Origin of the sequence: Bradyrhizobium diversitatis, assembly GCF_016031635.1 — a bacterium.
Taxonomy (GTDB): domain Bacteria; phylum Pseudomonadota; class Alphaproteobacteria; order Rhizobiales; family Xanthobacteraceae; genus Bradyrhizobium; species Bradyrhizobium diversitatis.
Genome location: NZ_JACEGD010000021.1, coordinates 1 through 108,686, shown reverse-complemented (window position 1 = coordinate 108,686; position 108,686 = coordinate 1). Strand labels below are relative to the sequence as shown.

Here is a 108,686-nt window from a genome sequence, read left to right as displayed (position 1 = left end):
GGTGACCTGTATGAAGCTGATGCCGAGTTCGCGCTGCAGCCGCTTCAACTCGCCGCGCATCTTCACCCGCAGGAACGGATCCAGCGCGGAGAGCGGCTCGTCGAGCAGGAGGATCTGCGGCTCGGTGATCAGCGCGCGGGCGAGCGCCACGCGCTGCTGCTGGCCGCCGGAAAGCTGCGCCGGGAGACGGCCCGCATATTGGCTCATTGCGACCAACTCGAGCAATTCGCCGGCGCGCTTGTGCCGCGTCGGCTTGTCGATCCCGCGCATCTTCAAGGCGAAGGCGACGTTGTCGAGCACGCTGAGGTGCGGAAACAGCGCGTAGGATTGAAACATCATCGCCGTGCCGCGCTTGGCAGGCTCGAGATCGGTGACGTTCTGCGCGCCGAGGATGATGTCGCCCTCGCTGACCGCCTCGTGGCCCGCGACCATGCGCAGGGTCGAGGTCTTGCCGCAGCCGGAGGGGCCGAGCAGGCAGCAATAGGTGCCGGCCGGGATCTTCAGGTTGACGTTGTCGACCGCCAGCGTGGCGTCGTAGCGCTTGGTGACGGCGACCAGTTCGAGAGCGGCGGGAGTGGCCATGGCGTGTCCGGGCAGGGGCGATGCTTTCCGCCTCTCTCCGCAAGCTCCGTGCCAACAACCCTCAGTCAACCGATTTCAGAAAACTGTGCAGTGGAGTCAGATCGTTAGGTCAATTCCGACTCCGGCTGGCCGGCCGCCGCCGGCGCATTCCTCTGCACACAAAACGGGCTCAGATTGTATAAAGTTTCGCCTGTGATTGGATACAGCTCGTCGACTACCATTCGGTCGAACGTCGCCGATCGAGCCCTCACGCCCATGGCCAAGACCCGCCCGAAATCCGATGCGCCAGATGCGAGCGATCGGGTCAGCCGTATCCGGGAGGGCGTGACCGCCGCGATCCTCGAACATCGCCTGCTGCCGGGCACGAAGCTCGGCGAGGACGAGATCGGCGATATCTATGGCGCGAGCCGCACGCTGGTGCGCACCGCGCTGCAGCAGCTCGCGCATGAGGGCATCGTCAACATCGAGAAGAACCGCGGCGCGTTCGTCGCGCGCCCGACGCCTGCCGATGCCCGCGAAGTGTTCGAGGCGCGGCGCCTGATCGAGCCTGCCATCGTCGATCACGCGATCGATGCGGCGTCTCCGGCCTGGATCAATCGCCTGCAGCGCCATCTCACCGAGGAGCGCGAGGCGGAACTGCGCGGCGATGCGCGCGCCTCGGTGCGGCTCTCCGGCGAGTTTCATCGTCTCGTCGCCGAGATGAGCGGCCACAGCATCTATCTCGGCTTCCTCAAGGAGCTGATCGCGCGCTCCTCGCTCATCATCCTGCTCTACCGCCGCCACGACACGCCGGCTTGCGGCACCGATCACCACGCCGGGATCGTCGAGGCGATCGGCCGGCGCGATGGCGAGGCCGCGCGTGCGCTGATGTTGTCGCATCTGCAGGAGATCGAGGCCGAACTGTTCCTGAAAGAGCTCGACGCCGCGGATCGGCGGCTCGCCGACGTGCTGGGTGCCTGAGCGGTCCTGATACTAGCGGCGCGCGGATGCCTTCGCCGGGTTTCGCCCCGTCTGCTTCGCAGCCACGGGACGTCGCTCATAGGCCGCGAGAAACACGTTGATGCCATTCTCGATCAGCGCGCGATGGCGGGCCGGGCTCGGCGTCTTCATCGAGAGGGTCCATTTCAGGATCTCCTTGCCTTGGATCAGGCTGAGAAACTGCGTCGCCGCCATGGCGACGTCGGGAACGTCGACAAGGCCCTGCGCCTGCGCTGCACGCAGGAAGGCGGCCACTTCGGCGTCGCAGCGGTCCGGTCCGGACTTCATGAAAACCTCCGCCACGCGCGGATAACGCGAGGCGCAGGACATCACGAGTCTGTGCACGGCAAGCCCGCGCTGGTCGAGAAAGGCTTCGAGGAACGTCGTGCCAATGGTGTGGAGTTCTGCCCTGAGATCGATCTTGCCGCCGTGGTCGCGCCATAGCGTCTTCGGCCCGAAGCGCTTGCACTCCTCGTTCACGAGCGCGAGCAGCAGATCGTCCTTGTCGTCGAAATGAACGTAGAGCGTAGCCTTCGAGACCCCGGCCTCGCGCGCGATCGCGTCCATGCTGGTGGCATCGAAACCCTGATCGAGAAAGAGAACGCGGGCGCTGTCGAGAATCTGGCTGTGCTTGGCCCTGGCGCGCGGCTTCTGGCTCGTATCGGCCAGTCCTTTGGTCTCTCGCATCTGCGCCTTATGCACTGTCGTCGTCATTGACCTGTAACCCCACGGCTTGACTTTTGGTTCCAACCTGCAACATACAGCCTCCCGGACAAAAACTAAACGGTTTAGTTCTTTGACAGCTCCTCTTCCAGGCAGGCCCAGGCACGTCCCCGTCGTCGCAGCAGGGTGGCGGCCGGCGCGGGCCTCGGCCTGGGCCGGCGTCTCGCTCTGCGGCGTCGTGCTGGCGTCCTGTGCCGTCGGACCGGACTTCGTGTCGCCGGCCGGACCGGCCGTGGACGGCTACACACGCGAGCAGCGCCCGGCCGCCACCACGAGTGCGCCGGTGACCGGCGGCAATTCGCAGGGCTTCGAAACAGGCAGGGACATTCCCGGCGCCTGGTGGGCGCTATTCCGCTCGCGGCAGCTCAACGCCTTTGTCGAGGAAGCCATCCGCAATCATCCCGACGTGCAGGCGGCGCAGTTCGCTTTGCGCTATGCGCGGGAGAATGCGCTGGCGCAACAGGGCAGCCTGTTTCCGCAAGTGTCCGGCAGCGCCTCGGCGGAGCGCGACCGGACGAGCACGTCGCAGTCGGGGGTGTGGCCGGCGCAAGGTTCGACCTACACGCTCTACAACGCTTCCGTCAGCGTGTCCTACGCGCTCGACACCTGGGGCGGCACGCGGCGTCAGGTCGAGGCGCTGCAAGCCCAGGCCGACTATCAAGGCTTCAAGCTCGAAGCGACCTATCTCGCGCTGACCGCCAACGTGGTGACGGCCGCGATCACGGATGCCTCGCTCCGCGATCAAATCCTTGCGACCGAGGAGATCATCAAGGCGGAGTCGGATCAGCTGGCGCGCATCCAGCGCCAGTTCGACATCGGTGCGATCTCGAAATCCGACCTGCTGTCGCAAGAGGCGACGCTGGCGCAAGCCAAGGCGACGCTGGCTCCTCTGCAGAAGCAGCTGGCGCAACAGCGCAACCAGTTGATGGCCTATCTCGGCCGGCTGCCGAGCCAGGACCGCGGCGAGCATGTGCGGCTGGCCGATCTGCGCCTGCCCGGGCGGCTGCCATTGTCGCTGCCCTCGACGCTGGTACGGCAGCGGCCGGACATTCGTCAGGCCGAGGCGACCTTGCATCAGGCGACCGCGACCGTCGGTGTCGGCATCGCCAACCTGCTGCCGCAGCTCACGCTCTCGGGCAGCTACGGCGCCACCAGCCCCGAGCGGCTGTTCTCGCCCGAGACGATCGTCTGGAGCGCCGCTTCCAGCGTCAGCCAAAAGATCTTCGACGGCGGAACGCTGTACCACACCAAGGAAGCCGACGTGGCGGCGTTCGAGCAGGATCTCGCGCTCTACAAGAGCACGGTGGTGACCGCGTTCCAGAACGTCGCCGATTCCCTGCGCGCCATCCAATACGACGCCGCGACGCTGAAGGCGCAGACTGCCGCGGAGAAGGCGACGGCCGACAGCCTCGCGATGGCGGTCGAGCAGTTCAAGACCGGCGCCGTGCCTTACGCCAACATCATCAACGCCCAGCAATCCTACCTCAACGCACGGGTGTCGCGCGTCAAGGCGCAGGCGACCCGCTTTACCGACACTGCCGCCCTGTTTCAGGCGCTCGGCGGCGGCTGGTGGAATCGCGTGGATGAAACGCCGGACGCGCTGCCGCGCGCCAGTGCCGGTTACTTCGCCGGCGTCGACAAGAAGACCGAGGACGCGTTGCGATGATCAAGCGGATGACAATCATGCTGTGCGGGATGGCGATCCTGTTCGGCGGCCTCTATGGATTCCAGACCTTCAAGGAGATCATGATCAGGCGGGCCATTGGCGCGTTGGCCAATCCGCCGCAGACCGTCTCCACAGCGGTTGCCGCGAACGCGCCCTGGCAGTCCAGCCTGAGCGCGGTCGGCTCGCTGCGCGCCGTCAACGGCGCCGATCTCGCGCTCCAGGTCGCCGGCATCGTGCAGAGCATCGAGTTCTCCTCGGGTGACAGCGTCACGGCCGGACAGACCCTGCTGGCGCTGGTGGCGACCGACGACCTCGCCAAGCTGCGTTCACTGCAGGCGACGGCGGAGAACTACGCGATCGTGCTCAAGCGCGACGAGGAGCAGATCAAGTTCAACGCGGTGAGCCAGGCGACGGTCGACAGCGACAGGGCCAATCTGAAGAACGCCCAGGCCCTGGTGGAGCAGCAGAAGGCCCTGCTCGAGCAGAAGACGCTGAAGGCGCCGTTCTCCGGGCGCCTCGGTATCCGCGCCGTCGATCTCGGCCAGTATCTCTCCGCCGGCACCAGCATCGTCACGCTGCAGAGTCTCGATCCGATCTATGTCGACTTCTACCTGCCGCAGCAGGCGCTGGCCTCGATCCGCATCGGGCAGGACGTGTCGGTCGCAGTCGATGCCTTTCCGGCCGAGCGCTTCACCGGGCAGATCACGGCAATCAACGCCAAGGTGGATTCGAGCAGCCGCAACGTCCAGGTTCGCGCCACCTTGCGCAACGGCGAGGCCCGGCTGCTGCCGGGCATGTTCGCAAAGGTCGAGATCGCCGTCGGCAAGCCCGAGCAGGTCGTCACCCTCCCGCTCACCGCGATCGTGAACAATTCCTACGGCGACCTGGTCTACCTCGTCGACGATCTCCATGACGGGCAGGGCACCGCGCGGCAGATGTTCGTCAAGACGAGGCCCCCGAAGGGAGACCGCGTCGCGGTCAACGATGGGATCAAGCCGGGCGAGACGGTGGTCATCGCCGGCCAGCTGAAGCTGCGCAACGGCAGCCCGGTCAAGATCGACAATTCACACGTGCCGCAGGCCGAGGCCGCGCCGAACATCGTCGACCAGTAGGCTTCGCGACGGCGCGAGGATACCGCAGCAACGAGTGGCGACCAACGAGTTCAGGACAAGATGCGTTTCACCGATATCTTCATCCGCCGGCCGGTGCTGGCGCTCGTGGTCAGCGCCCTGATCCTCGTGCTTGGCCTGCGCTCGATGGCGACGCTGTCGATCCTGCAATACCCGCGCACGCAGAACGCCATCGTCACGGTGAGCACCGCCTATGCCGGCGCGGATTCCGACATCATCGCCGGGTTCATCACGACGCCGCTCGAAAACGCCATCGCCCAGGCGAACGGCATCGACTACATGACCTCGAGCAGCGTCACCGGCTCCAGCACCATCACGGTCAATCTGCGGCTGAACTACGATTCCGGCAAGGCGATGACGGAGATCAACGCCAAGGTCAACTCGGTGCTCAACCAGTTTCCGAGCGGCACGCAGCAGCCGACGCTCACGCTCAAGGTCGGCCAGACCATCGACGCGATGTATATCGGCTTCGCCAGCGATGTGCTGGCGCCGAACCAGATCACCGACTATCTGACGCGCGTGGTTCAGCCGCGGCTGCAGGCCGTCGCCGGCGTGCAGACCGCCGAGCTGCTCGGCGCCAAGAAGTTCGCGCTCCGCGCCTGGCTCGATCCCGACAAGCTGGCGGCTTACGGCCTCACCGCAAGCGAGGTCTCGACCGCGCTCTCGGGCAACGATTACATCTCCGGCCTCGGCACGACCAAGGGCCGGCTGGTGCAGGTCGACCTGGCGGCCTCGACCAACCTCCATTCGCTGGAGCAGTACCGCAACCTCGTGGTCAAGACCGTCAACGGCGCCATCATCCGCCTGCGCGACGTTGCCAACGTCACGCTCGGCAACGACGATTACGACAGCGAAACGAAATTCAACGGCAAGACGGCTGTCTATATCGGCATCCAGACGGCGCCCACGGCCAATCTGCTCGACGTCGTCAACGGTGTGAAGGCGGTCCTGCCCGACATCAAGGCGCAGCTTCCGAACGGTCTGATCGGTGAGGTGCTCTACGACTCCACCGACTTCGTCAATTCCTCGATCGACGAGGTCGTCCACTCGCTGGTGGAAGCGGTGCTGATCGTGATCGTGGTGGTGTTTCTGTTCCTGGGCTCGTGGCGATCGGTCCTGATCCCCGTCATCGCGATTCCGCTGTCGCTGATCGGCACCTTCGGCCTGATGCTGCTGATGGGATTCTCGATCAACCTGCTGACCCTGCTTGCACTCGTGCTCGCCATCGGGCTCGTGGTGGATGACGCCATCATCGTACCGGCGCGCTGTTCACCGAGTTCGCCTTCACGCTCGCAGGCGCGGTCACGGTATCTGCGGTGATCGCGCTGACGCTGTCGCCGATGAACTGCGCCTGGCTATTGCGCAAGACCGAGCGCGATGCGACGAACTGGGAGGCGCGCTTGGTCCGGACGATCGACCACGTGCTGGAGTGGCTCTCAGGCGCCTATCGCCGCCGGCTGGAGGCCGTCTTTGCGATGAAGCCGGTCGTGGCCGTGTTCGCGCTGCTGCTGCTGGCCGGCATTCCCTGGCTCTACGCGACCTCGACCAGCGAGCTCGCGCCCGACGAGGACCAGGGTGTCGTGCTCTCGCTGACGACCTCGGCGCCCTCAGCGACGCTTCAGCAGCGGCAATTCTACAGCCAGCAGGTCTACGATCTCGTGGCCAAGCGCCCGGAAACGAAGACCCTCTTCCAGATCGACACGCCGACCCAGGCGATCGGAGGCTGGGTGCTCAAGCCCTGGGACCAGCGCAGCCTGACCACGAAGACTCTTCAGCCAGATTTCCAGAACCTGCTCAACACCATCGCCGGCACGCGCTCGGTCGCCTTCCAGCCGTCGCCGCTGCCCGGCAGCAACGGCCTTCCGATCCAGTTCGTGATCGGTACGACCGGTTCCTACAACGAACTCGACCAGGTCTCGCGCAACTTCATGGTGCAGGCGCTGAAGAGCGGCCAATTCATCTTCCTCGATACCGACCTGAAAATCGACAGGCCCCAGACGCTGGTCTCCTTCGACCGCGACAAGGCCGGTGATCTCGGCCTGAAGATGAGTGATCTCGGCGGTGCGCTCGCGACCATGCTCGGCGGCAACTATCTCGATTATTTCAGCCTGGACGGCCGCTCCTACAAGGTAATTCCCCAGGCCAAGCAGAACGATCGGCTGACGGCAGACCAGTTGCTCGGCTATTACATCAAGGCGAACGACAATTCGATGGTGCCGCTCTCGACCGTCGCCCAGCTGGAGAACAGGACCGTTCCGCAGTCGCGCAATCATTTCCAGCAGATCAATGCGGCGACGATCTCGGGCGTTGCGATGCCGACGGTGTCGATGGGCAGCGCGCTTGCCACGCTCAAGGATCTCGCGAAATCCTTGCCGGCCGGCTACACGGTCGATTTCGGCGGCGCCTCGCGGCAGCTCGAGCAGGAGTCGGGCGGCTTCGTCACGACGTTCGCTTTCGCCGTCATCATCATCTTCCTGGCGCTGGCGGCGCTGTTCAACAGCTTCCTCGATCCCGTCATCATCCTGGTATCGGTGCCGATGTCGCTCGCCGGCGCGCTGATCTTCATCAGCCTCGGCATCGGCGGCGCGAGCCTCAACATCTATACCCAGGTCGGGCTGCTCACGCTGATGGGCCTCGTCAGCAAGCATGGCATTCTGATGGTCGAGGTCGCCAACGAATTGCGCGCGGCAGGGAAAGGGGTGACCGAGGCGATCATCGAGGCCGCGGCGATCCGGCTGCGGCCGATCCTGATGACGACCGCGGCGATGGTGCTCGGCGTCGTTCCGCTGATCACCGCGAGCGGAGCGGGCGCGGTGTCGCGCTACAACATGGGCCTCGTGATCGCGACGGGGCTGTCGATCGGCACGCTGTTCACGCTGTTCGTGGTGCCGGTCGCCTATGCCCTGATCGCGCGGCCCGCAGCGGCGCCGGCTTCGGGCGAGACAGCGCCGGCGTAACCTCCGGAAAAGTTGCGGCCGGCCTTTGGGAGAGGCTTGGCCGCGCTCGAACCGGTCTGGGACAGGGAGGCGGTCTATGTCAGCGATTGAGCTCGCTTTCGGCGGCAAGCTGCCCGTCAGGCGTGATCTCGTATTCGCCGTCCTGCCTGGTCATCCATCCTGATCTGACCATCTCCCGCGCAAGCTGTATCGAGCAGATCGGTTGATTGCCGCCTGGGTAATACAACCTGTCATTTCGGACGAGCAGGTGCCCGTACAATTGAGCCTGGCGCAGCGCCCTGCGCATTCCCGGTGATGGAGTCTTCATGCCGTTTCAAGCGCGAGGGCGATGAAGGTTCCTAATGAAGCGGTGGCCTTCATTTGGCATGCCCGTGGCTCAGAGATCAGAAACATCCGGCGCCGTGGTGCCGCCGCTCGAACGATATTTCTGCTCCTGACTGTCGGGAACCGGTTTCTTGGGGTGCGAATCTGTGGGAGTCGACGCCTCCGGCGAAGGGCTTGTCACAATCTCGGGCCTGTCATCGGGCAGGTGACTCCTAAGTGTCTCCAGAACCAGAAAGAATTTCTCGGCCAGCATGAACCAGGCTCGTTGCTGCGTTGATCTCGATTTCGAGAACTGTGAGATTTCCTTTCTTGATAGGATCACTAACTGTATGCGACGCCAAGTGAAATCGAGAAGCCGCGCCCGATTGTGACAGGCCTCGTCGATCCCAGCGTTCGAGATGTCGCATGTGGACGATGATGCGTTGCGACGACACCTGACTATTCCTCGCGCGGCTCATCCGCTATATGCTTGCGCTCTGTCATCAAACTGTCACGCAACTCTCCATGCTCAAGTCAGATTCAACGACGGCTCGCAAGACTCTGGGCGCGCCGGATGGGAATCAGTCTCCGAAGGAGAACAAAGGAGCGCCCATCGTTGCCGGCTTCTTGAGGCAGATTGAACCCGCAGGACCAGACGCGGAGCCGGGGATCAAGGACGCTGTGAGCGAACGGACGCCGGCGCAAGAGGCGACGCCTGATCTGCAGCCAACCGAGCCGGGCAGCACCGCTCATCCCGCCGGCGAAATCGAGCTCAAGCTTCTCGTCGATGCCGATCGCATGGCGCATTTCGGCGCTGCGCCGGTCATCGCGGCGAATGCACGAAACAAGGGCTCGCGCAAACGTCTCAAGTCCGTCTACTACGACACGCCCGAGCGGGCGCTTCGCCGCGCCGGCCTGAGCTTGCGCGTCCGCCAGAGCGGCACGCGCTTCGTGCAGACCGTGAAGAGCGACGTTGCGGACGATCCGCTGCGTCGCGGCGAATGGGAAGCGAGTGTGCTGTCGCTTGCGCCCGATGTCGCCTTGGCGATGCCGTTCATTCCGGAGAAGCTGCGCGGCCAACTCGACGCGCAGCCGCTCGAAGCGGTGTTCAAGGCCGATATCCATCGGCACACGCGCATCGTCGACCTGCCGTCCGGCACGGTCGAGGTGGCCTTCGATCGGGGCGACCTGACCGCAGGCGGCAGGTCGATGCCGGTGAGCGAGATCGAGCTGGAGCTGAAGAGCGGCGGCGCGAGCGCGATCTACGAGATCGCGCTGCGCCTTGCGGAGCACGGAACGGTGAGGCCGTCCATCCGCAGCAAATCCGCACGCGGCTTCGACCTTGCCGCGGACCAGCCGCCGTCGGCACGCCGGCCGCGCAAGCTTGGCCTCGATCCCTCCGTTGCGCTCGACGAAGCCTTCGCGGCCATCCTGCGCTCCTGCTTCCTTCACCTGCTGCAATCGTTGCCGGCCGCCGAGGACGGTCGCAATCCGGAAGGCGTGCATCAGCTGCGCGTCTCGCTGCGCCGGCTGCGATCTGCGCTCGACCTGATGCGATCGGTCGGCGCGCTCGGCAACCTCGATGCGCTGCGCTCGGAAGCCAAATGGCTGGCGCAAGGCCTGTCCGCCGCGCGCGACTGGGACATGTTCCAGCTCGACACCTTGCCGGCGATCGCAAAGGCATGTCCGTCGGTCACCGGCTTCGATGCGCTCGCGCGGGTCGCGGCTCAGCGTCAGGCGGAAGCCTATCGCGGGGTCCGCAATGCGCTCGATGATCGCCGCTGCGCGCTTTTCCTGATCGGTCTCGGCGGCTGCATCGAGACGCGCGGCTGGCGCAACGGCGTCGCGCCCGAAGATCTCGGCCGGCTCGCCGAGCCCGCTGTCAATTTCGCGGAACGCGTCCTGTCCGAGCAGTATGCGAAGGTGCTCAAGCGCGGCCGCCGCTTCAAGTCGCTCACGGTCGACGAGCTCCACCGGGTGCGGCTCGCCACCAAGCGGTTGCGCTATCTCGGCGAGTTCCTGCTGCCGCTGTACGAGGATCGCAAGTCCGCGCGAAAATTCGCGCGCCGGCTCGCCGGCTTGCAGGAGGAGCTCGGCGTCTTCAACGACATGGCCGTGACGGCCTCATTGCTCGACGGGCTCGGCGCTGAAGATCGCGACAGCACCATTGCGGCGGCCGCGATCGCCGGCTGGCAGGCGCGGGCATCGATCGGCGTGCAGCAGGCGCTGCAGGATAGCTGGCGGGATTTCACCGCCGCACGCGTTCCCTGGACTCGCCAGGGCCAGCAGAGCTGATCGTGCATCCCCAAAAGAGTTGCGCCCAGCCATTGGGGGATGGCTGGGCGCGCGCGAACCGGTCTGGGACGGGGAGGGGTGGGGATGTGACCGGGCCGCGTAACTCGTTGTCTCGTTCCTACTGATCCTTGGCGCTGGCGGTGGAGACCGCCGGCTTGGTATCGCCCAGCGAGACCCAGACATTGGGATCGCTCTGCGACTGGCGCTTGACGAAGCGATAGCCGGTCTCCGTCCAGGCGACGACGTTCTCGTTCTGATTGTCGAGAACGAACTCGCCCTTGTCGGTCTTCACCGTCAGCACCGCGTGGCCTTCGCCCTTCTTGTCGCGCACGACGGTGATCAGCAGGGCCTGACGCGGCCATCCGGCGTCGATCAGCATCTTGCGCTTCAACAGCACGTAGTCTTCACAGTCGCCGTAGCCGTCTGATGGCAGCGACCACTTCTCGATCACGCCCCAGTGCTCCTGGTCGGTCAAAGGCTTGACGGTCTCGTTGACCCAGCGATTGACCTTGACGAGGTCGCGCCATGCGGCCTGCGACAGCACGATGTCGCGCGGCTGCATCGGTACGCCCTGGCACTGGGCGGCGTTGTCCGCGCAGAACTCGACCCAGCCGATTGGCGCACGCGTGGTGTCGCCGAGGCTCGCGTAGAGCAGACGGCTTTCGCCAGCCTGCGCCGCCGCGCTGATCCCGAAGAGCATGGCAGCCAGCGCCAGCCTCTTCCCCTGTCCCCTGAAGTCAAACATTGCGGTCCCCGTTTCTTGTTGGGACCACATTTCGCACGGAGCTTTTGAGTTGCCGCTAAGTCAACCAAGTCAAGTCGAGACGAATGCAAGTAAAAGGCGCGGCGAATTCGATCTATACTTGAATCGAATTCGAATAAAATTCGATATGACTGCAATCGATTCAAATTTTACCGATTAACGCGAAAACGCTGGCAGAAGCGGCGTGCGCGCCGCTCCGCGACCGACGCGTTAACCGCAAGGCGGCGGCCAGGCGATGCGAAAAAGGCGGCATCCGCATCCCGGAGGCCGCCTTCCAGCTTGGAAATAATGAGGTTTTCGCGTCCGCGTGCTTTACCGCGCGGTAACGCTCTCTTCGAGTGTCTCGATCGGCTGCTCGTGCAGGAACTCCAGCGCGAAGCCGTCTTCGATGTTTCGGACCACGCGGCCCTGGACCCGGCCGAGCAGGACCGTCGATTTCAGCGGCGGGCGGTTCTCCGCGGCAATGGCAGCACCGGACAAGGAAAGGTCGATGATGCGGCACGTCATCTTGGTGCCGTCCTCGAGCGTCAGCACCGCGATGGGGTTGCGCGGCACGATACGGTCGTGGCGGCGGTCCTCCGGCAGGTTGAGGATGTCGCGATTGGCGAGCCAGGTCAGCTGGGCCGCGAGCTTGTCGCGCTTCCTCGGCGTCGCGCCGATCGTCATGGCGAAGCCGTTGTCGATGATGCGGGTGATCTTGCCCTCGACGCGGCCGATATGGTCGAGATAGGCGACGACGCGGTCGCCGACATTGCCGATGCCGGGCGCGAGCAAAGCGAGGCCGCCCGGCGACATGTTGATCACCTGGCAGGGGAATTCCCGGCGGTCCGGCAGCATGTAGCGGCCGAGCAGGTGCACCTTCACCCGCTGGAAGCGCCTGCGCTCCTCGGCGGCCGGAAGAAATTTTTTGTTCGCCAACGCCATTTTCAACACCCGACCCCCCGCCCGGGCGGAGTCCGGGACGACCCTAAGGTGCATAGGGTTAATGCCGCGTTAGGATTGGGCGCGGCGGCAACGGACAGACACAATGCATTCGAAAAGCCACATCAGGGGCGGGCAGGCCAGCACCGTCAGCGCGCCGAGGTCGAGCGCGACCGCGGCGGTCCCGGCCGATTTGGCGAGCCGCCCGGCCACCGCCGGCCCCAGCATCATCGCCGCATAGAAGAGGGTGTAGAACACGCCCATCCCGATCGCCCTGGTGTCCGGGGCGAGCACGCGGGCGGCGAGGCTCATGATCGGGCCGGCCGGATGGCCTCCGATCAGGCCGATCAGGATCAGGATGGTGATCACCGCGTCCGATCGCGGCAGCCAGGCCAGCAGTCCCGCCACGATGAGGCTGGCCCCGATCGCCAATATAAAGGGTCGCTTGAAGCGGTCGGCGAGATAGCCGCCTGCTGGAACAGAGATCACCGACAGCCACATCACGACGCTGATCGCCGAGCCCGCCGCGGCGATGCTCCAGCCGCGCTCGGCCAATAGCGTCGGGCCGAACGAGAAGATCATGGCGAAGCCGACATTGTAGAGGCCCCAGATGAGCCCTGCGACGATCACCGCCAGCAGCGCCAGCGGATCGAGCCGGCCCGAGCCGGCAGCGCCGGCGCCGGCTCCCGGCGGCGGCTGGTAGAACGTGATCAGCAGAATGCCGATCGCGGTCAGTGCGCCCACGGACAGGAATACGGCGCCCGCACCATGGGCGGTGCCGATCGCCGGCAGCACCAGCAGCGAGATCGCGACCCCGGCCGGCCAGGAATTGACGAAGATCGCCATCGCGGTCGCAATCTCCTTTCCGGCGAACCAGTCGGCGGCCATCTTGGTAAGCTGCACCGTCAGCAGCACGCCGCCGGCGCCGGAGGCGAGGCGGCCCGCCATCTGCCAGTTCCAGACGTCGGTGACGGCCATGACGAGGCTGCCCGCAGTCATCAGCAGCAGCGCGGCAATCGTCGTCGGCTTGTCGCCGAGGGTCCGGCCGATGGCGCCGCCCGGCAGCGCAAGCACCACGCCTGGCGTGAAATAGAGCCCGATCAGGATGCCGATATCGGCGATGCCGGCGCCGAAGGTCTGTTGCAGCAGTGGGGCGACCGCCGCGACACTCTGGAACTGGAACGCGATGGTGAGGCGCACGATGAACAGGATCGCAAGAATGCCCCAGCGATTGCGCAATGCCCCATCTCCCAAAAGTCTTGAGCGTGCGGTGAGGGGACGCCGGAGTCAATCGGCCGTGTCGTAACGCTGCGCCCTCACGCCGCCTTCGCCGCGCGCTGATACAGCAGGCACAGCAGCGCCAGCAGCACGGCGGCCGAGAGCCCGAGCGACCAGTGGATGCCGATCGCCGCGCCTGCTACCCCGACCGTGATGCCGCTGAAGGCCCGCATGCCGAGCCCGGCCATGTTGTAAAGGCCGACGATGCGGCCGCGGATGTCGTGCGGCGCGTTCAGTTGCACCAGCGCCTGCGCCATGGTGTTGAAGGAGAGCTCGAAGAAGCCTGCAAGGAACAGCAGCGCAATCGCGACCGGATAGACCGGCACCAGTGCGAAGCCGAGCAGCGCCACGCTCCACAGCATCGCCAGCGTGATTGCGGTGCGCGGGGTGCCCTTCAGCCGTCCCCAGGATTCCAGTGCGATGCCGGCCAGCAGCGCGCCGGCCGCATCCGCCGCGAGCAGCACGCTGTAGGAGACGCCGGGATCGCCATGGCCGAGATCGCCGGCATAGCCCGGCATCTGGGCGTGATAGGCGTTGCCGATCATGAAGGAGGTGAGGCCGGCAAGCCACGTCATCCCCGACAGCACGGGCTGGGTGCCGATCGCGCGGATGGTGAGCACGATGTCGGCAAGGCCGCGCACCGCGAAGCGACGCGCCGCCACGCTCTTGTCCCTGGCCGGGGCCCAGAACAGCCAGAGCAGCATCGGCAGATAGAACAGCGTGTTGAAGATGATGCCGTGCGAGGGACCGAGCGTCAGCATGACGATGCCGCCGACCGCAGGTCCGACCAGGATGCCGAGATAGCGCGCCATCGCGTTCAGCCGCACCGCGCTCGGCAGATCGGCCGGGCCGACGAGGTCGTAGAGCAGAAGCTGGTTCGGCGTCTGCCAGAGCACGCCGGCACAGCCGTGGATCACCAGGAGCAGCATCGCGTGCCACATCTGGATCGTATCGGTCAGAAAGAAGAAGCCCCAACCGGCGGAGGCGGCGATGAACAGCAGCATGCCGCACTGGATGATGCGGCGCGGATCGAACCGGTCGGCGAGGCCACCGACCGCGACGGAGAACAGCAGGAACGGCAGCCAGTGCGACAGCACGGCAAACCCGCCCAGCGTCGGCGAATGGAATTTCTGGAACACCACCCAATAGCTGATCACATGCTCGATATTGTCCGCCATCATCGCCAGCACGTAAGAGGCGAACTGGAGACGGTAGGGCACGGACTTCATCGCCGCAAACGATCCGGATGCGGCCATGGGATTTTGGGGGAGGGGGTTCACGGGATGACCTGAGTGGGACTCTTGGCGCCTTACACGTTCGCTGGCGACGGCTCAAGACTTTGCACGTGGACGAAGACCAGCCATGCCTTGCATGGTAGCCGTGACTTCGTCGCGCTATCGACCGTGCTCCGGCGCCGCAAATCGCGACGGGCGGACGAGCGACGTCCCGAACCTGAGCTCCTCCTCACGTCTTGCGGCGGGTCCAGCTTTCCTGGGGCTCGTCGGCCCATGCGGTTCCGAGACCAAGCATCGTGATCCAGGTCTCGGCCAGCTTGCCGCCTTCGATACGATAGCTTTGCATGCCGGCGCGGCTACGCTTCTCGCCGGTCGTCGGATCGGGCCAAACGAATGCAAATCGGAACCACGCGCGCTCGCTCGTGAAGGAATGATCATACACCACGACGCGGATTCCGGGCCGATCTCGATGCACGGTCTGCAATTCCGCAGCATACTCTTCCCGGCTGACGGTCCGGTCGCCTCTCTCATCGTGACGGATGTAGTGCGATCCCACGCAGTCCGGGATCAGGTCAAATCGTCCCTCGTGCCAAACCTGCTCCCAGCGATCAAAGAGGGCGCGTATGTTCTCGGTCATGGGCTCCTCGATATGGAATTGCTGTGGCACTGCTTGCGTCGCTGCAAATATCTTGCCGAAATGCGGGCGCTTGCAGCGCAATGATGGTGCGCCGGTCACATAGGCCACTTCCGCCTTCGTTGGCTGAGCTATGATACGCTTCGCGATACGCCCGCACCACAAATCACAACAAGCGGGGATCGAGGAAACAGCCATGGAATCCATCCGCGTCTGCACTCACGCTGGTCCCGGCTCGGAGCCCGTCATCCGCAGCGTGCCGTGGCCGAAGGTCGGCCGCAGGGGCGCACTGATCAAGATTGGCGCCTGCGGGGTCTGCGGCACCGATTTGCATATTCTGAAAGGACATTGGCCGAAGCCGCTGCCCTGGCCGTTCACGCTGGGACACGAGCTCGGCGGCATCATCGTCGAATGCGGCGATGAATTCTCCGAGGACTTCATGAGCAAGCCGCTGACGGTCGGCTCGAAGGTGATGATCCCGCCCTTGATGCCGTGCGGCCGCTGCTATTACTGCGTCCATTATCCGCAAACCGCGAACAAGTGCCTGACCCCGGTCTATTACGGCCGCTATCTCGGCTTCGACAAGGCGCCGCATTTGTGGGGCGGCTGGGCCGAATATGTCTATGTCGACCTCGACATGCTGCCGGGCACCAAGATCTACAAGCTGCCCGACGACATGTCGCTGCGGCTCGGGGCGCTGTCCGAGCCGCTGACCTCCTGCATCCGCGCCTTCAATCGTGCAACCCGCGCCGGCGGCTTCAGTTGGGGCGATACGGTGGTGATCCAGGGCTCCGGCCCGATCGGCATCCTGGCGGTCGCCGCCGCCAGGGAGATGGGTGCAGGGCGCGTCGTCTGCGTCGGCGCGCCGGAGGAGCCGCGGCTCAAGCTCGCCCGCGAGTTCGGTGCGGAGGCGACGGTGAACATCGAGGAGATCAAGTCGCCGCAGGAGCGCATCGCACGCGTACGGGAGATCGTCGGCGGCTTCGGCGCCGATCTCGTGATGGACTGCTCGGGCCACCCGACCGCCGGACCCGAAGGCATCGAGATGCTGCGCGACGGCGGCACCTATGTCGAGATGGGCCAGTTCACCGACGCCGGCTCGATCGACACCTCCTGGCACCGCATCTGCACCAAGGATCTCAACGTGCTCGGATCCTGGGGCTTCACCGGCAACGATCTGCCGCTCGGCGTGGACATGCTCTACCGGACGCGCGACAAATACCCGTGGCTGAAGATGCAGACGATCTATCCGTTCACAGAGGAGGGCGTCGCGCAGGCGGTGAGGGATGCGATGGCGATGAAGACGGTGAAATCGACCATCGTGCCGTGGCCGGAGCTGGTGGGATGAGGATGCGTAGCCCGGATGAGCGAAGCGATATCCGGGGCCTTGCTGATGATTCCCGCATCTCGCTTCGCTCATGCGGGCTACGCGTCGGAGTTTGGATTGCACGATGAAATGACAAACGAAGAGACTGACGACCCAAACCGACGCTCCCCCTTCAGCGCCATTCGCGCGATCGACTATACCGTCATCTTCGAGCGCGACATGGTGGCGATGCGCCGCTTCTATGAGGACGTCCTCGCCTTCCCGCTGCTGCGCGAGCTGTCGCCGAACTGGATCGAATACGGCCTGGGCAGCAACACTCTGGCCTTGGCGAGGCCGAGTCGGACTGCTTCCGATGCGCCGATCCCGGCGGGCAGCGCCTCGCTGCAACTGGCCTTCAAGGTCTCCGCCGCCGAGGTCGATCAATGCGCCGATGAACTGCTGCGTCAAGGCGTGGCGCCGCTGTCGCCGCCGACGGACCAGCCCTTCGGGCATCGCACGCTGTTCTTCCGCGATCCCGACGGCAATTTGCTGGAAGTCTACGCGGAGATCCAGATTCGAGAGCGTGGCTCCAACGAGGGCACCTGCTGATGAACCTGGGCGGTCGGCGCTGCGCCGGAACGACGGACACCACGACAAGCCCTTATATTTCTGTTCTGGGTTCTGGGCTGACCTGTCCGAGCCGTGGCTCTGCCCCGGCCAGTAGCCGGTGAATGTTGGCACGGTGACGCACGATCACGTAGATGCCCCCGGCAATCACGAGTAATCGGTAAGGCAACGGTTGCTCCAGGCTGCAGACGAGGGCGATCGCAGTCAGCGCGGCGAGCATCGAGCCAAGTGACACGATGCGGAAAATCGCCAGCGCAACGGCAAAGGCGATGGCGGCCCCCAAACCGACCGGCCAAGACATCGCGAGCAGGACGCCCAGACCCGCCGCAGCCGATTTGCCGCCCGTGAAATTCAGCCAGATCGAAAGGCTGTGCCCTAACAACGCGGCAAGTCCGGCCAGGCAGACGGCCCAGGGTATCCAGGTTTGGGAATAGAGCGCTGCCGGCAGCGTCACGGACGGCAAGGTGGTGAGCCAACGACAGAACCAGCGGGCGAAGACGATCGCCCCGGCGCCCTTCAGCACATCGACCAACAGGACGACCAATGCCGGCCATTTTCCCAAGGTGCGCAACACGTTTGTTGCCCCGGTGGATCTGGAGCCATGCTCTCGAATGTCGATGCCCTGCAGCAGTCTTCCTGCCAGATAGCCCGTCGGCGTCGAACCGAAGAGATAAGCGATCGCCAATCCCATCGCGCACGCAATCCAGAAACCCATGGGGCTCACCTCGACGCTTTCATATCAGGCAGTCCTCGGTTGGTCTTCTGCCTCTGTTCCGGGCTTGCGGCCGCGGCGATCTCGCTCTCCTTCACCACTCTCGCATCCACCACCTTCGTGCCCTCGAGCTCCCGCACGATCCGCTCGTCCGGTCCCACGATCCCGAGATCGAACTCACGCTCCCGCGTGACGAGGATCAAGCGCTTGCCGACGATCACCACCACCGTCATGTCGTTGCGCTCGCCTTCCGCCGCCCATGCGCGGATATCGGCAGCGTAGGGCTCCTTGCGCCAGGCATTGGGAGAGCCCGGGTCGCACCGGACTTCGATGCCGTCCTTCGACGTCGTCAGGACGAGTTTTGATCGGCTCGGCTTCCAGCGCTCGTCGAGAAGATCGTTGACCAGCCACAGGCAGGCGAAGGCCTTGCATTCACCCGGACGCGCGGCGTAGGTCGAGCAGCCCCGGCCGGGCTTGCAGTGCCGGCACCAGGCATTTGCGGGCTTGGCCAGCGCCTCGATGGCCATCACCTTGCAGCAGAGCGTGCAGTCGCCGCAGCTGCGTTTGACGGAGGGCGTCACGCGGTCATTCCCATGAAAATCCGGTCGGTCTCAGGTTAATGGAGGTGGCCGGAAGAGTCTGCCGCAACCTTGAGGCGCGGTGCTCTCCACCAAGCCATGCAACATAGGCATGGCGATTTGCCGGCGCTTGGCGTAAAGAGCGCCCAGATCAAATCGCCAGCGTGCGGCCAGGCCGTTCGCCGCGCATGCAGCTCAGGTTCGCCGGATCACCGTTCCGCGCCTGAATCAACCAAGGTTCTCCATCTCGTGTCCCTTCCGGCCCTGACCCCGCCGCTCGCCCGCGCTTTGGCCGAGCGGAACTATGATTCACTGACCCCCGTCCAGCTCGCCGTGCTTGCTCACGAAGCCGCAGGCCGTGACCTTCTGGTGTCCGCCCAGACCGGCTCCGGCAAGACTGTCGCCTACGGATTGGCCATCGCGAAGAATCTTCTTGATGATGCCGAGCAGTTCGGGCCCGCGGCAGCGCCGCTCGCCCTGATCGTGGCGCCGACCCGCGAGCTCGCCCTTCAGGTTCAGCGCGAGCTGGCCTGGCTCTACGGGCATGCCGGCGGGCGCGTCGTCTCCTGTGTCGGCGGCATGGATCCGCGGCGCGAGCAGCGCGAACTGGCCGCAGGCGCTCATATCGTCGTCGGCACGCCCGGGCGGCTCTGCGATCATTTGCGCCGTGGCCGTCTCGACATCTCCGAACTCGCCGCCGTCGTGCTCGACGAGGCCGACGAGATGCTCAATCTTGGCTTTCGTGAGGACATGGAGTTCATTCTCGAGACCACGCCGGAGACGCGCCGCACGCTGCTGTTCTCGGCGACGTTTCCCCGCGGCATCGTCGCGCTGGCGAGGCAATACCAGCGCGACGCGTTCCGGATCGAGGTCGCCGGTGACGCAGGCGGTCACGCCGATATCGAGTATCGCGCGATCCGCATCGCGCCCGCCGACGTCGAGCACGCCGTCGTCAACGTGCTGCGCTTCTACGAGGCGCCGAGCGCGCTGGTGTTCTGCAGCACGCGCGATGCCGTCAGGCATTTGCAGGCGGCGCTGCTGGAGCGCGGCTTTTCGGTCGTCGCCCTCTCCGGCGAATTGACGCAGAACGAGCGCACCCTGGCACTCCAGTCGCTGCGCGACGGGCGCGCCCGCGTCTGCGTCGCCACCGATGTCGCCGCCCGCGGCATCGACTTGCCGAGCCTCGACCTCGTCATTCATGCCGATCTGCCCAACGACGCCGAGGTGATGCAGCATCGCTCCGGCCGTACGGGGCGCGCGGGCCGCAAGGGGACCAGCGTCCTCCTGGTGCCGCCCGCACGTCGGCGCCGCGCCGAGATGCTGCTCAATGTCTCCGGCATCGATGCGGCCTGGGGCACCGCGCCGCAAGCCGACGAAATCCGCAAGCTCGATCACGCGCGCATGAAGGACGTGTTGTTCACCGAGGAGACGACGGCCGACGATCTGGCGCTGGCGCAGGCGCTCTTGGCCGAGCGCTCGGCGGAGGACATCGCCGCCGCGCTCGCGCGGCTTTACCGCGCGCGGCTGCCGTCGCCCGAGGACATCATCGATCCCGGCGAGCGAGGCAGCCGGACGCGCGACGATCGCGGTCGCGACAGATCTCAAGGCGCAGATGGGGAGGATCGCCCAGCGCGGCTCCGATCGAAGCCTGGTAAAGCATCGTCGAAACACGGCATGGCGGAAGGCAGCGTCTGGTTCCGCGCCGCCATCGGACGACGCAAGAACGCGGAGGCGCGTTGGCTGCTGCCGATGATCTGCCGCCGCGGCGGCATCGACAAGCGCGACATCGGCGCCATCAATATCATGGACACCACCACCGAGTTCGAGATTTCCGAGCGGGTCGCGGAGTCGTTCGCTGCCAAGGTCAAGCGTCCGGACAAGGAAGACAGCATCCGCATCGAGCCGATGGCGGAGGCGCCTCAACGACAGGCACCGTCGGAGGAACGGTCACACGCGCCGGCTCGCGAGAGAGCCGATGGCGATCGTCGCGCTCGCCGCGACGAGCGCCCGCGCGAGGCACGTGAATTCAAGCCGCGCGGCAAACCGTCCGGCGAGCGCGGACCGCGATTCGGCGATACGCCGCCTTTTGGAAAGAAGAAGCATCGCGACAAGCAGGCCCGCGCGGAGCCGTCGGTGACGCCCTGGCCGGTGAAGGGCGCGCCGGGAAAGAAGACGAAGAAGAAGCATCGCGGCTGAGCCGCCGCCATTCAGGACAGACGACGATGATGCCGCCGGATTGCACCGGCGACGTCATCTGCAGCGGGGCGCTCGGGCAGGGACGCTACGCCGCGGTGAGGTCATGCCGCATATAGGTCGCGCCTTCCCCGTAGGAGGCGAGCTTCGCGCGCAGTGCCGCGTCTGCCGTCACCGGACGAAAGCCGAGATGCTCCCATAGCGGCCGCGTGGCGTAGACCGAGACAAGTGCGAGCGCCGCGATGCCGGAGGCGCGCGCCAGCTCCGCGATCCCGGCAATATAGGCGCGCGCAATGCCGCCGCGCCGATCCGGCAGCACGGCGATATCGTGCACATAGAGACAGCCTGCATCTTGAGGGAGTCGTTCCAGGAAGCGATCGAGCGGCGGGATCTGATGCTGCTTCCAGGGATGCGCGAGCCCGTAGCCGGCGATCTCGTCGCCGGCGACAAGCACGCGGCATCCGTCGGGATAGAGCCGCATCTTCTCCGCGAACACCTCGGGGCGTTCCGGAAGATCAGGATGGATCCGCGCCGCGATGGCGCTGATCGCGGGCAGATCGGATGGATGCGCGGGACGCCAGTGCGGCTTGCTCATGTCGATCCGTCGTTACGTCTCGGTTGGTCCAGTTTATTCCGCCGCGTTGGCGCGCGCAGCGAAAAATATCTTTCTGCGATCCGAGGAATACGAGGTCGCGTGCGGCGTCCTACCCATGCAGTCCAATTGCATGACAAGGAGATATCATGACGTCCTCGATCCGCCTCGCGCTCGCGCTGGCAATATCGCTCGCGATCGTTCCCGCCGCCTTCGCCGCACCGCCGACCAAGACGGGCAAGACCGACAAGGGCAACGTGCTGACCGACGCCAAGGGCATGACACTCTACACTTTCGACAAGGATGCGGACGGCAAGTCGGCCTGCAACGGTCCGTGCGCGACCAACTGGCCGGTGCTGAAGGCCGAAGCGAGCGACGCCGCCGGCGACGGCTACACCATCATCAACCGCGACGATGGTTCGAAGCAGTGGGCCTACAAGGGCAAGCCGCTCTACACTTTCGCCAAGGACCAGAAGCCCGGCGACATCACCGGCGACGGCTTCTTGAACGGCGCCTGGCATCTGGCGATGCCGTAACGGCGCTCTGCGCAAACACGGTGCGTCGGCCGTTGCACGCGACAGCCGGCGAGCTGCCGTGCCGTTATCTCGGATATTCGAGCTGCATCGCGACGAAGTCGGCCGTGCGTGGCCCGTAGCGCGCATCGATGGATTGCAGCGTCTGGTCCAGCGCTCGCGCCGGCGGCAGGTCGACGGCGGCCGGCGGCGTCTGCTTTGCCGGCCAGTCGGCCGCGATCCTGTCCGGCAGGATGCGGAGTCCGCTACGGCTCGTCCGTGCCTCCGCCGTGGCGGCGAAGGTGAGGGCGTGCGAGCGATAGGTGCGCGACCACGCATCGGCGATCAGCGCAAGCGACACCTCGTCGATATCAGGCGTCAGCGCGATGCCGAGTTGCTCGCGGTTCCAGAATGCGAGCGTGTTGGCGATCGCCGTCAGTGCAAAGGGGCGTGTGAACCGGAAGGCTTCGCTGCGGTGGCGCGCATCCCATTCCGCAAGTCCGATGTCGCGGGCGACGGCTAGCGCCTTGGCGCGGCCGGCAATCGTCTCGACCAGGGTCAGGGCCATCGGCATGGATGCGGTGATGCCGGTCGTCGTCGCGACGCCGCGGTCGACCACCAGCCTGCGGTCCGCGACATAGCGGATCGCGGGATGCTTTTGCAGATCGCGCACCGAATACCAGTGCGTGGTGGCCCGGCGGCCGTCGAGCAGCCCGGTATTGGCAACGACCATGGCGCCGACGCAGACGCCGATGACGATCGCGCCCTTGCCGGCCTGGTCTTTGATCCACTGCAGGGCCACGGCATCGTCGTCGCGGCTCATCGCCGGCACGATGACGTAATCGGCGCCGTCGGGGTGCGCAGCATCGAACTCGGCGATCGTCGCGTGCGGCTGCACTTTCAACGCGGGATAGAGCGCGACGGGTCCGGGCTGCGTCCCCAATGTGAGGACGTCGGCGACATCGGCGCGCGCGAGGATGCCGTACGGCATCAGATAGTCGGTGGTCTCGCTCATCTCGTTGATACCGACGATGGCGATCAGGGGACGATTGCGCTTTGGCGGCTTCAACGCCGCAAGCGTCGCCTCGATCTCGTCCCTGGATATCGCAGGCGCGGTCCCCTGAGCCGGCGAGCCAGGTAGCAGGAACAGCCAGGTTCCACCGATCGCCGCCAGCAGTGCCACGCAGCCGACGCCGCACCACGCCAGAATGCGCAATATCATGATGGTGTCGCCCGATCCTCGTTGCCTCATGCGAGGCGGAAGCTAGCCGCTGGCAACGACATCGGGAATGACGCAGATCCGGCAAAAACCGCCATCCGCGCGTTGGCTTGTCGCGCGGCGGACGGCGGGGACTATCTCAGCCCCTCGTACACCATCAGCCCGCGTGCGATCTGCAATTTGCGGATGGCGCGCGGCAGGAGTTTTTCCGGCTGATGCAGGTAGCGCCAAGAGGTGAGGGTGAAGGCGGAGAGCATGCCGCATTCGTCGTCGAACGGCGCGAGCACGCCTGTCACGCTCACCGGCGTGTGCGGGCGGGCATTGAAGGGGAGCAGCAGCAGTTCGAGATGCGCCTTGCTGCCGTCCTCGCGCACCGCGGTGACGCCGGCGATCGCGCCGAGCGTCTCGTCGGCGACGATTGTCGTGATCTCCTCGATCTCGCTGCGGCTCGCGTCAGTGAACAGCGCCGCAAAGCTCTGGTCCTTGAGGTCCGTTCCTGCAAGCGCGCAGACGCGCGTGCCGGCGACGCGAAACGGGAAGCCGAGGTTCGGCTCGCAGGACAGCACGAAGATGTCGCCGAGCAGGCCGCGGACCGCAGCCGGATCGATGTCGGCCCGGTCGGGGGCCCGCGCAGTGCCGCGCTTCTTGTTCCAATACGCGAAGAACGCGCGGCTCGACGGATGTTTCATGTCTGAACGCTAACCCCCGGGCGCGACCTCACGGGACAAACCTGTCCCGCTTCAGTGCACCCGCGATCCCTTCTCTTGTTGTGCAGGAGGGGATTTGCAGCGTCCATGCCGCAGCGGCGTTTTCGGCCTCTTGTGCCCGCCTTTGCGTCGTTAACGTTAAATTAACTATGCGCTTTGTGCCGGATGCGTGCCTGTTATGGTGACCGCGGTCGCAAGCCTTGCCGCTTTCTCCAGGTTCTCGGCAAGGCCTGTACTTAGGGCGTCAAACAGTTTGGTCACGGGCCGCGGGGAGGGGTGGGGATGCTCCTTATCTCTCCGGCCACCGGAAGACCGACACGGACAGGCAGGGCTTTCCCAGGGCCCTGCCTTTTCCGTTTTCACGGCATCTCTCGTGCCCCGGACGCAGCGCAGCACTTCTTCAGTGATGCGCTGCAGGGCCGGGGCCCAGCGGCCGTCCGGACCGCAGCCGGACATCTCGCGCCTTTTCCGTTTGTGCACTTGCGCAGGGACGGTAAAGGCGACTATCTCCAAGCCTAACGCTCCGATCGCGCCTGAAAGCGAAGCTGCCTTGGATTCCCCGCAAGATTCGTCACCGCAAGGTCCTCAGCCGGGCTTGCCTGCCGTCGTCGAGGAGGCTCCGCGCGAGCCGATCCTGACGCTGCCCGCGGCGCTGACCGCCTATATCCTGCTTTTGGCGGTGATCCATCTGCGGGTGTTGCTGCCGCCGGAGCTCGAGAACTGGACCATCGACGTGTTCGGCTTCATCCCGAAGCGCTACGATTCCTCGCTGCTCAATCTGCAGATCCCGGGCGGGGCGGGTGCGAAGGTCTGGACTTTCGTCACCTATTCGCTGCTGCACGCCAATCTGACCCATCTCGGCTTCAACGTGCTGTGGCTGCTGCCGTTCGGCAGCGCGCTGGCGCGGCGCTTCGGCGCGGTCAGGTTCTTCGTCTTCCTGGCGGTGACGGCGGCGGCCGGCGCGCTGGCCCATCTCATCACCCACGAGCATGCGGTGGCCCCGATGATCGGCGCCTCGGCCTCGGTGTCGGGCGCGATGGCAGCCGCAATCCGCTTCGCCTTCGTCCGCGGCAGCTTCCTGTCCTTCAGCCGCTCGGACGCCGATACCGCCGCAAAAGTTCCAGCGCTGCCGCTGTCGCGCGCGCTGCGCGACGGACGGGTGATCGGCTTCCTCAGCGTTTGGTTCGGCGTCAACATCATCTTCGGCGTCGGCGCGATCGGGATCGATTCCGAGACCACGAGCGTCGCCTGGCAGGCGCATATCGGCGGCTTCTTTGCCGGTCTGCTGCTGTTCGCCCTGTTCGATCCCGTGCCGCGCGTTCGAGGCGATGCTGCGGATGCGTCATCACAGGACATTTCAAACCGTATTTGAAGCGGCGCTTGCGGCGCGGCCCGAATTCATCCATCATCCGCGAGAGCAATGTTTCGAAGCAGCAAGCCGCTGGCGGCGATGCTTCGCAACGCGCCTGAGCGTGAAACCGGCGCCAAAACTGTTAGTTGAAGACTCGAAGAACAAGTTCGGATCGCCTCAAGGGCGGACGGCTCCGATTCAGGGAGGCTGCAATGACGGTACGTTCCATTCTGAACACCAAGGGGCACCAGATCGTGAGCGTCGAGCCCGACGCCAAGCTGGCCGCCACGATCAAGCTGCTCGCTGAGAAGAAGATCGGCGCGGTGCTGGTGATGAACCAGAGCCGGCTCGAGGGCATCCTGTCGGAGCGCGACATTGTACGCGTGCTGGGCGAGCGCGGCGCCGGCGTGCTGGAGGCGCCGGTCTCGGACGTCATGACCCGCAAGGTCGTGACCTGCAAGGAGACCGACACCGTGGCCGAGCTGATGGAGATGATGACGTCGGGCAAGTTCCGCCATTTGCCCGTGCTCGACAACGGCAAGGTGGTCGGCCTGATCTCGATCGGCGACATCGTCAAGCGCCGGGTCCAGGAATACGAGTCGGAGCAGGAGGCCCTGCGCGACTACATCAAGACGGCCTGACCGACCTCACAACTGACCTGATTCCCGTGCTTTCGGCGCGGTGCCCTCGGGCGCCGGCGCCAGCACATGGATGGCCTCCTGGATCGAATCCAGCGCGCGCTCGGCGGCGCGGGTGCCGAAGGCGATGAGGTCATCGGCGCGGTGGAAGTCGAACCAGCCGATCTGGCCGACGCGTGGCGTGATCAGCATGTCAGGCGGATCGCCGGCGAGGCGGGCGCGGGTAATGCGGTCTTGCATGATGTTGAAGGCATCGACCATCACCGAGGAGATGCCGGGCCGGCCGCCACCGCCGAAGAACTCGCGCTTCACGGTCTTCTCCGGCGAGAACAACCGCGGAAAGCGCCGCTTGACCGTCGTCTCCCCGGCCTCGGGCGCCACCGTCTCCGGCATCGCGCCGTGCGAATAGATCGTCGTGGAATGGGTGAAGATGTCGCTGGAAAGATTTGCGGCGATGACGATTTCGGCGCCGAGCGCCCGGGCGGCCGAAACCGGCACCGGATTGACCAGCGCGCCATCGACCAGCCAGCGGTCGCCGATCAGCACCGGTGCGAAGATGCCCGGCAGCGCATAGGAGGCGCGCATCGCGTTGACCACGCGGCCGCGCGTCAGCCAGATCTCGTGGCCGGTGCGGACCTCGGTCGCCACGGCCGCGAACTTGATCGGAAGGTCCTCGATCTGGGTTTGGCCGCAGGCATCCTCGAGCCGGAGTGCGAGCTTCTCGCCGCCGATCAGGCCGGAGCCGTTGAGGCGGATGTCGAGATAGCTGAGGATGTTGCGCATGCCTTGCAGGCTGCGGCCCCATTCTTCCAGCGTGTCGAGCTGGCCGGCCGCATAGAGGCCGCCGACGACGGCGCCGATCGAGGTGCCGACCACGACGTCAGGCACGATGCCGTTGGCGAGCAGGGTCTTGATGATGCCGATATGGGCAAAGCCGCGCGCCGCGCCGCCGCCGAGGGCAAGGCCGATGACCGGCCGGCGGATGCTGCCGAGTCCCACCTTCTCGCCATTGGAGCCCCGACCCTTCAATCTGTCCAGCACCGAAACCCTCCTAACGCCGAGGCCAGCCCGTATCACCAGACTAGGCACCGCTGCTGCGCTCCGCCACATCAGGGGTGAAGCATGGTTTATGCCGCTTTGCGAAGGGCACGGGGCAGGAGTATGGCGAGGGATGGCTGGCTCCGGGGTAATCACGCAAGCGTCAATCGGGTTCCAGCGATCGCGCGCGAGGCCGTATTTCCTGGGGTTTCAGAGGCTTGAATTTGCCGCGTTTTCGGTGAAAAGCAGGGGGTATGACACGCGGGGGTGACGGCATCATCGGATGGCGGCGCAGCGGCAGGCTGCTGCCGGCGCTGATCCTTGCCGCGTGCCTGGTTACCTCAGGCCAAACTGCTGCGCAGGCGCAGCTTTTCTCCGATCGTCCGCCGCCGGTACCGCCGGCATCGGTACCCGACCCCGGCGGCGCCGTCAGCCTGGCGCCGCCCTCCGGCCTTGGCGCCGGACCCCCAAGCCTGCCGCCGACGCTGATGCAGCCCACGACTCCCAGCATGCCGCCGCCCGCGGTCACGACCGTGCCACCGGCGGCCCCGCTGAACGCGGCTGCGCCGGGGCAGGGCGTGCTGTCGCTGACGGCGAAGTACGGCAAGGACTCTCCGCCCATCACCAGCGGCCTGGTCTGGCGCGTGTTCGCCGACCGTCCCGACGAGAACGGCACCTTCAAGCTGATCCGCGAGGACCGCAACGCCACGCCAAACATCGTGCTGCCGCCCGGCAATTACGTCGTGCATGTTGCCTTCGGCCTCGTCAGTGCGGTGCGCACCGTCGCCCTGAAGGCGGAGACGGACCGCGAATCCTTCGTGCTGCCGGCGGGCGGCCTGCGCATCGAGGGCCGCGTCGGCACCAGCCGCATTCCGCAGAACCAGATCTCGTTCGCGATCTACAAGGGCAGCCAGTTCGAATCCGGCGAGCGCGCATCGCTGGTGCCGAACGTCGCCGCCGGTGACGTCGTGCTGATTCCGGAGGGCACCTATTACATCGTCTCCAACTACGGCGACGCCAATTCGGTGGTGCGCTCGGACATCCGCGTCCAGGCCGGCAAGCTCACCGACGTCACCATCACCCACCGCGCCGCGGTCATCACGCTCAAGCTGGTCAGCGACAGGGGCGGCGAGGCGCTCGCCAACACCGCCTGGTCGGTGCTGACCCCCGGCGGCGACGTCATCAAGGAATCGATCGGCGCCTTCCCGCGCGTCGTGCTCTCCGAAGGAGAATACCGCGCCATCGCCAAGAACGAGGGCAAGGTCTATGAGCGCGGTTTCAACGTCGTCAACGGCGTCGACGGCGAAGTCGAAGTCGTCGCGCGCTGAAGCATGATCCGGAAAAGTGCGTAGCGGTTTTCCGACCGATCGCATCGCGCTTTAGAACCCAGGCGGCGCTGCGCGCAAGCCTGACTTGACGCACCGCACGATCGGTTCTCATCCAGCGCACGGATGTGCATCTCTTGTTACCGCCAGATCGGTACCGGGTGCCGGAAGCAACCGCTCTTCGCTGCCGCACCCAGTGTTTTTGACCAAATGGCCGCTTGGGGACGGAGGAAACACCGCTGACCACGGCTTATTCCCGCACCGCGGCTTCATCACACTGCGGCACACGATACGAATTTCCGATCATCTATTTTATTCTCTTTCCACCGCGCTGGGTTATATGTCGGTCATCCATCTAATGGGGGTAGCCGGAGCAGGCCTGTGCGTCTGCGAGACCGGCAAGGAGCAGGGACCAAGCCCGTCGGCATGTTCGAAGTGATCCTTACCAGGCGCAAGCGGTTTGGCTGGCGTTGGCAGGTGTGCGACCAGTCCGGCAAGATATTTGCCGATGGCTTCGAGCGCACCCGGCCATCTGCCAAATATCAAGGCGAGCGCGCGTTGTTCTTTCTGTTGTCGCAGGCCTATCTGCGCAACCGCTCCGCCGCGTCCAGCGAGGACTAACGGCGCGCACAGCCTCGTGATCCGGCTCGGGCTACAGGCCCGGCCAAAGCATGATCCGGAAAAGTGCGCAGCGGTTTTCCGAAAAGATCATGCTTGAACAACAAACTAAAGCGCGATGACGATTCATCCTGATCGCATCGCACTTTAGACGTCGACGACCAGTTTGCCCTTCGCTGCGTGATCGCGGATCAGCGCATAGGCGTCGCCGACATTCTCCAGCGTAAAATGCCTGGGATCGAGCAGCGGCACCAACTTGCCCGCCTCCACCAGGCGCGTCGCCTCCATCATGATCTCCCCATGATGCGCGCGCCCTTCGCCCGACAGCAGCGGCAGCAGCGTGAACACGCCGGAATAGGTTGCGGCGCGGAACGACAGCGGCGCAAGCGCGTGCGTCCCCCAGCCGAGCGCACTGACCACATGGCCGAAGCGGCGCACCGCTTCAAAGGAGGCGTCGAGGACCTTGCCGCCGACGGTGTCGTAGACGACGTCGAAGCCGCGGCCGCCGGTATGCTGCGCAACATAGGTTTCGACAGGCGTGTTGCGGTCGATGAACATCGCGCCAAAACCTTCGATCGTGGCGCGCTGCGCTGCCGAGCCGGTTGCGAACACGTTCGCTCCGAAAGCGCGCGCGATCTGGATCGCGACATGGCCGACGCCGCCGGCGCCGCCATGAATCAACACCTTCTGGCCGGCTCCTAGCGAGGCGCGGTCGATCAGGCCTTCCCAGGCCGTGATGAAGATCAGGGGCAGGGCTGCCGCTTCCCGCATACTGAGATTGGCGGGTTTCGACGCCAGCAGGTCGGCATCGATTGCGGCGAATTCGGCCAGCGATCCCTGCACGCCGCCGACGCCTCCGGTCATGCCATAGACTTCATCGCCCGGCTTGAACCGCGTCACCTCGTGCCCGGCCTGCTCGACCACGCCGGCGAGATCGATCCCGGGGATCGCAGGCAGCGGATGCCGCGCATGCGGCGCCGCGCCGGCATGGATCTTGGTGTCGAGCGGATTGACCCCGCTCGCGCGGACCCGAACCAGCACCTCGCGCGGGCCGATTTCGGGCGTGGAGATGATCGAGAGTCGCAGCGGCGCGTTGTGCGCCTCCAGCACGGCTGCACGCATTGTCGATCGTTTGGTCATGATCGTTCTGCTCCGTTGTCGCCCTCCAATATGCTCATGAATTTTTGCATGGAAAGAAACGATGATGTACGATCACCGTGCATTATTGCATGAGGGTTCCGATGGACTGGGGCGATCTGCGCATCTTCCTGGCGATCGCGCGCGAAGGCACGCTTGGGGCTGCCGCGCGAAAGATCGGCCAGACCCAGCCGACCATGGGCCGGCGGCTTCGCGCGCTCGAACAGGCGTTGGGGCAGACGCTGTTCCAGCGCACCGCCGACGGCTTCGTCCTCACCGACGAGGGCACCGCCGTGCTGCGCCATGCCGAGCGGATCGAGGAGGAAGCGCTCGCCCTTCAACGTCACGCCTCCGGCGCGGAGACGCAGCTCGATGGCCTTTTGCGCCTGTCGTCGTCGGACTGGTTCGGGACGGTGATGCTCGCGCCGGTGATCGCCGCCTTCGGCAGGCGTCATCCGAGGGTGACCGTCGAGCTCCTGACCGATGCGCGCCTCTACAGCCTGCCGCGCCGCGAAGCCGATCTCGTCTTTCGCATCAAGCCGTTCAGCGAGCCGGAGATTATTTCCAGGAAGCTGCTGCACATTCCCTACGCGCTCTATGGCAAGAAGGGCAGCAAGCCGCCGCGCGCCGGCGACGGGCGTGGCGTCCGCGTCGTGACCATGAACGTCGAATTCGCCGACATGCCCGATGCGGCCTGGCTGAAACGCGCGCTGCCCAATGCGGAGGTGGCTTCGCGCAGCAACAACAGGCAGGCGCAGGCCGAGCTCTGCGCGAGCGGCGGCGGATTGGCGGTGCTGCCGCGCCCGCTCGGCGACCGCGACCGCCGCCTCGTCGCGCTTGACATCGGTACGTCGCCGCCCGGCCGCGATACCTTCGTCGGCTATCACCGCGACCTCAAGCGCCTGGCTCGCCTGCGCGCGCTGCTGGATGTGGTGATCGAGCGGTTGGCAGGCACGCACCCGTAGCAGCCCGGATGGAGCCAACTCCAGGGCTACCAGACCTTGCGTTGCCCGTCGGGCAAAACACCCGAACCGTCGGTCAAGACGCCTCGCCGAAAATATTCCGCTTTACCGAAATTCGGAAACGGCGTATGTGTCGCCGCAACCCGGCCCATGGAAGAGGGGCGTATCGCGATCGTCACGAACGCGGGCCGGGCGGCGGTGGACGCAGATGGCGTTGGCACGAACGGGCTTGCAGGGCGGGCAACCGTGAGCAAGGTCCGTCGCGCATGCGACCGGTGCCATCAGCGTACGGCAAAATCGTGTGGTCCTGGCGCCCGGGGTCTGTGCGCCAAGTCTTGCGGTGACGTTGCGGCCCGACCGGGCTCGCAGCGTCAGTCATCCGCAAGGCGACGGGGGCAATAGTGCATCGCTCCCCGGGGAGATCACGACATAAGCCGTAAAACCACTGCGCAGGGAAGGCCGGGATGTCTCCGGTTGCCCTGTTACCCGCTATGCATCGAAGCGCACGCAGTTTGCGTCCGGCATGGCGGTCGATGGGAGCCAACCGGCTCCCGGCCTTCCCTGCGCCCTCTTTCATTTGAGGGTGAGGCGACAAGCAAAGCTCGGGCGAGATGAGCCGCGAGGATGCGCCCGTGTGTCTGCAATTGAACGGCGAATTGGAGGGCAGCGCTGCCACCCACGTACTCCGTCATTGCGAGCGCAGCGAAGCAATCCAGAGTCTTTCCGCGGATGGATTCTGGATTGTTTCGCTTCGCTCGCAATGACGCTGCTGATGCAGTTGCGCGCGAACACTCCGCTCTCGTGCCCCGGACCCAGCGCAGCGCGAAGCGGTGCGCTGCAGAGCCGGGGCCCATGTAACAGCGCGTTGCGGCATTGCGCCGCGTCCGGGACACGAGCGCATCGCCTTTGCACAACTGTCATAGTCTCTAACGCCCACTAACCAACGCCTGACTTAAAACTGTCATAATCGCCGAATGGAACCCGCGCCTGCGCGCTTTTTACACGTCGTTAAGCGCGTCTGCATTGGATGCGCCGGCAAAGTGCGTTGGGGACTGCCATGAATGCCGCGAAGAGGGTGTCGGGAAAGCCGGCCACCGAAATGTTTGACGACATCCCGGTGCTTCAGCGCAAATGGCATGCGGCATTGAAGCCGGGCGAGCGGCTGCCGCGCTATGAGGACGTGATGCTCGGCAGCCTCGGACGGCTCTCCGACCACATCGCGCTGCTGAAGAACGACGGCGCGCTCGAACTGTCGCGCAGCGGACGCTACGTGCAGAAATGGCTCGGCGAGGAAGCCTGGGACATTCCCGTCGCCGCGCTGTCGCCCGATTGCGCCACGGCGCTGTCGGAAGCCGCGGCGAGCGCGCTTGCGACCGGACGGCCGCACCGGGGAAGAGCGCATTGCGTGCGCGACGGCATGGTCAGGACCTACGACGTGCTGGCGTTGCCGACGTCCTCGCGCTGGGGCGCGACGCTGGTCGGCGCCTATGTCAACGAGCGCGGCGCGCAATACAATCTCCTCGACGCGATCTTTTCCTCGACCGACGATGCGGTGGTCTCCCTCGTGATGCTGCGCGATGCGGGTGGCAAGCCGTTCGATCTTCAGGTCGTGCATCACAACAAGAGCGCGGGCGCACTGCTGAAGGTTGCGAGCGGAAGCCTGTTGTGGCGACGGATCGGCGAGGGCGGCACGCTGCTGGCTTCGCCCGAGGTGATGGAATTCCTGTTCAAGGCCGTTCTGAGCGGCCGCGGCGATCAGCTCGAGATCGAGAGCGAGGGACGCTACCTCAGGCTCAGCGCGATCGCCTTCGCCGACGTGGTTTCGCTGACGATCTCCGATGTTACCGCGCTGAAGCGGCGCGACGCCTCGTTCCGCCTGCTGTTCGACAACAACCCGATGCCGATGTGGGTGTTCGACGCGCAGACCAAGGCGTTCCTCAGCGTCAACGACGCCGCTGTTCAGCACTACGGCTACAGCCGCGCCACCTTCCTGCGCATGAAGCTGCACGAGATCTGGCCGGAGGACGAGTGGGACAGCCACGCCGAAGCGCTGGAGCGCCTCGGCGACGCCTATCACTCCTCGCGCAACTGGCGGCATCTGCGCGCCGACGGCAGCGAGATCGAGGTGCTCACCTTCGGCCGCCGCGTCGCCTTCGACGATCGCGACGGCTATCTGGTGGCGGTGGTCGACATCACAGAACGGCGCAAGGCCGAGGCCCGCATCGCCCATATGGCGCACCATGACGGGCTCACCGACCTGCCGAACCGCGAGTTCTTCCAGGAGCGCCTGAAGCAGGCGCTGGGCCAGGCCGATGGAAAACGGGTCGGCGTGCTCTACATGGATCTCGACCTGTTCAAGAACATCAACGATTCCTTCGGTCATCCGGTGGGCGATTGCCTGCTGAAGCAGGTCGCCGGGCGCCTGACTACCGCGGTCCGCGGCGCCAATCTCGCGGCGCGGCTCGGCGGTGACGAGTTCGCCGTCATTTTGGCCGCCGACGTCTCGCCGAACGAGGCCAGCGCCTGCGCGTCCTTGCTGATCGACATGGTGAAGGCACCTTATGATCTCGAGGGGCAGGAGATGGTGATCGGCGCCAGCATCGGCATCGCGCTGTCGCCGGGCGACGGGACGACGCCGGAAGAGCTGATGCGCAATGCCGACATGGCGTTGTACCGGGCGAAGTCCGATGGCGGTGGCGTGCACCGCTTTTTCGAGCGCGAGATGGACCTCCAGGCGCAGAGGCGCCGTGACATGGAGCTCGACCTGCGTCGTGCGTTCGCCAATGGCGAGTTCGAGCTGCACTATCAGCCGCTGGTGTCGATCGCTTCCGACCGCATCTCCGGCTTCGAGTCGCTATTGCGCTGGCATCACCCCGACAAAGGCATGATCTCGCCGGCGGAGTTCATCCCTGTTGCCGAGGACATCGGCCTCATCATCCAGCTCGGCGAGTGGGTATTGCGCGAGGCCTGCGCCGAGGCCGTCAAATGGCCTGCCGACGTCAAGGTCGCGGTCAATCTGTCGCCGGCGCAATTCCGCAGCCGCAACCTGGTTCAGGTGGTGATTTCGGCCTTGGCGCAGTCCGGCCTGTCGCCGAAGCGGCTCGAGCTCGAAATCACCGAGTCGATCTTTCTCGCCGAGACCGAGGCCAATCTCGCGACCCTGCATCAGTTGCGCGAGCTCGGCGTCGGCATTTCCATGGATGATTTCGGCACCGGCTATTCCAGCCTGAGCTATCTCCGCAGCTTTCCATTCGACAAGATCAAGATCGACCGCTCCTTCGTCAAGGATCTGGCGCAGCGGCCCGACTGCGGCGCGATCGTGCGCGCGATCTCCGGGCTCGGCCGCAGCCTCAACATCACCACGACTGCGGAGGGCGTGGAGACTGAAGATCAGCTCGACTGGCTGCGCGCCGAAGGATGCAACGAGGTGCAGGGATTCCTGTTCAGTGCCGCGCGGCCCGCGGCCGAGATCGGAAAGCTCCTTGCCGATTTCGGTGAGCGCACCTCACGGGCGGCGTAGTGGGGGCGGGTAGCAGTCGTAAACCAGCGCCTTGAACGCCGGTGTGATGCGGCTGCGCTCGTTCTGGGTCTGTTGCATCATGAGGTAGACCATGTCGAGCTTGGGATCGACGCCGAAATAGGTGCCGCTGCCGGAGTCCCATTTCAGTTCGCCGAGCGAGCCCGGCGGCGGCGGTTTCGCATTGCCGGGATCGGTCCGCACCGCAAGGCCGTAGCCATAGCCGAAGCCGTCGCCGGGGAAATAGAAATAGTCGCGTGCGACGCCGGAGCCCGGTCCGATGTGATCGGTCGTCATGGCCTCGAACGCGGACGGGCTGAGATAGCGCCTGCCCGCGAACTCGCCGCCGTTGAGCAGCATCTGCGAGAAGCGTTGATAGTCGGTGATGGTCGAGAGCAGGCCGCCGCCGCCGGATTGCCATTCGGGATGGGCGAGGCGATCGCGTTCGCCGGCAAGCAGGATGAAGTCGTTCGGCAGCGGCCGCGCCATCCGCGCAAGCTCGTCCTCGGTCGCGAGCACGAATTTGGTGCTGTTCATGCCGAGCAGGTCGAAGATGCGCTGTTTCAGGAATTGATACAGCGTCTGGCCCGAGACGATCTCGATGATGCTGCCGAGCACGTCGGTGGAATGGCCGTAGCGCCACAGCGTTCCAGGCTGACGCGCCAGCGGCAGCCTGGCGATCCGGTCGGCGAACTCCCTGTTGTTGAAAGGACCTTCGAAGATGTCGGCCGCCTTGTAGGCATGCTCGACCCATTCGGCTCCGATATAGTCGTAGCTGATACCCGAGGTGTGCCGCAGCAGATCCTCGATGTTGACGGGACGGACCGGCGCCACGAAGTCAAGTTCGAGCTCGCCGTGCGAATCGGTGGTCTGGACGCCCACCTTGGTCTTGGCAAAGAGGGGAACGTATTTGGATACGGGATCGGTGAGCGCGAGCTTGCCCTCGTCGATCAGCATCATCGCGCCAAGGCAGGTGATCGGCTTGGTCATGGAATGGATGGCAAAGATCGTATCCGGCGTCATGGCGAGGCCGGTCCTGGTGTCGCGCACGCCGAAGGTCTTCAGATAGACCGGCTTGCCGTGCTGCTTAATCAGGACCACCGCGCCCGGCAGTCGGCCGCTTGTCACCTCGTTGTCGAAAAACGCCGTGATGCGATCGAGCCCCTCGGATGAGGGAGCGGGAATATCGGCAGCACGGCTTCGCGCCATCGCACCGGCGAGCATCGCGGCCCCGACAAGAAATTCACGCCGTCGCATCCGGGCTTCCTCCCCCGCCGGGATCTAAGCCGCGCAACGTTCGAGTCGTCAACAAAACATCGATTAAAAGCGCGTCACGATTTCCGAAAGGAACGGTCGCGGACGGTCTTCGCTCGGCTTGGTCGGCGTGCCGATATGGATGAAGCCGGCGAGCTTTTCGTCCGGCTTGAGGCCGAGCCCGTCCAGCACGTCGCGGTCGAACGAGAACCATCCGGTCAGCCAGCAGGCGCCGTAGCCGAGCGCGGTGGCGGCCGTGACGATGTTCATGGCGCTGGCGCCCGCCGACAATTCCTGCTCGAACGCCGGCACCTTCGGATGCGGCTTGGTGAAGCTGACGATGCCGATCACCAATGGCGCGTCGGTGAGGCGCTTGCGCTCGATCTCGACGTCGGCCGCCGGCGCGCCGGGATTCTTCCGGGCAAAGACCCTCGCGATCACCTCGCCGGCGCGCTGGCGGGCATCGCCTTCGAAGATGATGAAGCGCCAGGGCGCGAGCTTGCCATGATCGGGCACGCGCGCACCGATGGTCAGGATCGTCTCGAGCTCGGCCGGCGAGGGGCCGGGGCCGGTCATCTCGCGCGGCTTGACCGAGCGGCGTGTCTTCAGGAGTTCGATGGCGTCGGGCACGGGCAGGTCCTTGTGGCTTGCTGTTCTCGCCAGGAGATAGGCCCGCCAGAGGACGAATGGAAGGGATTTAGAGTGATTATGAGGTCTGCTGGCGCTCCGGCCAGAAAGTTGTGGTCCCAGGTTGGGACTATGCTAAGATGACATGAATGAGGATCATCGCGCTCAGCACGATCAAGGCTTTTCTCGATCGAGCGGGCGAGGTCTCCGATGCCCGCGAACCCCTGATGGCCTGGTTTCGGCAGGTAAAGCAGGCCGATTGGGCGAAGCCCGCGGACGTGAAGCGAGATATCCGAACCGCCAGTATCCTCAGGGATGGCCGTGTCGTCTTCAACGTCGCCGGCAACAAATATCGCGTCGTAGTCTGGATCAACTATCCATACCGCGTGGTCTATGTCCGTTTTGTTGGAACACATCGGCAGTACGACGCAATCGATGCGCAAACCATTTAAGAGGTCGATGATGGAAATCGCGCCAATCAAGTCTAACCGGGACTATCGTCGCGTGCTCAAGGAGATCGAGACGTTGATGAGGGCGCGCCGGAACTCGCCTGAGGGCGATCGGCTGGATGTGCTTGTGACGCTCGTGGAGGCGTGGGAACGGAAGCATTATCGGCTGGACCTTCCAGACCCGGTCGAAGCCATCAAGTATCATATGGAACAGAGCGGCCTGCAGCCGAGGGACCTGATTCCTTTCATTGGCAGCCGCAACCGGGTCCACGAAGTGCTTAACCGGCGGCGCGAATTGACGCTCAGCATGATCCGACGCCTGCATGTGGGGCTCGGCATTCCTGCCGAGTCCCTCATCAAAGTTGGGCAAGATAGAGCCGCTTGAGCGCCGTCAGACGCTGCCGCGCGCCCGCCGGACATCCGGCGGGGTGGCCTCGTCGACCAGCGCAGCGATCGCCTCGGCCGTGGTCATCACCTTCTGGCCGTCGCTGCCGAGCCGGCGAACCGAGACCGAATGCGTCTCGGCTTCCTTCTTGCCGACCACGAGCAGGGCCGGGATCTTGGCCAGCGAGTGTTCGCGGACCTTGTAGTTGATCTTTTCGTTGCGCAGGTCGATCTCGACCCGCAAGCCCGCGCGGCGCGCCTGCTCCAGTACCACCTTGGCGTATTCGTCGCCTTCCGAAGTGATGGTCGTGACCACCGCCTGCACCGGCGAGAGCCAGAGCGGGAAGTTGCCGGCATAGTGCTCGATCAGGATGCCGATGTAGCGCTCCATCGAGCCGCAGATCGCGCGGTGCACCATCACGGGCGGCTTCTTGCCGCCGTCATGGTCGATGTAGAACGCGCCGAACCGCTCCGGCAGGTTGAAGTCGACCTGCGTGGTGCCGCACTGCCAGTCGCGCCCGATGGCATCGCGCAGAACGTATTCGAACTTCGGCCCGTAGAAGGCGCCTTCGCCCGGGTTGATCTCGGTCTTGATGTGATTGTTCTGCGACTGGATCTCGCGCAGCACGGTGGCCATCACGCGCTCGGCGTGATCCCACATCTCGTCCGTGCCGACGCGCTTTTCCGGCCGGGTCGACAGCTTCACGGTGAGATCGCCGGTGAAGCCGAAATCGGCATAGGTCGACAGGATCAGATCGTTGATCTTCAGGCACTCCTCGGCGAGCTGGTCCTCGGTGCAGAAGATGTGCGCGTCGTCCTGGGTGAAGCCGCGCACGCGCATCAGGCCGTGCATGGCGCCGGAGGGCTCGTAGCGATGCACCACGCCGAACTCGGCGAGGCGCAGCGGCAGGTCGCGGTAGCTCTTCAGGCCGTGCTTGAAGATCTGCACATGGCCCGGGCAGTTCATCGGCTTCAGCGCGAACCAGCGCTTGTCCTCCGCCTCGTCGCCGGCCGACTGCGCCGCGAACATGTTCTCGCGATACCAGCCCCAATGGCCCGAGGTCTCCCACAGCACCTTGTCGAGGATCTGCGGCGCGTTGACCTCGTTGTAGTCGCCGGTCAGGCGTCGGCGCATGTAGGCGATCAGCTGCTGGAAGATGGTCCAGCCTTTCGGGTGCCAGAACACGACGCCCGGACCTTCCTCCTGGAAGTGGAAGAGGTCGAGCTCGCGCCCGAGCTTGCGATGGTCGCGCTTCTCGGCTTCCTCGATCTGCTTGAGGTAGGCGTCAAGGTCCTCCTGCTTGGCGAAGGCCGTGCCGTAGATGCGGGTCAGCATCGGGTTGTTGCTGTCGCCGCGCCAATAGGCGCCGGCCACCTTCATCAGCTTGAAGGCATTGCCGACCTTGCCGGTCGAGGTCATGTGCGGACCGCGGCACAGATCGAACCAGTCGCCCTGGTAGTAGATCTTGATCGGTTCGGTGCCGGGAATGGCGTCGACCAGCTCGACCTTGAAGGCCTCGCCCTTGTCGCGGAACACCTGCTTGGTCTTCTCGCGATCCCAGACCTCTTTCGTGAACGGTTTGTCGCGCGCGATGATCTCGCGCATCTTCTTCTCGATTGCGGCAAAGTCTTCCGGCGTGAACGGCTCGTTGCGGAAGAAGTCGTAGTAGAAGCCGTTCTCGATCACGGGACCGATGGTGACCTGGGTGCCCGGCCACAGCGTCTGCACGGCTTCCGCGAGCACGTGTGCGCAGTCGTGGCGGATCAATTCGATCGCGCGCGGATCGTCGCGATTGACGAGTTCGATCTTGGCGTCATCTTCGATCGGGTCGTTGAGATCGGCGAGCGCACCGTCGAGCGCCATCGCAACCGTGCGCTTGGCCAGCGACGGCGAGATGCCCTTGGCGATATCGAGGCCGGTGATGCCCTTGTCGAACTGGCGCTGGGCGCCGTCGGGGAAGGTGAGGGTGACTTTGGCGGCAGGGGTCACGGGCTTCAGATTGGACAGGCTATACTGGAAGCCGGACTCGGATTTGGGCTGGTCGGTCATGCTTTTCTCCTGAGGCTCACTCCTGCGAACGAGCGCAGGTAAGCGGGAACGAGCGATATATCAGGCGATTCGGCCCGTGCAATCCGGCATTTCCAAGAAAGTGACGCGCAAAACCCGCGACTTTGCACCAACTATCTCGAGCAGCGCCCTTCAACTGGCCGTAGGCCTGCTCTACATGCACTTGCATGGAAAAAGCTCCCGCCGCCGGCCGTTTCGCGCCAACCGCCCTGATGCTCGGCAATCTCGTCACCGGCTGCTCGGTGCTGGCGCCGGCAGGCATGCTGCCGGAATTGGCGACGGGACTTCAGGTCAGCATCCATGCGGCCGGGCTCCTGATCACGTTCGGCGCGGTCACGCTGTGCATCGGCTCGCCGCTGACGGCCTGGCTCACCAGCCGCATGGAGCGGCGGACGCTGCTCGCAACGACGCTTGCGGTGCTCGCCTTCGGCAATCTCGCTTCGGCCTTTGCGCCCGACTACGCCAGCCTCCTCGTCATTCGCCTCGTGATGCTCGCGGTCGGCGCGCTCTACACGCCGCAGGCTGCCGGCACGGCAGCGCTGATCGTGCCGGCCGAACGGCGCGGCAGCACCATTGCATACATTTTCCTAGGCTGGTCGTTGGCGGCCGCCGTCGGCCTGCCGCTGATCACCTTCATCGCCAGCCGCTATGGCTGGCGCGCGGCCTATGGCGGGATCGGCGCGCTCGGCTGCATCAGCTTCCTGCTGTTGCTGCTGCGTCTGCCGGCGGGCCTGAAGGGCGCTCCGGTGGATCTGAAGACATGGGCCGCGGTCGGCCGGAGCAGGACGATCCTGCTGCTGCTTGCGATCACGATGTTGCAGATGTCGGGGCAGTTCGTGGTGTTCACCTACATGGGCCCGCTGCTCAACAGGCTCACCGGCGCCGGTCCCGATGCGATCGGCATGGTGTTCGCGCTTTACGGCATCTGCGGCTTTCTTGGCGTTGTCATCGCGACCCGCATCGTCGACACCTCGGGGCCCTATCGCACCTCGTTGCTGTTCACCTGCCTGGTGCTTGCCGGGATGAGCGGCTGGGCGCTCGGCGCCGGCTCGCTCGTCCTGATGGCGGGCGCGGTCGCGACCTGGGGCCTTGGATTCGCGTCGACCAATTCGATGCAGCAGGTGCGGCTGGTCGCGGCCGCGCCGCCGCTGGCATCGGCGACCGTCGCGCTCAATACCTCGGTCCTCTATATCGGCCAGGCGATCGGCTCCGCTGTCGGTGGGCTGCTGTTTGCCCGCGGGCTCCTGCACACGCTCGGCTTCGTCGCGGTCGGGTTCGTCGTGCTGGCGCTGATCCTGTTGGTGCTGACCCGGCCACGGCCGGGGGCTGCCACGACCGCCCGAAGGCCGTCTTTCCTGTCGCAAGGTGCTTGGCAAACCTCGCGTGAGGGCGCTAGAAGGCCGGTCATGGGGACCAAAGAGAGTTGACTGAGATGAGGATGATTCTGGCGGTTGCCGCGGTGCTCTATTCAACCTCCGCATTTGCGCAAGCCGACAAGCCCCCGATGGTGGGAGACAAGCCGCTGGTGCAGGTCAAGCCGAAGGGAACCAAAGAGGCAGCGGCCAATCCCGCCGCGGCGAAGGGCAAGCCGCAGTCGATCGCCGTCCGGCTCCAGGCCTGCCTCGAGATCGACGACGGCACCAAGGATCGCCTCAACTGCTACGACGCCGTGATCCCGCCGGCGCCGAAGCCGAAGCCGGCGAAGGCCAAGGGCTACGCCGACTGCCGTTTCTTCAAGGAAGAGGACGAGCGGCTGACCTGCTTCAACGGCTTTGCCGAGAGCATTCCGAAGCTGCCCAAGAACTGATATTCGCACTGATATTCGCCAGGTCAGGGCTCAGTCGCTGATCGACCTGAGCAATTGGGCCTAGCGGCTCGATGCGGATGGATTGGTCGAGGCGACGCGCGTGAGCGCGAGCGACGGCGTTGCCGACATCTTCACCAGCACGTCCTTGAGCGGATCCCGCGTCCAGGCGCGGGTCACGTAATCGCGATGGGTGATGCCGTCGCCGGTCTCCACGAACACCACGCTGCCGGGACGGAGCGGACCCTCCATGTCCTCCGCGACGCTGATGCCCTTCTGCCGCAGCATGCTCATCAGCTCACGGTCGCGCCGCGCCGTGTAGCGGGTGTAGGAGCTGACGAAGAAGCCGGAGCGGTGGCTCTCGATCCAGGAGGCGAACTTGTCGAGTTCGCCGTAGATGGCGTCGAGCAGCACCACGCCGCGGACGCGGTCGCTGATGCCGCCGACCTCCAGGCTCCAAGCCGTCGGCAGGAAGCCACCGCTATAGCCGACGATCACGATCGGCATGTTGGCGAAGGCGCGCGCACTTTCGGGATCGCCGCTGAGGCGGGCGAGATGGTCGGCCGATTCCGCCATGAAGCGCTTGAACCCGCCCGGTTGCCAGAACTTGCCGGCGCTGGAATCGGCGGCATCGACGGCCATTTGCGGTGCAAGGAGCACGGCATTGGCGCCGGAATCACTGATCTGCTTGGGCACCAGTTGGCGGTCGCGTACGTCGCGCTCGAGCGTCGCGCCATTGCCGTGGAAGAACACCACGATCACACCGGGCTTGTGCACGTCGAAATGCTCGGGCACGTGCACCAACACCCGGCTGTCGCTGTAGGTCTCATCCTGCCAGAACACGCGACCGGAATAGCTGCGGTGGCCGCGGCGGTCGCCCTTGGAAATGTTGAGGAAGGGTGCGTCGGAGGCGGGGTTGTTGCCGAAGTAAGGGAAGGCCGACGACTTCATGCTGACGAGTGTCGTCAGGTCGTCGCGCGGCGGACGCTTGTAGGGGACCTGCGGCTCCAGCGACGCCACCTTGTAAGGCGCTTGCTCCGGCGGCTGTTGCTGAACGGCGCGCCTGGGCGAGAAGTCCGACATCTGCCGCTGCAGGAAGCTTTCGCTCGCCGAGGGAAAGCGCTCCCTGAACTGCGGGGCGGGAAAGCGGTCCTCGAACGTGTCGCCGCTTGCCACGCGTGGGTTGGAGGCTTGCGAATTGTTTTTGGCGACGACCTGGACATTCGCCTGCGAACTCGTTGCCAGCGCCGCCGGATCGGGCGCCTTGCCGCATTGAACCAGCGTCAGCGACAGCGGCACCAAGGCCGAGATCAGGCCGACGCGTCGCGCGCGACTGCGCGCGCCGGACGTCGTCCGATCGGCACGAAAGTCAGCTGTCAGTGTCGGAACGGCCCCGAACATCCACCGATGACCCCAAGTCACGACATCAAGTCCGTCGGCATGCTTTAAGACAATTGAGCCGACTGGCGTTTAGGCGACGTTAAACGTCCGGAGCAACTTCCCCACATCCGGAACGCTCAAAAGGACCATGCAATCGTGTCCTGATTGTGGGGAGCGCGAACGGGAAATTTCGGGGTAATCCAGGCGTCATTGTCCAAAAGCGTGGTTAGTCGGTGTTTTGGTACCCGCTGCCGTTGCCTCATTTAACCCTTGTTAACCCTGCTTGAATTGACTGGGGCGAACTGCACGATGACCTGCGAGGCGAGACGCCTGAGGTTAAGGACCGCGATGACGGCATCACATGCGGGAACCGCAGCCTGGATGGGCCGGCTGACCGGGAGCGGGGCCGGGGTCTCCGTTCCGGTCGCAACCGCCATCGTCGTGGCCGACATGATCGGGGTCGGCGTCTTCACCAGCCTCGGCTTCCAGGTCAAGGACATCCCATCCGGCTTCTCGATCCTGCTGCTCTGGACCGTCGGCGGCATCGTCGCCTTGTGCGGGGTGTTCGCGTACAGCGAGTTGGGCGCGATGTTTCCGCGCTCGAGCGGTGAGTACAATTTCCTCGGCCGCGCCTATCATCCGGCCTTCGGCTTTCTCGCCGGCTGGGTGTCGGCCACGGTCGGCTTCGCGGCGCCGGTTGCGCTCGCGGCGATGGCGTTCGGCGAATACGCCAAATCGGTTGTCCCGGATCTGCCGCCGATTCCGCTTGCCATCGGCGTGGTGTGGCTCGTCTCGCTGGTGCAACTGACCGGAGTCCGGCACTCCTCGACCTTCCAGCTGATCTCGACCATCCTCAAGGTCGTCCTGATCGTCGCCTTCCTGGTCGCCGGCTTCGTCGTCGGCGCGCAGCAGCCGATCGCCTTCACGCCGCAGCCGGGCGATCTCGCCCACATCGTCAGCGCGCCGTTCGCGATCGGCCTCGTCTTCGTGATGTATTCCTTCTCGGGCTGGAATGCCGCGACCTACATCATCGGCGAGATGAACACGCCGCAGCAGAGCCTGCCGCGCGCACTGCTTGCGGGTACGCTGATCGTGCTCGTGCTGTACGTCGCGCTGAACGCGGTCTTTCTCTATTCCACGCCGGTGAGTGCGCTCGCCGGCCAGCTCGACGTCGCCAGCGTCGCCGGCAGTGCCATCTTCGGCAGCCTCGGCGGCCGGATCGTCGGCGCCATGATTTGCGTCGGCCTGATCTCCTCGATCAGCGCGATGATGTGGATCGGACCGCGCGTGATGATGACGATGGGGGAGGACATTCCAGCCCTGCGCGTGTTTTCGAAGCGATCGGCGAGCGGCGCGCCGGCCTATGCCGTCCTGTTCCAGCTCGCCATCGCCAACCTGCTGTTGTTCACGCGCAGCTTCGAGGCGGTGCTCGACTTCATCCAGTTCGCGCTGCTGTTCTGCTCGTTCTTCACGGTCGCCGGCGTCATCAAGCTGCGCATCACAGATCCCGACCTGCCGCGGCCCTATCGCACCTGGGGATACCCGTTCACACCGCTCGTTTTCCTGCTCGTGACCGCGTTCATGATGTACTACCTCTTGACCGAGCGGCCGGTGCAGTCGCTCTCGGGGATGCTCGTCATGCTCGCGGGCCTGTTGATCTATGCTGCGTTCCGCAGGCGGCCGGCTGCCGCCGGCAACTCGTCACACCGCGAATAGAGATGTTTCGATCCATGAGAATTGCGGCCATCGCTTTCGCCCTGCTGGCTGCGGTCGTCTCGTCCGCGCATGCTGCCGACGCCAGCTTCGACGACACCGCGCGCTTCCTTGCGGGCATGCAGCCCTCGGCGGACTCGCCGCTGGTGCCGCTCACCAGGGATCCGGGCTGGCAGCGCCATGCAAAGTTCTTCGACGGCGCCTTCGCCCAGCTCGAACAGCGGCAGCTCTCCAAGATCCGCAGCTGGGCCGACGCCAATCTCGCCGCGCCACGGCCGACCATGTTCTACATGTTCAGTGGCCCGGATTTCCTCTACGCCGATGCCTTCTATTCCAAGGCCAGCACGTATGTGCTCGGCGCGCTGGAGCCGGTCGGCGCCGTGCCCGACCTGACGCGGCTGCCGCGTGGTTCGGTCGCCGCCGCGCTCTACAATGTCGAGCGTTCGCTCGGTTCGATCCTGAGCTTCTCCTTCTTCATCACCAAGCAGATGAAGGTCGACCTGCGCGCCAACCAGGTCAACGGCACCTTGCCGATCCTCTATGTCTTCCTCGCGCGCTCCGGCAAGACCATCCGCAACGTCGAGATGATCGCGCTCGACGACAAGGGCGGGGTGCATGTCGGCGACGACAATCCGGGACGAAACGCGACGCGCGGCGTCCGCATCACCTTCGCCGGCAGCGACGGGGAAGCGCGCACGCTGTATTATTTCTCGACCGATCTATCCAATTCCGGCGCGCGCGCCGCAGGCTTCCTGAAGTTCTGCGAGACGCTCGGGCCCGGCAACAGCCTGCTCAAGAGTGCGTCCTATCTGTTGCACTCCGGCAATTTCTCCGTCGTGCGCGACTGGCTGCTTGCCAATAGTGCCACCATCATCCAGGACGATTCCGGCATTCCGCTCGCGAACTACAACGCACGGCAATGGCGGTTCTTCCCATTTGGCCGCTATCTCGGTCCCATCGACGAATTCCCCGGCCGTTATCAGGAGCGCTATGCCGAACTGTTCACGCGCGCCCAGCCGATCGATTTCGGCGTCGGCTATCGCTGGCGGATGCGCGAATCGAATTTACTGCTGTCGGTGAAGGTGCTGGGCAGCGAGACTGCGCCGACTGCGGAGACCACCTCGGCTACCGGGCCGCCGCCAAGGCCGCCGCGCCCGAAGCGGTTGCGGCCGCCGGAGTCGATTCCGCCGTCACAGGGACGTTTCTTCTGGTTCCGCTAGGCTATTGCCGAGGCTGGGCGTCAAGACGTCTGGGCCACGACGACCAGCACTTCGGCCTTCTGCCGGCCGAGGCTCCTGACCTCGTGCGGCGTCTCGCCTGAAAAATACAGGCAATCTCCCCTGCCGAGGACGAGCTCTTCGCCATCGAGCTTGATCGCGATCCTGCCGTTGATGACGAACAGCAGCTCCTCGCCCGCATGCGAGGCGCGCGTCGCCGACTTGTGCGGCGGACTCAGCAGGAAAGGTTCCATCATCTTGCGGGTGCGACCGGTCGCCAGCGGGACTACGCCGAACGTGTCCTGGAACAGCGGCACATTGCCGTCCTGGCGGCGGAACAGCGTGTAGCGCGGTGCCGGCTCGGCGTTCGGGTCGAAGAAGTTCGCGACATTGACCTCGAGCGCGGCGGCCATCCGCAGCAGAGCTGCGAGGGAGGGGATCTTGAGGTTGCGCTCGACCAGCGAGATGTAGCCGCGGGTGAGGTCGCTCTGTTTCGCAAGCTGGTCCAGCGTCAGGCCCTTGGCAATCCGCGCCTGGCGGATGTTGGCCCCGACCGCCGTGGCTTTGCTGACGTCAAGCACGCGTGAATCTCCCGAACTGCTCAGGCCTGTTTTGCAACAGAAGCCGCCGGACTGCCAGCCCGGCGGACGGCAAGGCCCCGCGCCGGTCGCCCGCAAGCGTATTCCATTGGAAAACTTCTGAGCAGAAATTTCGGGCAAGGGCGCGGATATTATGAGCAGGTGAACTGGTACAACGCGGAAAATAGCCGAATTTTCGTGCAATTCGACCGTATTGCCGCGATCGTCGGCATTTGCCGCGTTCCGCGGCGTTGATTTCCAATAGTAAACATGATCGATTTTACCGTCGCGGCTGCCGATGAGCATCGCGACCGAGCCAACTGCTTTTCCCAGGCGCCGGTACCTTTTGGAGAGATCGATGACCGTAGCAGACGACGTAACCCTGAACGTAGCGCCGGACGAGGCGGCGAGCTTGCGACGGATCGTGTGGTCGAGCGTGATCGGCACCGCGGTCGAATGGTACGACTTCCTCATCTATGGCACGGCGACCGCGCTGGTGTTCAACAAGGTCTTCTTCGCCGCAGGCAATCCCGCGCTCGCCACCATCGCGGCCTTCGGCACCTACGCCGTCGGATTTCTGGCGCGCCCGCTCGGTGCCGCGATCTTTGGCCATTACGGCGACCGGGTCGGCCGCAAGGCGATGCTCGCGATCACGATCATGGTGATGGGCATCGGCACCTTCCTGATCGGCCTGCTTCCGACCTACCAGCAGATCGGCATTGCCGCGCCGGTGCTGCTGATCGGATTGCGCTTTCTCCAGGGTATCGGCCTCGGCGGCGAATGGGGCGGCGCCGTGCTGATGGTGGTCGAGAACTGCCCGACGCATCGCCGCGGTCTGCTCGGCAGCATGGTGCAGGTCGGCAACCCCATCGGCAATCTCGCCGCGATCGGCATGTTCGCGCTGGTGGCGAGCCTGCCGGAGAGCGACTTCATGACTTACGGCTGGCGCATCCCCTTCCTGATCTCGATCCTCCTGGTCGGCGTCGGTCTCTACATCCGCCTCAACATGGAGGAGACCGCCGCCTTCCGTCAGGTCCAGGCCAAGAAGGAAGTCGCAAGCCTGCCGCTGCTCGAGATCTTCAGGCACCACCGCCGGCCGTTCTTCACCGCGGTCGGTCTGAAGATCTCCGAGATCGCCTATGCCAGCATCGGCGGCGTGTTCGTGATGTCCTATGCCACCGCCAATCTCGGCCTGCCGCGCGCGGTGGTGCTAAACGGGGCGTTCGCCGCATCGCTGGTCGCGCTGCTCGCTATCCCGCTGTTCGGCTGGCTGTCCGACCTGGTCGGCCGCAAGACGATGTTCTATGCGAGCTGCCTGTTCTCGGCGCTGTTCGCCTTCCCGCTGTTCTGGCTGCTCGACACCCGCGATCCGACGATCGTTGTCTGCACCATCGTGGTCGCGATCACCTTCGGTCAGATGGTCATGTTCGGTATCGGCGCGCCCTGGTACTCCGAACTGTTTACCGCGCGGCTGCGTTACAGCGGTGCGTCGCTCGGGTTCCAGGTCGGTGCGGCCCTGAGCGGCGGGTTGACGCCGCTGATTGCGGCCTCTCTGATGGCTTGGAGCGGCGGCGCAACCTGGCCGGTCTCGCTGCTCCTCGTCGCCTGCGCCGCCATCACCGCGATCGCGACCACGTTCGCGCCGGAGATGGCGAACAAGGAACTGACCTGATCCCGCGGCGCCGCTGCCGGCGGCGCCACGACTTCTCAAAAGGATTTGTCATGCTTGATACGATCAGCGCCGGTGCGGCGCAGGACGCAGCACAGCTCGGGTGGACCGGCGTGGTGCGCTTCCTCCATCTCACGCCGCGCGCGTTCCTGCCGATGCGCGCAGCCGAGACCATCACCCTCGTCGCCGGGAAAGGAATCGAGGGCGACCGCTACATGATCGGCAAGGAAGAGGGGTTTTACTCGCACAAGCCGGAAGAGGGCCGGCAGGTGACCCTGTTCGAACTCGAGACGCTGGTTGCGCTGAAGCGCGACGCCGGGATCGAGCTCGGCCCGGAAGAGCATCGGCGTAACGTCACGGTGGAGGGCGTGCCGCTGAATCATCTCGTCGGCCGCCGCTTCTGGCTGGGCGAGACCCTGCTGGAAGCGACGCGGCTGTCGGTGCCGTGCCGGCATATCGAGGAGATCACCGGCAAGGCGATCTTCGATCCCCTGATCAATCGTTCCGGCCTCAACTGCAAGATCCTGCAAGGCGGCATCGTCAGGGTCGGCGATACCGTGCGGAATGCGGCATGAGCGCGCGACCGATCACGACGGTCAAGACGGTCGTCACCGGCATCGAGGAGGCGGGGGCAGGCATCAAACTGTTCATGCTCGCCGATCCCGACCGGTGGGAACTGCCGCCGTTCAAACCCGGCGCGCATATTGATCTGCATCTGCCGAACGGGCTGGTCCGCACCTATTCGCTGTGCAACGAGCCCGCGGACAACACGCGCTATGTCATCGCGGTGAAGCGCGAAGCGGATGGACGCGGCGGTTCGCGGGCGCTGCACGACGAAATCGGCATCGGCGATGTCATCGGCGTGTCGTTGCCACGCGGCGGACTTGAGCCCGAAGCTCGCATCGCGCGCTACGTGTTCCTGGCTGGCGGTATCGGCGTGACGCCGTTCCTGTCCATGGCGCGGCATCTCGAACGAACGAAGCAAGCCGACTTCACGCTGCATCTGATCGTGCGTGAGGAGGTGCCGCTCGCCACGCATCTCGGCGCGCTGGTCGAAGAGGGGCGCATCATCGTGCATCGGACGTCCCGGACCGGGCGTCCCGACCTCGCAGCGCTCGTCGGAGAGGGCGGATCCGAGACGATGGTCGCCTGCTGCGGCCCGGAAAGCATGACCCACGATTTCGAGCGGGTGACCGCAGCGTGGCCCGCTGCGAGCGTCCACATCGAGCGGTTCATCGCACCGCCACCGGTCATCGATCCCGACGCCAAGCCGTTCACACTGTCACTGGCGCGCTCGGGCGCCGAGATCGAGGTGCGGGCCGGCCAGACCATGCTGGCCGCATTGCAGGAGGGAGGCATCGACATCGCGACCTCCTGCTGCGGCGGCATCTGCGGCGCCTGCAAGGTCGGATGGATCGAAGGCAAGCCGGTTCACCGCGATCGCATCCTGTCGCCGTATGAACGCGAACGCTATCTCATGGTTTGCGTGGCGGGCTCGGACGCCGAGCGGCTGGTGCTGGATCTCTGAGCTACCAATGCACGCTCTGGCTCGGCACGATGAACGTCGTCGTGCTTGGCTGTGGCGCAAAGCTCCTCGCCAGATACCAGCCTGAGCCCAGGACGAGCGCGAGCAGCGCGATGACGGCGAGCAGGTCGATGGTTCTGGGATCGTGTCCTCTGTGACCGAAATTCGGACCAGGCCGAAAGTGAAAATGAGGGCTGATTTTCCAGCGCATTGTTGTTTCCTCCCGTGGGAGCATCGAAACAACGCGAGCGGAAAGTGCCGGTTCCAGTCAGGGCGGCGATGCACCAGCACTGCAGCCTCCATCAGGGCGCATTGACCCCGCGCCAGCGGCCGTAGCGCCAGGGTAGATACCAGCGTGCGCCTTGCGGTGCGGTGAGGGGTACGTTGTCGATGCCGGACGTGCCGAAGGGATTGCAGCGGAGCAGGCGCGCGAGGGTCATCCAGCCGCCGGCCCAGAGCCCGAACCGTTCGATGGCCTCGTCGCCGTAGACGGAGCATGTCGGCAAGTGCCGGCAGTTGTAACCGACCAGGGGCGACAGCGTATGCCGATAGAGCCAGATCAGCGCACGCCCGAATCTGCGGGGCAGCCGGAGCGCACCGTCGACGGAGCTGGAACAATGCTCGCAGGCTGAATGCTTCATGTGCGCCTTGCTACAACGTTAAGCGAGGTGTTGCCCGGTTCCGGCGCAGGGAACCGTAAGCTGTTGTTTACGCGTCATATTTTGCATGCTTTTTGGGAGCAGTGCAGCAAGTATCTATGGACGAACTGTATTCCCACGGATACCATTTTTATGACGTTCATGTGTAGACTCATTGAACGCGCAAAACGGGGCTTGCCTGAATTCGCCTTGGGGCTTGGGGAAGGGACCAGTTTGAAACGTCTGACGTCGCTCAATCTTCGCGGCTGGTTGCTGGTAGGAACCGCCGTCTGTGGCGTCGCGCTGGCTGGCGCCATCGCGACTTTCGGGTCGTCGGCCCGGGCAGGCAACACCCTCGAAGAGCGCAAGCTGCCGATGAAGTTCAGCTGGGTCGCCTGCGAGCCGAACTGCCGCGGCTGGGTCAGCGCGGTCGGCATCATCACCGCCGACACGCCAAGGGAATTCGAAGAGTTTTCGCGCGGACGTCAGCTCGGCGGCGCGACCGTCGTGCTTGATTCGAGCGGCGGGTCCGTCAATGACGCGATCACGCTCGGCCGGCGCTTTCGCAATCTCGGGCTTTTGACCACGGTCGGCGTCAGCCTCCGCGGCGGGCCGTCGACCCGCCCGGCGGTCGCGCCGGAGGCCTATTGCGAATCCATGTGCGTGTTCCTGCTGCTCGCCGGCAAGAAGCGCTACGTGCCGGAAGCCGCCCATGTCCGGGTCCACCAGATCTGGATGGGCGACCGGGCTGACGATGCCAAGGCGGCGAGCTACAGCGCGCAGGATCTCATGATCGTGGAGCGCGACATCGGCCGACTCGCCAAGTACACGTTCGACATGGGCGGCGCCGGCGACCTGCTGTCGCTTGCGCTCAGTGTTCCGCCCTGGGAAGACCTGCACGAGCTCGACGCCGGCGAGCTCAAGCTCACCAATCTGGTCACGACCGATCTCGTGGCTGATGTGCTCCCCCATGTGGATCTTTCAGCGCCGGCAATGGCGGAGCTGGCACCGAAGACGCAGGCCAGGTTCGGCTCGGAACCGGAGCAGGCGCAGCCTGCCAAATCGACCAAGACCGCGGAAGCCTTGGTGCCGACGGGTGGCGTGGCCACGCCAGCTGCGGCGACGCAGAAGTAAGCTTCGCGCACGGTCATTCCGAGGCGTCGCGAAGCGACGAACCCTGAATCCAGATGTTGTAGCGCATGATTTCCGGGCTCGCCTTTGGGCGGTCCGGAATGACATCGGCTTGGGATCAGCCCTGTGCAGCGGCCGGCTGCTTGGCCTTGGCTTCGATCTGGCCGATGGCATCGACCACGGCGTCGAAGGTCAGAAGCGTTGAGGCATGGCGCGCCTTGTAGTCGCGGACCGGCTCGAGGAACTTGATTTCTTCCCATTTGCCTGCGGGAGGCGCACCGTTCTCCTTCAGCATCTTGCGAACGGTTTCGCGTAACTCACGGAGTTCGCTCGCAGTCGAGCCGATCACGTGACTTGCCATGATGGATGAAGAGGCTTGGCCCAAGGCACACGCCTTCACATCATGCGCGAAGTCGGTGACGGTATCGCCATTCATCTTGAGGTCGACCTTCACGGTCGATCCGCACAGTTTGGAGTGGGCAGTGGCGGAGGCGTCGGGGTCCGACAGCCGCCCGAGGCGCGGAATATTCCCGGCCAGTTCGATGATCCGCTTGTTGTAGATGTCGTTCAGCATGTGATGGAGTCCAACACGTCCACAGCCACTTCCGGGCCGGATCGGCCTTGGCGGGCGCCGCCCACGGTCCTATATAGAGACGGAACTGGTGGAAAAACAGTCCAGCGGTGCGGTGGCGGTGATCCAGATATGCGCTGCCGGCGTTATCGCCTCAGGACTTTCCGCCGAAACTTGTTCTGTTCAGGCGTCCGGCGGCTTGGCCGCCCCGTCTGCCGGTGACACTCCGGCCGCAAGGCCGTCGAACGGAGTCGATATGGACGCTGCAATCAAATCCATCCGCCCCAACAAGCCCGCCGACCGGCAGCCCGAGAGCCGCCCGGCCGAGCTTGATCCTGCAGAATTCCTCGCTGCCGCCGTTCGCGCTGACCAGCCGCGCCCGGCACGTGCCGAGGCGGAAGCCGCGGTGAAGACATTGCTCGCCTATATCGGCGAGAACACCGAGCGCGAGGGCCTGCTCGACACGCCGCGCCGTGTCGTCGAAGCTTTCGACGAACTCTATCAGGGCTATCACCAGTGCCCGGCCGAGGTGCTCGACCGCACCTTTGGCGAGACCGCCGGCTATGACGATTTCGTCCTGGTGCGCGACATCGAATTCACCTCGCAGTGCGAGCACCACATGATGCCGTTCTACGGCAAGGCGCACATCGCCTATACGCCGGTGGAACGTGTCGTCGGCCTGTCCAAGCTTGCGCGCCTGACCGACATCTTTGCCCGCCGGCTCCAGACCCAGGAGCACCTGACGGCGCAGATCGCAGCTGCCATCGACGAGATCCTCAAACCGCGCGGCGTCGCGGTGCTGATCGAGGCCGAGCATACCTGCATGTCGGTGCGTGGCGTCGCCAAGCATGGCGCCTCCACCTTCACCAGCCGCTTCACCGGCATGTTCCGCGACAATCCGGCGGAGCAGGCCCGTTTCCTGTCCCTGGTGCGAGGCACGACGCGCTGACCTCGCAAGCAAACTCGCGAGGGTCCCGTGTCCGCTCACTCCCATGAGATCGAAGAAGGTCTCGCCTTCTTGCCCAGGTTCGATGCCAGCGGCCTCGTGACCTGCGTCGCGACCGACGTCGCCACCGGCGACGTGCTCATGGTTGCGCACATGAACGAGGAGGCGCTGCGCAAGACGATCGCGACCGGCGATGCCTGGTACTTCAGCCGCTCGCGCAATGCCTTGTGGCGAAAAGGTGAGACCTCAGGTCAGACCCAGCGCGTGGTCGAGATGCGCACCGATTGCGACCAGGACGCGGTCTGGATCCGGGTCGAGCAGGTCGGCGCGGCCTGCCATACCGGGCGCCGGTCCTGCTTCTATCGCAAGGTCGAGGCGGAGGGTGGGGGAGCGAAGCTGGTCTTCGCCAATGCGGATCGGCTGTTCGATCCCAGCGACGTCTATAGGAAGTAACCACCGTCATTCCGGGGCGCGCGCAGCGCGAGCCCGGAATCCATCGCACGGCATCACGGGCGGCTGGATGGATTCCGGGCTCGCACCTACGGTGCGCCCCGGAATGACTCGGGGCGGGCGGGGAAAGCCAATTAACCCCGCATTAACCATGCCTGTCCCACGGTGAGACGACGGGCGCCGAATTGCCGGCGTCGCTCAATGCCGCGCGGGGCGGGCACTTCATCATGTCGATCGACAATTCCAGTGCCACGCAGACGGTCGGACTCGATCCGTCGCGCGCGCGTGTCGCCGGTGCGATCAAGCAGGCCTCGAATATCTCCGGCGTCAGCTTCCAGTACATGTTGACCACCGCCAAGATGGAATCGGATTTCGATCCAACGGCGGGGGCCACCACCTCGTCCGCGCATGGACTCTACCAGTTCATCGACCAGACCTGGCTTGGCACGGTGAAGGAAGCCGGCACCCAGCTCGGCTATGGCAGCTACGCCGACGCCATCACCAGAACCTCGGCCGGCACCTATACCGTCGATGATCCCGTGATGAAGCGGTCGATCATGAAGCTGCGCGACGACCCCGAAGCCGCATCCACCATGGCGGCGGCGCTGACGCAGTCGAACAGCTTCAAGCTCACCGGCCTGCTCGGCCGCAGGCCGTCCGACAGCGAGCTCTATATGGCGCATTTCATGGGTGTCGGCGGTGCGGCCAGACTGATCGCCAATGCCGAGGACAATCCACAGGCGGTCGGTGCGCGGCTGTTTCCCAATGCGGCATCCGCCAATCGCTCGATCTTCTACGCCAAGGACGGCCGCGCCCGCAGCGTCTCCGAAGTCTATTCGGTGCTCGACGCACGCTACGCCGGTGCCGCCAATTCGAAAGTGACGCGCAGCGCGATGGCGATGTACGGCGACACGCCGTCGACCACCGAGGTCGCGAGTGCGATCGGCGTGCAGCCGACGGCGCCGGTGATCGACAATGCCGTCTATCTTCAGACCTTCCCGAACACACGCGCCGCGACGCCCGTCAGTGTAACCTCGCCGGCGACGCTCGCGGACAATGCGGCGGGCACGCCGGTGTTTCGTTCGATCTATCAGCCCGGCGATGCCACGCAGCCGGTCTCGACCACGGTGCAGAAACTATGGGGCGACAACGCCTCGCTCACCTCGGTGGCGTCGGCGACGCCGGACGTGCGGCCGCCGCAGCCGCTCGATCTCTTCAGCGATCGTAGCGGCACGTTCTCGAGCTAGTCGCCATCTCGTGTCCCGGACGCGCTGCAGCGTGAAACGCTGCTGCGCTGGGCCGGAATCCAGTGCTGCGAACTTCTCTCGAAATTCACGGCCCCCGGCTCAGCAGCGCATTCGCCGAAGGCGTGCGTTGCTGTCGGCGCACGTGTGGGTAGTGCTCTTGTTCCATTAACAAAACGTCAATAAAACCAGTCAGTTATGGTGAACGCTTTGTTAAGCGTCATGGTTTATTTTATGTTGCAGGTGACGAGCCGTCACTCTTTTCGTTTGTTTGTGTAAGCCGGAAGCAGGATGATTGTTCGGCAATTTATTAACTGGATCAGGACGGCGCCCGCAGGCGAGCGGGCCGAGGCAACACGGGCGCTGGCGCGGGCCTGGCTGATCTCAGACCTTTCTGCAGACGACCGCATCGCCGCCCAAGGCGCGCTTCTGATGCTGCTCGACGATCCCTCGCCCCTGGTGCGGCAGGCGATGGCCGAGGCCTTTGCCCGCAGTGCCGAGGCGCCGGCCGCGATCGTGCGGGCGCTGTCGGCAGATCAGCCGACCGTCGCGCTGCCGGTGCTCGAACATTCCCCGCTGCTGATCGACGCCGACCTCGTCGACATCGTTGCGACCGGCAACGAGGAGGTGCAATGCGCGGTGGCCCGCCGCATCGCGTTGCCGGTGTCGGTGTGCGCCGCGATCGCTGAAGTCGGCTGCGCAGCTGCCGCACTTGAGCTGATCGAGAATCCGAACGCCGAACTCGCCCCGTTCTCCTGGGACCGCATCGTCGAGCGCCACGGCCATCTCGCCGCGATCCGCGAGGCGATGCTGGTGCTGGAGGATCTGCCTTCCTCAACGCGCGCGGCGCTGGTGGCAAAGCTCTCGCAGACGCTGGCGCAATTCGTCGTGGCGCGGAACTGGCTCAGCGCCGACCGCGCGGACCGCATCACGATCGAGGCACGTGATCGCTCCACCATGAACATCGCGGCGCGCTCGCGCGGCGAGGACATGCAAGGCCTGGTCAGGCATTTGCGCATCACCGGCCAGCTGACCGCGGGGCTGATCCTGCGTGCACTGCTCTCGGGCAATCTCGATTTGTTCGACGCGGCCCTCGCCGAGCTCGCCGATTTGCCGCTGGCGCGTGTCTCCGCGCTGCTGCACGATCGCGGCGGCAACAGCCTGTACGCGCTGCTCCGTCGCGCCGGGCTTCCGGAGGCGACGTTTGCGGCGTTCCAGGTCGCGCTCGATGCCTGCCACGAGCAAGGCTTCGTCGATAGCGACGACGGCGCGGCGCGGCTGCGCCGGCGCATGGTCGAGCGCGTGCTCACCCACTGCGAGACCGACCGGGGCGCCACCGAGCCGCTGATGGTCCTGCTACGCCGCTTCGCCACCGAATCCGCGCGTGAAGAGGCACGACTGTTCTGCGACGAGCTGGTCGCGGACGATGCGGTCGATCCGCTCTATGACGATCTGATCGCGGCGTAACTGGATCCGCGAGCTCCGTCATTGCGAGCGCAGCGAAGCAATCCAGAATCCCGCCGCGGAGGCAGTCTGGCTTACTTGGCCGCGCTCGCAATTGACGAGAGGAAAGAGCGGAGCGCCTACTCCACCGGCGCGATGCTCGGGGCCAGGATGACCTCGAGATGCTCGGGGCGGTCGCGGTTGACGTTGGCGAGATAGTCGTCGGCGACCTTGCGCAGGCGGCGGCTGAGCTCGGCGGAAACGCTGAGGCTGTCGAGCCTGGTGTTCTCGTGCACGATGGCGAGAATGGCATTGATGTGGTGCGTGAACAGCTCGGCCGGCACCTTTTCCAGATCAGGCGCGTGCTCGATGATGCGGCACAGGCTCTCGGCAATTCCCGCTGCCGAAGCAAAGCCGAACGTCGCCGCATCGCCCTTGATGTCGTGTGCGGCGTGGAACAGCTCGTCGCGCAGCTTCTTCGTGAAGCCATCCTTCTGCACGGCAGTCCAGGCGGTCGACAGTCTCTGGACCTCGACCGCCATCCAGTCCTTGAACTCACCGGAGAGGCTCGCGAGCGCTTGTTCGGCGCGGCCGACCGGATCGTCCATGTCCTTTTCCTCGACGCGGCGCAGGACCTTGCGCAGCGGGTTGGGCTGAGTGATGACGTGGTGCGTGGCGAAGGCCTTGACCTCGATGTCCTTTGCGCTGTTCTTCGCCATGATACCTGCCTCGCCTGAAGACGTTGCGCTAGATGGAGGAGCGGGCCTTGTCGAGCAGCGAGGGCTGCTGCAGCACCTCGTGCTTTTCGCCGACGCGGCGTTCGGGTCCCATATAGGCGGAGTTGGTGTTGCGGCGCCGGTCCGGCCCGAAATAGGTCTTGGTCTTGATGAAGGGGCGGGGATTGGCGACCACGTTGAGGATGCGCTGATAGAGGCCCTTGGCCGAGATCGGCTTGGCCAGGAATTCGGTGACGCCGGCATCGCGCGCGACCGTGACGCGGCGCTTCTCGGAATGGCCGGTCAGCATGATGATCGGTGCGTAGGGATTGCCCTTCGATTCGGGCTGCCGGATCATCTGCGCGAGCTCGAGCCCGTCGAAGATCGGCATGGCCCAATCGGTGATGACGATGTCGGGCACGTAATGGCTGTACATTTCGAGCGCCGTGGCGCCGTCCTCGGCTTCATAGACCTCGCGCGCGCCGAACGAATGCAGCAGCGTCCGCAGGATGCGGCGCATGTGCGGATTGTCGTCGCAGACGAGGAAGCGCAGCTTGTTGAAGTCGATGCGAAACATGACGCCCGGGCCAAAGCGGTCAACCTTCGTTAACCATATCGCGCCGGGAGTTAACGAAGGGTTGCGACCGGCCCGCGGAGGCGTGGCGGGCAGGCGGTTCAGTAGCCGAACTGTTCGCGCAGGATACGCTCTTCGAGGCTGTGGCCGGGGTCGAACAGCATCCGCATCGAGATGGTTCTGTCGGAGAGCACCTCGACGCGGCGGACGTCGCGGACCTCGTCGTGGTCGGCGACCGCCGCGACGGGACGCTTCTCGCCCTCCAGCACCTCGATCACGACATAGGCCGTGTTGGGCAGCAGCGCGCCGCGCCAGCGGCGCGGACGGAAGGCGCTGATCGGTGTCAGTGCCAGCAGCGCGGCGTTGATCGGCAGGATCGGTCCCTGGGCGGAGAGATTATAGGCGGTCGAGCCGGCCGGCGTCGCCACCATGATGCCGTCGGCGATCAACTCGGACATGCGCTCGCGCTCGTCGATCAGGATCCTCAGGCGCGCGGCCTGGTAGGTCTGCCGGAACAGGGCGACCTCGTTGATGGCGTGGTGCAGATGCACCCGGTCATGCATGTCGGTCGCGCGCATCAGGAGGGGGTTGATCTCGGATTCATGCGCGGCTTCGAGCCGCGCCCGCAGATCGTGCGTCGAGTACTCGTTCATCAGGAAGCCGACGGTGCCGCGGTGCATGCCGTAGATCGGCTTTCCCGTGTGCATGTTCTGGTGCAGCGTCTGGAGCATCAACCCGTCGCCGCCGAGCGCGACGACGACGTCGGCATCCTTCGGGTCGTAATTGCCATAGTCCCTGGTGAGCTGGCCGAAGGCGGCCTGCGCCTCGCTGCTCGGGCTGGCGACGAAGGCGATCCGGTCGTATCGCGAGGGCTTTGTCATGGCTTCCCGGGCAGGTGCCGCTGGCTCGAGTAAGTTCCGCCGGGCTCGTCTATACGAGGTGGGCCTGCATTGTCGAGGAGGACCGCCCTCCAAAGCTGACGGAGGACTGTCGCTCCTGGTGATTTGACCCTCTGCGGCCGGTTCAGGCCCCCGCCAGACCAAGGATTCCCCAAAGCGTCGCAATTCCGGGCTAACCTTTCTGTCCTCACCGGCTGTCACAGCCGGGCAGGGAGAACGATCATGGTCACGAATTTGCCGGTGCTCCGTCGAACGGTCCTGGCGCTGGCGATCTCGGCTTTCGCGCTTGCTGGATTTGCGCGCGCCGACGATCCGCCGAAGCCGCGCCCGGAGACAGCTGCTCCGTCCGGGCAGAAGGGTAGTCGCGGCGGTGGTCCGCAGAACACGTCGCAGGCGTCGCCGTCGGCGGCCGAGTTGCACCGTCTCCCGCCGGATTCGACCACGAAGCAGACGCTCGATCTGCCCGGCCGAACCCTCAATTTCGCCGCGACCGCCGGCTCGATCCGCGTGTTCGACGGCAAGGGCGAGCCGCTGGCCGACATCGCCTACACGTCCTACGAACTCGATGGTGCCGATCGTGCCACGCGCCCCGTGACGTTCCTGTTCAATGGCGGTCCCGGCGCGTCCTCGGCGTGGCTTCAGTTCGGCGCGGCCGGCCCCTGGCGTCTGCCGCTCGATGGCGAAGCATTGTCGCCCTCGGCCTCGCCCGAGGTGAAGCCGAACGCGGAGACCTGGCTCGACTTCACCGATCTCGTCTTCATCGATCCCGTCAGCACCGGCTACAGCCGCTTTGTCGCCAGCAGCGAGGACGCGCGAAAATCCTTCTACTCCGTCGACGCTGACGCCAATTCGATCGCGCTCGTGATCCGCCGCTGGCTGGAGAAACACGATCGGCTGACCTCGCCGAAATACGTCGCTGGCGAAAGCTATGGCGGCATCCGCGGGCCCAAGGTGGTGCGCCAGTTGCAGCTTCAGCACGGCGTCGGCGTCAGGGGACTGATCATGGTGTCGCCGTTGCTGGATTTTCGAGAGTTCACCGGCACCAGCCTCCTGCAATATGTCGCGACTCTGCCGAGCTATGTCGCGGTGGCGCGCGAGGCCAAGGGACCGGTCAAGCGCGCAGACCTCGCCGACGTCGAGGCTTATGCGCGCGGCGAGTTCCTGGCCGACCTCGTCAAGGGCGAGGCGGACAAGGAAGCCACCAATCGCCTGGCCGACAAGGTCGCCGAACTCACCGGCATCGACCAGGCGGTGAGCCGCAGGCTCGCCGGCCGCTTCGACGTCGGCGAATTCCGCCGCGAGTTCGACCGCAAGAACGGCAAGGTGACGGGGCGCTACGACGCCTCAGTGCGTGGCTTCGATCCCTATCCGGATTCCAGCAGCTCACGCTTCGGCGATCCCTCCGGCGATTCGCTGCAGGCGCCGCTGACGAGCGCAGCGGTCGACGTGCTGACGCGCAAGCTCAACTGGCGGCCCGACGGCTCCTACGAAGTCCTGAACGGCGCCGTGGAAGGCAACTGGGACTTCGGCCGAGGCATCAACCCGCCGCAATCGGTGTCCGAGCTGCGCCAGATCCTCGCCACGGATGCGAAGCTGAACGTCCTGGTCGGGCACGGGCTGTTCGACCTCGCCACGCCCTATTTCGGAACGAAGCGGGTGCTCGACCAGCTGCCGGCCTTCGTGACGCAACGCGTGAAGTTCGTCGTCTATCCCGGCGGCCACATGTTCTACTCGCGCGACGGATCGCGGCAGGCGTTCCGTAGCGAGGTCGAGCGATTGATCAGGGAGTAGGCCTTCGTTTGCGCGACGGATATCGGCGGGCGATTTCCTTCGCCACGACGCGCTCCGGCTTCACGTTCGCGCCGGCGATCCAGATGTCGCTGATCTTGCCGCGCTTGTCACGGATCCGGCGCACCGGCTCGCCATGGCTGGAATAGCCGGCCGCCCAGGCGAGCTTGCCGTTGTCGCGGCCGGTGACCTCGATCTCGGCGGCATCCATGAAGGGATTGCTGAACTGCGGATTGGCGACGAGCACGCGGTTGCCCGCGGGGACCAGATCGGTCGCACCCCAGATCGTCCACCATCGGCCGGTCCAGTCGCGCACGCGGCGGTCGGGGGCGCCGCGGGTCTTGAAGGTGCGCAGGATTTGCATTGCGCCATCCATCCAGAACGGGGCCGCGCCGTCGATGGAGTTGCTGAGGATGCTGATCGAAAGCTCACAAGCGGGAATGGAGCAGGTTCGGGAGATGTAGCCCTGGAAACCGCCGCCATGGCCGAACCAGTCCCAGCCGTCGGTCTTGCCGGCATTGACGCCCAGGCCGTAGTAGGTCTCGAAGCTCTGCGGGATGCGCCAATGGTGCCGCGTCATCTCGTGGCGACTCGCGACCGACAGCACGCTCTTCTTCGCGTTGGGTGCGAGCTGCGCGAAGAAGCGGGCGGTGTCGGCGGCGGTGGCGACGAAGCCTGCGGCGGATGCCATCGCATGTGCGGGATTGTCGCCGGGGATCACGCAGCGTTCGCCCAGCGGGACGATGCGCGTATGACCGCACGCGAACGGCGTGCCCCTGGCAAGCGGTGCATTCGGCTCGGTTTCGCGCAAGCCCGCAAGTTCGATGATCTCGCGCTTGATCCAGACCGGGTAGGACTCCCTCGTCACGGCCTCGATCACGAGGCCGATCAGCCCAAAGCCGTGATTGGAATATTTGAAGCGGGTGCCAGGTTCGATTGCGGTCGGCAGCTTCAATTCGGCGAGCAACTCTTTCGTGCCGAGATAGGGGCGGCTGTCGATGAACTGGCCGGAATCGGTGCCGTCGCGCGTCAATCCCGCGCTGTGCGACAGCACTTGCGCGATCGTCGTCTCGGCGACGCGCGGATGCAGGCCGCCGACATAATCGCCCACGGGATCGTCGAGCCGGATCTTGCGCTGCTCCCGCAGCTTCATGATGCCGGCCGAGGTGAAGCTCTTGGAGTGCGAGGCGATGCGGAAGCGGTGGCGTGGGGTGAGCTTCTCGCCGGTATCGAGATTGGCGAGGCCGAACGCATGCTCGGCGACGACCTCACCGCGATGGGCGAATGCGACGATGACGCCGGGCTGCTGGATTGTCGTCAGTTGGAATTCGATCCAGGAGCCGATGTAGTCGATCGCGGATCGCAGCCACGTGTCCATTGCACACCAATCTGCAGGGAAGATTGGTGGCGGAGGCTAGCCGAGAAAGCGGAACGGGCACAACCCGAAAGGTCGTGCCCGTCGACTTCGTTCAAGGATACGATGTCTCAGTAGACCAGCGTCGCGCCGGTCGGCTTGTCGAGCGCTGCGGCAAGCGAGCGATACTCCGAGCTGTCGGTGCCGGCAAGCGAGGCGATCTTGTTCAGATGATACTGCGCCTGTTCGCGGTTGCCCTGTTCGAGCTGCCAGAGGCCGTAATACTGCCAGGTGCGGACGTGGTTCGGATCGTCCTTCAGCGCCAGCTCGTAATAGACCTTCGACGACTGGTAGTCGCCGAGCTTGCGATAGGAGTAGCCGATCAGATTGGCGACGTCGGCGACGTCGTCGCGTTTGAGCGACTTCAACTGGCCGATCGCGCCCGTGTAATCGTGATTGTCGTAGATCGCGGTGTAGGCGGTGCGATAGGCCGCAAGGAACTTGGGATCGCTGACGGAAGAGCTCTTCTTCTTGCCCTTTTTGGACGAGCTATCCGACTTCGGCGGCGAGGACGGCTCGTCGCTGCCTGCGGCATAGGCGCTCGACAGTACCGGCGCCGCCGCCAGCGTCATGGCGACGAGGCCTGGCACAACAAGCATTGAGAGTTTGCGCATCGAAATTCTCCCGTATGGAACGTGGCGATCCTACACGATTGCCCGAAGACCAGAACCCCCATCGCGCAAAAACATTCCCGCTTCGCACGATCTATTCGCCCGGTCGCTGATGACAAACTTGTCATCCAGATGAACGGAAGCCTGCTGGGGACTTCAGACTGGGTTCAATGTGCCCCGCCTAGGCTGCGACCTACGATCGAAAGGTGGGCGAGAGGGCGCCGCCTCGAGATCCTTCCAAGAGGAGACCACCATGTTGAAGACCATCTCCGCAGCCTTGCTCGCAGCATCCGTGATCGCAGCCCCGGCCTTCGCTGCCGAGGCCGGAAAGTCCGCCACGACTGCCTCGGTGATCAAGGCGGACCAGAGCCAGACCAAGGCGTCGACCACCGCCGCGAAACCGGACGCCGGCGTCAAGGCCGATCTCAAGCCTACGGACGTCAAGGCCACCGACGCCAAGGTGGATCCCAAGGTGGATGCCAAGTCGAAGGCGATGAATGCGAACGCCGCGGTCACCACCGGCGAGCACAAGACCGTGCGCAAGGATCGCCATGATCACAAGCAGGTCACGGCCAAGGAGTCGCAGAAAGCGCAGCCGGACGTGACCAAGCCGGCGGCATCAGACCAGCGCAACTGACGGCTGATCCCGCGCGGCGGCATCCCTGGCATTGCCCCGCCGCCGCGCGCGGACTTCAGGCCCGGTCCGCTCGCCCAGTCTCGTGCGAAAGCCCGAGGTGCCGGCGGCGGGCCGGTGCGCTGCTTGCGCCGCGGCAAGCGAATTCCCTTCGTGCAGGCTTGGAGCTAGAACGTCTCCTGATCTGATCTGATCGAGCGGAGAGCGGGGCCTGTGGGGCGGTTGGCGAGATGTGCGGTGATAGTGGCATTGCCCTTGGCGCTTGCGGGCTGTTTCGGCAGCGACGGTGACCGTCCAACGCTGATGGGCGGGACCCAGGCCGGCGGGCCGCAGCCGTTTCCCGACAACTTCCGGAGCGACACGCTGGCTCTGATGCGGACCTATCTCAACAATCCGGTCGGCGTGCGCGACGCCAGCATGGCCGAACCGGTGCAGCGCGAGGTCGGCGGCCGGCAGTTCTATGTAAGCTGCCTGCACTTCACCCCGCGCGAGACCGATGGCAGCTACAAGGCCATGCGCGAACGGGCCGTGATCTTCGTCAACGGCCGGGCGGACCGCGTGGTCGACCGGACCAGCGATCTCTGCGCCGGTGCGGTTTACGCCCCCTTTCCGGAACTGGAAAAGATGACGCGGTAGCGCAAAGCCCGCCTTCATCGCCTGATGTTAGATAGACGCAGCCGGAGCCGCTGGATCACATTTCGGCGAGCTTTGAACGAGGTGATTTCCTCTTGAGACGAATCGTTGCGCCAAGCCTTGTGAACGCGACAAAAACAGTTAGCTCTGGGGTGGTGTGACGGAACAAAATCGCGTTGTTGCCACCCCGTCACAGTGACGAACGATCAACGTTCCGGCATCGCCGCGAGGCAACCCAATTCACGCCACGTTGTTTCCTGAGTGTCGTTATGAAAGAACGGGGACGATCATGAAATCGATTTTGCTGGGTGCAGCCGCTGTGCTTGCGCTGGCCGCGCCGGGCGCCGCCGCGGACATTCAGCCGCGCACCTACACGAAGGCTCCGGCCTATACGCCGCCGCAGGTCATTTACAACTGGACCGGTTTCTACATCGGCGGCCATGTCGGCGGCGCGTTTGCAGGCGACAACAGCTTCCAATCCAGCGACGCTCGCTTCATGGGCGGCGTGCAGGGCGGCTTCGACTACCAGTTCGCGCCCAACTGGGTGGTGGGTATCGAAGCTCAGTATTCCTGGCTGCCGACCAACAACAACGGTGCCACCTTCCCGCTGGGCACGCAGGTGACCTCCAACACCGACCAGATCGGGTCGGTGACCGGTCGCATCGGCTACACCTGGGGACCGACGCTGCTATACGCCAAGGGTGGCTATGCTTGGCGCAATAACGGCCTTGGCGTGAACATCGCCGGGGTGCCGCAGGCCTTCACCACCACCGGCAACAACAAGGACGGCTATACCGTCGGCGCCGGCCTCGAATACATGTTCGCGCCGAGCTGGTCGGCCAAGGCCGAGTACCAGTACTACAATTTCGGCAGCACCACCTTTACGTCCGGCCCGGCCGACATCGTCGGTGCCCGCGGCCGGGAGGACGAGCATACCGTCAAGGTCGGGGTGAACTACCGCTTCGGCTGGGGCGGTCCGGCAGGCTCCCGCTACTGACTGCCAGCGGCGATCGAAGACCCGACAAAGGCCGGCTCCGCCGGCCTTTGATTTGCCGGTTTGTCAGCCGATTGTTTGCTTTGCGTGAACCATCTGGCGCGTCATTTGCTTGCAAATGATGGCTGGCGCGCCTTCTCACGCGCGTCATGGGGGCGGGGTAAAGCAAAAATAATTTTTGCGATCTACGGAACTCGCGCTCCGGAACGCGTTATATGACATTTATCGGGCTGGTGGGACGACGGACATGCGTATCTTGGTGTCGGCAGTGGTGCTCTCATGCTTCTCTCTCCTGCCGTGCTCTGCACAGACAATCCTCAGATCCGAGCCTCTGATGCTGGCACCTTATGAGGTGGCCTTCGTCAAGGATGCTTCCTGTCCGTCGGGCAAGGTCATGAAGGTCACCGGCGCCATCCGTGGGTTACATCGCCGCAAGACCTGCGTGGCCATGCCGGGCGAGCAGGCCTCGCTGGCGGCCGCGACGCCCTGAGCCCCGCTCCGGTTTCGTGCCGGACTCAGGAATTCAGCTCAAGCTCCATCCTCGCCTGCTGGTCGGCCTCAGCCTTGTTCTTGGCGGGGTCCTCGCCTTGGGCTGCCTGGCACGGGGCGATCTCGTAGCCGTTGTCGAGCACCCGGCGCGGTCCCGGCCGCTCGTCGTCCGCAACCACGTCCACGACGAGACCGCTTCGCTGCGCAAGCTTCCAGACGTCGGACTCACTGGGATAGGCCTTGCTGATCTGGGCATCGTTGCAGAACAGGGCGTAGGGCATTCTTCCCGCTCCAAGAAACCCGGTCAACGAGCTTGCCCGGCCAGGGGTTCCGGCCCGCCGCCAGATCACGGAGCCGTGATCGGCCGCCGCTGGTCCTTGAGTCCTTAACGAGTCCTAAATCCCGGAAAAAAGAATCCCTGGGACTCGTCGCCCGGAATCAGCGGATGTTTTCCGCCATGACGAGCGACCTGAAGACATCCTGCGGGCACATGCTCCTGCCGCTCACGCTGGCGCTGCTCGGCGCCTGCGCGGCCAATCTCTGGCTGGTCTGGTCCTGGCTATAGGCCTTTGACCGGGCGCTATTTTTTGGCCGGGGGACCGGCGTCGCGGATGGCGGCACGCAATCTGGTCAGGGTCGCCGTACAGTATTCCTCACGCTCGCGCTCGAAGCGCTCCTGATGCTTCCGGAAACTGGCAAGGCGAGCCTGCATCTCGGTGCGGAAATCGCCGCTTGCCCGCGCCGCGAGAGGTGCGGGCCGGGGCGGAAGCGGAACTTGTGGCGGCTCGACCTCGACGGCGGCCGCCTCCGTGGCGACGATCTCCACCGCGACGGGCGAGCCAACCGCGGGCGCATCCGGCTGCAGGGCGTCATCCTTCCTGCCGGTTACCGATTGGACGAAGGCCAGCGTCTGCGCGATCAGTGCGTCGCGCTCCTTGATCCATTTCATGATCCACCTCAGCCGCGCTCATTCCAGCAAAGCGGCCGCATCGAATCAAGGAGGTTCGAAAGGGATTGCATATTTTTCCCGATCGCCCGACATTGAGAGAATGGTTGCGGGAGAAGAACGGTCGGACGAAGTGGAGGGGCTGAGGCTCATCCGCGCGTTCCTGTCGCTGCCGCCCGACAAGCGGGCGGAGGTGATCGCGTTCGCGGAAGAATTGGTGCGTGCCCACGCCCTGACCACGGAGGGCAGGGAGGCCTCGCCGCGGTGAGCGCTACCGCTCGCGGGGATTGACGTTGGGCTCGAACGGCGCGCCGACCACCCGGACTGGAGCCTGGAGCGATGTCCGGGAGACGTCGATCACGGCTCTCTCGGCGACGCGCTTTTCAGGGGCCGGCACCAGCTCCGGCCCGAGCAGCGTCAACGTGCCGGCCACGGCGCCACAGCACAGCATCACTGTCACCAGCAGAATGATGTTTCGGTTTTCTTCCCTGATCCGCATGGGTCAAGAACGAGCGACGCACGTCTTTGGTTCCGGTCCGGCATTTCATCGACCTATCGTGCCAGCAGAAAACCCATTGCGATCGCGAACAGCACGGCCGTCATTACGACAGCCGCAACCGCACCGGCGGCGATCCTAGCTTTCTCTTTGACCGTGGTGGGACGCATCGTACACGCACGCTACCTCATGTTGAACTCGGATCCAAATTATGATCTGTAGCGGCGCCTGCGATGCGCGCGGCCAACATCCACTCCTGAAGGTCTGCCTATGAACGAGGACGTCAGCGACGGCTGGGCCGCGTCCGCGGCCGCCTGGATCGTCGAGCAGGGACAAGATGGCGACTATGGTCGCCGTTTCGTGCTGGACGCGCCGATGAAGGAGCGCATCGAAGGGCGCGGCTTCAGCAACGCGCTCGACGTCGGCTGCGGGGAAGGGCGCTTCTGCCGCATCATGCAGCGGGCCGGCATCCGCACCACCGGTATCGATCCGACCGAGGCGTTGCTCGCGCGCGCCCGCGAGCTGGACCCGGACGGCGACTATCGGCTCGGCCGCGCCGAGACGATGGAGGTCGATGCGAGCTTCGATCTGGTCGTCAGCTATCTCAGCCTGATCGACATGCCCGATCTCGATACTGCGATCGCAAGGATGGTGGCGGCGCTGCGCCCGGGCGGTACGCTGCTGATCGCCAACCTGACGAGCTTCAACACCGCCGGCCAGCCGGACGGCTGGACACGCGATAGCGAGGGCGAGATGCGCTTCGCCATCGATCACTACATGGACGAGCGGCCGATCTGGGCCGCCTGGCACGGCATCCGGATCCAGAACTGGCACCGTCCGCTCAGCACCTACATGACCCTGTTGCTCGATCACGGTCTGCAGTTGCGTCTGTTCGTCGAGCCGCAGCCGACAGGCGGCAGTCCCGAGCAGGTCGCCCGTCATCGCCGCGTGCCCTTCTTCCACGTCATGGAGTGGCAGAAGCCGGCCTGAGGGCAAGGCAGGTGATTTCGGCGGCGACGCATCGCCTGTACACTGGCTCATGACTTGCTTGAGGCTCGTCCGATGATCTCCTGTCGTCCTCCCGTGCTCGCCCATGAACGTTTCCTTGCCGACCGCGAGAACTTTGCCGGCCTCGATCTCGCCTCACGGTTCGAGCGCATCGAGCGGACCAATCTTTGGGGCGCGGCCACTTCGGTATCCGGCCTCGGCTCGGAGGATTCCGCGACCGCCGCGATCCGCGAGGCGCTTCCTGCACTGCTGCAACGGCTCCGCGTGCGCTCGCTGCTGGATGCGCCCTGCGGCGATGCCGGGTGGATTGGCCGGCTCGAGCTCGATGTCGATTACACCGGCATCGACATCGTGCCGTCGCTGATCGAGGCCAACCGCCGGCGTGTCGCAGACGGCGCTTTGCCTGGCCGGTTTCTCGTCGCCGACATCACGCGCGATGCATTGCCGCGTGCGGACATCGTTCTCTGCCGCGACTGCCTGGTGCATCTGAGCTTTGCGAACATCGATCGCGCCCTCGCGCAATTTCGGATGAGCGGGGCGTGCTTCCTGCTGGTCACCACCTTTCCCGAATGGGACGGCAACCGCGATTGCGAAGACGGCGACTGGCGGGCGCTCAACATGGAGAAGGCGCCGTTCGACTGGCCCGCGCCGGACGCGCTGATCAACGAGCATTGCGAGGAGGGTGATGGTGGCTGGCGCGACAAGAGCCTCGGGCTCTGGCGGCTGGAGGATGTCGGATGATCGATGCCAGATGCAGTTGCGGCGCTGTTTCACTTTCGCTTCGGGGACCGACCAGGCTGGTCGCGGCATGTCATTGCATCGACTGCCAGCGGCGAACGGGAGCGCCCTTCGGTGTCGGTACGTTCGACCCGGTCGAAACCGTCAGGATCGATTTCCGGTATGCTGAAGGAGTGCGTTCGAGGGATCGAAACATGCTTGGGTCGAGATCGGCGGCTCGGGTGTCGAGCACTTCGAACAGAGCAGCGCAGCAAGAGTTCAGGTCGAGGCTGGAGCATCGAGCGCTGGTGCCGGCGCGGCCGGTGTTCGGTCAGGGGCGCGGCCTTGCGTTAGACGGCGTTCCTGTTGTCTGTATCGGTTCACCGGGAGCACGGTCCAGCGGCGGGTGAGGCCTCGCAAGTCCTACCGTTCCGGGAGGTGCGTCGTTGCTGGCGGTACGGGTATTGACGCGCTCTAACGTGACTGTCGATGCAACCACAATGGCGATGGCCAAGGCGACAGCGGATAGGGCTAAGGCTGCTCGATCATTCGGGTCCATCGCCAGACCTCCGCGAGACGGCTCTGTGGCAAAAGGATAACGCAGAACCGATGATTTGGTTCTTGCGTCAGGCCACGACGCGGTCTCGGCAAAATCCATGGTGCCGGCTGAGGGGATTGAACCCCCGACCTTCGGTTTACAAAACCGCTGCTCTACCGCTGAGCTAAGCCGGCGACGCTTGAAAGCGGAGCGGGGCCCGGCATATGCGCCGGTTGTCCGCCCGGGCGTCGCAATATCAGACTTGGTCGGAAAGTGCCAGAACCCGCGATGATTGATGCAGGCACGAAACAGGCGGCCCGAAGGCCGCCTGGTTCATCGCGCTCACTTTCGTTGCCCTATTGGCAGATGTGCCGGCGGCCGTCTTCGCCCTTGAACCAGGTCCCGGGCGTACAGACGAAGCCGTTGCGCTGGGCGTAGGTGCGGTTGTCCCATCCACGATTGTTCCAGCCGCGGTCCCACGAATTGTCATAGGCGTAGGAATTGTCCCAGGCGCGGAATGGGGCGGAGGCGATCGCGCCAGCGGTGCCGATCGCGGCACCGGCAACGCCCGCGGCGACGTCGGTCGGCCAGAAGCCGGTGCGGCTCCTGTTCCAGTCGTTATTCCAGTCGCTATTGGCCTGACGATAGGACGCGCGGCGATGCCGATAGCCGCTATCGGTGTACGGGTTTCCGGGGCCGAGGTTCTGGCAGCTGGCGTTGGGGAATTGCGCCGAGCAGCGGCCGGGATTGGTGACGACCGCCTGCGCCATGGCGGAGCCTGCCAGCATGGTCGCTGCAATCGCCGTGGCCCCGAGAAGCTTGATGTTCATGGTTGTTCGCTCCCATTTTGTTGACGGGAGCTAAACGCTGACGGCGCAGGACGTTCCGATGCAACCGTGGGATTTTCGCGAGCAAATAGTCAAACGGATGTGAGCGCGGCGGCGCTGTTCCGGCGGCGGAGCGCGCGCCGTTAACACTTCGCTAGCTTGCTTTGCAGCATTTGAGCGGCGCGCAACCCTTACGCATTAGGCTTACCGGAAATTGGTGAGCAGGCCTTAACCCTCTCTGCGTTGCGATCAGATAGCGTGGCGCCGGACAACCGGGATCCTCTCATGCGCGCTGTGATGCTCGCCGCCTTTCTCATCGGACTACCTGCAACGGTGTTTGCCGAATCCGAAATCGTCGTTCCGGGCCGTCCCGGCGTGCCGATCATCATCAACAACATCGATGCGTCCTACGCCGTGGTCGAGGGCGTCTGGGGCCTGGGCAAGAACCAGCAGGTGCAGCCCACGATCTATGGCGGACGCTATATCGCAGAGCGGCAGCCCGATAACGTCGGTCATTATTATCCGACGCTGGGCTTGCGGCCCGGCTATGGCCGGCTCGAGGTCGAGCCGCCTGCGAACCGCAAACTGCCGAAACCGGCCGAGAGCTACCACGAGAGCTGGGGTGCGTCGTCCGCGCCGCTGCCCGTGCAGATGGACCCGCCCGTCGATCCTCCGCCGGTGATCTACGCGCCCGAGATCAACGAGCGTCCACGGCCGCCTCGGCCGCGGCCGCACACAGAGCTGCCCGGCAGGCCGCCGGGTTGAAAAACGTAAATCGAAAAAACGGAAATCAACAGGAGAGAGTAATGCGTCAGATGATTTCGGGACTGGTCGCGGCAGCTGCCGTGACGTTCGCAGCCACCGCGCCCGCCGCGGCCTGCGGCTTCACCACGTGCGCGCCCGTTGCGCCGGTCTATTCCGGCTGCAACACCGGCTGCGGCGGCTATGGGTATGGCTACGGCTACGGTTATGGCGCCTATGAGCGTCTCGCCGAGCCGACCACGCAGTATTACTACGTGAACCAGGGCCCGACCTATACCGGTCCGGGCGCGTTCGCGCCGTATCCGACCTACCGTGAGGATGCGGTCGTTGCGCCCGCCAATTACGGCTACGGCTATCGTGCCGCCGCGGTCGCGCCGCCGGCCGCTTACCCCTATCGCCGCCCGTACTACCGTCCGTATCGTTACGGCTACGGCCCCCGCTACGGCTATCTGCCGCGCGTGCACTACGGCCACGGTCCGCGCTATGGCTACGCTCATCGCCACGGCTACGCCTATCGCAACGCGCCGCATTATCACGGCGGTCACCGCGCGCTGCGCCGCCATTACTGATCTCTGATCGGGTCGAGATTTGCGAAGCGCCCGTTCGCGTGATGCGGACGGGCGCTTTGCTTTATCTTCAAAACAACCCCATGCACAGTAGCCGGGAACAGTGAAATCAAGGACTTGAAGCGCAATGAGCCCGACATGAGCGATCCTCGCTCACTGGCTCGTTGTTCGAGCCCCAATTTCGGAAAAACAGAGATTTCGATTGATCCGTCGGGCAAAACAGGCGTAGTATGGCATCGTCCGGATATGCGCGGCGCTAAAGCGCTAGCTAGCGCTTCATCAGCCCCAGCCGGCTCGCGCCGACGTAGAGCGCGAGCACGGCGGCGTTCGAGACGTTGAGGCTCTTGATCTCGCCGGGCATGTCGAGCCGGGCTACGACGCTGCAGGTCTCGCGGGTCAATTGCCTGAGGCCCTTGCCTTCGGCGCCGAGCACGAGTGCAAGCGGCTGGCGCAACACGACATCGCTGATATCCTCGCTGCCCTCGCTGTCGAGGCCGACGGTCTGGAAGCCGCGATCGTTCAGCGCGGTGAGTGCACGGGCGAGGTTTTGCACGGTGATCATCGGGACCAGCTCCAGCGCGCCGGAGGCGGCCTTGGCCAGCACGCCGGTCGCTTCCGGACTGTGCCGCGCAGTAGTGACGATCGCCTTCACCGCGAACGCTGCGGCCGAGCGCAGGATGGCGCCGACATTGTGGGGATCGGTGATCTGGTCGAGCACCAGCACCATGCCTTCCTGCGTCAGGGTCTCGATATCCGGCGAGGGCAGGGGATCGGCCTCGGCCAAGAGGCCCTGGTGCACGGCATCGGGCGACAGCAGCCGGTCGATCTCCTGGGGCCGCACGATCTCCGGCGCCACGCGGGCCTCGATGTTCTCCTCCGCAAGGCGCCTTGCGGCGTTCTCGGTCAGCGTCAGCTTGCGGATCCGGCGCCGAGGGTTGGCCAGCGCCATGGTGACGGTGTGCCAGCCATAGAGGATGACGGGTCCGTCGAGCTGCGAATCACGGTCGCGCCACGCCGAGCGGCCGGCCGATTTCCCGGGCCGGTTGAAGGGCTTAGCCCCGCCGCGAGCCCCCTTGGGGCCGAATTTTCGATCCTTCATGGGCTCGCTTCTGTCATGGGTTCCGGAATATGGCAATTTCGGTGGCTGCGAGGGCGATTTTAGCTGTCCGCCTCGGTTGACTTTGCCCCACCGCATCGCCCATAAACGCGCCCGGTCGCGCCCCGATCCGGGTTGTCGCGGCCTTCACGTTCCATGGCCGACTTCGGTCGCCGGCAAGGTCCGGCCCGATTGTGCTGCCGTCGAGCGGGGGAGTGTCCCGAGTGGCAAAGGGAGCTGACTGTAAATCAGCCGCCTCATGGCTTCGCAGGTTCGAGTCCTGCCTCCCCCACCAGCCTTTCGCTAGTGGGTTGATTTGTCTGAATTTTATCAGACGACGCCCTTACTTTCAACTCCGGTGCGGGAATAGATTTCAGCTTTTCCGCCGCTTTCTTCGCGAGCCGAGCCCGGTTCGCAGTCTTCGTGTAGTGTGCCGCCATGCGCCCGCCAGTCCATCCGAAGATGGCATCCAGCTCGGCTTCCGTGGCGCCGTTCTCAGCCGCAATGGTGGCCGCGATCTTCCGCACACCATGGGCGCTCTTCTTCACGCCGGCTGCGCTGGCGGCCTCGGAGAAGGCGTTGCCGAAGGACTCCTTCGTGAAGGAATGGCCGCGCTCGCCGACGATCCACGTCTCGGTCCCGATCGGGCCGACATCGAGCGTTGCTTGCAGCACGTCCAGGATCGGCAAGACGACCAGGATCGTCTCCTGGCTCTTCTCGGTCAGTATCTCGACATGGCCGTTCTTGATGTGGCCGGGGCCGACTTCGGCGGCATCGCCGCGGCGCAGGCCGGTATAGAGCAGCACGTCAATCCAAACCCGCTGCGGCGTTCGTGAGCGAGGCCGAGCATGGTTCGCTCTATGTCGGCTCGCCGGAAACGGTGGCGCGGAAGATCGCGAAGACGGCAAAGGCGCTCGGGATCTCGCGGTTTCAGCTGAAGTACTCGGCCGGGCCGCTGCCGCACGAGAAGCTGATGCGGAGCATCGAGCTCTATGGGCGGAAGGTGGTGCCGATGGTGCGGGAGATGATGGGGTAGCGTACGTTGAGAGCCAGTCCGCCTACGCCCTGTGGGCTACGGCGCGGCAGCCTTCGCTCACTTCGCGCCACGAGCACTTATGCTGGCTTGCCGAGCCGTAGCTCGCGAAGCGGTAGGTGGCCCACGTTCGGATCCAGTCCGCCTACGCCCTGCGGGCTACGGCGCGACAGCCTTCGCTCGCTTCGCGCCACGAGCACTTATGCTGGCTTGCCTGCACGAGCAATTCGCCGAATACCGGGTCAACGGCGAATGGTTCCTTTTCTCCACCCCTATCCGCGACTGGATCGCGCAGGACGAAGCAAGGAGATCAACATGACCGACCTCACCGAGACCCGCTCCATGCTGAAGAAGCTGGCGATGGCGCACGGAGCCGAGACCGCGATCGGCCGCGCCTGCCACAACCTGCTGGAGATGACGGAGAACTACGCGAAGGCGATCGGCGCCGACCAGCGGCAGAACCTCCGGACCAACATCGAGCGCGAGAAGACCAGGCTGAACGAACTCGTCAGTCAGGCTCATTGAGCAGGGGAAAACATTCATGACGATAGACGAGATTGAGAAAGCCAGCCGTCCGCTTAGAAATCAGTGTTTGAAATGACCGAGATCTTGAATGCTTGTCCGACCGGGACTGCAAAATATTCGGGATTACCAGCGGCGAGCGGCTTGTTGGATGTCGTCGCCGTCGGGCTGGTGCCAAACTTGATCGAGCAGGTCGATGTGCATAGGACCCGAACGATGTTCGTGGATGCGTTGAATGCTGCGGACGACGCGACACCACCGCTGTAGTCTACCGGAGGCTGGTCGGTAATCGCTGGCTCGCTTGCGACCTGCACAAGTTGCCCGATCGCAAGGCCGGTGTTGGTGTATTCCGAGATGTACATCTTGCTGGCGGCAAAGGCCGGCGAAGAGGCAAGCACAAAGAGTGCCGCCGCAAAGAACTTGCGAAGCATGGTGGGTCTCCGATGATGTAGAGAGTTAGATGAGTTGCTTTTTCCAATAGAGCGAATTATTGAACGCCCACCGGCATTCCGGCTCAAAGAGCCGATATCCGGCACGAATGAAGTTGTTGGCCGAATAGACGGTGTCGGTGGTCTCTGAGACGAGAAATTCCCAGCCGATTGACCGAGCCTTGCGCTCGCGAACCTTGAAGAACCGCAACTGTAGGCCGTTGCCGCGGTGCCCAGGCGCAACACCGGCCCGCTTCAGATAGCCCGCGTTCTTGTAGCGCTGCGACGGCACCATGCCCGCGAACCCGACCGGCTCCTTCCCGAGATAGGCCAGCCACCAATAGCAGTGGAAGCCATCGAGCTCGCCGTCAGTAAGGTCAGGGAAGTCTCCGGTCTCGCGATTGAACGCGCGGATGATGTCGGCTACCTCATCGTCAGAGGCGTCGACTTCGCGGATTCGATAGGTCACACTCGCCCCCGCTTCCACGTCAGGAACTCGGACGCCTCCTCAAGATCAGCAAAGCACCTGATGCGGCCAACATCATCGCGGGTCGGGTCGATCACAGCGGTGATGGAGGCGCCGAACTTCTGGCTGGGATAGCCAAGCTGGTCAGCATAGGAGTCTATGAACTTGTACCCGCGGGCTCGGATCAGATGATAGACGAAGCCGCGCTGAGCATTTTCGCTCTGGTTGATCGCCCATTCATGCTTGTGGCCGCAGGCGAAGATATCGGCTTGCTCAAGCAGCATGGACGCCTTCTGCGGCCCGTGCATCTTGTTCCAGATGGAAGAGCCTGGAAAGTCGTGAGCCGCATGGAAGCGGACGCGTTGACCGTTCGGAAACGCGATCTGGAAGCGTGATTGCCAGTCTTCGACCGGGACCGTCGGCCGTGCATTGGCCTTGATCAGATATGGCCCATCATTCCATGCGTCATGGTTGCCGAGAATGTGGCAGAGCCACTTGATGTTGCAGTCCTTCAGAATGTACTTGGCAAGCTTCCATGCCTGCTTCTTTGACATTTCCTGATCGGCGTAGAGGCGGACGAGTCGACCCACCCAATTATCGGTAAGATCGCCGATATTTACGGCATAGAGGCCCTCGGTGCGCTCCAGAATGCCGATATCACGGCGCAGCAGCGGCCAATTGCAGCCGTTGTTGTCCACGTGCGGGTCGCCCATGAAGCAGACTGCCATAGGCTTGTTCGATTTGACCTTGATCTCCATCCAGCGCCGCGCATCACGTGCGCTCAGATGGCTCTCAAACCTCTTGCAGGCCTGCTCTATGAGATCTTCCGCAGGAAGCTCACTGGACGGCAGGTCCGGGAAAACGATCTCGTCGGCCTCCAGAGCAGCCTTGGAGCCCAATCCGCGCTCATTATAGAGTTTGATGCGCGATTTGAGCTGCGGCACCGTGATGCCGATTGAGTTGGCAGCCTCGGTTTGGCTCTTGATGACGATGTAAGCGAGGCCTGCCGGTGGCAGTAGAAGAGCCGTGTCTTTGGAGAATGCCTCCAGGTACGGCAGCCACCACGGACTGGCGATAGCCGACACAGCGGCGACGTCGGTGAACCTTGACCGATCCTGACGTGATCCAGGTGACATGCTTCCTAGTCGGGGCCTTGTCGTCGGCAGCCTCCGAGTGCTGGTATATCATCGCCAAGAAGAATGGCTGGAGCACCTGATGGGAAGCTTCTTCGCCTCGCTCCTTGGCAGCGCTGGCTTGAAAGCTTTAGTGGATGCGTTTGCGGGCCCGGTAGAGTCTATTTTCCACGACTATATCCAGGGAAGGATCAGCAAGGAGCAGCTTCAGGAGAAGCTTCAAGAGGCGATACTTGCGGCATTCTCTCAGGTTGAAGCGCAGTATCTCGACTCCATCACGAAGACCTACACGGCGTTTATTCAGGTCGCGGCGCAAAACCCTGCCATGGTCAAGGCATGGTCTGTCGTTCTGTATTCGCAGCTTTTCGTGCTCTTCTGGCACCAGTTCTGTATCCCCGCCATCGTGGCTCTAGGGGTCGTCGACAAATACCCGAAGGCGGCCCTCCTGATCAGCACGTCGGCGCCCAGGCTCACCGCAAGGGGCTGGGACGAGCTTTGCGAGGCCAGCAAGGACATCCCGACCATCGGGCTTCAGTTCTCGGTCCATGAAAGCACGGACGAGGCTCGCGACGCCCTGATCCCGTTCAAGGGCAAGATGAGCCTCCGCGAGATCGTCGTGGCTGGCGAAGGCTGGTATGACCTGACCGGACGGAATCCGTTCTTCAACTATTGCGCCCATGACGGGAACGAGACGGACGCCGATGCCGACCGGATCGCGCGTCTGTTCAACCCCTCCGTCTTCTGTGCCACGGTCTCCGTGGTTTGCGAGCGATCGGAAGGACTGCCGGCCACGAACCAGCACCAGCGCGATCTTGCGACGTCATTCGCTTCCCGCTTGGTCCAGCGCGGCTTCGACGTTCGCGTGTTCGACCCGGCCGGACAGGACACCATTGGCGGCGGCTGCGGTCAGCTCTGGTTCGTCCAGCAGTGGATGAAGGACCACCCGGATCAGGTCAGACCGAGCATCGGGCACGGCATGCCAGAAGTCCACGCGCCAGCCGCATAACCGTTGTCTTCGCAACAGGGGGTACGTGAAAATGGCTGACGCTATCGACGTTGCCGACAAGTTCATGCACATGGCTGAGCGCGCGTTCAAGCAGCGCGACGATCTGGCGAAAGAGCTAGAAAAACTCAGCTTGGCGTATGTCAACTTGCTGGAGATCGGGCGAGATCGCATCGTCGCGCTGGGCGGTTCTTGCGATCCAGTCCATATGATGGAAGCGGGCGACCCCTCGCTCCGCCGGGCACGCGAGGCCCTCGCTCGCCATGCTGTGGGAGGATCGGGCCAGTGAGCAGAGAACGCGCGCGCCCCTGGCGCAATCCGACACCGCTCGAAGGCTTCACCCCAGAATGGCTCGGGCAGTTCGACACATTCGAGGATTGGGTGAACCATGCGTCACGCGCGCTCACGGAGCTGACACTCGAAGGCGGCATCGGTAACACCGTCGCGGCTATCTGCGTCGATACCAAGGGGCGCCGTTGCTCCTGCGGCCACGAGTTCATGCGGGCTCGCGATGATGGCTCCTTCCCGATCCGCTACTTCATCACGGGCACCGTTGCTCTGTCTTCAGATCAGTGAAACTGCAAACACAGGAGAACTAGCATGAGCATTCAGACACAAACCCTTTCGACCGAGGCCCGCAACGGCATGAGTTACCGTCGCGAGATCTGGTCGATGGAAGGCAACGACCCAGTGGAGATGGACGCCGTCTACAATGCCCACGGCGTCTACGTCGGCGACAAGGAGACGGCTGACTTCCTTGCCGACAAGGGCATCCTTCCCGAGCCCCGCACCGAGCAATCAAGCGTGTGCAGCATCGGTTTCAGCCACAAGGACCAGAAATGGTACGGCTGGTCGCATCGGGCCATCCACGGATTCGGCATTGGTGACGCCGTCAAGGATGGCGACTGCGCTTGTGAGAGCCTGCCGGTGGGCTTTGAGGCAAAGAGCATGGACGATGCGAAGCAAATCGCAATGGCCTTCGCTGCCAGCGTCTCGTGATCAGTGACCTCAAACAAGTGACGGTGTGAAAAATGACGCTCAAGATACCTGAGCTGCGCATGCCGACCGAGCTGGAGATGCGGGATGTCTCCATGCGCTGGTTCGAGCGCATCGGCCCTACGTTGATTGATCGCTGGCCGGCTGATTTGGCCGCACTATCAATGCCAACGGAGATCGTTCGCCTCCCGACCGAATTGATTGAGCCTATGTACGACATGAAGGGGAACGAGCCGCACCCCGACGTGCAGGCGTTTGCCGCGGAGTTGGACGCTAAGATTGGGTGGAAGCGCCGCTTCGTTCGGCTCAACAGCCGGTCCCCCAAGGACTCTACGTGGCCGTATGAGGTGGCTGCTACCATCAGCGGCAAAGAGGCGATGTCGATGCTGATGGGCTCCGAGCGAGCCCTGGACGACCTTTGCCGCTTCCGACACATTCCCGAGCATCCCGCCTACATTTGCTTGCGGGAGTGGGTGTACGGCCTCAACCCGCGCGACGAATACCGCTGCTTCGTCAAGGGCGGGAAGCTGATCGCCGTCACCAACTACGATTATCGCAACCCGTGGAGCGGCCCTGCAGATGGCGGCAAGGAGTTGCGCCAGCAAATAGACCGTTGGTTTGCTGATCACGTTCGACCAGCCCTACCCATCGATACGGTCGTGTTCGACCTTTGGGTACAGCGCGATGGCAAATTCTTGCTGATCGAGATCAACCCCTATGGCCTGAGCGATCCCTGCTACCTCAAGACATACGAGCGCGTCGAGAATGCCACAGGCTTCATCGAATACGGCTCATGCGCATTGACGTCGAAGGATGGCGCATGAGCCGTACACCTGCCCGTGTGACGCAAGCTGATGTCGCCCGCGCAATCCGCGCGGCGCAGCAATGCAACGCGGGCCGGGTCCGGATCATGCCGGACGGCACAATCACGATCGACCCGCTTCCGCCGAAATCTCGGGAACACGAAGAAAAGGAAGTTGCGCCCAAGCGGAGGATCGTTCTTTGATCGCCGCCATGCCCAGACCCAGGAAACCCCACCTCCACCGCGAGCGGAATCGGCACGGCACGCATGTCTGGTACGTGCGCAAGGGCCAAGGCCCGCGCTTCCGGCTGCGCGCCGAATATGGCTCGGACGAGTTCAATAGGCAGTACGAGCTCGCCATTCAAGGCAAGCTGCCGCAGCGCGGACAGGCGACCGCCGGCACGCTCCGCTGGCTTTGGGACGCCTATCGTAAGACTGATCCTTGGAAGGTGCTATCTGCGGCAACGCGAAAGCAGCGCGAGAACATCATGCTGCACGTCCTCAAGGCATCAGGCGATGAGCCGTTCGGCGCGGTCGGGAGCGAAGACATTGTGGCCGGGCTCGACCGACGCGCGGACACGCCTTCCGCAGCTCGCAACTTCCTCGACACGATGCGCGGGCTATTCCAATGGGCCAAGGCACGCGGGCATGTGCGGCGCGATCCGACCGCGGACGTGAAGCCCCCAAAGCGCCGCCGCAACGCCGGCTTCGCAGCTTGGACGCCTGCGGACGTGGAAGCCTATTACAAGCGCTGGCCGCTCGGGACTCGTCGCGCCCCATCGGCGGCCAGCCGCGCTCCTTGCCGATGCGGTCGCGCATGGCCTTGTAGTCGGGCCACAACTCCTCGCGCGCTTGCGCATCGGTCTCGGCGACGTAGCCCGGCGAATGCACGCCGATCGGCTTGGACGGGCGGCCGAACTCCCTGAAGGCGCGGTGATAGAGATCGACGTAAGGCGCAAAGCGCGCGGGATCGCCGCCGATGATCGCCAGCATCAAAGGCAGATCGTAATGCGCAGCGCGCACCACCGATTGCGGGCTGCCGCCGACGCCGATCCAGGTTTTGAGCGTGCCGTTCTCGACCGGCGGATAGACCAGCTGATCCCGCAGCGGCGGACGCAGCTTGCCTTCCCAGGTCACCGGCTGTTGCGACAAGAGCGCGGCGAACAAATCGAGCTTCTGCTCGAACAGCTCTTCATACTCGCGCAGGTCGAAGCCGAACAGCGGAAAGGATTCCGTGAACGAGCCGCGGCCGAGGATCACCTCGGCGCGACCATTCGATAGCGCATCCAGCGTGGCAAAGCGCTGGAACACGCGGATGGGGTCGTCCGAAGACAGCACCGTCACGGCGGAGCCGAGATGGATGCGCCTGGTGCGGGATGCGATCGCGGCCAGCACGGTCTCCGGCGAGGAGATCGCGAAATCGGCGCGGTGGTGCTCGCCGAGCCCGATGAAGTCGAGCCCGAGCTCGTCGGCCAGCACCGCCTCGTCGACGACGTTGCGGGTCACCTGCGCATGCGTGATCATGGCGCCGGACGCATCTGTTGTGACGTCGCCAAAGGTATCCAGTCCGAATTCGAGCGGTGCGGTCATCATTCAGGTCTCTGTGGAGGAACGATAAGACCTAATGGACGACGGCGAGCCCACAAGGTGGCTTTCGGAAATGCTCGGTTTCCGTTTGTAGGTCCTATCCCGAGATGCGAACTACCATCTTGCCGATCGCAGAGCGCGTCTGCATCGCCTTGAACGCCTCGCAAAAATCCTCCAGCGCGAAGACGCGACCGACCATAGGCTTCAGCTTGCCGTCGGCGAGCCAGCTCGTCAGCTCCGACATCAGGCGCTTCTGCACGTCGGGCTCGCGCACGGGAATCTGCGCGAGATCGACACCGAGCAAGGCGCCGCCTTTCAGAAGCGGCAGATTGAACGGCAGCGCGGGAATGGAGCCTGCGGCAAAGCCGACCACGAGATGGCGTCCGCGCCAGGCGATGGATCGAAATGCCTGCACCGAGATCTCGCCGCCGACAGGATCGAAGATCACGTCGGCGCCATGTCCTCCGGTCAATTCTTTCAGCGTGTCGCGCCAGCCGGCTTGCGTATAATCGACCACCGCGTCGGCGCCGCGCGCCTGCGCGAATTCGCGCTTCTCCGGTGTCGATGCCGCTGCGATTACCCGCGCGCCGAGCAGTTTGCCGATCTGCACCGCCGCGGTCCCGGTGCCGCCGGACGCCCCCAACACCAGAAGCTGCTCGCCTGGGACCAGCATGGCGCGGGCGCTCAGGGCATAGAGAGCGGTCAGATAGTTGGCGCGAAACGAGGCGGCGACCTCGGCCGCAACGCCGTCGGGCAACGGATAGATCGCTTCGGGATAGACGACGATCTCTTCGGCAAGCGCGCCCGAACGGGTCATGCCCATCACGCGCATGCCGGGTTGATAGCCGCCCGGCCTGCCGGGAGCTTCCTGCACCACGCCTGCGAACTCGGTCCCGGGAATGAAGGGCAGGGGATCCTTGGTCTGGTAGCGTCCCTCGATCTTCAAGCCGTCGACAAAGCCAATTCCCGCCGCCTCCACCCGGATGCGCAACTGTCCCGGCTCCATGACGGGCGGATAAATTTCCTTCAGCTCGATTTGATCAATCGGTGCGTATTGCTCGACGACAACGGCTTTCATATCGGACCTCGGTTGTTCCAGTTATCCTGACAGATCCCGAGACCAGCCTCTTGTGTCTACCGCCACATCCCGCGCATCTTCGCGCCGATATCGATCTTCGGCCCCTGCGCCGCGGTACGGGCCGCACGTGCGGCGGCCTTCGGCCAGGCGGTGCGCTCGAACAGATGGACCAGCTGCTCCGGGATGAAGCGGGTGCGCGAGGCGTAGACGTGGCGGTCGCCCTTGGCGGCCTGGCCGTGGACGAAGAAGCGCTGGGGAACGACGAGGTGGAGATCGTCCTTGGCGCGGGTCATCGCGACATAGAGCAGGCGGCGCTCCTCCTCGATCTCGGCGCTGGTGCCGGCGCCGAGATCGGACGGCATGCAGCCGTCGACGACGTTGAGCACGAACACCGATTTCCACTCCTGGCCCTTGGCAGAGTGGATGGTGGAGAGGATCAGATAGTCTTCGTCGCGCAGGGGCGGTCCGGATTTGTCGCTGGTCGCATCCGGCGGATCGAGCGTCAGCTCGGTCAGGAATTTTTCGCGCGAGGCATAGCTGCTCGCGATCTGCTCGAGCTGCATCAGATCGGCGCGGCGCGTCTCGGAATCCTCGTGGATGCGATCGAGATGCGGCTCGTACCAGAGCCGCACCCGTTCGAGATCGACCGGCCATTCCGAATAGCGCAAGTTTTCGACCGTACGGACGAAGTCGGTCCAGTCCTCGCCCGTGCGCGCCGGCCCCGGTAGCCGGCCGAGCGCGGCAAGCGGGTCGGTGCTCTCCGCCATCTGGTCGAGCACGCGCTGCGCGGTCGCAGGTCCAATGCCGGGCAAGAGATGCAGGATGCGGAAGCCGGCGACGCGGTCGCGCGGATTTTCGGCGAAGCGCAGCAGCGCCAGCACGTCCTTGACATGTGCGGCGTCGAGGAATTTCAGGCCGCCGAACTTGACGAAGGGGATGTTGCGGCGGGTCAGCTCGATCTCCAGCGGGCCCGAATGCGAGGACGTCCGGAACAGCACCGCCTGGTGCTTGAGCAGCATGCCTTGCTCGCGGTTCGCCAGCACCGCCTCGACGATGTAGCGCGCCTGGTCGGCTTCGTCGTGCACAGTGACGAGCTGCGGCTTCTGGCCGGAGGTGCGCTCGGTCCAGAGGTTTTTTATGAAACGCTCGCGGGCGAGACCGATGACGCCGTTCGCGGCCGACAGCACCGCCTGCGTCGAGCGGTAATTGCGGTCGAGCGTGATCATCTCCGCGCGCGGCGAGAAGCTTTGCGGAAACTCCAGGATGTTGCGCACGGTGGCGGCCCGGAACGAATAGATCGACTGCGCGTCGTCGCCGACCACGGTGAGGCCGCGCCCGTCGGGCTTGAGCGCCAGCAGGATCGAGGATTGCAGGCGGTTGGTGTCCTGATATTCGTCGACCAGCACGTGGTCGAAGCGACCGCCGATCTCTTCCGCGATCAGCGGATCGCTCATCATCTGCGACCAGTAGAGCAACAGGTCGTCGTAATCGAGCACGTGCTGGGCCTGCTTGGCCTCGACGTAAGCGGCGAACAGGCCCTTCAGCTCGGCCGCCCAGCCGCTGCACCAGGGATAGTGCACCCCCAGCACCTTCTCGATCTCCATCTCGGCGTTGACGCAGCGGGAGTAGATCGAGAGGCAGGTGCCCTTGGCGGGGAAGCGGCTCGCGGTCTTCGACAGTCCGCGCTCGTGCCGCACCAGGTTCATCAGGTCGGCAGAGTCCTCGCGGTCATGGATGGTGAAGGCGGGATCGACGCCGATCCGCTCGGCATATTCGCGCAAGAGCCGCGCACCGATGCCGTGGAAGGTGCCGGCCCAGGTCAGGGCATCGCGCATGATCGCGGCGTTGGTCTCGCCCAGCACCTTTCGGGCGATGCGCTCGACGCGGCCGGCCATCTCGGCTGCCGCGCGGCGCGAAAACGTCATCAGCAGGATGCGGCGGGGATCGCTGCCTGCGGCGATCAGATGCGCGACGCGGTGGGCCAGCGTGTTGGTCTTGCCGGAGCCCGCGCCGGCGATGACGAGCAGGGGGCCGCCCACGGTCGAGCCCTCGGCCACGCCATGCTCGACGGCGCGGCGCTGCTCCGCATTGAGCGTGTCCAGATATGTCGCCACGAATCGCCCCGGTGAAAGGATGAGAGTCGGCGATCCCGGCGCGAATCGCAATGCAGCTGGACGGGGACGAGTTTAGGATTTAGGGGAAGACGGCCCCCAGTTCCAGTGCACCCCATGCCCGACATGACCGAGCTCAAGCCCGACCAGTTCGAGATGCGACGGCTGGAATCGCTCAGCAACACCATTTTCGGTGTCGGCATGACGCTTCTCGCCTATGATCTGCCCAAGGCCGCTGTGTTCACCAGCGCGCCGGACTGGAACGATCTTGCCCGGGTCTATTCGGGCAAGCTGATAGGCTTTGCGCTCAGCTTCATCATCGCCGGCGTGTTCTGGATCAGCCATCACCGGCGGCTGGCGCGCCAGCCGGTCGGCAGCCGCGGCGACGTGATCCTCAACCTGTTCTTTCTGCTCTCGATCGTGCTGCTGCCGGTCACCAACGGCCTCTACACCAATTACGGCATGAGCAGCGCCGTCGCCGTGCTCTACGGCTTGCATTTGACCGCGATCGCGGGCCTCAACGCCTGGCTGTGGTGGACGATCCTGGGCGGCTGGCGCAGCGAAATGGTGGCCTCGCTGTTTCCGCTGCTGATGTTCATTCCGGGCACGATCGTTGCGGCGTTCGCGCCGCGGGTCGCGCCCTTCCTGTGGTTCATCGCTTTCGGCGGCATCGTGATCCAGCGCTTCCTTCCCAAGCGAACCGAGCCGGGCGCGTAGGACTCACCCCTCTGTCGCCCCGAACCCATCGGCCGGCACGTAAAGCTTGACCGGCCGGATTTCGTAGACCGCCGTCGGATTGACCGCACGCAGCTTCCGCGCCGCCGCGATTGCCTCATCCTCGGTGGCGCATTGCATCAGGTGGAAGCCCAGAAGCTGTTCCTTGGTCTCGGCAAACGGCCCGTCCAGCACCATTCCCGCGCCGGGGCCGCGCAACGTGCGGGCCTTTCGGGTCTCATCCAGGCGGGCCGCCGGCCCAAACTGTCCGCTTGCCCGGAGGGGCGCCTGAACCTCGATGACTTTGGCCACGACTGCGGCGTCCTGCTCCGGCGTCCAGGACAAGATCTCGTCTTCCACGTGATAGGCCAGGATGGCGTAGAGCATCGTCACCTCGTTTCTTTTCTGCGCAAGTCCCAAGGACGTGGCACGGCAGCCCGTGCCGACAATTCCGAAGCAAAATATTGCGTGGCCGGCAAGCGGCGAAACCGTCCCGAAACCCGATTGCGGCCTTGCCATGTGAACGCCGCCGGAACTGGTCGCGACTGATGGACCACAAACGACAAGCTTTTTGCTGGAGGCGGCAATGTCGGGTCATACCATCAAGATCATCTGCGACGCGCGGCGGGCGGGGCAATCCGAGCCGGCCGACCTGCACGACCAGGCCGGCCATCACCGCTACGGCAGCTCGGCCGAGAACGGCGGCGAGCGGATCGTGGAAAGCCGGCGCGGCAAACGGCCGCGCGCGCTCAACATCGGCGGCTTCTGATGCCTTTCGGCGAACCGGTGGTTCATATGAACGTCCTGCAATTGTCGATCGCGGCGATGCCGTTCCTGCTCGCAATCATGAGCCGGACGGGCAAAGCGGTCCGTTCCGTGCCTTCCGACGAGCCTCTTCACGGTGCTGCTTGGCGGCGAGCCGCACCGTGCAAGTCGTGGGCCCGGTGCCTCGGCATGCTGATCGCCGCCGTCGCGCCGCGCGAGCGGCTTCGGGCCGGCTGACCGGCTTCCAGTTTCAAAGAAACCGCAAGGAAAAGGCGCGGCGGGGAGGCCCCGTCGCGCCCGATTTCTTGCTCGCTGGTCCAGGGCTGAGAGCGCCCCGATGCCAAGCCTTTAGTCAAAGCTCAGCGGGCGATCCCAGCGAGGTGACAGCGCTTGAGATAAGACACTGGATCACCTCCTTTCGTTGGTTTCGGGAAACATCAATATAGGCAGCCTTGCCGCCGCTGTTAAGGGCGGCGGGTCCGGAGGAACCGGGGCGGTCCGCGAAGCGCGTGAGGGCCGAGAAAGCAACCCCCTCGGCAGTTGAGACCGCCGCCCGGCCGTGTTAGGGGATCGACCGACGCGGGTGTAGCTCAATGGTAGAGCAGCAGCCTTCCAAGCTGAATACGAGGGTTCGATTCCCTTCACCCGCTCCATTCCGATCCCGTGGCTCCGGATCCAAAGTGCCGCGCGGCGGTGCTCGCGGAGAACATTGCAGGCGGCGGTGATTTAGCGACCTCGATTGGCAAGCGCGATGATGGCGCGGCCGACCTGAATGAGCAGCGATGGCGCCAGGCTGCAGCCCGTGATGACGGCCCACATTGCCGCCGTCGGAGGGGTGACGTGCAGGACCTCCGCCATCAGCGGCCAGTAGGGAGGAACCGCGAGCAGAGCGCCGCAGAGGCCGACGGCAGCCCAGATCCATGGATTGCGCGTGACCTCGTTGGCGACGACGCCGGAGCGGCTGCTGCGCATGTCGAAGACGTGCCAGAGTTGCGCGAATGCGATCGTCAGGAATGTGGTGGTGACCACTGCCTCGCCGGTCCAGCCGGCCGAAAGCGCCAACCCAAGCGCCGCGAAAGTTCCGCCCGCCAGCGGAATGCTCTGCAGCACGATCGTTGTCCATTGCCGACGACCGAGGATCGGCTCCTTCGGATGGCGCGGCGGCCGCTCGAGAATGTCGCGTTCTCCCTCGCCCATTGCCAGTGCGAAAGCGGGGAATACGTCGGTCACGAGATTCAGGTACAGGATCTGCAGCGGCAGGATCGGCAGGGGCAGTGCCGCCGCGATCGCGATCCCAACAACCAGGACCTCGCTGATGTTGCAGGACAGAAGGTAAGCGACGGCCCGACGGATATTGCCGAAAATGACTCTGCCTTCCCGAACCGCCTTGACGATCGTCGGAAAGGCGTCGTCGAGCAGGATCATCGCCGCCGCCTGGCGCGCGACGTCCGTTCCGCGCAGGCCCATGGCCACGCCGATGTCGGCCTGCTTCAACGCCGGTGCATCGTTCACGCCATCCCCGGTCATCGCGACGATTTCGCCGGACGCCTGATACGCGCGTACGATCGCAAGTTTCTCCGCCGGGCTGACGCGGGCGAAGATGCCGACGCGCTTCAGCTCCTGCGGATGCTTTGCGATGAGATGCTCGACATGGCGGCCTTCCGCCACATGGTCAGCCTCGAGCCCGATCGCACGGCCTATGCTGCGGGCCGTGACGGCATGATCGCCGGTCACCATGACGACGCGGATGCCGGCTTGTCGGCAATCGCGGATCGCCTGCGGAACGTCGGCGCGCGCAGGGTCTTCCAGGCCGACGAGGCCCACGAATACCAGCTCGCCATAGGGCTGAGCATCTGCGGATGTCGCCAGTTTGGTCGCGCAGGCGAGCACGCGCAGGCCGTGCTGTCCGAGCTCGGCAATCCGCCCGCTCCATAGACGGCGCGCGGCTTCGTCCAGTGTCGTCTCGCCGTTCTCGGTGAGCATGCCGGTGCACGCGGCGAGCACATGCTCCGGTGCACCCTTCACGGCATAGAAATACGTGTCGCCGTGCTGGTGCACGGTCGCCATCATCTTGCTTTCGTTGTCGAAAGCGTGCTTGGCCGCGATCGGAAAGCCGCGCAGCAGCTCGCGGCGATTCAAACCTGCCGCCCGGCCAGCCAGCAGCAGCGCCACTTCCATGGGATCACCGCTATGGGCTACTCCCCCATGGCCAAGCGAGGCCTCGTTGCAAAGTACCGTTGCATGCAGCAGCCGCTGGAGCAGCGCATCGCCGGCAAGCTCCTCCGCGCCGGCCTTTTCGACTTCGCCGGATTCGACCCACAACCGCCGCACGGCCATCCGGTTCTCGGTGAGCGTGCCGGTCTTGTCGGTCAGGATCACCGTGGTCGCGCCCAATGTCTCGACCGCGGAGAGCCGCTCCAGCAGCGCATTCTGGCGGGCCATGCGCCACATCCCGCGGGCGAGCGCGAGTGTGGCCACAATCGGCAGGCCCTCGGGAATGGCGGCCACCGCGAGCGCTATCGAGGATTCCACAACCAGGAAAGCATCTTCTCCCTTCGCCATTCCAACCGCCGCGATCACGACGGTCAGAAGCCCGACCGCCCAGACGAGCTGCCCGGACAACCATGCGAGCCTGCGTTCAACCGGTGAGCTCTCAGGCTCCGCTTGTTCGACGAGGTGGGATATCCGGCCGAGTTCGGTCCGGGCCCCCGTCGCGACGACGACGCCAAGACCGCTGCCGCGCGTCACGGCCGTGCCCTTGAACAGCATCGATGTGCGCTCGGCGATCCGCGCATCTTCGGCGGCCGGCTCGGGCGACTTGTCGACCGGCACCGACTCGCCCGTCAGGGTCGACTCGTCGGCCGCAAGCCGCGAGGCGTCCACGATGCGCAGGTCGGCCGAGATCGCATCGCCTGCCTCGACGAGGAGCATGTCGCCGGGTACGAGATCCGCCGCCGGGAGCACGCGCGTGTGACCGTCGCGTCGCACACGAGCCGATGTCCGGCCAAGCGCGCGCAGGGCCTCGATCGATCGCGCTGCCCTGATTTCGGTCAGGAAGCCGATGAGGGTATTGAGGACAAGAACCGCGACGATCGCCACGCCTTCCGCGAGCTCGCCGAACCAGAAGGCGAGCGCAGCGGCTGCCGCCAGCAGGTAGACCACCGGGGTCTGCAGCTGGTGAAGAAGTATGGTCAGGGCGCTGATCCGCTTCCTTGCAGCGATCGCGTTCGACCCGAAGCGGATGCGGCGCTCCGTCGCCTCATGTTCCGCGAGGCCTTGCTCCGGCTCGACTTGAAGCGCGCGAAGGATGTCGCTCGCCGGCAACGAATGCGCGGTCGCCGTTGTCAGTCCAACTTCATGCATCAAATCGCCTTTCGGCATCAGACCTGCGCCTCTTCCCGGCTATCTCTGAAACATCTGGTGAGCGACATCAGGACCGACTGCACCGGCCCATGCGGCCGCGATGACCAGCACCAGGCCGGGGATCAGCCGCAGCGCGAACGAGCGCCCGCCGCTGACCCAGCCAACGACGATCTTGCTGAGCGTATTTGTCGACAGCGCCGCCAGAATCGGAGTCGCAGCGTCGGCGGAGCTGATCTTTCCCGAGGCGGCGAGGGTGGCTGTGGCGACGGCCGGCGAATGCGTATCTGCGAGCCCGGCTACGGCCGCGCTGACCAGCAGACCGATTTCCCCAAACGCGTCCCGCAGGCCGGCAGCGAGCACGAGGACTCCGGAGAGCGTCAGCGCCAGCAACAAGGCCGACGGCAGGCTGAAAGCACGTCCGAGCTGGAGCTCGGCGGCGCTCGTCTCTCGCATGCCCTTCACCGTGAAGATCGCGCCATAGAGACTTGCCGCGGCACCGGCACAGAGGAGCGGAATCATCAGACTCTGCAATGTCGCGAGATTTGTCGCTGCGAGCACCGCGACGAGCTGAACGATCGTTGCGACGGTCGAAAGCGTTGCGCCGGCGGTAGCGGCGCCAAGCAGCTCCGGTGCCTTGCGGGCCCGCGCCCCCATCGCTCCGATCGTGGCCGTGCTCGAGACAAAGCCCGAGGCGAAGCCTGAGACAGCAAGACCGCCTCTTGCGCCGAGCAGGCGTATTGCAACATGCCCGGCGGCGCCGATGGCCATCACCAGAATGACGATGATCCAGATCGCGCGTGGATTGAGCGCGCCATAGGGGCCCAACGGCCGATCCGGAAGCAAGGGTAGGACAACGAGCGTGGCGGCGGCAAAGATCAGGCCGTCCTTGACCTCGCCTTCGCTGAGCACCTTGCGGACGAAGTCGTGCAATGCCGCACGGGCTGCAAGCAGGATGGCCAGAATGACGGCAACGCCCGCGGCCAAAAGCGGACGCTGGGTGGCCAGTCCGCCAAGCAGAACCGTCAGGATGAGTGCGATCTCCGAAGTCAGGCCGGGATCGTCGCTCCTGGACCGGAGATAGGCGATCGCGGTCATGGCCATGATCCCGGCGGTCACGAGCGCCAGCAGGCCCTTGCCGCCGATCATGACGCTGACGGCGCCGGCGAGTGATGCCGCGGCAAAGGTACGCAGCCCGGCAGGCGAGCGCCCCGGTCCCTCGCCCTTGCGGCGTTCTCGCTCGAGACCGATCAGGAGCCCGATGCCGAGTGCAACGATGATGGCGATGACGTCGGGGCTCAGGCTCGGCTTCAGAAAATCCATCATGTGTACTGCACGGCGTCACGTTCTTGTGCTTGTGGCGGTGCTTCGATCGCGACTGCTGCCCAATCCCGCCGGATTCGTATCAACGTCATGGTGACCGCGGGCAGCAATAGATCAAGTGCGACGCCCGCTGGCTCGAGAAAAGGGAGGCCGACGACGACAGCAATGAACGGCAGCATCGCATGCATCCGCCGCGAGCGTGCCGGAGATGCGACAGGAGATCCCGGCACGGTATCCACTTCGAGTTATCTCATGCAAGGACCAGCGGCTTGGAACTATCGACGAGGCCGCCGCCAGGCCTCTTGATTTCGCTCAATCTGACGGCCGCAGAGATGTCGCAAGCCCGCGATCTCGTTGAACGTGGCTGAGAATGTTGCCGCCGCACGGGATTTCGTTCGGGCGCAGTGGATAGGACCCGAGATGTCGCGGTCCGTGAGTGGCAGGGATTCTCGTTATCGCTTCGCATACGCCAGTTGCGGCCAACCTTGCAATGATCCCTGTGAAGGAGCGCTTGCGAATTGGTGTGTCTTCATCGCTGCGGTTGATCCTGCTCAAACAACGGTGCTGGTTTCGGGCGAGAGTAACGTTCCGTTAGCTGTGGGACCAAACCATGTCGTTTGAGCGGGTCTTGCGATGGACCCTGGTTGCGATTGCAATCGCAGGATTGGCCGCAGGTATTCTTGCGCGAGCCGCCGGCCGCCTCGATCTGGCCGATCTCGCATGGGCGCTCGGCACTGCGCCCGTGATCGGCGGACTGGCGGTTTCGATCGTCAGGGACCTGCTGGGCGGCCGTCTGGGCGTGGACGCGATTGCGCTGCTGTCGATGAGTGCGGCGCTGGCACTGGGCCAGCCGCTTGCCGGCGCCGTCGTTGCGCTGATGTATTCCGGCGGAAATGTGCTGGAGGACATCGCGATCGCGCGGGCGGAGCGCGACCTGCGATCCCTGGTCGATCGGGCACCGCGGCACGCTCATCGCAAGAACGACGAGCGGATCGGGGACGTGCCGATCGAGGAAGTCGCAGTCGGCGAACAGCTCCTGGTGCGGGCAGGCGAGATTGTGCCTGTCGACGGTATCGTGGGCTCGGTCTCGGCCACGATCGACGAGTCCGCGGTAACAGGCGAACCCATTCCGGTCGAGAAGACACGCGGCAGCGCAGTGCTTTCGGGCTCACTCAATGCGGGTGAGACCTTCGAGTTGACCGTGACCGCGCCCGCGGGCGAGAGCACCTACGCCGGCATCGTGCGGATGGTGACGGCGGCCCAGACGGCGAAGGCTCCCTTCGTGCGAATGGCCGACCGATATGCGCTGATCTTTCTGCCGGTGACGCTCGTCATGGCCTTCGTGGCGTGGCGCATCTCCGGCGATCTGACCCGTAGCCTTGCCGTGTTGGTGGCGGCGACGCCTTGTCCACTGATCCTGGCCGCACCGGTCGCCTTCATCGCCGGCGTGGCGCAGGCGGCCCGCCGCGGCATCTTGGTCAAGGGCGGAGCGGCGCTGGAGGCGCTGGCGCGCGCGCACACCGTCCTGCTCGACAAGACCGGCACTCTGACCGTGGGAGGGGCGCGGTTGCTCTCCGTCGAGGTCGCGCCGGGGCAGGACGCGGACGATGTCCTGACGCTTGGCGCATCGCTCGAGCAAGCCTCGCATCATGTGCTCGCGAAGGCGGTCGTTGCGGCCGCCGTCGATCGCGGTCTCAAGCTGAGGCCGCCGGAACATGTCAAGGAGACCATGGGGTCGGGCCTGAGCGGCCTGATCGATGGACGCCAGGTCACCGCCGGCTCGCGAGAGATGCTTCTCTCGCATGCCGAGCTATCGCCGTGGGAACTGCGCGCCATCCGGCGCGCCTCGTGGCGTTCGGCGTTGATCGTATTCATTGCTGTTGATGGGCGACCAATCGGCGCACTGCTGCTGGCCGACGAGCTGCGTCCCGATACGCCACGCGCGATCCGGCTGCTGCGCGATGCCGGCATTGTGCGGATGGTGATGGTCACCGGCGATCGCGCCGCAGCGGCGCAGGCAATCGGTGCGGCGCTCGATCTCGATGCCGTGCTGGCCGACCGCGTCCCTTCGGACAAGGTCGAGGCGGTTCGTACCGAGCAGCGCCAGCATCCGACCATCATGGTCGGCGACGGCATCAATGATGCCCCGGCGCTGGCCGTGGCCGACATCGGGGTCGCGCTCGGCGCTCGCGGCGCGAGCGCCTCGTCCGAGGCCGCGGACGTGGTGATTCTGGCGGACCGGCTCGATCGGGTTGGCGAAGCGATCGTGATTGCACAGCGGGCACGGCGTATCGCCGTGCAGAGCATTGTCGTCGGCATGGGGCTGTCACTGGCGGCAATGGTCGCCGCCACTCTTGGCTGGCTCGATCCCGTGCCCGCGGCGATCGTCCAGGAGGTGATCGATGTTGCGGTCATTCTGAATGCGCTGCGGGCGCTCACTCCGGCCCTGGTCAGGGGCGGCCCGCGCATCACGACGGAGCAAGGCTTGTCCTTGCATCACGATCATCAGGCCCTCTTCAGGGATCTCGATTGCCTGCGCGATATCGTCGACGCGCTGGACGACGTGGCGCCCGAATCCGCCGCGGCGTTGATCGGGGAAGCCCACCGCCTGGTTCAGACTAGCGTCGTGATGCACGAGCGCGAGGATGAGGACAGCGTCTATCCAAAGCTTGCCGAGGTTCTGCGCGACCGCCATGGCCTGTCTGCCATGAGCCGCGCGCATCGGGAGATCCTGCACCTCGCCCGGCTGCTCGCTCGGATCGTCGAGGACATTCCGTCTGAGAAGATCGATCGCTATCTGGTCCGGGACGCTCAGCGGGTCATCGAGGCGATTGAAACGTTGGTGCGCATGCACACGGCTCAGGAGGAGGATATCTACGAAGCCGTGGCGGCATAGGCGACAGCTCGATATGCGGGCGGGCCAAGGTTGATCTGGAGGAATCCCTTGTCCTCCTGTCGCTCGAATATGGGAAGTGTACCGGCGATCTCACCAATGCTGTAGCCGGTCTTTGCCGGTCTTTCCGTCCTTGGCGTAGAGCGCATTGTAGACAGTGCCCATGACGATGCTGTAGCTGAGCAGCATCATCAGAGAGAACAATGCCGGCGAGATGCCGAGCCCTGCATCGAGCGCAAAGAAGCCGAGGCCGATGATCGGGAAGAACGCCAGCCCCATGATGATCCATCCGAAGACTCCGAACACGGCACCCTTCGTCACCCCAGTCTTGCCGGGTAACCGCTGATAAGAGTATCCGAAAACAAGCCCGACCAGTGTGGAACCGTTCAGGAATGATAGCGCCCACGGCACCATCGGATCGACGGCGCTCCCAACCAAATGACTGAGCGTTGCTTGGAGATTGTCGTAGGGCTGAAACGATGTAAGCAGCCCTGCGCGAGATTTGAGATACATCAGCAGCGAATGGGCGATACTGCCGGCAATACCTGCGGCAATCGACTTCCATATCCGATCGACTGTTCGTCGAGACATCGGCGGCGCATCCGGAGCCGCAGTGGCTGGCCCGGAAACTTGGCTCCCTATTTGCTCCGGCCCTTGGATATCTTGCGTGCATAGCGCGGCGACAGGACCGGTCGGACCAAATGCTGAAGTTGTGGTGCAAGCCGCACCTGTAACTGCGACGAACAGCATTCTCATCGCGGTACCCCAGTTCAGCGAAAGCCTGCCCGCAGTTCGATCCATTTGTCTTGACGTGGATCAACGCTGGAAGGGTTGCCAGACAGGAGGAGCTGGCCTCCCACAACTGCCTTTGTGGCTTCTGATGTGCGCCGCATTGAGTGAGCTCAATGCGACACGGCTCGATCGGCTGCATTGTGCCTTGCGATCGGTCACGCCGATGTCGGCATGAGACAGGGCCCACATGCAAAATCCAAAGCGGGCATTTTGGGGTAGTCTGGCGGTTCTCGTCCTGCTCTGGCTGGTTGCGGAACCCCGTCCATTCGGGACCGGTCCCTTTTTCCCGCTTCGCGAGAGGATGGTGCAGTTAAGCGGCGTCCTGGCAATCGGTTGCATGAGCATGGCGATGATCCTCGCATTGCGACCGCGCTGGCCGGAGGCGTGGCTCGGCGGCCTCGACAAGATGTACCGCTTGCACAAATGGCTCGGCATCACGGCCCTTGTGACGGCCATTGTTCATTGGCTATGGGCCAATGGCCCGAAATGGGCAGTTGGCTGGGGTCTGCTGGCGCGACCGGAGCGGGGGGCGAGGCCCATCATCGAGAATCCCATTGAAGCCTTCTTTGCCAGCCTGCGCGGATTGGCGGAGGGGCTCGGCGAGTGGGCATTCTATGGGACTGTGGTGCTGATCGTTCTGGCACTCGTTCAGTCGTTTCCCTACCGGCTGTTCTACAAGACGCATCGGCTCATCGCCCTTGCGTACCTCGTGCTGGTCTTTCATGCCGTCACTCTGATGAAGTTCAGCTACTGGATGTCCCCGCTCGGCTGGATCATGGGCGGGCTGCTTGCCTGCGGCACGTGGGCGGCCGTTCTTGCGCTCCTGCGACGTGTGGGCGCTGGGCGGCAGGTCAATGGCAGGATCACCTCTCTGAAATACTATCCCGGCGTCAGAGCAATCGAGACGGAAATCGAGGTGCCGCACGGCTGGCCGGGACACAGACCGGGCCAGTTTGCCTTCGCCACGTCGGACACCTCGGAGGGTGCCCATCCCTACACGATCGCGTCCGTCTGGAGCGCTGAAAGCCCCAGGATCACCTTCATCACCAAGGAACTGGGCGACCACACCAGCCGGCTGCGGGAGAAGCTCCGCGTCGGGCAGGAAGTAAAGGTGGAAGGGCCCTATGGTTGCTTCACTTTCGACGACGATTGCGCGCACCAGATCTGGATCGGCGGCGGCATTGGCATCACGCCTTTCGTCGCCCGCATGAAGGAGCTGGCCATGCAGACGGGGACTCCCGCTTGCACCATTGCGCCGACGGTTCACCTCTTTCACACCACGGCTGATGTCGACGAGGAGGCGCTGGGAAAGCTTGCAGCAGATGCGCACTCGGCTGATGTACGCCTGCACGTTCTTGTCGACGCCCGTGATGGACGACTGAGTGGCGAGCGCATTCGCGAAGCGGCGCCGGAATGGCGCACGGCAAGCATCTGGTTCTGTGGCCCGACCGCCTTCGGTGAAGCGCTCAGGCGAGACTTTGCCACGCACGGCTTTCCTGTCGGCGACAGGTTCCATCAGGAAATCTTCGCGATGCGATAGCGCAGAGATCGAAACTGCCGCGCACTTCGCTGTCGGAATGCCAGAATGCTGTGCCCTGCGGCGAGCTGGAGGGAGGCGACGCCAGCATAGTCATCTTCCGCTTGCACCAATAGGTGATCAAAATCCAGTCGGGATGCTGGCCGCTGTTGAGCCAGTGGCAAGCATCCAGCGTCGGCGCTGCTATTGTTTTGGATCGCATCAAGAGAGTATCTCCGTCCCTTGCTGGGCAGAGACGGCAGGCGGATCGCAAGACGAGCGCCATCTCGAAAGCACCCGGCCTATTGCTTCAGCCGGGCAATCTCAAATACAAAGGCGGCCTGGAAGATTGGTCCGCTCATCGTTCGAACCTCGATCGCCATGTGCTGGCGCTCATCGAGTGGGGGAAGGTCCTTGGCCAGATCGCCTAACGCTCTTGCAGCTTCGATCTCGGCCGCCTTCTGATCGGCGAGATCAAGGCCCTCTTCGTCGGGGTAGAGATCCTGGCCGTCTCTAATGTCGAAGTAGTACCGGGTCATCACGGCGCACCCTCTGCAGGCGGGAGCGCGCGCGGTCTCTCAGCCACCGACGCCCTGGTTGGCTGATGTCGATGATACCTGAAAATATGGGGCAAGAGCTCCGATGTTCCAAGCTAATTCTTCTTCGATCCGGGCTCGGTAGGGAACTCATGGTCGAACGATGAGTTGACTTGGACCCGCTTGCGAGTAGCCGCGCCCGAAGATGCCATGAGCGCGAGCACTGTGGTGGCCAGCCACTACGATCGTCCAGCCGCCTGCAAGCGCTATTCGCCTCAGACAATCAGGCAACGTGACCGGCAGACGCCGCGTTCACTCAATCGAAGGACAACGAAATGAGGACGAATGACCATCGCACGGATCGTGCCAAGCGCGAGGCCGACAAGCTGTTCAAGCAGGTCGACACGACGAAGACGAAACGGCCGAGTGACTATGAAATCGCGCAACAGTCGTTTCAAGACAACCGCGAGCGCTTGAAGGCGGAGCGCTTGGCTCGGGAGGCCAAGTCGACTGGTCGACGCAAATAGGGACGTGTTCGGCAGCGCTGCTGTTTCGACGTCAGGGATGGAGAGGCGCTCATAGCGAAGCAAAGCGCACGAGGACAACGATGCTGCCTCACGTCTGGCCGTCCGGGCCATCCTCCCAAGGACGCTCGCCGCGCGCATCGCGATCCCATGCTGACTCCTTCGGGCGGCCTGTCGCTTCATCCGCGGTTTCACCGGCGGTGGCTCCGCCGTGCGGAAGTTGCCGAACCTCTTCCCCCAGAAGTCGATCGGCAACCGTGACGATCAGAAACGTCGAGCGATTGATCGCGTTTCATGCACCGCCCCCCGGTCTGGTCAGCCCTGTAGATTTCTGAGCGGCGCCGGAAGATGGGCCATCAACTTCTCGAATTCGCCGGGATCCAGCTTCTCCCACAGCACTTCGTAGACGCCGCGGGCGGCGCCGAGCGCAGTGAGCGGGAACTGCGGCGGAAGCTCCCTGGCGACATGTGCCGCAAATTCCTCGATATGCCGTTCCTTGGTCGGCGTTGCCGCCAAGCGCCAGCCCTCGTAGTAGATACCTCGCACCATGATCGGCAGCTGAGCCCCGAGCTTGACCACCACCTCCGGCGGCAACCGATCACGCAACGCATGCAGAACGGCTCGCAATGCACTGTAGGCCTGGTGGCGGTTCTCCAGGGCCAGCTGCTCGTCGATGGCCTTGAGCCAGACATTTATTTCCTGGACCGAATGATCCAACGCAGTCACACCCGTGGACATGCTCATGATGTTGCTCCCGGACCAGAGACCGATCGTTGATTATTCGCGGGTTCGGGCTGGCATGCTTTGACGTGCCGCAAGGTTCCCACGGCGGATTGCCAATCGGATCGGGTTGATCTCACGCAAAGTTTTGGGCGCATCGTGTGCTCAGAATGTCCGTCCGATAAGAGGAGCGCGACCATGCAAACCCCGGCTCAAATCGAGTTCGAGCACGTGACGGCGTCCCCGAAGCTGCAAGCTGCGATCGACGGGCACATCGCTGAGCTGGAAAAGCGCTACGGTCGAGCGACCGCGGGTCGCATCATCGTGAGAGGCCCTGGTGATCGTCACAAGACGGGCGGTCAATACCAGGTGAGCATCCGCCTGTGCCTTCCCGAAGGGCGCGAAGTCAATGTCGGGCGGACGCCCAAGCAGGACGAGCGGTACGCCGATCTGACCTTTGCGGTGGACGATGCATTCAAGCGCGCACGGCGGCAGCTGCAGGACCAGGTGCGTGTGATGCACGGCCAGACCAAGCTCCACGAAGGATTGCCGGTCGGGACCGTCGTGCGTATCGATCCCAGCGGCGAGTTCGGCTTTCTGGAGGGGACCGATGGCCAGGAGGTCTATTTCAATCGTAACAGCGTTGTGGAGGGGCGCGCGAGCATCGCTGTCGGCTCGCGTGTCAGCTTTGTTGAGGATCTCGGAGAGAAGGGACCACGGGCCAGCACGGTCAGGGTTCTGAACAAGCACAGCTTGCGGACGTAGGTGCTCCATCACTGAATCGTGCATGATGGTTTAGTAGCTGGATGCCTCGGGCCGCATTGGCGCGGAGCGATCGGCTGCGCCCTGGGGCTCGAAGCTCGCGACTACGTGAAGGATTTGGCCCGGCCGTTGTTCCCGTCGGATATGGGCGGGAGAGCCATGGCCTCGCTTCACGATGGCGAAAGCGCGCAAGGGCGGCGTGTGAGGTCGGCGCACGGCTTGCTGCACAACGGTAGGAACCTTCATCGCGGGCCTGAGTTGGCCGCACGGGCAGGGGCCAAAAGTCACACGAGGCCAATCGTGCAAGAAGACGTGCGCGTGCGCAGCACCGCGCAGATCGCGGGTCATCCCATTCATCCGATGCTGGTGCCGATCCCGATCGCGTGTTTTGTCGGGGCGCTGCTGACTGACATCGCCTATGTCGTCAGCGCCGAGATCATGTGGGCGGATTTTTCGGCTTGGCTTTTGCTCGTCGGCGTCATCTTCGGCGTGCTGGCGGCCATCGCGGGCCTGACCGATTTCCTCGGTAACCGGCTGGTGCGGGCGCAGGCGCCGGCCTGGCCGCATTTGATCGGCAATGCGGTGGTGCTGATCCTGGCGATCTTCAACACGATGATCCACACGCGCGATGCCTGGACCTCGGTCTGGCCGAGCGGGCTCGTTCTGTCCGCGATCACCGTGCTGATCCTGCCGATCACGGGCTGGCTCGGCTGGGCCATGGTCTATCGCCACGGCGTGGGAGTTGCGCGATGAAGCACTTGTTCACTCACGCGCTGTTGTGCTCGTCGCTGCTGTTTCTGGCCGGCTGCAATGACGGCAGCGGCGATCCCAGGGCGCAAGTAGGCGCCAACCCGACACTCCCCGACATCCAGCAATATTTGCTGCCGCCGATCCATATCGCCCGCATCGTCGGTTGGAAGAAGGATGAGACACCGACGGTTGCGCAGGGCTTGCAGGCCAAGGCCTTTGCCACGGGCTTGCAGCACCCGCGCTCGCTCTACGTGCTGCCCAATGGTGACGTGCTGGTGGTGGAATCCAAGGCGCCGAAGGGCGCACCGATCAAGCGGCCCAAAGAGATCGTGATGGGTTTCGTCGAATCCTGGGCGACCTCCGGCGGCGATACCGGCGCGAGCAATCGCATCACGCTGCTGCGCGACAGCAATGGCGACGGTGTGCCGGACACGCAAAGCGTGTTCCTCGACCATCTCAATTCGCCGTTCGGCGTCGCGCTGGTCGGCAACGATCTCTATGTTGCCAACACCGACGCGATCGTCAGATATCCCTACACGGAAGGGGATACGAAGATCACCGCGCCGGGCACGGTGCTGACGCCGCTGCCGGGCGGACCGATCAACCATCACTGGACCAAGAGCCTGGTGGCGAGCCCCGACGGTTCGAAGCTCTATGCCGGCGTCGGTTCCAACAGCAACATCACCGAGAACGGCATGGAGGCCGAGCACAACCGCGCCGCCATCCTCGAGATCGATCGCGCCAGCGGCCGCTGGCGCGTGTTCGCAAGCGGTCTGCGCAACCCGAACGGCCTCAGCTTCGAGCCGCAGACCGGCGCGCTGTGGACGGTGGTGAACGAGCGCGACGAGCTCGGCCCCGATCTCGTCCCCGACTACATGACCTCGGTGAAGGACGGCGGCTTCTACGGCTGGCCCTACAGCTATTTCGGCCAGCACGTCGATCCCCGCGTCAAGCCGGAGCGGCCGGATCTCGTCGCCAAGGCGATCGTGCCGGACTATGCCCTGAGCTCGCATGTCGCTCCGCTCGGGCTCGCCTTCAATACCGGCACCGGTCTGCCCGCGGCCTATCGTGGCGGCGCGTTCGTCGGCGAGCACGGCAGTTGGAACAGGCACGTGCTCAACGGCTACAAGGTCGTGTTCGTGCCGTTCGCGGATGGCAAGCCGAGCGGTCCGCCGCAGGACGTCGTCACGGGCTTTCTCAACGGCGACAACCAGGCGCGCGGCCGCCCCGTCGGCGTCGCCATCGACAAGACCGGCGCGCTTTTGATCGCAGACGACAGCGGCAACACGGTCTGGCGGGTGAGCGCGCCGCATCCGCAGCTGACGCAACATTAGACATCGAGAACGGGAGGAGTTCGACAATGGGCCTTGCTCAATATGCCATCGTACCGGTGCAGGACGAATGGGGCGTGCTGCATGACGGCGACGTCAAGAGCCGATACGCCACCAAGGAAGCCGCCTTCGAGTCGGCGGTGGCCGCGGCATCCCTGGCCCTTCGCGAGGGGCATGAAGTCCATGTCAGCGTGCCCGGCCGCGAAGCCGGCGACAACGCGCTCGGTGTGTAGAGCACCGAGAGAAGGAGGCCGAGGTGACCAAGCCCCGTGAGCAGAACGGCGTGGAGCCGCCGCTGTCGGAGGACGACATCCAGCGCGAGCAGCTCGGGCCGCGCGGCGTGCCCGGTGCGCCTGACCCGGCCAAGATGACGCCGCAGCGGGACAAGAAGACGCCGAAGCACATCGATCCCGGCCACACCGCGTGATGCGGCGGGCGAGCTCTCAGCTCTTTGAATTCGGCGCGCAAGACACCGCAGCGCTTCGCACGCGACTTACACCGCCGCGGTAATATCAGTCTGCGCAAAGCCATCGCCGATATAGAGCAGCGCGCAGCCATTCTCCTTTGCGACATCGTAAGCGAAGCAATCGCCAAAGTTGAGGCCGGCAGGATGGATTCCTCGGCCCCAACGTGAGTAGATCTGCGCTACGCGCTCAGCGGAGGCTCGGGTCACCGAAATCACGTTGAAGCCGAGATTTGCGATCAGGTTCTGCATCTCTTCGTGCACGCCGCGGCGCGCAGCGACGATCAGGCTCTCGGCAGCGGTGGCGGCCGAGATCAGGATTTCGTCAGCGGTCTCCAGGGCAGCGATGCAGGCATTGGCTTTGGGCTCGTCGAGCACGATTGCCATGAGTGCCGACGTATCGACCGCGATCATTCCGGCAGTCCGTCGTCACCAAAAAGAAAGTCCTGACTGCGGGCCGCATCCGGGCCGGGAAGGGCTTTGGCTGCGCCGTTCTTGCGCGCAGCCTCGAGCACCGCGCGGCGGGTTGTAAGGTCCGGCGGAAGCTTGATCGGAACGAGCCGCACCGCAGGATGTCCGTGTCGCGTCAGGATCACCTCGTCGCCGGCTTCTGCACGGCGAACGAGATCGGTCAACTGTCCCTTGGCCTCGGTGACGGAGACTCGCATCTCATTGTTCCATTTGTGAGTTTCCACAAAATGGACCAGAGAATAGTCCGTGTCAATCGGGCGGGGCTTCTTCGGCTCTGCGAATGCGGCTTCTCACCATTCGGAACTTACATTCCTCGATCCTGCGATCTGCCGCTAAGAGATGTGAGCCGGCGCGATCCGCGCCCGGCAGGCAGGCGACGTTTGGAATGCGGTTCTTGAAATCTGACGGCAGGCTCATCGGCGTCCTGCTGGTGCTCGCCATCACGCAGCTGGTCGGATGGGGCACGATCGGGCTTCCCGCCATCGTCGGGCGCGATCTCGCCGCCGATCTCGGCATGAGCCTGCCGGCGGTGTTCGCCGGGACATCCGTTCTCTACGTCTCGATGGGGCTGTGCGGCCCGTTGCTCGCCAAATCCTTTGCGCGGCATGGCGCGCGGACGGTCATGATGGTCGGTACGATCGTCACTGCGCCGGGCTTCGTGCTGCTCTCGCTCGCGCGCGAGCCGATGCTTTATTTTGCAGCGTGGATCGTGCTCGGCATCGCCGGCAGCGCCACGCTGTCGACCGGCGCCTATATCATGCTGAACGAGGTCGCGGGGCGGCGGGCCAAGAGCGCGATCGGCGCGCTCATGCTGGTGACGGGCCTGTCGAGCAGCATCTTCTGGCCGACCACCTCGTTCCTGAGCGGTCACCTCGGCTGGCGGGGGACGTGCCTCGTCTACGCGGCGATGATGCTCGTCGTCAGCCTCCCGCTCTATGCGTTTTTCGCGCCGCGCCGGCAGATCGCAATGGATGATGGCGCCGATCCGGCCAGGCGGTCGCCGCCGCCTGCGATCCCAAGGAGCACGTTCGGCCTCGTCGTTGCGGCGATCACGCTGAACGCCTTCGTCACTTTCGGCATCAGCGCCACCCTGATCGAGCTGTTGCGGGCGGAGGGGCTGACGCCGGCGCAGGCACTCGCCTTCGGCTCGATGCTGGGCGTGATCCAGGTCAGCGCCCGTGGGCTGGATTTCCTCGGTGGCGGGCGGTGGGACGGGATCACGACCGGGCTCGTGGCGGGCACCGCATTGCCGATCGCCATGCTGCTGCTGATGATGAGCGAGGGCGCCACCTGGGCGGTCGCGGTGTTCATCCTGCTCTATGGTGCCGGCAGCGGCGCGATGGCCGTGGCGCGGGCGACCATCCCGCTCGTGTTCTACGACCAGGCCGAGTTCGCCAAGGCGATGTCGATGATCGCACTGCCGCTCAATCTGGCATCGGCGGTCTCGCCGCCGCTCCTCGTCGGCCTGCTGACCCAGTTCGGCAGCCGCGGTGCGCTCGGTCTCACCTTTGTCTTCTCCTGCGCCGCGGTGCTGATCCTGGCCCTGCTCGGCCGCCGCCGGCCGCGGGTGGTCGCTGCGGGCGCAACCTGAGACCTCGAGACGAAATTCGCGGTGCGGAAAGTTGCGGGCTGGAATTGGCGCCGCTGCCCCGCAGGGGATGGCCGTATGCCGTCAGTGCAGTGCTCAGAGCACGAAAATAGTGTATCCGCAGGGAGCGCGGCCTTTCGATCTCGCCGCCGCGCCAAGATCAGTTCCCCGGAGGAAATCGGTATGTCGGCCTTGCCGCTCTCAGGCATCAAGATCCTTGACCTCACCCGCGTGCTTGCCGGGCCCTTGTCGGCCCAGATGCTCGGCGATCTCGGAGCGGAGGTGATCAAGATCGAGCGGCCGGGCACCGGCGACGACGCGCGCGCCTTCGGCCCCCCTTACCTGACCGACCCCGAGGGCAAGGCCAACAACAACAATTCGTTCTATCTCTGCGCCAACCGCAACAAGAAGTCCGTCACCGTCAACATCGCCAAGCCGGAAGGGCAGGCGATCGTCCGCGAGCTCGCCAAGGACGCCGACGTCTTCATGGAGAACTACAAGGTCGGCGATCTCAAGCGCTACGGCCTCGACTATGAGACCATCAAGGCGATCAATCCCGGCATCATCTATTGCTCGGTGACCGGTTTCGGCCAGACCGGACCGTATGCGCCGCGTGCCGGCTATGATGCCATCCTTCAGGCGATGGGCGGATTGATGAGCGTCACCGGCCATATCGACGGCGAGCCGGGCGAGGGCCCGATGAAGGTCGGCCCGTCGATCGTCGACTACATGACCGGCATGAACGCCTCGATCGGGATTCTCTCGGCGCTCTACCATCGTGATGCCAATGGCGGGCAGGGACAGCACATCGACGTCTGCCTGTTCGATACCGTCATCGCATCCTTGTCGCACTGGCTGCAGATCTATCTCGTCAACGGCAAGACGCCGCCGCGTCGCGGCACCTGGGGCAATGGCGGCATGCCGGCCGGCGTGTTCCGCTGCGCCGACGGCGAATTGATGCTGGTGGTCGGCAATGACGGCCAGTTTCAGCGCACCTGCGCGGTCCTCGGCGAGCCCGAGCTTGCGAACGATCCGCGCTTCGTCAAGAACAACGATCGCGTCGTGCACGGCAAGGAGATCATGGCGATCTTCGCCGGCCTGTTCCTGAAGCAGCCGGTGGCCTACTGGCTGGAAAAGCTGGAGGAGGCCGGCGTGCCGTCAGGTCCGATCAACAATTTCGAGCAGGTGTTTTCCGATCCGCACGTCCAGTCGCGCGGCATGCGGGTGAAGGTCGACCACCCCTTCAAGCCCGATCTTTCGCTGGTCCGCAACGCGCTGACCCTCTCGGAGACGCCGATCCAGACCTACCGCGCTCCGCCGCTGCTAGGGGAGCACACCCAGGAGGTGCTCGGCGGCAAGCTCGGCTATGATGCCGGCAAGATCGAGGCGTTGAAGAAGCAGGGGATCATCTAGCCGGAGGGGAGCGCAAGCCTCGGCGCGACCGTGCGACGGCCGAGGATGCTGGGGCTTGCCTGAAGCTTGCGCGCAATCCCCAAATAATCCCGGTCCGTAGTCGCACAGGCTTCCCCTTCGCGCGAGACTCTGATTCGATCCCTCCACTTGAGTTCGGGAGGGAAGTGAATGTCCTACACGATCGGGTTCCAGGCCAAGGACCAGAAGGCCATTCTGGCGACCGAGGCGGCCACCGCCAATCAGGCCGTCGCTATCATTGCTGCGCTGCGGCAGAGCGCCGACGAAATAAAGTTCATCCGCTCGCCGCAGGAAGGCGAGATGGGCATCGAGATGCTGCTGCTGCTCGCCAAGGAAGAGGCCGAGGAGATGCCGCAGCGGGTGTAGCCCGCTGTCGCCGCTAATTTAGACTGCGGATGTCCGAGGTCTTGCCGCAAGCGGGACTGACCTCGCACGGCTTTCGACCGATATTCTCGATCAGCGCGCATCCCGCGCCAGTGCGCGCGGCTTTGCCTCGACTTTTCCCGCCGTCAGCGCCATCGTCGCGACGCTGACCACGCGCGCGACCACGTCCTCGACGTCGTCGAGATCGCATTTGCCTTCCGACAGCTTCGTCAGCCGTTCGCTCTCGCGGATGGTGTGGTGCGCCATCGCGAGCGCGAAGTTGAGGCCCCAGTAGATATCGACCTCGCTGCGCTCGGGCAGGGCGCGGCGCATCGCGCCGGCGAATTTCCGCAAATGGTCGATCTCGCGGTTCTTGATGCGGCGGATCGGCGGCACGGATTCGATCGAGGCGCGGATCATGAAGCGCGCGGCGGTGGAGCGCTGGTTCGCCGGGCCAAGGCAGCCGCGCAGGGTCGGCCCGACCAGCGCGCGCAGGATCACCTCGATCGGCGCGCGGCCGCCGCCTTGCTCTTCCGCCGCCTTCAGTTCGCGCAGGCGCTCGCGGTTGGTGGCGATCGAGCGTGTGACGAACAGCTCCGCGATCAGCTCGTCCTTCGAGCCGAAATGATAGTTCACCGCCGCCAGGTTGACATTGGCCTCCGCGACGATGTCGCGCAGCGTCACGTCGCCGAAGCCGCGATCGGCGTAGAGCCGTTCGGCGGCGGCGAGAATGGCAGACCTCGTATGATCGCTGGCCATGGGAGCCCTCAGGGAGGGGAGTTGCAATTCAAACAGTTGTATGAAACTATCGTTTGAAGGCCGGGAAAGTCAATCCGCAATCAGAACTCATTCGCAACTGTGATGGGTTCCGGTGCGCCTCGCAGCTTCGCGCTTGCGGGCCGCGCGCGGCGGGAGGACAGTCCGGCGCAAAAGGGTTTGCGAGAGAGAAAAACGAGGAGCGTCCCATGGATTTTGATCTGTCCACCAAGCAGAAGGAATGGCTCGACCGCGTGCGGTCCTTCATGGCCAAGCACGTGCGCCCGGCGGTGCCGATCTACGATCAGCAGGACCACAGTGGCGAGCGCTGGAAGGTGATCCCGATCCTCGAGGACCTCAAGAAGAAGGCGAAGGCCGAAGGCCTCTGGAACATGTTCATGCCGCCGAACGAGCATGAAGATGATGAATTCCGCGGTGCGGGATTGACCAATCTCGAATACGCGCTCTTGTCCGAAGAGATGGGCCGCATCACCTGGGCCTCCGAGGTGTTCAACTGCTCCGCGCCTGATACCGGCAACATGGAAGTGTTCATGCGGTACGGCACCAAGGAGCAGAAGCGCAAATGGCTGCGCCCGCTGATGGACGGCGAGATCCGCTCCGCCTTCCTGATGACGGAACCGGCGGTCGCCTCGTCCGACGCCACCAACATCGAGACCCGCATCGAGCGCGACGGCGACCACTACGTCATCAACGGCCGCAAATGGTGGTCGTCCGGCGTCGGCGATCCCCGCTGCAAGATCGCGATTCTGATGGGCAAGACCGATTTCAAGGCGGCCAAGCACCAGCAGCAGTCCCAGATCCTGGTTCCGCTCGACACGCCCGGTATCAAGGTCGAGAAGATGCTGCCGGTGTTCGGCTTCGACGACGCCCCGCACGGCCACGCCCAGGTGCTGCTCGAGAACGTCCGCGTGCCGAAGGAGAACATCCTGCTCGGCGAGGGCCGCGGTTTCGAGATCGCGCAGGGCCGTCTGGGCCCCGGCCGCATCCATCATTGCATGCGCACCATCGGCAAGGCCGAGGAGGCGCTGGAGAAGATGGTGAAGCGGCTCACCTCGCGCACCGCCTTCGGTAAGAAGATCGTCGAGCACTCCGTGTGGGAGCAGCGCATCGGCGAAGCCCGCACCAACATCGAGATGACGCGTCTGCTCTGCCTCAAGGCGGCCGACATGATGGACAAGGTCGGCAACAAGACCGCGCAGGCCGAGATCGCCATGATCAAGGTCGCCGCTCCCAACATGGCGCTGAAGATCATCGACGAGGCGATCCAGTCGTTCGGCGGCGCCGGAGTGTCGGACGAGGCGGGTCTTGCCAAGGACTATGCCCACATCCGCACGCTCCGTCTCGCCGACGGTCCGGACGAGGTGCATAACCGCGCCATTGCCAGGCTCGAAGTTCGGAAGTATGCCAACTCTCCCAATCACTAAGCGGGGGAGCCCTGCGGCGCTCCCGACTTGAAGAAACGACGGCACATGATCCAATTGCGGTAACCGCTTGACGCAAGTGCGTCAGCGGTTACCGATTAGGATCATGTTCGGACTGAAGAGGGAGCGTCACCGTGGCTGACGGCGTCAGGAAAGACGAGGAGTTCTCGGGCACCAAGCCGGTCGAGGAGCGTCATCGCTTCGACGAACTGCGGCTCGAGGCGTGGATGCGCGAGAACGTCGAAGGCTTCGAAGGCCCGCTGGTCGTGCTCCAGTTCAAGGGCGGCCAGTCCAACCCGACCTATCGCCTCAACACGCCGAACCGCTCCTACGTGATGCGCCGCAAGCCGTTCGGCAAATTGCTGCCCTCGGCGCATGCGGTCGACCGCGAATATCGCGTGATCGCCGCGCTCGGTAAACAGGGCTTTCCGGTCGCGCGCGCCTATGCGCTGTGCCAGGACGACAGCGTCATTGGTGCGGCCTTCTACATCATGTCGATGGAGGAGGGGCGGGTGTTCTGGGATCCGACGCTGCCGAGCCAGGCGCCGGACGACCGGCGCAAGATCTTCACCAGCAAGATCGAGACGCTGGCGAAGCTCCACATGTACGATCCCAACGCGATCGGCCTAGGTGATTTCGGCAAGCCCGGCAACTATTTCGCGCGCCAGATCGATCGCTGGACCAAGCAGTATCGGGCATCCGAGACCCAGCACATTCCCGAGTTCGAGAAGGTCGCCGAATGGCTGCCGAGGACCGTGCCGGAGCAGGCGCGCGTCTCTATCGTCCACGGCGACTATCGCCTCGACAACATGATCTTCCACGCGACGGAACCGCGCGTGCAGGCGGTGCTGGACTGGGAGCTGTCGACGCTTGGCGATCCCATGGCCGACTTCACCTATCTTTTGATGCAGTGGATCATGCCGGGCCTCGAGGGCGCCGACCTCAAGGCGCTCAACATCCCGAGCCTGGAAGAGGCCGCCCAGATCTACTGCAACGTCACGAAGATGACGGTGCCCGATCTCAACTGGTATTTCTCGTACAATCTGTTCCGTCTCGCCGGCATCACGCAAGGAATCGCCGGCCGCGTCCGCGACGGCACCGCGGCGAACGCCAAGGCGCTTGAATCCGCCAAGCGCACCGTGCCGCTGTCGAAGGCGTCGTGGGAATACGCGCAGAAGGCGGGCGCGGTGTAGGGAATCAATGGCGCGGCCGATGGCCGCGCGTTCTTGCTTTGTGGCGCACTCTTGTGCTGTTCCGCACCCCGCTCGTGTCCCGGACGCGGTGCAGCACGAAGTGCTGCTCCGCAGAGCCGGGACCCGGTCATGTTGCCAAAGTATTCAGCTCATCCGTTAGATCGCGCCAATCCGGATTGAGCCCTTCGATTAGCTTGAGCTTCCACGCACGTCGCCAGCGCTTTAGCGAATGCTCGCGTGAGCGTGCTTCGAGTACCGACTCAAACGCTTCGAAATAGACGAGCAGTGTCACGTCATACTGCCGCGTGAATCCGGGGATAAGCTTGGCTTTGTGCTCGCCGACTCGGCGGACGATGTCGTTCGTAACGCCGATGTAGAGAGTACCGTTTCGTTTGCTTGCAAGGATATATACGAAGTAAGGCATGGTCGTGCAATCTTGGCCGGAGATGCGCCCAAGAGTTGCATGGTTCGATGCCTTCGCCAAGCATTCTGGGTCCCGGCTCTGCGGAGCGTCACTTCGTGACGCACCGCGTCCGGGACACGAGATCCGGGTCGTGGCTTCGACGATTACGCTGCGCTCAGCTCGAAGAAGCGGCAAATTAGTCTGAGCAGCAAGCCCTCTGACCATACTCTCGTGTCCCGGACGCGGTGCAGCACGAAGTGCTGCTCCGCAGAGCCGGGACCCAGTCACGTCGCCGATATTGCCTACGCGTTCTTACAATGCGCGATCAGTCTCTCCACAAATCCTGCGCATTTCTCCAGCTCCGCCATCTCCACGAACTCATCGGGCGTATGCGCCTGCGCGATCGAGCCGGGGCCGATCACCACCGACGGGATATCGGCCATGCTGGAGAACAGGCTCGCCTCGGTGCCGAAGGCGACCTTGGCATGGTCGTTGCGTCCCGCCAGGCTTTTGGCGAGCGTGACGATCGCGGCATCTGCTTGCGTGTCGAGGGCGGGGTAGTCGAGGATCTCCTCGAAATCGATGCCGCACTCCGGATGCCTCGCCTTCATCGCCGGCTCGAGCTCGGCCTTGGCCCAGGCGACGATCGCATCCGTGACCTCGCGCGACTCAGTGATGCCGATGCCGCGGCATTCGAAATCCACCGTGCAGGTGTCGGGCACGATGTTGAGCGCCGCGCCGCCGTGGACGATGCTGGTGAGCAGCGTCGAGTGCGGAACGTCGTAGAGGCTGTCCGTCGAGCGCACGGCCGCAAGCTTCTCGGCGCGGCGGCGGATCTCGACAATCAGCTCGGCGGCATATTCAATCGCGTTGACGCCGTCGGGCGCGATCGAGGAATGCCGAGCGAGGCCGCGAAAGGTGGCGCGCACGCCGTGCTTGCCCTTGTGGCCGATGATCACCTGCATCTGGGTCGGCTCGCCGATGAAGGCGCCGAGCGGCTTGACCTTCTTCTTCGCGACCTCGTGCAGCATCGGCCGCACGCCGACGCAGCCGATCTCCTCGTCATAGGAGATCGCCAGATGAATCGGCGTTTTGAGTCTCGCCTCCACCATCTCCGGCACCATGGCGAGGCAGACCGCCACAAATCCCTTCATGTCGGTGGTGCCGCGGCCGTAGAGCTTGCCGTCGCGCTCCACCAGCTTGAACGGATCATGGCTCCAGTCCTGGCCCACGACAGGCACCACGTCGGTATGGCCCGACAGCACGATGCCCGGCCGGTCCTCGGGGCCGATCGTGACCCACAGCGCGGCCTTCTCGCCGGTCTCGTCGGTAACGCGCTCGCCCTTGATGCCGAATGTGGCGAGGTAGCTCTCGATATGGGCGATCAGGGGCAGGTTGGTGCGGTCGCTGATGGTGTCGAAACCGACGAGGTCGGCGAGGAGTTTTCGGATCCGGTCGGGTCTTGAGCTTGGCATTGTCTCGTTCTGTCGAGGGAATGGAGGCTGAAACGCTTGCAGGAACCATACCAATGTGGTGCTCGGTCGGGCAAATCAACATCGCAACCGTCATTCCGGAGCGATGCGCAGCATCGAGCTATGGTGCGCAATTGCGCACCTGAGGATCCATCGGGCCGCATCACCCGCGGTGACATGGATTCCGGGTTCGCGCCTTCGTCGCGCCCCGGAATGACGAGGGAAGAGCTACCAGACCTTGCGTTGCCCGTCGGGCAAAACACCCAAACCGTCGGTCAAGACGCCTCGCCGAAAATATCCCGCTTTACCGAAATTCGGAAACGGCGTATGTGTCGCCGCAACCCGGCCCATGGAAGAGGGGCGTATCGCGATCGTCACGAACGCGGGCCGGGCGGCGGTGGACGCAGATGGCGTTGGCACGAACGGGCTTGCAGGGCGGGCAACCGTGAGCAAGGTCGTCGTGCATACGACCGGTGCCATCAGCGTACGGCAAAATCGTGTGGTCCTGGCGCCCGGGGTCTGTGCGCCAAGTGTTGCGGTGACGTTGCGGCCCGACCGGGCTCGCAGCGTCAGTCATCCGCAAGGCGACGGGGGCAATAGTGCATCGCTCCCTGGGGAGATCGCGACATAAGCCGTAAAACCACTGCGCAGGGAAGGCCGGGA

At 64.5% G+C, this 108,686-nt stretch carries 114 protein-coding genes, 3 tRNA genes and 2 pseudogenes (1 of these 119 running past the window's edge); 66 read left to right on the top strand and 53 right to left on the bottom strand.

Features of this window, described 5'->3' with window-relative positions; translation table 11 throughout:
- Positions 1-582, bottom strand: the 5' portion of a protein-coding gene (locus H1B27_RS23445; RefSeq protein WP_061882838.1) for an ABC transporter ATP-binding protein. 405 nt of this gene lie to the left of the window's left edge; 582 of the gene's 987 nt are visible here — the first part of the coding sequence; the start codon lies at positions 580-582; the stop codon falls past the left edge of the window.
- A 255-nt stretch (positions 583-837) separates the two neighbouring features.
- On the opposite strand from H1B27_RS23445, the gene H1B27_RS23440 reads away from it, so the two are divergent.
- Positions 838-1,542 carry a GntR family transcriptional regulator gene (locus H1B27_RS23440; protein ID WP_061882837.1) on the top strand — a complete coding sequence of 235 codons (705 nt, stop codon included), beginning with the start codon at positions 838-840 and terminating at the stop codon, positions 1,540-1,542.
- A gap of 12 nt (positions 1,543-1,554) precedes the next feature.
- Here the strand turns inward: H1B27_RS23440 and H1B27_RS23435 are convergent, their stop codons facing one another.
- Positions 1,555-2,274: a TetR/AcrR family transcriptional regulator gene (locus tag H1B27_RS23435; RefSeq protein WP_245312226.1), complete on the bottom strand. Its 720-nt coding sequence runs from the start codon at positions 2,272-2,274 to the stop codon at positions 1,555-1,557.
- Between the two features lie 82 nt (positions 2,275-2,356).
- On the opposite strand from H1B27_RS23435, the gene H1B27_RS23430 reads away from it, so the two are divergent.
- From H1B27_RS23430 to H1B27_RS23420, 3 genes and pseudogenes are all read left to right on the top strand, one after another.
- Positions 2,357-3,949, top strand: coding sequence for an efflux transporter outer membrane subunit (locus H1B27_RS23430; protein WP_197967662.1), 1,593 nt, complete (start codon positions 2,357-2,359; stop codon positions 3,947-3,949).
- Complete coding sequence (locus H1B27_RS23425; protein ID WP_246515630.1) at positions 3,946-5,061, top strand: efflux RND transporter periplasmic adaptor subunit; 1,116 nt, start codon at positions 3,946-3,948, stop codon at positions 5,059-5,061. The genes H1B27_RS23430 and H1B27_RS23425 overlap by 4 nt, the downstream gene beginning before the upstream one ends.
- A gap of 60 nt (positions 5,062-5,121) precedes the next feature.
- Positions 5,122-8,036 (top strand): annotated as a pseudogene (locus H1B27_RS23420) (efflux RND transporter permease subunit).
- Between the two features lie 376 nt (positions 8,037-8,412).
- On the opposite strand, the gene H1B27_RS23415 reads toward H1B27_RS23420, so the two are convergent.
- A complete protein-coding gene (locus H1B27_RS23415) occupies positions 8,413-8,613 on the bottom strand; it encodes a hypothetical protein (RefSeq protein ID WP_156505470.1) in 201 nt (66 codons plus the stop codon).
- A gap of 251 nt (positions 8,614-8,864) precedes the next feature.
- Between H1B27_RS23415 and H1B27_RS23410 the strand changes: the two genes are divergently transcribed.
- Positions 8,865-10,634: a CYTH and CHAD domain-containing protein gene (locus H1B27_RS23410; RefSeq protein WP_197967661.1), complete on the top strand. Its 1,770-nt coding sequence runs from the start codon at positions 8,865-8,867 to the stop codon at positions 10,632-10,634.
- A 118-nt stretch (positions 10,635-10,752) separates the two neighbouring features.
- On the opposite strand, the gene H1B27_RS23405 is transcribed toward H1B27_RS23410, so the two are convergent.
- The 5 genes from H1B27_RS23405 to H1B27_RS23385 all read right to left on the bottom strand — a co-directional run bounded on the left by H1B27_RS23405 (position 10,753) and on the right by H1B27_RS23385 (position 15,663).
- On the bottom strand, positions 10,753-11,379 hold the full coding sequence (locus tag H1B27_RS23405) for a transglutaminase-like cysteine peptidase (protein WP_197967660.1): 627 nt from the start codon (positions 11,377-11,379) through the stop codon (positions 10,753-10,755).
- Positions 11,380-11,709: 330 nt separating this feature from the next.
- Positions 11,710-12,321 carry a PilZ domain-containing protein gene (locus tag H1B27_RS23400; protein WP_061882830.1) on the bottom strand — a complete coding sequence of 204 codons (612 nt, stop codon included), beginning with the start codon at positions 12,319-12,321 and terminating at the stop codon, positions 11,710-11,712.
- A gap of 69 nt (positions 12,322-12,390) precedes the next feature.
- Positions 12,391-13,557, bottom strand: a complete 1,167-nt coding sequence (locus H1B27_RS23395; RefSeq protein ID WP_197967659.1) for an MFS transporter — start codon at positions 13,555-13,557, stop codon at positions 12,391-12,393.
- A 77-nt stretch (positions 13,558-13,634) separates the two neighbouring features.
- A complete protein-coding gene (locus tag H1B27_RS23390) occupies positions 13,635-14,852 on the bottom strand; it encodes an MFS transporter (protein WP_197967658.1) in 1,218 nt (405 codons plus the stop codon).
- A 208-nt stretch (positions 14,853-15,060) separates the two neighbouring features.
- Positions 15,061-15,663 carry a nuclear transport factor 2 family protein gene (locus tag H1B27_RS23385; protein WP_246515628.1) on the bottom strand — a complete coding sequence of 201 codons (603 nt, stop codon included), beginning with the start codon at positions 15,661-15,663 and terminating at the stop codon, positions 15,061-15,063.
- Here H1B27_RS23385 and H1B27_RS23380 point away from each other — a divergent pair.
- Both H1B27_RS23380 and H1B27_RS23375 read left to right on the top strand, forming a co-directional pair.
- Entirely contained in the window at positions 15,662-16,813 is a 1,152-nt protein-coding gene (locus tag H1B27_RS23380; protein ID WP_197967657.1) for a zinc-binding dehydrogenase, read from the top strand. The two genes, H1B27_RS23385 and H1B27_RS23380, sit on opposite strands and share 2 nt — an antisense overlap.
- Before the next feature lie 108 nt (positions 16,814-16,921).
- Positions 16,922-17,380 carry a VOC family protein gene (locus H1B27_RS23375; protein WP_197967731.1) on the top strand — a complete coding sequence of 153 codons (459 nt, stop codon included), beginning with the start codon at positions 16,922-16,924 and terminating at the stop codon, positions 17,378-17,380.
- A gap of 52 nt (positions 17,381-17,432) precedes the next feature.
- Here H1B27_RS23375 and plsY read toward each other — a convergent pair whose 3' ends face one another.
- Positions 17,433-18,113, bottom strand: a complete 681-nt coding sequence (plsY, locus tag H1B27_RS23370) for a glycerol-3-phosphate 1-O-acyltransferase PlsY (RefSeq protein ID WP_197967656.1) — start codon at positions 18,111-18,113, stop codon at positions 17,433-17,435.
- A 5-nt stretch (positions 18,114-18,118) separates the two neighbouring features.
- Entirely contained in the window at positions 18,119-18,691 is a 573-nt protein-coding gene (locus tag H1B27_RS23365) for a hypothetical protein (RefSeq protein ID WP_197967655.1), read from the bottom strand.
- 246 nt (positions 18,692-18,937) lie between these two features.
- Here H1B27_RS23365 and H1B27_RS23360 point away from each other — a divergent pair, with 246 nt between their 5' ends.
- Positions 18,938-20,884: a DEAD/DEAH box helicase gene (locus tag H1B27_RS23360; protein WP_197967654.1), complete on the top strand. Its 1,947-nt coding sequence runs from the start codon at positions 18,938-18,940 to the stop codon at positions 20,882-20,884.
- Between the two features lie 85 nt (positions 20,885-20,969).
- Here H1B27_RS23360 and H1B27_RS23355 read toward each other — a convergent pair whose 3' ends face one another.
- Positions 20,970-21,476, bottom strand: a complete 507-nt coding sequence (locus H1B27_RS23355) for a GNAT family N-acetyltransferase (RefSeq protein ID WP_197967653.1) — start codon at positions 21,474-21,476, stop codon at positions 20,970-20,972.
- A 146-nt stretch (positions 21,477-21,622) separates the two neighbouring features.
- Here H1B27_RS23355 and H1B27_RS23350 point away from each other — a divergent pair, with 146 nt between their 5' ends.
- Positions 21,623-22,009: a COG4315 family predicted lipoprotein gene (locus H1B27_RS23350; protein WP_197967652.1), complete on the top strand. Its 387-nt coding sequence runs from the start codon at positions 21,623-21,625 to the stop codon at positions 22,007-22,009.
- Between the two features lie 64 nt (positions 22,010-22,073).
- Here H1B27_RS23350 and H1B27_RS23345 read toward each other — a convergent pair whose 3' ends face one another.
- Both H1B27_RS23345 and H1B27_RS23340 read right to left on the bottom strand, forming a co-directional pair.
- The gene (locus tag H1B27_RS23345) at positions 22,074-23,207 is read right to left on the bottom strand and encodes a DJ-1/PfpI family protein (protein WP_197967651.1); all 1,134 of its coding nucleotides are present in this window, start codon (positions 23,205-23,207) and stop codon (positions 22,074-22,076) included.
- A 131-nt stretch (positions 23,208-23,338) separates the two neighbouring features.
- Positions 23,339-23,893: a PAS domain-containing protein gene (locus H1B27_RS23340; protein WP_061882823.1), complete on the bottom strand. Its 555-nt coding sequence runs from the start codon at positions 23,891-23,893 to the stop codon at positions 23,339-23,341.
- Positions 23,894-24,461: 568 nt separating this feature from the next.
- Between H1B27_RS23340 and H1B27_RS23335 the strand changes: the two genes are divergently transcribed.
- Positions 24,462-25,283: a rhomboid family intramembrane serine protease gene (locus tag H1B27_RS23335; RefSeq protein ID WP_197967650.1), complete on the top strand. Its 822-nt coding sequence runs from the start codon at positions 24,462-24,464 to the stop codon at positions 25,281-25,283.
- Between the two features lie 191 nt (positions 25,284-25,474).
- Positions 25,475-25,903 carry a CBS domain-containing protein gene (locus H1B27_RS23330; protein ID WP_061882821.1) on the top strand — a complete coding sequence of 143 codons (429 nt, stop codon included), beginning with the start codon at positions 25,475-25,477 and terminating at the stop codon, positions 25,901-25,903.
- 6 nt (positions 25,904-25,909) lie between these two features.
- On the opposite strand, the gene H1B27_RS23325 is transcribed toward H1B27_RS23330, so the two are convergent.
- Positions 25,910-26,941 (bottom strand): patatin-like phospholipase family protein, encoded by a 1,032-nt coding sequence (locus H1B27_RS23325; protein WP_061882820.1) that lies wholly within the window; start codon positions 26,939-26,941, stop codon positions 25,910-25,912.
- 251 nt (positions 26,942-27,192) lie between these two features.
- Between H1B27_RS23325 and H1B27_RS23320 the strand changes: the two genes are divergently transcribed.
- A complete protein-coding gene (locus tag H1B27_RS23320) occupies positions 27,193-28,266 on the top strand; it encodes an RgsD C-terminal domain-containing protein (RefSeq protein WP_061882819.1) in 1,074 nt (357 codons plus the stop codon).
- A 378-nt stretch (positions 28,267-28,644) separates the two neighbouring features.
- Entirely contained in the window at positions 28,645-28,884 is a 240-nt protein-coding gene (locus H1B27_RS23315; protein ID WP_239624609.1) for a hypothetical protein, read from the top strand.
- Positions 28,885-29,028: 144 nt separating this feature from the next.
- Here H1B27_RS23315 and H1B27_RS23310 read toward each other — a convergent pair whose 3' ends face one another.
- Entirely contained in the window at positions 29,029-30,021 is a 993-nt protein-coding gene (locus H1B27_RS23310; RefSeq protein ID WP_245312223.1) for a zinc-dependent alcohol dehydrogenase family protein, read from the bottom strand.
- Positions 30,022-30,122: 101 nt separating this feature from the next.
- On the opposite strand from H1B27_RS23310, the gene H1B27_RS23305 reads away from it, so the two are divergent.
- Positions 30,123-30,983: a LysR family transcriptional regulator gene (locus tag H1B27_RS23305; protein ID WP_061882817.1), complete on the top strand. Its 861-nt coding sequence runs from the start codon at positions 30,123-30,125 to the stop codon at positions 30,981-30,983.
- Between the two features lie 1,054 nt (positions 30,984-32,037).
- Positions 32,038-34,500: a putative bifunctional diguanylate cyclase/phosphodiesterase gene (locus tag H1B27_RS23300; RefSeq protein ID WP_061880559.1), complete on the top strand. Its 2,463-nt coding sequence runs from the start codon at positions 32,038-32,040 to the stop codon at positions 34,498-34,500.
- Here H1B27_RS23300 and H1B27_RS23295 read toward each other — a convergent pair.
- Both H1B27_RS23295 and H1B27_RS23290 read right to left on the bottom strand, forming a co-directional pair.
- The gene (locus tag H1B27_RS23295) at positions 34,486-35,754 is read right to left on the bottom strand and encodes a serine hydrolase domain-containing protein (protein WP_061880560.1); all 1,269 of its coding nucleotides are present in this window, start codon (positions 35,752-35,754) and stop codon (positions 34,486-34,488) included. The genes H1B27_RS23300 and H1B27_RS23295 overlap by 15 nt on opposite strands.
- Positions 35,755-35,817: 63 nt before the next feature.
- Positions 35,818-36,381: a nitroreductase family protein gene (locus H1B27_RS23290; RefSeq protein WP_197967649.1), complete on the bottom strand. Its 564-nt coding sequence runs from the start codon at positions 36,379-36,381 to the stop codon at positions 35,818-35,820.
- Positions 36,382-36,527: 146 nt separating this feature from the next.
- Here H1B27_RS23290 and H1B27_RS23285 point away from each other — a divergent pair, with 146 nt between their 5' ends.
- The gene (locus tag H1B27_RS23285) at positions 36,528-36,830 is read left to right on the top strand and encodes a type II toxin-antitoxin system HigB family toxin (protein ID WP_061880562.1); all 303 of its coding nucleotides are present in this window, start codon (positions 36,528-36,530) and stop codon (positions 36,828-36,830) included.
- 10 nt (positions 36,831-36,840) lie between these two features.
- Positions 36,841-37,212: a helix-turn-helix domain-containing protein gene (locus H1B27_RS23280; protein ID WP_197967730.1), complete on the top strand. Its 372-nt coding sequence runs from the start codon at positions 36,841-36,843 to the stop codon at positions 37,210-37,212.
- A gap of 6 nt (positions 37,213-37,218) precedes the next feature.
- On the opposite strand, the gene thrS is transcribed toward H1B27_RS23280, so the two are convergent.
- A complete protein-coding gene (thrS, locus tag H1B27_RS23275) occupies positions 37,219-39,261 on the bottom strand; it encodes a threonine--tRNA ligase (protein WP_197967648.1) in 2,043 nt (680 codons plus the stop codon).
- Between the two features lie 185 nt (positions 39,262-39,446).
- Between thrS and H1B27_RS23270 the strand changes: the two genes are divergently transcribed.
- Entirely contained in the window at positions 39,447-40,706 is a 1,260-nt protein-coding gene (locus H1B27_RS23270; RefSeq protein ID WP_246515626.1) for an MFS transporter, read from the top strand.
- A gap of 5 nt (positions 40,707-40,711) precedes the next feature.
- Entirely contained in the window at positions 40,712-41,086 is a 375-nt protein-coding gene (locus H1B27_RS23265; protein WP_131871150.1) for a hypothetical protein, read from the top strand.
- Positions 41,087-41,146: 60 nt separating this feature from the next.
- Here the strand turns inward: H1B27_RS23265 and H1B27_RS23260 are convergent, their stop codons facing one another.
- The gene (locus H1B27_RS23260) at positions 41,147-42,484 is read right to left on the bottom strand and encodes an alpha/beta hydrolase family protein (RefSeq protein ID WP_061880566.1); all 1,338 of its coding nucleotides are present in this window, start codon (positions 42,482-42,484) and stop codon (positions 41,147-41,149) included.
- Between the two features lie 327 nt (positions 42,485-42,811).
- Between H1B27_RS23260 and H1B27_RS23255 the strand changes: the two genes are divergently transcribed.
- Together H1B27_RS23255 and H1B27_RS23250 are read left to right on the top strand one after the other, a co-directional pair.
- Positions 42,812-44,179, top strand: coding sequence for an APC family permease (locus H1B27_RS23255; RefSeq protein WP_061880567.1), 1,368 nt, complete (start codon positions 42,812-42,814; stop codon positions 44,177-44,179).
- Positions 44,180-44,181: 2 nt separating this feature from the next.
- Complete coding sequence (locus H1B27_RS23250; protein ID WP_197967647.1) at positions 44,182-45,396, top strand: hypothetical protein; 1,215 nt, start codon at positions 44,182-44,184, stop codon at positions 45,394-45,396.
- Between the two features lie 20 nt (positions 45,397-45,416).
- Here H1B27_RS23250 and H1B27_RS23245 read toward each other — a convergent pair whose 3' ends face one another.
- The gene (locus tag H1B27_RS23245) at positions 45,417-46,277 is read right to left on the bottom strand and encodes a helix-turn-helix domain-containing protein (RefSeq protein WP_246515624.1); all 861 of its coding nucleotides are present in this window, start codon (positions 46,275-46,277) and stop codon (positions 45,417-45,419) included.
- A gap of 52 nt (positions 46,278-46,329) precedes the next feature.
- Between H1B27_RS23245 and H1B27_RS23240 the strand changes: the two genes are divergently transcribed.
- Genes H1B27_RS23240 through H1B27_RS23230 form a run of 3 tightly spaced genes read left to right on the top strand, consistent with a single transcriptional unit; the run spans position 46,330 to position 49,168 of the window.
- Positions 46,330-47,643 (top strand): MFS transporter, encoded by a 1,314-nt coding sequence (locus H1B27_RS23240; protein WP_131871145.1) that lies wholly within the window; start codon positions 46,330-46,332, stop codon positions 47,641-47,643.
- Between the two features lie 50 nt (positions 47,644-47,693).
- Positions 47,694-48,215, top strand: coding sequence for an MOSC domain-containing protein (locus H1B27_RS23235; protein WP_197967646.1), 522 nt, complete (start codon positions 47,694-47,696; stop codon positions 48,213-48,215).
- Positions 48,212-49,168, top strand: coding sequence for a PDR/VanB family oxidoreductase (locus H1B27_RS23230; RefSeq protein WP_197967645.1), 957 nt, complete (start codon positions 48,212-48,214; stop codon positions 49,166-49,168). The genes H1B27_RS23235 and H1B27_RS23230 overlap by 4 nt, the downstream gene beginning before the upstream one ends.
- 1 nt (position 49,169) lies before the next feature.
- Here the strand turns inward: H1B27_RS23230 and H1B27_RS23225 are convergent, their stop codons facing one another.
- The gene (locus H1B27_RS23225; protein WP_131871142.1) at positions 49,170-49,376 is read right to left on the bottom strand and encodes a hypothetical protein; all 207 of its coding nucleotides are present in this window, start codon (positions 49,374-49,376) and stop codon (positions 49,170-49,172) included.
- A gap of 91 nt (positions 49,377-49,467) precedes the next feature.
- On the bottom strand, positions 49,468-49,806 hold the full coding sequence (gene yidD, locus H1B27_RS23220) for a membrane protein insertion efficiency factor YidD (protein WP_061880573.1): 339 nt from the start codon (positions 49,804-49,806) through the stop codon (positions 49,468-49,470).
- Positions 49,807-50,037: 231 nt separating this feature from the next.
- Between yidD and H1B27_RS23215 the strand changes: the two genes are divergently transcribed.
- Positions 50,038-50,937 carry a COG3904 family protein gene (locus H1B27_RS23215; protein ID WP_197967729.1) on the top strand — a complete coding sequence of 300 codons (900 nt, stop codon included), beginning with the start codon at positions 50,038-50,040 and terminating at the stop codon, positions 50,935-50,937.
- Between the two features lie 115 nt (positions 50,938-51,052).
- On the opposite strand, the gene H1B27_RS23210 is transcribed toward H1B27_RS23215, so the two are convergent.
- Positions 51,053-51,508: an iron-sulfur cluster assembly scaffold protein gene (locus H1B27_RS23210; protein WP_197967644.1), complete on the bottom strand. Its 456-nt coding sequence runs from the start codon at positions 51,506-51,508 to the stop codon at positions 51,053-51,055.
- Positions 51,509-51,761: 253 nt separating this feature from the next.
- On the opposite strand from H1B27_RS23210, the gene folE reads away from it, so the two are divergent.
- The 4 genes from folE to H1B27_RS23190 all read left to right on the top strand — a co-directional run bounded on the left by folE (position 51,762) and on the right by H1B27_RS23190 (position 55,612).
- Positions 51,762-52,454, top strand: a complete 693-nt coding sequence (gene folE, locus H1B27_RS23205; RefSeq protein ID WP_197967643.1) for a GTP cyclohydrolase I FolE — start codon at positions 51,762-51,764, stop codon at positions 52,452-52,454.
- Positions 52,455-52,481: 27 nt separating this feature from the next.
- On the top strand, positions 52,482-52,904 hold the full coding sequence (gene hisI, locus H1B27_RS23200) for a phosphoribosyl-AMP cyclohydrolase (protein WP_197967642.1): 423 nt from the start codon (positions 52,482-52,484) through the stop codon (positions 52,902-52,904).
- Positions 52,905-53,086: 182 nt separating this feature from the next.
- Positions 53,087-54,148 carry a lytic transglycosylase domain-containing protein gene (locus H1B27_RS23195; RefSeq protein WP_197967641.1) on the top strand — a complete coding sequence of 354 codons (1,062 nt, stop codon included), beginning with the start codon at positions 53,087-53,089 and terminating at the stop codon, positions 54,146-54,148.
- 288 nt (positions 54,149-54,436) lie between these two features.
- Positions 54,437-55,612, top strand: a complete 1,176-nt coding sequence (locus tag H1B27_RS23190) for a DUF2336 domain-containing protein (RefSeq protein WP_197967640.1) — start codon at positions 54,437-54,439, stop codon at positions 55,610-55,612.
- 116 nt (positions 55,613-55,728) lie between these two features.
- On the opposite strand, the gene H1B27_RS23185 is transcribed toward H1B27_RS23190, so the two are convergent.
- The 3 genes from H1B27_RS23185 to H1B27_RS23175 form a co-directional block, all read right to left on the bottom strand.
- A complete protein-coding gene (locus H1B27_RS23185) occupies positions 55,729-56,307 on the bottom strand; it encodes an Hpt domain-containing protein (protein ID WP_061880579.1) in 579 nt (192 codons plus the stop codon).
- Positions 56,308-56,335: 28 nt separating this feature from the next.
- A complete protein-coding gene (locus H1B27_RS23180) occupies positions 56,336-56,881 on the bottom strand; it encodes a response regulator (protein WP_008549760.1) in 546 nt (181 codons plus the stop codon).
- 98 nt (positions 56,882-56,979) lie between these two features.
- Positions 56,980-57,759 (bottom strand): NAD kinase, encoded by a 780-nt coding sequence (locus tag H1B27_RS23175; protein ID WP_061880580.1) that lies wholly within the window; start codon positions 57,757-57,759, stop codon positions 56,980-56,982.
- 240 nt (positions 57,760-57,999) lie between these two features.
- On the opposite strand from H1B27_RS23175, the gene H1B27_RS23170 reads away from it, so the two are divergent.
- The gene (locus H1B27_RS23170; RefSeq protein ID WP_061880581.1) at positions 58,000-59,568 is read left to right on the top strand and encodes a S10 family peptidase; all 1,569 of its coding nucleotides are present in this window, start codon (positions 58,000-58,002) and stop codon (positions 59,566-59,568) included.
- On the opposite strand, the gene H1B27_RS23165 is transcribed toward H1B27_RS23170, so the two are convergent.
- Both H1B27_RS23165 and H1B27_RS23160 read right to left on the bottom strand, forming a co-directional pair.
- Positions 59,558-60,943 carry a serine hydrolase domain-containing protein gene (locus tag H1B27_RS23165; protein ID WP_197967639.1) on the bottom strand — a complete coding sequence of 462 codons (1,386 nt, stop codon included), beginning with the start codon at positions 60,941-60,943 and terminating at the stop codon, positions 59,558-59,560. The two genes, H1B27_RS23170 and H1B27_RS23165, sit on opposite strands and share 11 nt — an antisense overlap.
- A 107-nt stretch (positions 60,944-61,050) precedes the next feature.
- Complete coding sequence (locus H1B27_RS23160; protein WP_061880583.1) at positions 61,051-61,593, bottom strand: tetratricopeptide repeat protein; 543 nt, start codon at positions 61,591-61,593, stop codon at positions 61,051-61,053.
- A 250-nt stretch (positions 61,594-61,843) separates the two neighbouring features.
- Between H1B27_RS23160 and H1B27_RS23155 the strand changes: the two genes are divergently transcribed.
- From H1B27_RS23155 to H1B27_RS41050, 4 genes are all read left to right on the top strand, one after another.
- Positions 61,844-62,227, top strand: a complete 384-nt coding sequence (locus H1B27_RS23155; protein ID WP_197967638.1) for a His-rich protein BRANT — start codon at positions 61,844-61,846, stop codon at positions 62,225-62,227.
- Between the two features lie 237 nt (positions 62,228-62,464).
- A complete protein-coding gene (locus tag H1B27_RS23150) occupies positions 62,465-62,860 on the top strand; it encodes a hypothetical protein (RefSeq protein WP_061880600.1) in 396 nt (131 codons plus the stop codon).
- A gap of 286 nt (positions 62,861-63,146) precedes the next feature.
- Positions 63,147-63,854, top strand: a complete 708-nt coding sequence (locus H1B27_RS23145; protein WP_197967637.1) for an outer membrane protein — start codon at positions 63,147-63,149, stop codon at positions 63,852-63,854.
- A gap of 244 nt (positions 63,855-64,098) precedes the next feature.
- Complete coding sequence (locus H1B27_RS41050; RefSeq protein ID WP_061880586.1) at positions 64,099-64,341, top strand: DUF6719 family protein; 243 nt, start codon at positions 64,099-64,101, stop codon at positions 64,339-64,341.
- A gap of 25 nt (positions 64,342-64,366) precedes the next feature.
- Here H1B27_RS41050 and H1B27_RS23135 read toward each other — a convergent pair whose 3' ends face one another.
- Positions 64,367-64,621 (bottom strand): hypothetical protein, encoded by a 255-nt coding sequence (locus H1B27_RS23135; protein WP_061880587.1) that lies wholly within the window; start codon positions 64,619-64,621, stop codon positions 64,367-64,369.
- A 299-nt stretch (positions 64,622-64,920) separates the two neighbouring features.
- Entirely contained in the window at positions 64,921-65,289 is a 369-nt protein-coding gene (locus tag H1B27_RS23130) for a hypothetical protein (RefSeq protein ID WP_197967636.1), read from the bottom strand.
- Between H1B27_RS23130 and H1B27_RS23125 the strand changes: the two genes are divergently transcribed.
- The gene (locus H1B27_RS23125; protein WP_156505153.1) at positions 65,288-65,554 is read left to right on the top strand and encodes a hypothetical protein; all 267 of its coding nucleotides are present in this window, start codon (positions 65,288-65,290) and stop codon (positions 65,552-65,554) included. The genes H1B27_RS23130 and H1B27_RS23125 overlap by 2 nt on opposite strands.
- A 3-nt stretch (positions 65,555-65,557) precedes the next feature.
- On the opposite strand, the gene H1B27_RS23120 is transcribed toward H1B27_RS23125, so the two are convergent.
- Positions 65,558-65,785, bottom strand: coding sequence for a hypothetical protein (locus tag H1B27_RS23120; RefSeq protein ID WP_063816673.1), 228 nt, complete (start codon positions 65,783-65,785; stop codon positions 65,558-65,560).
- Between the two features lie 267 nt (positions 65,786-66,052).
- Between H1B27_RS23120 and H1B27_RS23115 the strand changes: the two genes are divergently transcribed.
- The 3 genes from H1B27_RS23115 (at position 66,053) to H1B27_RS41390 (ending at position 67,917) form a co-directional block, all read left to right on the top strand.
- Positions 66,053-66,772: a class I SAM-dependent methyltransferase gene (locus tag H1B27_RS23115; protein WP_197967635.1), complete on the top strand. Its 720-nt coding sequence runs from the start codon at positions 66,053-66,055 to the stop codon at positions 66,770-66,772.
- A 72-nt stretch (positions 66,773-66,844) separates the two neighbouring features.
- Positions 66,845-67,531: a class I SAM-dependent methyltransferase gene (locus H1B27_RS23110; protein WP_197967634.1), complete on the top strand. Its 687-nt coding sequence runs from the start codon at positions 66,845-66,847 to the stop codon at positions 67,529-67,531.
- Positions 67,528-67,917, top strand: a complete 390-nt coding sequence (locus tag H1B27_RS41390) for a GFA family protein (RefSeq protein ID WP_446479875.1) — start codon at positions 67,528-67,530, stop codon at positions 67,915-67,917. Before H1B27_RS23110 ends, H1B27_RS41390 begins: the two co-directional genes overlap by 4 nt.
- A 247-nt stretch (positions 67,918-68,164) precedes the next feature.
- Here the strand turns inward: H1B27_RS41390 and H1B27_RS23105 are convergent.
- A tRNA-Thr gene (locus tag H1B27_RS23105) sits at positions 68,165-68,239 on the bottom strand.
- A 162-nt stretch (positions 68,240-68,401) separates the two neighbouring features.
- Entirely contained in the window at positions 68,402-68,875 is a 474-nt protein-coding gene (locus tag H1B27_RS23100; RefSeq protein WP_197967633.1) for a hypothetical protein, read from the bottom strand.
- A gap of 282 nt (positions 68,876-69,157) precedes the next feature.
- Between H1B27_RS23100 and H1B27_RS23095 the strand changes: the two genes are divergently transcribed.
- Both H1B27_RS23095 and H1B27_RS23090 read left to right on the top strand, forming a co-directional pair.
- Positions 69,158-69,637, top strand: coding sequence for a hypothetical protein (locus tag H1B27_RS23095; RefSeq protein ID WP_061880592.1), 480 nt, complete (start codon positions 69,158-69,160; stop codon positions 69,635-69,637).
- Positions 69,638-69,678: 41 nt separating this feature from the next.
- On the top strand, positions 69,679-70,203 hold the full coding sequence (locus H1B27_RS23090; protein WP_061880593.1) for a hypothetical protein: 525 nt from the start codon (positions 69,679-69,681) through the stop codon (positions 70,201-70,203).
- Between the two features lie 265 nt (positions 70,204-70,468).
- Here the strand turns inward: H1B27_RS23090 and rlmB are convergent, their stop codons facing one another.
- Complete coding sequence (gene rlmB / locus H1B27_RS23085) at positions 70,469-71,299, bottom strand: 23S rRNA (guanosine(2251)-2'-O)-methyltransferase RlmB (protein ID WP_061880594.1); 831 nt, start codon at positions 71,297-71,299, stop codon at positions 70,469-70,471.
- Between the two features lie 206 nt (positions 71,300-71,505).
- Here rlmB and H1B27_RS23080 point away from each other — a divergent pair.
- Positions 71,506-71,591: transfer RNA gene (locus H1B27_RS23080), tRNA-Tyr, on the top strand.
- Here H1B27_RS23080 and H1B27_RS23075 read toward each other — a convergent pair.
- Positions 71,554-72,102, bottom strand: a complete 549-nt coding sequence (locus H1B27_RS23075) for a tyrosine-type recombinase/integrase (RefSeq protein WP_311976974.1) — start codon at positions 72,100-72,102, stop codon at positions 71,554-71,556. The genes H1B27_RS23080 and H1B27_RS23075 overlap by 38 nt on opposite strands.
- Before the next feature lie 23 nt (positions 72,103-72,125).
- On the opposite strand from H1B27_RS23075, the pseudogene H1B27_RS23070 reads away from it, so the two are divergent.
- Positions 72,126-72,332 (top strand): annotated as a pseudogene (locus H1B27_RS23070) (LLM class flavin-dependent oxidoreductase); the annotation flags it as partial.
- A 312-nt stretch (positions 72,333-72,644) separates the two neighbouring features.
- On the top strand, positions 72,645-72,854 hold the full coding sequence (locus H1B27_RS23065; protein ID WP_197967631.1) for a hypothetical protein: 210 nt from the start codon (positions 72,645-72,647) through the stop codon (positions 72,852-72,854).
- Positions 72,855-72,907: 53 nt separating this feature from the next.
- On the opposite strand, the gene H1B27_RS23060 is transcribed toward H1B27_RS23065, so the two are convergent.
- From H1B27_RS23060 to H1B27_RS23050, 3 genes are read right to left on the bottom strand one after another with little or no spacing between them, the layout of a single operon-like run.
- Positions 72,908-73,282, bottom strand: coding sequence for a hypothetical protein (locus H1B27_RS23060; protein WP_197967630.1), 375 nt, complete (start codon positions 73,280-73,282; stop codon positions 72,908-72,910).
- 25 nt (positions 73,283-73,307) lie between these two features.
- Positions 73,308-73,748 (bottom strand): GNAT family N-acetyltransferase, encoded by a 441-nt coding sequence (locus H1B27_RS23055; protein WP_197967629.1) that lies wholly within the window; start codon positions 73,746-73,748, stop codon positions 73,308-73,310.
- Complete coding sequence (locus H1B27_RS23050; protein ID WP_197967628.1) at positions 73,745-74,881, bottom strand: metallophosphoesterase family protein; 1,137 nt, start codon at positions 74,879-74,881, stop codon at positions 73,745-73,747. The genes H1B27_RS23055 and H1B27_RS23050 overlap by 4 nt, the downstream gene beginning before the upstream one ends.
- A gap of 79 nt (positions 74,882-74,960) precedes the next feature.
- On the opposite strand from H1B27_RS23050, the gene H1B27_RS23045 reads away from it, so the two are divergent.
- The 6 genes from H1B27_RS23045 to H1B27_RS23020 are packed head-to-tail and all read left to right on the top strand — an operon-like array spanning position 74,961 to position 77,883.
- On the top strand, positions 74,961-75,884 hold the full coding sequence (locus H1B27_RS23045; RefSeq protein ID WP_197967627.1) for a hypothetical protein: 924 nt from the start codon (positions 74,961-74,963) through the stop codon (positions 75,882-75,884).
- Positions 75,885-75,915: 31 nt separating this feature from the next.
- Positions 75,916-76,170 carry a hypothetical protein gene (locus tag H1B27_RS23040; RefSeq protein ID WP_197967626.1) on the top strand — a complete coding sequence of 85 codons (255 nt, stop codon included), beginning with the start codon at positions 75,916-75,918 and terminating at the stop codon, positions 76,168-76,170.
- Positions 76,167-76,457 (top strand): hypothetical protein, encoded by a 291-nt coding sequence (locus H1B27_RS23035; protein ID WP_197967625.1) that lies wholly within the window; start codon positions 76,167-76,169, stop codon positions 76,455-76,457. Before H1B27_RS23040 ends, H1B27_RS23035 begins: the two co-directional genes overlap by 4 nt.
- 24 nt (positions 76,458-76,481) lie before the next feature.
- The gene (locus H1B27_RS23030; protein WP_197967624.1) at positions 76,482-76,880 is read left to right on the top strand and encodes a hypothetical protein; all 399 of its coding nucleotides are present in this window, start codon (positions 76,482-76,484) and stop codon (positions 76,878-76,880) included.
- Between the two features lie 32 nt (positions 76,881-76,912).
- A complete protein-coding gene (locus tag H1B27_RS23025; protein ID WP_197967623.1) occupies positions 76,913-77,701 on the top strand; it encodes an ATP-grasp domain-containing protein in 789 nt (262 codons plus the stop codon).
- A complete protein-coding gene (locus H1B27_RS23020; RefSeq protein WP_197967622.1) occupies positions 77,698-77,883 on the top strand; it encodes a hypothetical protein in 186 nt (61 codons plus the stop codon). The genes H1B27_RS23025 and H1B27_RS23020 overlap by 4 nt, the downstream gene beginning before the upstream one ends.
- A 297-nt stretch (positions 77,884-78,180) precedes the next feature.
- Here H1B27_RS23020 and H1B27_RS23015 read toward each other — a convergent pair whose 3' ends face one another.
- The 3 genes from H1B27_RS23015 to H1B27_RS23005 form a co-directional block, all read right to left on the bottom strand.
- Positions 78,181-79,269, bottom strand: a complete 1,089-nt coding sequence (locus tag H1B27_RS23015) for an LLM class flavin-dependent oxidoreductase (protein ID WP_246515640.1) — start codon at positions 79,267-79,269, stop codon at positions 78,181-78,183.
- A 94-nt stretch (positions 79,270-79,363) separates the two neighbouring features.
- Positions 79,364-80,344 (bottom strand): NADPH:quinone oxidoreductase family protein, encoded by a 981-nt coding sequence (locus tag H1B27_RS23010; protein ID WP_061880595.1) that lies wholly within the window; start codon positions 80,342-80,344, stop codon positions 79,364-79,366.
- Positions 80,345-80,400: 56 nt separating this feature from the next.
- Positions 80,401-82,458 carry an ATP-dependent helicase gene (locus tag H1B27_RS23005; protein ID WP_197967621.1) on the bottom strand — a complete coding sequence of 686 codons (2,058 nt, stop codon included), beginning with the start codon at positions 82,456-82,458 and terminating at the stop codon, positions 80,401-80,403.
- A gap of 123 nt (positions 82,459-82,581) precedes the next feature.
- Here H1B27_RS23005 and H1B27_RS23000 point away from each other — a divergent pair, with 123 nt between their 5' ends.
- Positions 82,582-83,172, top strand: coding sequence for a TMEM175 family protein (locus H1B27_RS23000; protein ID WP_131871370.1), 591 nt, complete (start codon positions 82,582-82,584; stop codon positions 83,170-83,172).
- A 3-nt stretch (positions 83,173-83,175) separates the two neighbouring features.
- On the opposite strand, the gene H1B27_RS22995 is transcribed toward H1B27_RS23000, so the two are convergent.
- The gene (locus tag H1B27_RS22995; protein WP_061880604.1) at positions 83,176-83,556 is read right to left on the bottom strand and encodes a YciI family protein; all 381 of its coding nucleotides are present in this window, start codon (positions 83,554-83,556) and stop codon (positions 83,176-83,178) included.
- A 199-nt stretch (positions 83,557-83,755) separates the two neighbouring features.
- Between H1B27_RS22995 and H1B27_RS22990 the strand changes: the two genes are divergently transcribed.
- The 3 genes from H1B27_RS22990 to H1B27_RS22980 all read left to right on the top strand — a co-directional run bounded on the left by H1B27_RS22990 (position 83,756) and on the right by H1B27_RS22980 (position 84,587).
- Positions 83,756-83,938 (top strand): hypothetical protein, encoded by a 183-nt coding sequence (locus H1B27_RS22990; RefSeq protein ID WP_197967620.1) that lies wholly within the window; start codon positions 83,756-83,758, stop codon positions 83,936-83,938.
- Entirely contained in the window at positions 83,938-84,171 is a 234-nt protein-coding gene (locus H1B27_RS22985) for a hypothetical protein (protein ID WP_311976973.1), read from the top strand. Before H1B27_RS22990 ends, H1B27_RS22985 begins: the two co-directional genes overlap by 1 nt.
- Positions 84,172-84,513: 342 nt before the next feature.
- Positions 84,514-84,587 (top strand) — tRNA-Gly (locus tag H1B27_RS22980).
- Between the two features lie 73 nt (positions 84,588-84,660).
- On the opposite strand, the gene H1B27_RS22975 is transcribed toward H1B27_RS22980, so the two are convergent.
- Genes H1B27_RS22975 through H1B27_RS22965 form a run of 3 tightly spaced genes read right to left on the bottom strand, consistent with a single transcriptional unit; the run spans position 84,661 to position 88,796 of the window.
- Positions 84,661-87,315 (bottom strand): cation-translocating P-type ATPase, encoded by a 2,655-nt coding sequence (locus tag H1B27_RS22975; protein WP_246515622.1) that lies wholly within the window; start codon positions 87,313-87,315, stop codon positions 84,661-84,663.
- 21 nt (positions 87,316-87,336) lie between these two features.
- Positions 87,337-88,620: an MgtC/SapB family protein gene (locus H1B27_RS22970; protein ID WP_197967619.1), complete on the bottom strand. Its 1,284-nt coding sequence runs from the start codon at positions 88,618-88,620 to the stop codon at positions 87,337-87,339.
- Positions 88,617-88,796: a hypothetical protein gene (locus H1B27_RS22965; protein ID WP_197967618.1), complete on the bottom strand. Its 180-nt coding sequence runs from the start codon at positions 88,794-88,796 to the stop codon at positions 88,617-88,619. Before H1B27_RS22965 ends, H1B27_RS22970 begins: the two co-directional genes overlap by 4 nt.
- A gap of 431 nt (positions 88,797-89,227) precedes the next feature.
- Here H1B27_RS22965 and H1B27_RS22960 point away from each other — a divergent pair, with 431 nt between their 5' ends.
- The gene (locus H1B27_RS22960; protein ID WP_197967617.1) at positions 89,228-91,513 is read left to right on the top strand and encodes a heavy metal translocating P-type ATPase; all 2,286 of its coding nucleotides are present in this window, start codon (positions 89,228-89,230) and stop codon (positions 91,511-91,513) included.
- Between the two features lie 90 nt (positions 91,514-91,603).
- On the opposite strand, the gene H1B27_RS22955 is transcribed toward H1B27_RS22960, so the two are convergent.
- The gene (locus H1B27_RS22955) at positions 91,604-92,266 is read right to left on the bottom strand and encodes a DUF6789 family protein (RefSeq protein ID WP_246515620.1); all 663 of its coding nucleotides are present in this window, start codon (positions 92,264-92,266) and stop codon (positions 91,604-91,606) included.
- Between the two features lie 223 nt (positions 92,267-92,489).
- Between H1B27_RS22955 and H1B27_RS22950 the strand changes: the two genes are divergently transcribed.
- Positions 92,490-93,842, top strand: a complete 1,353-nt coding sequence (locus tag H1B27_RS22950; RefSeq protein ID WP_197967616.1) for a ferredoxin reductase family protein — start codon at positions 92,490-92,492, stop codon at positions 93,840-93,842.
- Positions 93,843-94,120: 278 nt separating this feature from the next.
- Here the strand turns inward: H1B27_RS22950 and H1B27_RS22945 are convergent, their stop codons facing one another.
- On the bottom strand, positions 94,121-94,357 hold the full coding sequence (locus H1B27_RS22945; protein ID WP_028182355.1) for a DUF6894 family protein: 237 nt from the start codon (positions 94,355-94,357) through the stop codon (positions 94,121-94,123).
- A gap of 332 nt (positions 94,358-94,689) precedes the next feature.
- Between H1B27_RS22945 and H1B27_RS22940 the strand changes: the two genes are divergently transcribed.
- Positions 94,690-94,881 (top strand): hypothetical protein, encoded by a 192-nt coding sequence (locus H1B27_RS22940; RefSeq protein WP_061877021.1) that lies wholly within the window; start codon positions 94,690-94,692, stop codon positions 94,879-94,881.
- 312 nt (positions 94,882-95,193) lie between these two features.
- Here H1B27_RS22940 and H1B27_RS22935 read toward each other — a convergent pair whose 3' ends face one another.
- Positions 95,194-95,622, bottom strand: a complete 429-nt coding sequence (locus tag H1B27_RS22935) for a DUF2267 domain-containing protein (protein WP_245311862.1) — start codon at positions 95,620-95,622, stop codon at positions 95,194-95,196.
- Between the two features lie 174 nt (positions 95,623-95,796).
- Between H1B27_RS22935 and H1B27_RS22930 the strand changes: the two genes are divergently transcribed.
- The 5 genes from H1B27_RS22930 (at position 95,797) to H1B27_RS22910 (ending at position 98,868) form a co-directional block, all read left to right on the top strand.
- Positions 95,797-96,363 carry an HPF/RaiA family ribosome-associated protein gene (locus H1B27_RS22930; RefSeq protein ID WP_197967615.1) on the top strand — a complete coding sequence of 189 codons (567 nt, stop codon included), beginning with the start codon at positions 95,797-95,799 and terminating at the stop codon, positions 96,361-96,363.
- Positions 96,364-96,660: 297 nt separating this feature from the next.
- Positions 96,661-97,113, top strand: a complete 453-nt coding sequence (locus H1B27_RS22925; RefSeq protein ID WP_061877019.1) for a DUF2231 domain-containing protein — start codon at positions 96,661-96,663, stop codon at positions 97,111-97,113.
- Entirely contained in the window at positions 97,110-98,444 is a 1,335-nt protein-coding gene (locus tag H1B27_RS22920) for a PQQ-dependent sugar dehydrogenase (protein ID WP_197967614.1), read from the top strand. Before H1B27_RS22925 ends, H1B27_RS22920 begins: the two co-directional genes overlap by 4 nt.
- Before the next feature lie 26 nt (positions 98,445-98,470).
- Complete coding sequence (locus tag H1B27_RS22915) at positions 98,471-98,674, top strand: hypothetical protein (RefSeq protein WP_061030115.1); 204 nt, start codon at positions 98,471-98,473, stop codon at positions 98,672-98,674.
- 23 nt (positions 98,675-98,697) lie between these two features.
- Complete coding sequence (locus tag H1B27_RS22910; RefSeq protein ID WP_197488619.1) at positions 98,698-98,868, top strand: hypothetical protein; 171 nt, start codon at positions 98,698-98,700, stop codon at positions 98,866-98,868.
- A gap of 66 nt (positions 98,869-98,934) precedes the next feature.
- Here H1B27_RS22910 and H1B27_RS22905 read toward each other — a convergent pair whose 3' ends face one another.
- Positions 98,935-99,318 carry a type II toxin-antitoxin system VapC family toxin gene (locus H1B27_RS22905; RefSeq protein WP_197967613.1) on the bottom strand — a complete coding sequence of 128 codons (384 nt, stop codon included), beginning with the start codon at positions 99,316-99,318 and terminating at the stop codon, positions 98,935-98,937.
- A complete protein-coding gene (locus H1B27_RS22900) occupies positions 99,315-99,572 on the bottom strand; it encodes a type II toxin-antitoxin system Phd/YefM family antitoxin (RefSeq protein ID WP_061877016.1) in 258 nt (85 codons plus the stop codon). The genes H1B27_RS22905 and H1B27_RS22900 overlap by 4 nt, the downstream gene beginning before the upstream one ends.
- A gap of 188 nt (positions 99,573-99,760) precedes the next feature.
- Between H1B27_RS22900 and H1B27_RS22895 the strand changes: the two genes are divergently transcribed.
- From H1B27_RS22895 to H1B27_RS22885, 3 genes are all read left to right on the top strand, one after another.
- A complete protein-coding gene (locus tag H1B27_RS22895) occupies positions 99,761-100,966 on the top strand; it encodes an MFS transporter (RefSeq protein ID WP_061877015.1) in 1,206 nt (401 codons plus the stop codon).
- Positions 100,967-101,146: 180 nt separating this feature from the next.
- Positions 101,147-102,376, top strand: coding sequence for a CaiB/BaiF CoA transferase family protein (locus H1B27_RS22890; protein WP_197967612.1), 1,230 nt, complete (start codon positions 101,147-101,149; stop codon positions 102,374-102,376).
- 168 nt (positions 102,377-102,544) lie between these two features.
- On the top strand, positions 102,545-102,760 hold the full coding sequence (locus tag H1B27_RS22885) for a hypothetical protein (RefSeq protein WP_014494475.1): 216 nt from the start codon (positions 102,545-102,547) through the stop codon (positions 102,758-102,760).
- Positions 102,761-102,850: 90 nt separating this feature from the next.
- On the opposite strand, the gene H1B27_RS22880 is transcribed toward H1B27_RS22885, so the two are convergent.
- Positions 102,851-103,516 (bottom strand): TetR/AcrR family transcriptional regulator, encoded by a 666-nt coding sequence (locus tag H1B27_RS22880; RefSeq protein ID WP_028181114.1) that lies wholly within the window; start codon positions 103,514-103,516, stop codon positions 102,851-102,853.
- Between the two features lie 206 nt (positions 103,517-103,722).
- On the opposite strand from H1B27_RS22880, the gene H1B27_RS22875 reads away from it, so the two are divergent.
- Both H1B27_RS22875 and H1B27_RS22870 read left to right on the top strand, forming a co-directional pair.
- Positions 103,723-104,958, top strand: a complete 1,236-nt coding sequence (locus H1B27_RS22875; RefSeq protein WP_197967611.1) for an acyl-CoA dehydrogenase family protein — start codon at positions 103,723-103,725, stop codon at positions 104,956-104,958.
- A gap of 131 nt (positions 104,959-105,089) precedes the next feature.
- On the top strand, positions 105,090-106,148 hold the full coding sequence (locus H1B27_RS22870; RefSeq protein WP_061877011.1) for a phosphotransferase family protein: 1,059 nt from the start codon (positions 105,090-105,092) through the stop codon (positions 106,146-106,148).
- Positions 106,149-106,275: 127 nt separating this feature from the next.
- On the opposite strand, the gene H1B27_RS22865 is transcribed toward H1B27_RS22870, so the two are convergent.
- Both H1B27_RS22865 and argE read right to left on the bottom strand, forming a co-directional pair.
- Positions 106,276-106,572 (bottom strand): GIY-YIG nuclease family protein, encoded by a 297-nt coding sequence (locus H1B27_RS22865; protein ID WP_061877010.1) that lies wholly within the window; start codon positions 106,570-106,572, stop codon positions 106,276-106,278.
- A 281-nt stretch (positions 106,573-106,853) separates the two neighbouring features.
- Positions 106,854-108,026 carry an acetylornithine deacetylase gene (argE, locus tag H1B27_RS22860; protein WP_197967610.1) on the bottom strand — a complete coding sequence of 391 codons (1,173 nt, stop codon included), beginning with the start codon at positions 108,024-108,026 and terminating at the stop codon, positions 106,854-106,856.
- Between the last annotated feature and the right edge of the window lie 660 nt (positions 108,027-108,686).

Bases quoted from the DNA above. Each gene is read 5' to 3' on its own strand.
- H1B27_RS23135 (WP_061880587.1), bottom strand. From the start codon at position 64,621: ATGCCCTACGCCCTGTTCTGCAACGATGCCCAGATCAGCAAGGCCTAT.
- H1B27_RS22920 (WP_197967614.1), top strand. From the start codon at position 97,110: ATGAAGCACTTGTTCACTCACGCGCTGTTGTGCTCGTCGCTGCTGTTT.
- H1B27_RS23380 (WP_197967657.1), top strand. From the start codon at position 15,662: ATGGAATCCATCCGCGTCTGCACTCACGCTGGTCCCGGCTCGGAGCCC.
- H1B27_RS23330 (WP_061882821.1), top strand. From the start codon at position 25,475: ATGACGGTACGTTCCATTCTGAACACCAAGGGGCACCAGATCGTGAGC.
- H1B27_RS23000 (WP_131871370.1), top strand. From the start codon at position 82,582: ATGACCGAGCTCAAGCCCGACCAGTTCGAGATGCGACGGCTGGAATCG.
- H1B27_RS23185 (WP_061880579.1), bottom strand. From the start codon at position 56,307: ATGGCGAAGAACAGCGCAAAGGACATCGAGGTCAAGGCCTTCGCCACG.
- H1B27_RS23300 (WP_061880559.1), top strand. From the start codon at position 32,038: ATGAATGCCGCGAAGAGGGTGTCGGGAAAGCCGGCCACCGAAATGTTT.
- H1B27_RS23410 (WP_197967661.1), top strand. From the start codon at position 8,865: ATGCTCAAGTCAGATTCAACGACGGCTCGCAAGACTCTGGGCGCGCCG.
- H1B27_RS23400 (WP_061882830.1), bottom strand. From the start codon at position 12,321: ATGGCGTTGGCGAACAAAAAATTTCTTCCGGCCGCCGAGGAGCGCAGG.
- H1B27_RS23045 (WP_197967627.1), top strand. From the start codon at position 74,961: ATGGGAAGCTTCTTCGCCTCGCTCCTTGGCAGCGCTGGCTTGAAAGCT.
- H1B27_RS41050 (WP_061880586.1), top strand. From the start codon at position 64,099: ATGCGTATCTTGGTGTCGGCAGTGGTGCTCTCATGCTTCTCTCTCCTG.
- H1B27_RS23230 (WP_197967645.1), top strand. From the start codon at position 48,212: ATGAGCGCGCGACCGATCACGACGGTCAAGACGGTCGTCACCGGCATC.
- H1B27_RS23425 (WP_246515630.1), top strand. From the start codon at position 3,946: ATGATCAAGCGGATGACAATCATGCTGTGCGGGATGGCGATCCTGTTC.
- H1B27_RS22955 (WP_246515620.1), bottom strand. From the start codon at position 92,266: ATGAGAATGCTGTTCGTCGCAGTTACAGGTGCGGCTTGCACCACAACT.
- H1B27_RS22945 (WP_028182355.1), bottom strand. From the start codon at position 94,357: ATGACCCGGTACTACTTCGACATTAGAGACGGCCAGGATCTCTACCCC.
- H1B27_RS23235 (WP_197967646.1), top strand. From the start codon at position 47,694: ATGCTTGATACGATCAGCGCCGGTGCGGCGCAGGACGCAGCACAGCTC.
- H1B27_RS23225 (WP_131871142.1), bottom strand. From the start codon at position 49,376: ATGCGCTGGAAAATCAGCCCTCATTTTCACTTTCGGCCTGGTCCGAAT.
- H1B27_RS22985 (WP_311976973.1), top strand. From the start codon at position 83,938: ATGCCTTTCGGCGAACCGGTGGTTCATATGAACGTCCTGCAATTGTCG.
- H1B27_RS23260 (WP_061880566.1), bottom strand. From the start codon at position 42,484: ATGTTCGGGGCCGTTCCGACACTGACAGCTGACTTTCGTGCCGATCGG.
- H1B27_RS23385 (WP_246515628.1), bottom strand. From the start codon at position 15,663: ATGGCTGTTTCCTCGATCCCCGCTTGTTGTGATTTGTGGTGCGGGCGT.
- H1B27_RS22895 (WP_061877015.1), top strand. From the start codon at position 99,761: ATGCGGTTCTTGAAATCTGACGGCAGGCTCATCGGCGTCCTGCTGGTG.
- H1B27_RS23405 (WP_197967660.1), bottom strand. From the start codon at position 11,379: ATGTTTGACTTCAGGGGACAGGGGAAGAGGCTGGCGCTGGCTGCCATG.
- H1B27_RS22890 (WP_197967612.1), top strand. From the start codon at position 101,147: ATGTCGGCCTTGCCGCTCTCAGGCATCAAGATCCTTGACCTCACCCGC.
- H1B27_RS22935 (WP_245311862.1), bottom strand. From the start codon at position 95,622: ATGAGCATGTCCACGGGTGTGACTGCGTTGGATCATTCGGTCCAGGAA.
- H1B27_RS23415 (WP_156505470.1), bottom strand. From the start codon at position 8,613: ATGCTGGCCGAGAAATTCTTTCTGGTTCTGGAGACACTTAGGAGTCAC.
- H1B27_RS22965 (WP_197967618.1), bottom strand. From the start codon at position 88,796: ATGCTGCCGTTCATTGCTGTCGTCGTCGGCCTCCCTTTTCTCGAGCCA.
- H1B27_RS22900 (WP_061877016.1), bottom strand. From the start codon at position 99,572: ATGCGAGTCTCCGTCACCGAGGCCAAGGGACAGTTGACCGATCTCGTT.
- H1B27_RS23180 (WP_008549760.1), bottom strand. From the start codon at position 56,881: ATGTTTCGCATCGACTTCAACAAGCTGCGCTTCCTCGTCTGCGACGAC.
- H1B27_RS23110 (WP_197967634.1), top strand. From the start codon at position 66,845: ATGATCTCCTGTCGTCCTCCCGTGCTCGCCCATGAACGTTTCCTTGCC.
- H1B27_RS23155 (WP_197967638.1), top strand. From the start codon at position 61,844: ATGTTGAAGACCATCTCCGCAGCCTTGCTCGCAGCATCCGTGATCGCA.
- plsY (WP_197967656.1), bottom strand. From the start codon at position 18,113: ATGGGTTTCTGGATTGCGTGCGCGATGGGATTGGCGATCGCTTATCTC.
- H1B27_RS22970 (WP_197967619.1), bottom strand. From the start codon at position 88,620: ATGATGGATTTTCTGAAGCCGAGCCTGAGCCCCGACGTCATCGCCATC.
- rlmB (WP_061880594.1), bottom strand. From the start codon at position 71,299: ATGAAGGATCGAAAATTCGGCCCCAAGGGGGCTCGCGGCGGGGCTAAG.
- H1B27_RS22865 (WP_061877010.1), bottom strand. From the start codon at position 106,572: ATGCCTTACTTCGTATATATCCTTGCAAGCAAACGAAACGGTACTCTC.
- H1B27_RS23025 (WP_197967623.1), top strand. From the start codon at position 76,913: ATGACGCTCAAGATACCTGAGCTGCGCATGCCGACCGAGCTGGAGATG.
- H1B27_RS23115 (WP_197967635.1), top strand. From the start codon at position 66,053: ATGAACGAGGACGTCAGCGACGGCTGGGCCGCGTCCGCGGCCGCCTGG.
- H1B27_RS22880 (WP_028181114.1), bottom strand. From the start codon at position 103,516: ATGGCCAGCGATCATACGAGGTCTGCCATTCTCGCCGCCGCCGAACGG.
- H1B27_RS23060 (WP_197967630.1), bottom strand. From the start codon at position 73,282: ATGCTTCGCAAGTTCTTTGCGGCGGCACTCTTTGTGCTTGCCTCTTCG.
- H1B27_RS23100 (WP_197967633.1), bottom strand. From the start codon at position 68,875: ATGAACATCAAGCTTCTCGGGGCCACGGCGATTGCAGCGACCATGCTG.
- H1B27_RS23050 (WP_197967628.1), bottom strand. From the start codon at position 74,881: ATGTCACCTGGATCACGTCAGGATCGGTCAAGGTTCACCGACGTCGCC.
- H1B27_RS22940 (WP_061877021.1), top strand. From the start codon at position 94,690: ATGAGGACGAATGACCATCGCACGGATCGTGCCAAGCGCGAGGCCGAC.
- H1B27_RS23170 (WP_061880581.1), top strand. From the start codon at position 58,000: ATGGTCACGAATTTGCCGGTGCTCCGTCGAACGGTCCTGGCGCTGGCG.
- H1B27_RS23095 (WP_061880592.1), top strand. From the start codon at position 69,158: ATGCGCGCTGTGATGCTCGCCGCCTTTCTCATCGGACTACCTGCAACG.
- H1B27_RS23040 (WP_197967626.1), top strand. From the start codon at position 75,916: ATGGCTGACGCTATCGACGTTGCCGACAAGTTCATGCACATGGCTGAG.
- H1B27_RS23090 (WP_061880593.1), top strand. From the start codon at position 69,679: ATGCGTCAGATGATTTCGGGACTGGTCGCGGCAGCTGCCGTGACGTTC.
- thrS (WP_197967648.1), bottom strand. From the start codon at position 39,261: ATGACCGACCAGCCCAAATCCGAGTCCGGCTTCCAGTATAGCCTGTCC.
- H1B27_RS23065 (WP_197967631.1), top strand. From the start codon at position 72,645: ATGACCGACCTCACCGAGACCCGCTCCATGCTGAAGAAGCTGGCGATG.
- H1B27_RS23310 (WP_245312223.1), bottom strand. From the start codon at position 30,021: ATGACCAAACGATCGACAATGCGTGCAGCCGTGCTGGAGGCGCACAAC.
- H1B27_RS23160 (WP_061880583.1), bottom strand. From the start codon at position 61,593: ATGCGCAAACTCTCAATGCTTGTTGTGCCAGGCCTCGTCGCCATGACG.
- H1B27_RS23355 (WP_197967653.1), bottom strand. From the start codon at position 21,476: ATGAGCAAGCCGCACTGGCGTCCCGCGCATCCATCCGATCTGCCCGCG.
- H1B27_RS41390 (WP_446479875.1), top strand. From the start codon at position 67,528: ATGATCGATGCCAGATGCAGTTGCGGCGCTGTTTCACTTTCGCTTCGG.
- H1B27_RS23030 (WP_197967624.1), top strand. From the start codon at position 76,482: ATGAGCATTCAGACACAAACCCTTTCGACCGAGGCCCGCAACGGCATG.
- H1B27_RS23190 (WP_197967640.1), top strand. From the start codon at position 54,437: ATGATTGTTCGGCAATTTATTAACTGGATCAGGACGGCGCCCGCAGGC.
- H1B27_RS23350 (WP_197967652.1), top strand. From the start codon at position 21,623: ATGACGTCCTCGATCCGCCTCGCGCTCGCGCTGGCAATATCGCTCGCG.
- H1B27_RS23305 (WP_061882817.1), top strand. From the start codon at position 30,123: ATGGACTGGGGCGATCTGCGCATCTTCCTGGCGATCGCGCGCGAAGGC.
- H1B27_RS23435 (WP_245312226.1), bottom strand. From the start codon at position 2,274: ATGACGACGACAGTGCATAAGGCGCAGATGCGAGAGACCAAAGGACTG.
- H1B27_RS23280 (WP_197967730.1), top strand. From the start codon at position 36,841: ATGGAAATCGCGCCAATCAAGTCTAACCGGGACTATCGTCGCGTGCTC.
- argE (WP_197967610.1), bottom strand. From the start codon at position 108,026: ATGCCAAGCTCAAGACCCGACCGGATCCGAAAACTCCTCGCCGACCTC.
- H1B27_RS23270 (WP_246515626.1), top strand. From the start codon at position 39,447: ATGGAAAAAGCTCCCGCCGCCGGCCGTTTCGCGCCAACCGCCCTGATG.
- H1B27_RS23245 (WP_246515624.1), bottom strand. From the start codon at position 46,277: ATGCTCATCGGCAGCCGCGACGGTAAAATCGATCATGTTTACTATTGG.
- H1B27_RS22885 (WP_014494475.1), top strand. From the start codon at position 102,545: ATGTCCTACACGATCGGGTTCCAGGCCAAGGACCAGAAGGCCATTCTG.
- H1B27_RS23285 (WP_061880562.1), top strand. From the start codon at position 36,528: ATGAGGATCATCGCGCTCAGCACGATCAAGGCTTTTCTCGATCGAGCG.
- H1B27_RS23165 (WP_197967639.1), bottom strand. From the start codon at position 60,943: ATGGACACGTGGCTGCGATCCGCGATCGACTACATCGGCTCCTGGATC.
- folE (WP_197967643.1), top strand. From the start codon at position 51,762: ATGGACGCTGCAATCAAATCCATCCGCCCCAACAAGCCCGCCGACCGG.
- H1B27_RS23125 (WP_156505153.1), top strand. From the start codon at position 65,288: ATGATCCACCTCAGCCGCGCTCATTCCAGCAAAGCGGCCGCATCGAAT.
- yidD (WP_061880573.1), bottom strand. From the start codon at position 49,806: ATGAAGCATTCAGCCTGCGAGCATTGTTCCAGCTCCGTCGACGGTGCG.
- H1B27_RS23265 (WP_131871150.1), top strand. From the start codon at position 40,712: ATGAGGATGATTCTGGCGGTTGCCGCGGTGCTCTATTCAACCTCCGCA.
- H1B27_RS22950 (WP_197967616.1), top strand. From the start codon at position 92,490: ATGCAAAATCCAAAGCGGGCATTTTGGGGTAGTCTGGCGGTTCTCGTC.
- H1B27_RS23345 (WP_197967651.1), bottom strand. From the start codon at position 23,207: ATGATATTGCGCATTCTGGCGTGGTGCGGCGTCGGCTGCGTGGCACTG.
- H1B27_RS22975 (WP_246515622.1), bottom strand. From the start codon at position 87,315: ATGCCGAAAGGCGATTTGATGCATGAAGTTGGACTGACAACGGCGACC.
- H1B27_RS23015 (WP_246515640.1), bottom strand. From the start codon at position 79,269: ATGACCGCACCGCTCGAATTCGGACTGGATACCTTTGGCGACGTCACA.
- H1B27_RS23020 (WP_197967622.1), top strand. From the start codon at position 77,698: ATGAGCCGTACACCTGCCCGTGTGACGCAAGCTGATGTCGCCCGCGCA.
- H1B27_RS23120 (WP_063816673.1), bottom strand. From the start codon at position 65,785: ATGCGGATCAGGGAAGAAAACCGAAACATCATTCTGCTGGTGACAGTG.
- H1B27_RS22930 (WP_197967615.1), top strand. From the start codon at position 95,797: ATGCAAACCCCGGCTCAAATCGAGTTCGAGCACGTGACGGCGTCCCCG.
- H1B27_RS22960 (WP_197967617.1), top strand. From the start codon at position 89,228: ATGTCGTTTGAGCGGGTCTTGCGATGGACCCTGGTTGCGATTGCAATC.
- H1B27_RS22905 (WP_197967613.1), bottom strand. From the start codon at position 99,318: ATGATCGCGGTCGATACGTCGGCACTCATGGCAATCGTGCTCGACGAG.
- H1B27_RS23145 (WP_197967637.1), top strand. From the start codon at position 63,147: ATGAAATCGATTTTGCTGGGTGCAGCCGCTGTGCTTGCGCTGGCCGCG.
- H1B27_RS23240 (WP_131871145.1), top strand. From the start codon at position 46,330: ATGACCGTAGCAGACGACGTAACCCTGAACGTAGCGCCGGACGAGGCG.
- H1B27_RS23390 (WP_197967658.1), bottom strand. From the start codon at position 14,852: ATGGCCGCATCCGGATCGTTTGCGGCGATGAAGTCCGTGCCCTACCGT.
- H1B27_RS23440 (WP_061882837.1), top strand. From the start codon at position 838: ATGGCCAAGACCCGCCCGAAATCCGATGCGCCAGATGCGAGCGATCGG.
- H1B27_RS23010 (WP_061880595.1), bottom strand. From the start codon at position 80,344: ATGAAAGCCGTTGTCGTCGAGCAATACGCACCGATTGATCAAATCGAG.
- H1B27_RS22875 (WP_197967611.1), top strand. From the start codon at position 103,723: ATGGATTTTGATCTGTCCACCAAGCAGAAGGAATGGCTCGACCGCGTG.
- H1B27_RS23210 (WP_197967644.1), bottom strand. From the start codon at position 51,508: ATGCTGAACGACATCTACAACAAGCGGATCATCGAACTGGCCGGGAAT.
- H1B27_RS23130 (WP_197967636.1), bottom strand. From the start codon at position 65,289: ATGAAATGGATCAAGGAGCGCGACGCACTGATCGCGCAGACGCTGGCC.
- H1B27_RS22915 (WP_061030115.1), top strand. From the start codon at position 98,471: ATGGGCCTTGCTCAATATGCCATCGTACCGGTGCAGGACGAATGGGGC.
- H1B27_RS22990 (WP_197967620.1), top strand. From the start codon at position 83,756: ATGTCGGGTCATACCATCAAGATCATCTGCGACGCGCGGCGGGCGGGG.
- H1B27_RS23250 (WP_197967647.1), top strand. From the start codon at position 44,182: ATGTTTCGATCCATGAGAATTGCGGCCATCGCTTTCGCCCTGCTGGCT.
- H1B27_RS23375 (WP_197967731.1), top strand. From the start codon at position 16,922: ATGACAAACGAAGAGACTGACGACCCAAACCGACGCTCCCCCTTCAGC.
- H1B27_RS22995 (WP_061880604.1), bottom strand. From the start codon at position 83,556: ATGCTCTACGCCATCCTGGCCTATCACGTGGAAGACGAGATCTTGTCC.
- H1B27_RS23255 (WP_061880567.1), top strand. From the start codon at position 42,812: ATGACGGCATCACATGCGGGAACCGCAGCCTGGATGGGCCGGCTGACC.
- H1B27_RS23320 (WP_061882819.1), top strand. From the start codon at position 27,193: ATGACACGCGGGGGTGACGGCATCATCGGATGGCGGCGCAGCGGCAGG.
- H1B27_RS23295 (WP_061880560.1), bottom strand. From the start codon at position 35,754: ATGCGACGGCGTGAATTTCTTGTCGGGGCCGCGATGCTCGCCGGTGCG.
- H1B27_RS23175 (WP_061880580.1), bottom strand. From the start codon at position 57,759: ATGACAAAGCCCTCGCGATACGACCGGATCGCCTTCGTCGCCAGCCCG.
- H1B27_RS23340 (WP_061882823.1), bottom strand. From the start codon at position 23,893: ATGAAACATCCGTCGAGCCGCGCGTTCTTCGCGTATTGGAACAAGAAG.